This is a genomic window from Actinospica acidithermotolerans (assembly GCF_018139625.1).
GTDB lineage: Bacteria > Actinomycetota > Actinomycetes > Streptomycetales > Catenulisporaceae > Actinospica > Actinospica acidithermotolerans.
In genome coordinates this window covers 1-115,343 of the sequence record NZ_JAGSOH010000004.1, presented here as the reverse complement: position 1 = coordinate 115,343, position 115,343 = coordinate 1, and the positions used below count along the sequence as shown (strand labels likewise).

At 70.2% G+C, this 115,343-nt stretch carries 98 protein-coding genes, 1 tRNA gene and 1 riboswitch (1 of these 100 running past the window's edge); of the genes, 32 read left to right on the top strand and 67 right to left on the bottom strand.

All coding sequences use genetic code 11. The annotated features are described in order from the left end of the window. Together KDK95_RS02945 and KDK95_RS02940 are read left to right on the top strand one after the other, a co-directional pair. On the top strand, positions 1–214 hold the 3' portion of the coding sequence (locus tag KDK95_RS02945) for an SDR family NAD(P)-dependent oxidoreductase (protein ID WP_212516402.1). 557 nt of this gene lie to the left of the window's left edge; 214 of the gene's 771 nt are visible here — the last part of the coding sequence; its start codon lies beyond the left edge, outside the window; its stop codon occupies positions 212–214. A gap of 63 nt (positions 215–277) precedes the next feature. Continuing rightward, a complete protein-coding gene (locus tag KDK95_RS02940; RefSeq protein WP_212516401.1) occupies positions 278–931 on the top strand; it encodes a hypothetical protein in 654 nt (217 codons plus the stop codon). Positions 932–940: 9 nt separating this feature from the next. On the opposite strand, the gene manA is transcribed toward KDK95_RS02940, so the two are convergent. Next, positions 941–2,149, bottom strand: coding sequence for a mannose-6-phosphate isomerase, class I (manA, locus tag KDK95_RS02935; RefSeq protein ID WP_212516400.1), 1,209 nt, complete (start codon positions 2,147–2,149; stop codon positions 941–943). A 145-nt stretch (positions 2,150–2,294) separates the two neighbouring features. Next, entirely contained in the window at positions 2,295–3,263 is a 969-nt protein-coding gene (locus tag KDK95_RS02930) for a heme o synthase (protein WP_307844106.1), read from the bottom strand. 362 nt (positions 3,264–3,625) lie between these two features. Here KDK95_RS02930 and tkt point away from each other — a divergent pair, with 362 nt between their 5' ends. The 8 genes from tkt (at position 3,626) to nicT (ending at position 12,371) form a co-directional block, all read left to right on the top strand. Next, positions 3,626–5,752, top strand: coding sequence for a transketolase (gene tkt / locus KDK95_RS02925; protein WP_249160095.1), 2,127 nt, complete (start codon positions 3,626–3,628; stop codon positions 5,750–5,752). A gap of 26 nt (positions 5,753–5,778) precedes the next feature. Continuing rightward, positions 5,779–6,894 carry a transaldolase gene (tal, locus tag KDK95_RS02920; RefSeq protein WP_212516398.1) on the top strand — a complete coding sequence of 372 codons (1,116 nt, stop codon included), beginning with the start codon at positions 5,779–5,781 and terminating at the stop codon, positions 6,892–6,894. Positions 6,895–6,932: 38 nt separating this feature from the next. Continuing rightward, positions 6,933–8,495, top strand: a complete 1,563-nt coding sequence (zwf, locus tag KDK95_RS02915; RefSeq protein WP_212516449.1) for a glucose-6-phosphate dehydrogenase — start codon at positions 6,933–6,935, stop codon at positions 8,493–8,495. Between the two features lie 49 nt (positions 8,496–8,544). Then, on the top strand, positions 8,545–9,624 hold the full coding sequence (gene opcA / locus KDK95_RS02910; RefSeq protein WP_212516397.1) for a glucose-6-phosphate dehydrogenase assembly protein OpcA: 1,080 nt from the start codon (positions 8,545–8,547) through the stop codon (positions 9,622–9,624). Next, a complete protein-coding gene (pgl, locus tag KDK95_RS02905; RefSeq protein ID WP_249160093.1) occupies positions 9,621–10,385 on the top strand; it encodes a 6-phosphogluconolactonase in 765 nt (254 codons plus the stop codon). The genes opcA and pgl overlap by 4 nt, the downstream gene beginning before the upstream one ends. Positions 10,386–10,488: 103 nt before the next feature. Next, entirely contained in the window at positions 10,489–10,752 is a 264-nt protein-coding gene (locus KDK95_RS02900) for a type II toxin-antitoxin system Phd/YefM family antitoxin (RefSeq protein WP_212516396.1), read from the top strand. After that, a complete protein-coding gene (locus KDK95_RS02895; protein WP_212516395.1) occupies positions 10,753–11,055 on the top strand; it encodes a hypothetical protein in 303 nt (100 codons plus the stop codon). Positions 11,056–11,111: 56 nt separating this feature from the next. Beyond that, positions 11,112–11,237: riboswitch (adenosylcobalamin (AdoCbl) riboswitch) on the top strand. 3 nt (positions 11,238–11,240) lie between these two features. Next, positions 11,241–12,371: a Nickel transporter NicT gene (gene nicT / locus KDK95_RS02890; protein ID WP_212516394.1), complete on the top strand. Its 1,131-nt coding sequence runs from the start codon at positions 11,241–11,243 to the stop codon at positions 12,369–12,371. A gap of 40 nt (positions 12,372–12,411) precedes the next feature. On the opposite strand, the gene KDK95_RS02885 is transcribed toward nicT, so the two are convergent. The 12 genes from KDK95_RS02885 to uvrA all read right to left on the bottom strand — a co-directional run bounded on the left by KDK95_RS02885 (position 12,412) and on the right by uvrA (position 26,854). After that, a complete protein-coding gene (locus tag KDK95_RS02885) occupies positions 12,412–13,554 on the bottom strand; it encodes a DUF2332 domain-containing protein (RefSeq protein ID WP_212516393.1) in 1,143 nt (380 codons plus the stop codon). A 26-nt stretch (positions 13,555–13,580) separates the two neighbouring features. Then, entirely contained in the window at positions 13,581–13,916 is a 336-nt protein-coding gene (locus KDK95_RS37330; protein WP_084316689.1) for an RNA polymerase-binding protein RbpA, read from the bottom strand. 149 nt (positions 13,917–14,065) lie between these two features. After that, the gene (gene secG, locus KDK95_RS36670; protein WP_212516392.1) at positions 14,066–14,293 is read right to left on the bottom strand and encodes a preprotein translocase subunit SecG; all 228 of its coding nucleotides are present in this window, start codon (positions 14,291–14,293) and stop codon (positions 14,066–14,068) included. Positions 14,294–14,398: 105 nt separating this feature from the next. Then, positions 14,399–15,184, bottom strand: coding sequence for a triose-phosphate isomerase (gene tpiA / locus KDK95_RS02870; protein WP_307844103.1), 786 nt, complete (start codon positions 15,182–15,184; stop codon positions 14,399–14,401). 4 nt (positions 15,185–15,188) lie between these two features. Then, positions 15,189–16,385, bottom strand: a complete 1,197-nt coding sequence (locus tag KDK95_RS02865; protein ID WP_212516391.1) for a phosphoglycerate kinase — start codon at positions 16,383–16,385, stop codon at positions 15,189–15,191. Between the two features lie 100 nt (positions 16,386–16,485). Further along, entirely contained in the window at positions 16,486–17,511 is a 1,026-nt protein-coding gene (gene gap, locus KDK95_RS02860) for a type I glyceraldehyde-3-phosphate dehydrogenase (RefSeq protein ID WP_212516390.1), read from the bottom strand. A 190-nt stretch (positions 17,512–17,701) separates the two neighbouring features. After that, entirely contained in the window at positions 17,702–18,700 is a 999-nt protein-coding gene (whiA, locus tag KDK95_RS02855) for a DNA-binding protein WhiA (protein ID WP_212516389.1), read from the bottom strand. A gap of 165 nt (positions 18,701–18,865) precedes the next feature. Then, positions 18,866–19,795, bottom strand: coding sequence for a gluconeogenesis factor YvcK family protein (locus tag KDK95_RS02850; RefSeq protein WP_212516446.1), 930 nt, complete (start codon positions 19,793–19,795; stop codon positions 18,866–18,868). 74 nt (positions 19,796–19,869) lie between these two features. Then, the gene (gene rapZ / locus KDK95_RS02845; RefSeq protein WP_212516388.1) at positions 19,870–20,769 is read right to left on the bottom strand and encodes an RNase adapter RapZ; all 900 of its coding nucleotides are present in this window, start codon (positions 20,767–20,769) and stop codon (positions 19,870–19,872) included. Between the two features lie 104 nt (positions 20,770–20,873). Further along, positions 20,874–23,111 (bottom strand): excinuclease ABC subunit UvrC, encoded by a 2,238-nt coding sequence (gene uvrC / locus KDK95_RS02840; protein ID WP_212516387.1) that lies wholly within the window; start codon positions 23,109–23,111, stop codon positions 20,874–20,876. 100 nt (positions 23,112–23,211) lie between these two features. Then, on the bottom strand, positions 23,212–23,661 hold the full coding sequence (locus KDK95_RS02835) for a Rieske (2Fe-2S) protein (RefSeq protein WP_212516386.1): 450 nt from the start codon (positions 23,659–23,661) through the stop codon (positions 23,212–23,214). A gap of 322 nt (positions 23,662–23,983) precedes the next feature. Beyond that, entirely contained in the window at positions 23,984–26,854 is a 2,871-nt protein-coding gene (uvrA, locus tag KDK95_RS02830; RefSeq protein WP_307844100.1) for an excinuclease ABC subunit UvrA, read from the bottom strand. A gap of 195 nt (positions 26,855–27,049) precedes the next feature. Here uvrA and KDK95_RS02825 point away from each other — a divergent pair, with 195 nt between their 5' ends. From KDK95_RS02825 to KDK95_RS02810, 4 genes are all read left to right on the top strand, one after another. Next, entirely contained in the window at positions 27,050–27,823 is a 774-nt protein-coding gene (locus KDK95_RS02825; RefSeq protein WP_212516385.1) for a maleylpyruvate isomerase family mycothiol-dependent enzyme, read from the top strand. 34 nt (positions 27,824–27,857) lie between these two features. Continuing rightward, positions 27,858–28,511, top strand: a complete 654-nt coding sequence (locus KDK95_RS02820; RefSeq protein WP_212516384.1) for an MBL fold metallo-hydrolase — start codon at positions 27,858–27,860, stop codon at positions 28,509–28,511. A 219-nt stretch (positions 28,512–28,730) separates the two neighbouring features. Next, positions 28,731–29,150 (top strand): hypothetical protein, encoded by a 420-nt coding sequence (locus tag KDK95_RS02815; protein ID WP_212516383.1) that lies wholly within the window; start codon positions 28,731–28,733, stop codon positions 29,148–29,150. Between the two features lie 4 nt (positions 29,151–29,154). After that, positions 29,155–29,364 (top strand): hypothetical protein, encoded by a 210-nt coding sequence (locus KDK95_RS02810; protein ID WP_212516382.1) that lies wholly within the window; start codon positions 29,155–29,157, stop codon positions 29,362–29,364. Positions 29,365–29,439: 75 nt separating this feature from the next. On the opposite strand, the gene KDK95_RS02805 is transcribed toward KDK95_RS02810, so the two are convergent. Both KDK95_RS02805 and KDK95_RS02800 read right to left on the bottom strand, forming a co-directional pair. After that, on the bottom strand, positions 29,440–29,880 hold the full coding sequence (locus KDK95_RS02805; RefSeq protein ID WP_372463253.1) for an Lrp/AsnC family transcriptional regulator: 441 nt from the start codon (positions 29,878–29,880) through the stop codon (positions 29,440–29,442). Positions 29,881–29,905: 25 nt separating this feature from the next. After that, on the bottom strand, positions 29,906–31,303 hold the full coding sequence (locus KDK95_RS02800) for a transaminase (RefSeq protein ID WP_212516380.1): 1,398 nt from the start codon (positions 31,301–31,303) through the stop codon (positions 29,906–29,908). A gap of 149 nt (positions 31,304–31,452) precedes the next feature. Here KDK95_RS02800 and KDK95_RS02795 point away from each other — a divergent pair, with 149 nt between their 5' ends. Further along, positions 31,453–32,382 (top strand): aldo/keto reductase, encoded by a 930-nt coding sequence (locus KDK95_RS02795; RefSeq protein WP_212516379.1) that lies wholly within the window; start codon positions 31,453–31,455, stop codon positions 32,380–32,382. Positions 32,383–32,400: 18 nt separating this feature from the next. On the opposite strand, the gene KDK95_RS02790 is transcribed toward KDK95_RS02795, so the two are convergent. Together KDK95_RS02790 and KDK95_RS02785 are read right to left on the bottom strand one after the other, a co-directional pair. Beyond that, on the bottom strand, positions 32,401–33,192 hold the full coding sequence (locus KDK95_RS02790; RefSeq protein WP_212516378.1) for an alpha/beta fold hydrolase: 792 nt from the start codon (positions 33,190–33,192) through the stop codon (positions 32,401–32,403). Then, positions 33,189–33,650, bottom strand: a complete 462-nt coding sequence (locus tag KDK95_RS02785) for a GNAT family N-acetyltransferase (protein WP_212516377.1) — start codon at positions 33,648–33,650, stop codon at positions 33,189–33,191. Before KDK95_RS02785 ends, KDK95_RS02790 begins: the two co-directional genes overlap by 4 nt. A 27-nt stretch (positions 33,651–33,677) precedes the next feature. On the opposite strand from KDK95_RS02785, the gene KDK95_RS02780 reads away from it, so the two are divergent. Continuing rightward, positions 33,678–34,184 carry an 8-oxo-dGTP diphosphatase gene (locus KDK95_RS02780; protein ID WP_212516376.1) on the top strand — a complete coding sequence of 169 codons (507 nt, stop codon included), beginning with the start codon at positions 33,678–33,680 and terminating at the stop codon, positions 34,182–34,184. 58 nt (positions 34,185–34,242) lie between these two features. Here the strand turns inward: KDK95_RS02780 and KDK95_RS02775 are convergent, their stop codons facing one another. Further along, positions 34,243–34,953, bottom strand: coding sequence for a TetR/AcrR family transcriptional regulator (locus KDK95_RS02775; protein WP_212516375.1), 711 nt, complete (start codon positions 34,951–34,953; stop codon positions 34,243–34,245). Positions 34,954–35,097: 144 nt separating this feature from the next. Then, on the bottom strand, positions 35,098–36,582 hold the full coding sequence (locus KDK95_RS02770) for an MFS transporter (RefSeq protein WP_212516374.1): 1,485 nt from the start codon (positions 36,580–36,582) through the stop codon (positions 35,098–35,100). 62 nt (positions 36,583–36,644) lie between these two features. On the opposite strand from KDK95_RS02770, the gene KDK95_RS02765 reads away from it, so the two are divergent. Beyond that, the gene (locus KDK95_RS02765) at positions 36,645–37,607 is read left to right on the top strand and encodes a helix-turn-helix transcriptional regulator (protein ID WP_212516373.1); all 963 of its coding nucleotides are present in this window, start codon (positions 36,645–36,647) and stop codon (positions 37,605–37,607) included. A gap of 7 nt (positions 37,608–37,614) precedes the next feature. On the opposite strand, the gene KDK95_RS02760 is transcribed toward KDK95_RS02765, so the two are convergent. Next, entirely contained in the window at positions 37,615–38,274 is a 660-nt protein-coding gene (locus KDK95_RS02760) for a zinc ribbon domain-containing protein (protein WP_212516372.1), read from the bottom strand. 161 nt (positions 38,275–38,435) lie between these two features. Here KDK95_RS02760 and KDK95_RS02755 point away from each other — a divergent pair, with 161 nt between their 5' ends. After that, complete coding sequence (locus KDK95_RS02755) at positions 38,436–39,449, top strand: ABC transporter ATP-binding protein (protein WP_212516371.1); 1,014 nt, start codon at positions 38,436–38,438, stop codon at positions 39,447–39,449. Continuing rightward, the gene (locus KDK95_RS02750) at positions 39,446–40,219 is read left to right on the top strand and encodes an ABC transporter permease (protein WP_212516370.1); all 774 of its coding nucleotides are present in this window, start codon (positions 39,446–39,448) and stop codon (positions 40,217–40,219) included. Before KDK95_RS02755 ends, KDK95_RS02750 begins: the two co-directional genes overlap by 4 nt. 6 nt (positions 40,220–40,225) lie before the next feature. Here the strand turns inward: KDK95_RS02750 and KDK95_RS02745 are convergent, their stop codons facing one another. From KDK95_RS02745 to KDK95_RS02715, 7 genes are all read right to left on the bottom strand, one after another. Next, entirely contained in the window at positions 40,226–42,283 is a 2,058-nt protein-coding gene (locus KDK95_RS02745; protein ID WP_212516369.1) for a glycoside hydrolase family 31 protein, read from the bottom strand. Positions 42,284–42,397: 114 nt separating this feature from the next. After that, positions 42,398–43,414, bottom strand: coding sequence for a LacI family DNA-binding transcriptional regulator (locus KDK95_RS02740; protein WP_212516368.1), 1,017 nt, complete (start codon positions 43,412–43,414; stop codon positions 42,398–42,400). Positions 43,415–43,605: 191 nt separating this feature from the next. Then, positions 43,606–45,525: a beta-galactosidase gene (locus tag KDK95_RS02735; RefSeq protein ID WP_212516367.1), complete on the bottom strand. Its 1,920-nt coding sequence runs from the start codon at positions 45,523–45,525 to the stop codon at positions 43,606–43,608. A 7-nt stretch (positions 45,526–45,532) separates the two neighbouring features. Beyond that, positions 45,533–47,746, bottom strand: coding sequence for a WD40/YVTN/BNR-like repeat-containing protein (locus KDK95_RS02730; RefSeq protein ID WP_212516366.1), 2,214 nt, complete (start codon positions 47,744–47,746; stop codon positions 45,533–45,535). Positions 47,747–47,760: 14 nt separating this feature from the next. After that, positions 47,761–48,702, bottom strand: coding sequence for a carbohydrate ABC transporter permease (locus KDK95_RS02725; RefSeq protein ID WP_212516365.1), 942 nt, complete (start codon positions 48,700–48,702; stop codon positions 47,761–47,763). Further along, a complete protein-coding gene (locus tag KDK95_RS02720; protein WP_212516364.1) occupies positions 48,699–49,706 on the bottom strand; it encodes an ABC transporter permease in 1,008 nt (335 codons plus the stop codon). The genes KDK95_RS02725 and KDK95_RS02720 overlap by 4 nt, the downstream gene beginning before the upstream one ends. A 76-nt stretch (positions 49,707–49,782) precedes the next feature. After that, a complete protein-coding gene (locus KDK95_RS02715; RefSeq protein WP_212516363.1) occupies positions 49,783–51,480 on the bottom strand; it encodes a type 2 periplasmic-binding domain-containing protein in 1,698 nt (565 codons plus the stop codon). A gap of 332 nt (positions 51,481–51,812) precedes the next feature. Here KDK95_RS02715 and KDK95_RS02710 point away from each other — a divergent pair, with 332 nt between their 5' ends. Both KDK95_RS02710 and KDK95_RS02705 read left to right on the top strand, forming a co-directional pair. Next, positions 51,813–54,242 carry a beta-glucosidase family protein gene (locus tag KDK95_RS02710; RefSeq protein ID WP_212516362.1) on the top strand — a complete coding sequence of 810 codons (2,430 nt, stop codon included), beginning with the start codon at positions 51,813–51,815 and terminating at the stop codon, positions 54,240–54,242. Continuing rightward, entirely contained in the window at positions 54,239–55,690 is a 1,452-nt protein-coding gene (locus tag KDK95_RS02705; protein ID WP_212516361.1) for an alpha-L-fucosidase, read from the top strand. Before KDK95_RS02710 ends, KDK95_RS02705 begins: the two co-directional genes overlap by 4 nt. Before the next feature lie 41 nt (positions 55,691–55,731). On the opposite strand, the gene KDK95_RS02700 is transcribed toward KDK95_RS02705, so the two are convergent. Together KDK95_RS02700 and KDK95_RS02695 are read right to left on the bottom strand one after the other, a co-directional pair. Further along, complete coding sequence (locus KDK95_RS02700) at positions 55,732–57,153, bottom strand: IS701 family transposase (RefSeq protein ID WP_212516360.1); 1,422 nt, start codon at positions 57,151–57,153, stop codon at positions 55,732–55,734. Between the two features lie 2 nt (positions 57,154–57,155). Further along, entirely contained in the window at positions 57,156–58,265 is a 1,110-nt protein-coding gene (locus KDK95_RS02695) for an FAD-dependent oxidoreductase (protein WP_212516359.1), read from the bottom strand. A gap of 85 nt (positions 58,266–58,350) precedes the next feature. Between KDK95_RS02695 and KDK95_RS02690 the strand changes: the two genes are divergently transcribed. After that, positions 58,351–59,031 carry a TetR/AcrR family transcriptional regulator gene (locus KDK95_RS02690; protein ID WP_212516358.1) on the top strand — a complete coding sequence of 227 codons (681 nt, stop codon included), beginning with the start codon at positions 58,351–58,353 and terminating at the stop codon, positions 59,029–59,031. A gap of 136 nt (positions 59,032–59,167) precedes the next feature. On the opposite strand, the gene KDK95_RS02685 is transcribed toward KDK95_RS02690, so the two are convergent. The 7 genes from KDK95_RS02685 to rpsA all read right to left on the bottom strand — a co-directional run bounded on the left by KDK95_RS02685 (position 59,168) and on the right by rpsA (position 68,273). Beyond that, the gene (locus KDK95_RS02685) at positions 59,168–60,376 is read right to left on the bottom strand and encodes a glycosyltransferase family protein (RefSeq protein WP_212516357.1); all 1,209 of its coding nucleotides are present in this window, start codon (positions 60,374–60,376) and stop codon (positions 59,168–59,170) included. Between the two features lie 165 nt (positions 60,377–60,541). Next, positions 60,542–62,635, bottom strand: a complete 2,094-nt coding sequence (gene uvrB / locus KDK95_RS02680; protein ID WP_212516356.1) for an excinuclease ABC subunit UvrB — start codon at positions 62,633–62,635, stop codon at positions 60,542–60,544. A 45-nt stretch (positions 62,636–62,680) separates the two neighbouring features. After that, on the bottom strand, positions 62,681–63,445 hold the full coding sequence (gene dprE2 / locus KDK95_RS02675; protein ID WP_212516355.1) for a decaprenylphospho-beta-D-erythro-pentofuranosid-2-ulose 2-reductase: 765 nt from the start codon (positions 63,443–63,445) through the stop codon (positions 62,681–62,683). Between the two features lie 10 nt (positions 63,446–63,455). Beyond that, on the bottom strand, positions 63,456–64,856 hold the full coding sequence (dprE1, locus tag KDK95_RS02670; RefSeq protein ID WP_212516354.1) for a decaprenylphosphoryl-beta-D-ribose oxidase: 1,401 nt from the start codon (positions 64,854–64,856) through the stop codon (positions 63,456–63,458). Next, positions 64,846–65,829 carry a decaprenyl-phosphate phosphoribosyltransferase gene (locus tag KDK95_RS02665; protein WP_212516353.1) on the bottom strand — a complete coding sequence of 328 codons (984 nt, stop codon included), beginning with the start codon at positions 65,827–65,829 and terminating at the stop codon, positions 64,846–64,848. Before KDK95_RS02665 ends, dprE1 begins: the two co-directional genes overlap by 11 nt. Positions 65,830–65,913: 84 nt before the next feature. After that, entirely contained in the window at positions 65,914–66,522 is a 609-nt protein-coding gene (gene coaE, locus KDK95_RS02660; protein ID WP_212516352.1) for a dephospho-CoA kinase, read from the bottom strand. A gap of 257 nt (positions 66,523–66,779) precedes the next feature. Further along, positions 66,780–68,273 (bottom strand): 30S ribosomal protein S1, encoded by a 1,494-nt coding sequence (gene rpsA / locus KDK95_RS02655; protein ID WP_212516351.1) that lies wholly within the window; start codon positions 68,271–68,273, stop codon positions 66,780–66,782. 261 nt (positions 68,274–68,534) lie between these two features. On the opposite strand from rpsA, the gene KDK95_RS02650 reads away from it, so the two are divergent. The 4 genes from KDK95_RS02650 to KDK95_RS02635 all read left to right on the top strand — a co-directional run bounded on the left by KDK95_RS02650 (position 68,535) and on the right by KDK95_RS02635 (position 73,507). Further along, positions 68,535–69,428, top strand: coding sequence for a class I SAM-dependent methyltransferase (locus tag KDK95_RS02650; protein WP_307844095.1), 894 nt, complete (start codon positions 68,535–68,537; stop codon positions 69,426–69,428). Positions 69,429–69,524: 96 nt separating this feature from the next. Continuing rightward, positions 69,525–70,802 (top strand): MATE family efflux transporter, encoded by a 1,278-nt coding sequence (locus tag KDK95_RS02645; protein ID WP_212516349.1) that lies wholly within the window; start codon positions 69,525–69,527, stop codon positions 70,800–70,802. Between the two features lie 66 nt (positions 70,803–70,868). Then, entirely contained in the window at positions 70,869–71,633 is a 765-nt protein-coding gene (locus tag KDK95_RS02640) for a 3-hydroxybutyrate dehydrogenase (RefSeq protein WP_212516348.1), read from the top strand. Continuing rightward, complete coding sequence (locus KDK95_RS02635; RefSeq protein ID WP_212516347.1) at positions 71,618–73,507, top strand: helix-turn-helix domain-containing protein; 1,890 nt, start codon at positions 71,618–71,620, stop codon at positions 73,505–73,507. The genes KDK95_RS02640 and KDK95_RS02635 overlap by 16 nt, the downstream gene beginning before the upstream one ends. Here the strand turns inward: KDK95_RS02635 and KDK95_RS02630 are convergent. The 7 genes from KDK95_RS02630 to KDK95_RS02600 form a co-directional block, all read right to left on the bottom strand. Continuing rightward, positions 73,504–74,280: an aminoglycoside phosphotransferase family protein gene (locus KDK95_RS02630; RefSeq protein WP_249160090.1), complete on the bottom strand. Its 777-nt coding sequence runs from the start codon at positions 74,278–74,280 to the stop codon at positions 73,504–73,506. The genes KDK95_RS02635 and KDK95_RS02630 overlap by 4 nt on opposite strands. A gap of 103 nt (positions 74,281–74,383) precedes the next feature. Continuing rightward, positions 74,384–75,346: an alpha/beta fold hydrolase gene (locus tag KDK95_RS02625; protein WP_212516346.1), complete on the bottom strand. Its 963-nt coding sequence runs from the start codon at positions 75,344–75,346 to the stop codon at positions 74,384–74,386. A 6-nt stretch (positions 75,347–75,352) separates the two neighbouring features. Beyond that, positions 75,353–76,432, bottom strand: a complete 1,080-nt coding sequence (locus KDK95_RS02620) for a branched-chain amino acid ABC transporter permease (RefSeq protein WP_212516345.1) — start codon at positions 76,430–76,432, stop codon at positions 75,353–75,355. Continuing rightward, positions 76,429–77,298: a branched-chain amino acid ABC transporter permease gene (locus KDK95_RS02615; RefSeq protein ID WP_212516344.1), complete on the bottom strand. Its 870-nt coding sequence runs from the start codon at positions 77,296–77,298 to the stop codon at positions 76,429–76,431. The genes KDK95_RS02620 and KDK95_RS02615 overlap by 4 nt, the downstream gene beginning before the upstream one ends. Beyond that, a complete protein-coding gene (locus KDK95_RS02610) occupies positions 77,295–78,011 on the bottom strand; it encodes an ABC transporter ATP-binding protein (RefSeq protein ID WP_212516343.1) in 717 nt (238 codons plus the stop codon). The genes KDK95_RS02615 and KDK95_RS02610 overlap by 4 nt, the downstream gene beginning before the upstream one ends. Beyond that, entirely contained in the window at positions 78,008–78,793 is a 786-nt protein-coding gene (locus KDK95_RS02605; RefSeq protein WP_307844093.1) for an ABC transporter ATP-binding protein, read from the bottom strand. Before KDK95_RS02605 ends, KDK95_RS02610 begins: the two co-directional genes overlap by 4 nt. Beyond that, positions 78,790–80,034, bottom strand: a complete 1,245-nt coding sequence (locus KDK95_RS02600) for a substrate-binding domain-containing protein (protein WP_212516342.1) — start codon at positions 80,032–80,034, stop codon at positions 78,790–78,792. Before KDK95_RS02600 ends, KDK95_RS02605 begins: the two co-directional genes overlap by 4 nt. Positions 80,035–80,288: 254 nt before the next feature. Between KDK95_RS02600 and KDK95_RS02595 the strand changes: the two genes are divergently transcribed. Together KDK95_RS02595 and KDK95_RS02590 are read left to right on the top strand one after the other, a co-directional pair. After that, the gene (locus tag KDK95_RS02595; protein WP_212516341.1) at positions 80,289–81,050 is read left to right on the top strand and encodes a CoA transferase subunit A; all 762 of its coding nucleotides are present in this window, start codon (positions 80,289–80,291) and stop codon (positions 81,048–81,050) included. A 5-nt stretch (positions 81,051–81,055) separates the two neighbouring features. Continuing rightward, entirely contained in the window at positions 81,056–81,691 is a 636-nt protein-coding gene (locus tag KDK95_RS02590; protein WP_212516340.1) for a CoA transferase subunit B, read from the top strand. 67 nt (positions 81,692–81,758) lie between these two features. Here the strand turns inward: KDK95_RS02590 and KDK95_RS02585 are convergent, their stop codons facing one another. Beyond that, on the bottom strand, positions 81,759–82,673 hold the full coding sequence (locus tag KDK95_RS02585) for a phytanoyl-CoA dioxygenase family protein (protein ID WP_249160103.1): 915 nt from the start codon (positions 82,671–82,673) through the stop codon (positions 81,759–81,761). A 140-nt stretch (positions 82,674–82,813) separates the two neighbouring features. Continuing rightward, the gene (polA, locus tag KDK95_RS02580) at positions 82,814–85,594 is read right to left on the bottom strand and encodes a DNA polymerase I (protein WP_212516338.1); all 2,781 of its coding nucleotides are present in this window, start codon (positions 85,592–85,594) and stop codon (positions 82,814–82,816) included. Positions 85,595–85,662: 68 nt separating this feature from the next. On the opposite strand from polA, the gene KDK95_RS02575 reads away from it, so the two are divergent. Then, a complete protein-coding gene (locus KDK95_RS02575; RefSeq protein WP_212516337.1) occupies positions 85,663–86,094 on the top strand; it encodes a hotdog fold thioesterase in 432 nt (143 codons plus the stop codon). On the opposite strand, the gene KDK95_RS02570 is transcribed toward KDK95_RS02575, so the two are convergent. The 5 genes from KDK95_RS02570 to KDK95_RS02550 all read right to left on the bottom strand — a co-directional run bounded on the left by KDK95_RS02570 (position 86,078) and on the right by KDK95_RS02550 (position 91,697). Then, a complete protein-coding gene (locus KDK95_RS02570; protein ID WP_212516336.1) occupies positions 86,078–86,992 on the bottom strand; it encodes a DMT family transporter in 915 nt (304 codons plus the stop codon). The two genes, KDK95_RS02575 and KDK95_RS02570, sit on opposite strands and share 17 nt — an antisense overlap. 94 nt (positions 86,993–87,086) lie before the next feature. Then, positions 87,087–87,482, bottom strand: a complete 396-nt coding sequence (locus KDK95_RS02565; RefSeq protein ID WP_212516335.1) for a hypothetical protein — start codon at positions 87,480–87,482, stop codon at positions 87,087–87,089. A gap of 172 nt (positions 87,483–87,654) precedes the next feature. Then, positions 87,655–88,773, bottom strand: coding sequence for a hypothetical protein (locus tag KDK95_RS02560; RefSeq protein WP_212516334.1), 1,119 nt, complete (start codon positions 88,771–88,773; stop codon positions 87,655–87,657). Positions 88,774–88,990: 217 nt separating this feature from the next. Next, entirely contained in the window at positions 88,991–90,640 is a 1,650-nt protein-coding gene (locus tag KDK95_RS02555) for an APC family permease (RefSeq protein ID WP_212516333.1), read from the bottom strand. A 448-nt stretch (positions 90,641–91,088) separates the two neighbouring features. Continuing rightward, the gene (locus KDK95_RS02550) at positions 91,089–91,697 is read right to left on the bottom strand and encodes an ANTAR domain-containing response regulator (protein WP_212516332.1); all 609 of its coding nucleotides are present in this window, start codon (positions 91,695–91,697) and stop codon (positions 91,089–91,091) included. Positions 91,698–91,862: 165 nt separating this feature from the next. Here KDK95_RS02550 and KDK95_RS02545 point away from each other — a divergent pair. Beyond that, a tRNA-Leu gene (locus KDK95_RS02545) sits at positions 91,863–91,937 on the top strand. Positions 91,938–92,619: 682 nt separating this feature from the next. Here the strand turns inward: KDK95_RS02545 and pyk are convergent. The 14 genes from pyk to hisI all read right to left on the bottom strand — a co-directional run bounded on the left by pyk (position 92,620) and on the right by hisI (position 110,074). Next, a complete protein-coding gene (gene pyk, locus KDK95_RS02540) occupies positions 92,620–94,092 on the bottom strand; it encodes a pyruvate kinase (RefSeq protein WP_212516331.1) in 1,473 nt (490 codons plus the stop codon). A 177-nt stretch (positions 94,093–94,269) separates the two neighbouring features. Further along, positions 94,270–95,748, bottom strand: a complete 1,479-nt coding sequence (locus KDK95_RS02535; protein ID WP_212516330.1) for a glutamate synthase subunit beta — start codon at positions 95,746–95,748, stop codon at positions 94,270–94,272. Further along, positions 95,741–100,294, bottom strand: a complete 4,554-nt coding sequence (gltB, locus tag KDK95_RS02530) for a glutamate synthase large subunit (protein ID WP_212516329.1) — start codon at positions 100,292–100,294, stop codon at positions 95,741–95,743. The genes KDK95_RS02535 and gltB overlap by 8 nt, the downstream gene beginning before the upstream one ends. Positions 100,295–100,602: 308 nt before the next feature. Further along, positions 100,603–101,736, bottom strand: a complete 1,134-nt coding sequence (lgt, locus tag KDK95_RS02525) for a prolipoprotein diacylglyceryl transferase (RefSeq protein WP_212516328.1) — start codon at positions 101,734–101,736, stop codon at positions 100,603–100,605. Continuing rightward, complete coding sequence (locus KDK95_RS02520; protein ID WP_212516327.1) at positions 101,733–102,065, bottom strand: hypothetical protein; 333 nt, start codon at positions 102,063–102,065, stop codon at positions 101,733–101,735. Before KDK95_RS02520 ends, lgt begins: the two co-directional genes overlap by 4 nt. Positions 102,066–102,237: 172 nt before the next feature. Further along, positions 102,238–103,050: a DsbA family protein gene (locus KDK95_RS02515; RefSeq protein WP_212516326.1), complete on the bottom strand. Its 813-nt coding sequence runs from the start codon at positions 103,048–103,050 to the stop codon at positions 102,238–102,240. 82 nt (positions 103,051–103,132) lie between these two features. Continuing rightward, positions 103,133–103,615, bottom strand: a complete 483-nt coding sequence (locus KDK95_RS02510; RefSeq protein ID WP_249160088.1) for a DoxX family protein — start codon at positions 103,613–103,615, stop codon at positions 103,133–103,135. 69 nt (positions 103,616–103,684) lie between these two features. Next, the gene (trpA, locus tag KDK95_RS02505; RefSeq protein ID WP_212516324.1) at positions 103,685–104,488 is read right to left on the bottom strand and encodes a tryptophan synthase subunit alpha; all 804 of its coding nucleotides are present in this window, start codon (positions 104,486–104,488) and stop codon (positions 103,685–103,687) included. Between the two features lie 3 nt (positions 104,489–104,491). Then, on the bottom strand, positions 104,492–105,748 hold the full coding sequence (gene trpB / locus KDK95_RS02500; RefSeq protein ID WP_212516323.1) for a tryptophan synthase subunit beta: 1,257 nt from the start codon (positions 105,746–105,748) through the stop codon (positions 104,492–104,494). 203 nt (positions 105,749–105,951) lie between these two features. Continuing rightward, a complete protein-coding gene (trpC, locus tag KDK95_RS02495; RefSeq protein WP_212516322.1) occupies positions 105,952–106,758 on the bottom strand; it encodes an indole-3-glycerol phosphate synthase TrpC in 807 nt (268 codons plus the stop codon). Positions 106,759–106,959: 201 nt separating this feature from the next. After that, the gene (locus KDK95_RS02490; protein ID WP_212516321.1) at positions 106,960–107,322 is read right to left on the bottom strand and encodes a hypothetical protein; all 363 of its coding nucleotides are present in this window, start codon (positions 107,320–107,322) and stop codon (positions 106,960–106,962) included. Positions 107,323–107,425: 103 nt separating this feature from the next. Next, the gene (locus KDK95_RS02485; RefSeq protein WP_212516320.1) at positions 107,426–108,094 is read right to left on the bottom strand and encodes a Trp biosynthesis-associated membrane protein; all 669 of its coding nucleotides are present in this window, start codon (positions 108,092–108,094) and stop codon (positions 107,426–107,428) included. Positions 108,095–108,136: 42 nt separating this feature from the next. Further along, positions 108,137–109,660 carry an anthranilate synthase component I gene (locus tag KDK95_RS02480; RefSeq protein WP_212516319.1) on the bottom strand — a complete coding sequence of 508 codons (1,524 nt, stop codon included), beginning with the start codon at positions 109,658–109,660 and terminating at the stop codon, positions 108,137–108,139. 42 nt (positions 109,661–109,702) lie between these two features. Beyond that, positions 109,703–110,074, bottom strand: a complete 372-nt coding sequence (gene hisI, locus KDK95_RS02475; protein ID WP_212516318.1) for a phosphoribosyl-AMP cyclohydrolase — start codon at positions 110,072–110,074, stop codon at positions 109,703–109,705. Between the two features lie 48 nt (positions 110,075–110,122). Between hisI and KDK95_RS02470 the strand changes: the two genes are divergently transcribed. Then, positions 110,123–111,244 carry a glycosyltransferase family protein gene (locus tag KDK95_RS02470; protein WP_212516317.1) on the top strand — a complete coding sequence of 374 codons (1,122 nt, stop codon included), beginning with the start codon at positions 110,123–110,125 and terminating at the stop codon, positions 111,242–111,244. Here the strand turns inward: KDK95_RS02470 and KDK95_RS02465 are convergent. Next, positions 111,232–113,100, bottom strand: a complete 1,869-nt coding sequence (locus KDK95_RS02465) for an ABC transporter ATP-binding protein (RefSeq protein WP_307844089.1) — start codon at positions 113,098–113,100, stop codon at positions 111,232–111,234. The genes KDK95_RS02470 and KDK95_RS02465 overlap by 13 nt on opposite strands. Next, positions 113,097–114,902 carry an ABC transporter ATP-binding protein gene (locus KDK95_RS02460; RefSeq protein ID WP_307844117.1) on the bottom strand — a complete coding sequence of 602 codons (1,806 nt, stop codon included), beginning with the start codon at positions 114,900–114,902 and terminating at the stop codon, positions 113,097–113,099. The genes KDK95_RS02465 and KDK95_RS02460 overlap by 4 nt, the downstream gene beginning before the upstream one ends. A 193-nt stretch (positions 114,903–115,095) precedes the next feature. On the opposite strand from KDK95_RS02460, the gene KDK95_RS02455 reads away from it, so the two are divergent. After that, on the top strand, positions 115,096–115,343 hold a 248-nt coding region (locus KDK95_RS02455; RefSeq protein ID WP_212516316.1), incomplete at its 3' end, for a maleylpyruvate isomerase family mycothiol-dependent enzyme.

Sequence of the window (115,343 nt, the reverse complement as noted above, 5' to 3'; positions counted from 1 at the left end):
GAACACGATCATCCCCGGTTTCGTGCTGACCCCCCTCACGGCCGAAACCGCCAAGGACACCGAGCGCGTGACCGCCCTGGCCGCACGCCACATGGCCAACCGCAACGGCCTGCCCGACGACTTCCAGGGCGCCGCGCTCTTCCTGGCCTCGAACGCGGCCGGCTTCGTCACCGGCCAGATGCTGTTCGTGGACGGCGGATTCTCGGTGCACTGAAGGCACTATGCTCAGCCCCGCCTGTGATCGCAGGCAACTGATCTCAAGGGGGACTGAGCACAGATGGCCTGCACCCGATGCGGCTCGACGACGGCGACCGAGACCGGCACATGCACGGTATGCGACCCCTGGGCCGCGCCGAACCGGGCGGCCACGGCCGCCGAGGCCGCCGCCCTGCCGAAGAAGGTGAGACGGGAAGACCTGCCGACGTGGCTCAAGGGCCTCATCCGGGCCAACCCGCCCGCCGCCGCGGATCTCGACGAGGCCTGGCGCAACACCGTCCGATTCACGTGGGTCAGCTGCGGCTACTACGTCCTGATCGCGGCCACCAGCATCGGCATGGCGGCGGGCAAGAACCTCTACCCCGTGTTCTGGCTGCTTCTGGTCAGCTTCGTTCTCATCGGCCAGCGGATGCGGAAGACGACGTGGCTGGCCCGGGCGGTGGCGGTCGTCGGCACCCGACCGGACATCGGATACCGCCGCCTCTCCCGGATACCGGGCCTGGTCCGCGCCACCGCGCTGAACAAGCTGGCAGCGGTGCTGATCTTCATCCTGTTCATCGCGCGGCTCATCACGCTGCATCAGGCCGTGCCCGCCGCCGTCAACATCGGCCTCTGGGCGCTGATCTGGCTGCTCGCCGCGAGCATGACCGTCGTCTCCTACGCCCTGCACGGCCGCGCGCGCAAGGACCTCGACCGGATGCTCGGGGCCCGCTGAGGCGACCCGTCAGATCCCCGCCTCGGCCAGGAAGAAGCGGCCGGAGCCGGTGAGCAGGACGTTGGAGTCGGCGGCGGACAGGAAGCAGGACTGGCCGCGGGCGAGGACGAAGTGGCCGTCGGGCTCGGTGCCGCAGCTGACGGAGGCCTCGCCCGCCGCGCAGAAGAGCACGCGGGGGCCGCCGTCGCCGGGGACGGTGAGCGTCGCGCCTTCGGCGAGGGTGAGGCGGCTGAGGCGGAACTCGGGGGCCGGTGTGTCGAAGACCTCGACGCCGGGAGCGGTCTGCACGGCCGTGATCACCGGCACCTCCACCTCGGGGACGAGCACGCGGGTCAGCTCCGGGACGTCGATGTGCTTGGGCGTCAGGCCGGCGCGGATGACGTTGTCGGAGTTGGCCATCAGCTCGACGCCGACGCCCGAGATGTAGGCGTGCACGCCGCCCGCGTCCATGTACAGGGCCTCGCCGGGCTCGACGACGCGGTGGTTCATCAGCAGCGAGCAGACCAGGCCGATGTCGCGCGGGTGGTCGGCGCTCACGCGCACGATCGCGTCGTACGCCGCCGCGTAGGGGCCGCCCTTGCCGGACTCGACGGCGGCGGCGTCGACGACCTTGGCGGCCAGCGCCTCGCGGCTGTCGGCGGGCCAGGTGAGCAGGTGGGTCAGCGCGTCGGCGACGCCGCGGGGGGTGGGGGTGGCGCGCAGGGCGCCGACGAGTTCCTTCAGCTCGGGGACACCGAGGCCCTCGAGCGCCTCGGCCGCCTGCTCGGCGGGCCGAAGGCCGGCCAGCACCTCGAAGGGGGTGAGCGCGCAGAGGATCTCCGGCTTGGGCCAGTCGTCGACGTAGACCCGCTCGCGGGCGTTGCGCGGGACCCCGCTCCGCTCCTCGCGGGCGAAGCCCGCCTCGGCCTGTTCGCGCGTGGGATGCAGCTGCATCGACAGCGCCTTCTCCGCGGCCAGTACCTTGAGAAGGAAGGGCAGTCGGCCGCCGAATCTCGCCGCGACGCGCACGCCTAGTTCCAGCGAGGGATTCGCGGCGATGGCGGCGGTCAGCGTGCCGGTCACGCCGTCCCGGGTGAGCACCGACGGGGCGCTGGGGTGGGCGCCCATCCACAGCTCGGCCTGCGGTCCGGCGCTCGGCGAAGGCTCTCCGAGCAGCTCGGCGATCGCGGTGCGCGATCCCCAGGCGTAGGGCTGGACGGTGTTACCCAACAGATCCACGCGTGGACCCCCATCAGGACGTTTCCGGCTCGGTCGGCGTCGCGCGCGGCGTCTCGACGGCACCGCGCCCGTGAAGTGCTTCGCGCACTTTACCGATACGAACTGAACGAACGCTCAACATAACGTGGGCGTGGCGTTCATCGTTTCAGAATCGTCGCACCAGCGGATCCACCGCGAGAAGGACGAACAGCAGCGCCAGGTAGCTGTTGGAGAAGTGGAACATCCGCATCGGCTTCAGGGCCACGCCGCTCACGCCCTTCCGGGCCTGCCAGTGCAGCTGGTGCGCCACGACCAGGAACCCGGCGCCGAGCACCGCCGCGCCGATTCCGTAGACCCAGCCGGTGTGCGCGATCGGCCAGACGGCCAGCGAGCAGGCGACCGTGGCCCAGGTGTAGAGCACCATCTGCCAGGCCACGTGCCGCTCGGGGGCGACGCACGGGAGCATCGGGACGTTGGCCGCGGCGTAGTCCTCGCGGTAGCGCATGGCGAGCGACCAGAAGTGCGGCGGCGTCCACATGAACACGACCAGGAACAGCACGGCGGGCGGCCAGGCCAGGTGGTCGGTGACGGCGGTCCAGCCGATCACGGTCGGGAAGCAGCCGGCGGCGCCGCCCCAGACGATGTTCTGCGAGGTGCGCCGCTTGAGGATCATCGAGTAGACGACCACGTAGAACACGTTCGCGGCGAGCGCCAGCATCGAGGAGAGCCAGTTGACGGCGAAGCCGAGCCACAGCGTGGAGAGCACGCCGAGCACCAGGCCGAAGACCACCGCGGCGTTCGGCGTGACGGTGTGCATGGCGAGCGGCCGGCGCCGGGTGCGCCGCATCTCGGTGTCGATGTCCCGGTCGACCCAGCAGTTGAGCGCGTTCGCGCTGCCCGCGGAGAGGTAGCCGCCCACGGTGACGGCGACGACCGTCCACAGGTTCGGCACGCCGCCCTTCGCCAGGAACATCACCGGGATCGTCGTGATGATCAGCAGCTCGATGATCCGCGGCTTGGTGAGCGCGACGTACGCGCGCACGGTGTCGGCCGCCGACGCGCGCCGCGCCGGGACCTGCTCCCGCGCCGGAGCGGCCACGACCGGAGTCGCCGGAAGGGATTCGACCGCAGTCACCAGCGCACACCCCTGCATCTCGTTTGCCCGTCGCCCGGAGTTTTCCGAAGACAGCGAAACTCTAGACCGTGCCCCGCGCGAGCCTGCGGCCGGGTGGGGTGAAACGCCGAAGACGGGAGCATGCGCACCCGTTTCGGACGCCTCACTCCCGTTCGGCGGACTGCACATGAGTTGACGGCCCTGAGCGGGGTAGGGTGGTGCCGACATAACAGATTTCACAGCCTCCGCCGCGCGGGGAATGGGCTGTGCTCTGGCCACTCGGACGGGCCGTGCGGACCTGTCCGGACCCGAGCGCCGCCCGGTGGGCAGCGTCGCCTCCACCCCGAGGACGACGGCTCCGCACCCAAGGAAGGACGCGCGCGTTGAGCGAGCTGCCCGCTGTTTCGAACTCCCCGTTCTCGTGGACCGATCTGGACCGTAGGACGGTCGACACCGTCCGCGTGCTCGCCGCGGACGCGGTGCAGAAGGTCGGCAACGGCCACCCAGGCACCGCCATGTCGCTGGCCCCGGTCGCGACGCTCCTCTTCCAGAAGCACCTGCGCCACGACCCGGCCGACGCGCAGTGGGTCGGCCGGGACCGCTTCGTGCTCTCCCCCGGGCACTCCAGCCTGACGCTCTACATCCAGCTCTACCTCTCCGGCTACGGCCTCGAGCTGTCCGACCTGCAGGCGTTCCGCACGTGGGGCTCGCTGACGCCGGGTCACCCGGAGCACGGCCACACCGTCGGGGTCGAGACCACCACGGGACCGCTCGGCCAGGGCCTGGCCAACGCGGTCGGCATGGCGATGGCGGCGCGCTACGAGCGCGGGCTGTTCGACCCCGAGGCGCCCGAGGGCGCCTCGCCGTTCGACCACACGATCTACGCCATCGCCTCCGACGGCGACCTCGAGGAAGGCGTGACCTCCGAGGCCTCCTCGATCGCGGGCACCCAGAAGCTGGGCAACCTCGTCGTGATCTACGACGACAACCACATCTCGATCGAGGGCGACACGAAGGTCGCGTTCACCGAGGACGTGCTCAAGCGCTACGAGGCGTACGGCTGGCACACCCAGTCCGTCGAGTGGACCAGGTCCGAGACCGACGTCGAGGGCTACCACGAGGACGTCGAGGCGCTGCACCGGGCGATCCTCGCCGCCGAGGCCGAGACCGGCCGCCCCTCGATCATCCGGCTGCGCACCATCATCGGCTGGCCGGCGCCGAACCTGCAGAACACCGAGAAGGCGCACGGCTCGGCGCTCGGCGCCGAGGAGGTCGCGGCCACCAAGACCATCCTCGGCTTCGACCCGGAGAAGACCTTCGAGGTCGCCGACGAGGTCCTCTCCCACGCCCGCAAGGTCGTCGCGCGCGGCGCCGCGGCCCGCGCCGAGTGGGACAAGGGCTACGAGGCCTGGCGCGCGGCCAACCCGCAGCGCGCCGCGGACTTCGACCGGATCGCCGCGCGCGAGCTGCCGGCCGGCTGGGACGAGAAGCTGCCGGTCTTCCCGGCGGGCAAGGACGTGGCCACCCGCAAGGCCTCCGAGGCCGCGATCCAGGCGATCGCCGAGCAGCTGCCCGAGTTCTGGGGCGGCAGCGCGGACCTGGCCGGCTCGAACAACACCACGATCAAGGGCGGGCTGTCCTTCCTGCCCTACTCCGAGGAGGGCGGCGAGTTCGGCGGCTCCTCCCCGTACGGCCGGATCCTGCACTTCGGCATCCGCGAGCACGCGATGGGCTCGATCCTCAACGGCATCGCCCTGCACGGCAACACCCGCGTGTTCGGCGGCACCTTCCTGCAGTTCTCCGACTACATGCGCCCGGCGGTCCGGCTCGCCGCGATGATGCAGGCGCCGGTCACCTACGTGTGGACGCACGACTCGATCGGCCTCGGCGAGGACGGCCCGACGCACCAGCCGGTCGAGCACTTCGCGGCGCTGCGGGCGATCCCCGAGTTCCACTTCGTGCGCCCGGCCGACGCCAACGAGACCGTGGCGGCCTGGAAGGCGACGCTGGAGCAGCACGGCCCGGTCGGCCTCGCCCTGACCCGGCAGAACGTGCCGACCTTCGACCGCGACGCGCTGGGCACGGCGGTGAGCGTCGAGGAGGGCGTCAAGCGCGGCGGCTACGTGCTGGCCGAGGCCACCGGCGGCGCGCCGAAGGTGATCCTCATCGGCACCGGCTCCGAGGTCGCGCTCGCCGTCGAGGCGCGCGAGCGGCTCGAGGCCTCCGGCGTGCCGACCCGGGTCGTGTCGATGCCGTGCACCGAGTGGTTCGATGCGCAGGACGCGGGGTACCGGGAGTCGGTCCTGCCCGCCGCGGTCAAGGCGCGGGTGGCCGTCGAGGCCGGTATCGCCCAGCCGTGGTACCGCTTCACCGGCGACGCCGGCCGGATCGTCTCGCTGGAACACTGGGGCGCTTCCGCCGATTACAAGAAGCTGTACACCGAGTTCGGGATCACCGCCGAGGCCGTCGAGGCCGCCGCGCGGGATTCGCTGGCCGCGGTCGAGGTCTGAGGAATCTAGGGGAGAGAAGGCACACCATGTACGAGAACCTCAAGAAGCTGTCCGAGGACGGCGTCTCCATCTGGCTCGACGACCTGTCCCGCGACCGGATCCGCAGCGGGAACCTGGCCGAGCTCGTCCGGGACAAGCACGTCACCGGCGTGACCACCAACCCGACCATCTTCCAGAAGGCCATCTCCGGCTCCGCCACCTACGACGAGCAGGTCCGCGACCTGGCCGTGCGCCGGGTGACGGTGGACGAGGCGGTCCGGATGATCACCACCCGCGACGTGCGCGACGGCGCCGACGTGCTGCGCCCGGTCTACGACGCGACGCACGGCGTGGACGGCCGCGTCTCGATCGAGGTGGACCCGCGGCTCGCGCACGAGACCGAGGCCACGATCGCCGAGGCCAAGCAGCTGTGGTGGCTGGTCGACCGGGAGAACATCCTGATCAAGATCCCGGCGACCCGCGCGGGCCTGCCGGCCATCACCGCGGTGCTGGCCGAGGGCATCAGCGTCAACGTGACCCTGATCTTCTCGCTCGAGCGCTACCGCGAGGTCATGGACGCGTTCATCGCCGGCATCGAGCAGGCGAAGGCGAACGGGCACGACCTCAGCAAGATCCAGTCGGTCGCCTCGTTCTTCGTCTCCCGCGTCGACACCGAGATCGACAAGCGCCTCAAGGCCATCGGCGGCGACGCGGCGAACGCGCTGCTCGGCAAGGCCGCCGTGGCCAACGCCCGGCTCGCCTTCGAGGCCTTCGAGGAGGTCTTCTCGAGTGAGCGCTGGGCGCCGCTGAAGGCGGCCGGCGCCACCGCGCAGCGTCCGCTGTGGGCCTCGACCGGCGTGAAGGACCCGGCGTACAAGGACACCCTGTACGTGGACGACCTGATCGTCGCCGGCGTCGTGAACACGATGCCCGAGGCCACCCTGAACGCCGAGGCCGACCACGGCGCCCCGAACGGCGACGCGGTGCGCGGCACCTACGCCGAGGCCAGGAAGGTCATCGAGGACATCGAGAAGCTGGGCATCTCCTACGACGAGGTCGTCCAGCTGCTCGAGGACGAGGGCGTCGAGAAGTTCGAGGCGTCCTGGAAGGAACTGCTGGACGCGACCGAGGCGGAGCTCACCAAGCTCGGAGGCGAGGCGTGAGCCCTGTCGGCAGAGACGGCGACGTCTTCGGGCCGTCGATCACGCACCGGCACCTCGACGAGGTCGAGCACGCGGGCACCACGCTGGCGAACCCGCTGCGCGACCCGCAGGACCGGCGGCTGCCGCGGATCGCCGGACCCTGCGGCCTGGTGATCTTCGGCGTCACCGGCGACCTGAGCCGCAAGAAGCTGATGCCGGCGATCTACGACCTGGCGAACCGGGGGCTGCTGCCCCCGGGCTTCGCCCTGGTCGGCTTCGCCCGGCGGGACTGGGCGGACCAGGACTTCTCGCAGGTCGTGTACGAGGCCGTCAAGGAGCACTCGCGCACGCCCTTTCGCGAGGAGGTCTGGAACCAGCTGGCCCAGGGCTTCCGCTTCGTGCCCGGCGAGTTCGGCGACCCGGCCGCGTTCGCGCAGCTCAAGGAGACCATCGACGAGCTGGACCGGCTGCGTGGGACGAACGGCAACCACGCGTTCTACCTCTCGGTGCCGCCGAAGTTCTTCCCGAACGTGGTCCAGCAGCTCAAGGAGTCCGGGCTGTCCGACGGCGGCCCGGAATCCTGGCGCCGGGTCATCATCGAGAAGCCCTTCGGGCACGACCTGGCCAGCGCCAGGGAGCTGAACCGGGTCGTCGCCGAAGTCTTCGCGCCCAAGTCGGTCTTCCGGATCGACCACTACCTGGGCAAGGAGACGGTGCAGAACATCCTGGCGCTGCGTTTCGCCAACACGATGTTCGAGCCGATCTGGAACCGCAACTACGTCGACCACGTGCAGATCACCATGGCCGAGGACATCGGCATCGGCGGCCGCGCGGGGTACTACGACGGCATCGGCGCGGCCCGCGACGTGATCCAGAACCACCTGCTGCAGCTGCTCGCGCTGACCGCCATGGAGGAGCCGGGGTCTTTCGAGGCGGACGCGGTGTTCGCGGAGAAGGTCAAGGTGCTCTCGGCGGTGCAGCTGCCGGAGGACCTCGGCCAGCACACCGTGCGCGGCCAGTACACCGGCGGCTGGCAGGGCGGCGAGAAGGTGCTCGGCTTCCTGGAGGAGGACGGCATCGCGCCGGACTCCATCACCGACACCTACGCGGCCATCAAGCTGGAGATCGACACCCGGCGCTGGGCCGGCGTGCCGTTCTACCTGCGCACCGGCAAGCGGCTCGGCCGCCGCGTCACCGAGATCGCGGTGGTCTTCCAGCGCGCCCCGCACCTGCCGTTCACCGACACGATGACCGAGGAGCTCGGGCAGAACGCCCTGGTCATCCGGGTGCAGCCGGACGAGGGCATCACCGTGCGCTTCGGCTCCAAGGTGCCGGGCACCTCGATGGAGGTGCGCGACGTGTCGATGGACTTCCAGTACGGCGAGGCGTTCACCGAGTCCTCCCCTGAGGCCTACGAGCGGCTCATCCTGGACGTGCTGCTCGGCGACGCGCCGCTGTTCCCGCGCACCGAGGAGGTCGAGCTGGGCTGGGAGATCCTCGACCCGATCGAGAAGTACTGGGCGGAGAACGGCAAGCCGGCGCAGTACCCGGCGGGCACCTGGGGACCGGCCGAGGCCGACGAGATGCTCGCGCGCGACGAACGCAGCTGGAGGCGGCCATGAACAAGTGCGCCATCGATCCGACCGGCGCGGCCCACGGAGGTGTCGAGTCGTGATCATCGATCTGACCGACACGACGTCCGGCAAGATCGCCTCCACGCTGGTGGCGGCCCGGCACAAGAGCGGCACCCCGACCACGGGCGCCGTGCTGACGCTGGTCGTCTCCACCGAGGAGCGGCACCACTACGACGCGATGAAGGCCGCGAGCCGGGCCGCCCGGGAGCACCCGGCGCGGATCATCATCGCGATCGGCCGGCCGGACACCACGCGCACCCGGCTGGACGCCGAGGTGCGCACCGGCGACGAGAACGGCCCCGGCGAGGTCGTGGTGCTGCGGCTGTACGGCGAGCTGGCCACGCACGCCGACTCGGTCGTGCTGCCGCTGCTGCTGCCGGACGTCCCGGTCGTCACCTGGTGGCCGGACGAGGGCCCGGACGCGCCGTCGAAGGACCCGCTGGGCGCCTTCGCGCAGCGCCGGATCACCGACGCGGCCGAGTACTACAAGCCGATGACCAAGCTCGTGGCGCGCGCGGCCGGCTACCAGCCGGGCGACACCGACCTGGCCTGGACCCGGCTCACCCCGTGGCGCTCGATGCTGGCCGCCGCGCTGGACCAGTTCCCGCGCGCGGTCAGCTCGGTCGCGGTCTCCGGCGAGGAGGGCAACCCCTCGGTGCGGGTGCTGGCCGTGTGGCTGCGGCAGCGCCTCGGCGTGCCGGTGACCCGGACCGCGGACGAGGGCCCGGGCATCACCTCGGTCGAGCTGATGACCGCGGACGGCCCGATCCGGCTGAGCCGGCCGGACGGCGAGCTGGCCACGCTCTCCATCCCGGGCCAGCCGGACCGCCCGGTGGCGCTCAAGCGGCGGGAGACCGCCGAGCTGATCGCCGAGGAGCTGCGCCGGCTGGACCAGGACGACGTCTACGCCCGGATGCTGGCCGAGGTGGACGTGCCCTTCACCGAGCCGCTGAAGGTGGCTGGCCCGACAGTCGAGAAGGCCGCCAAGGAGGCCGCGCGCCTCGGCGAGCCGGCCCCCGTGGCGGTCGACGAGGCCGAGGACGCCGACGAGGCCGGGGACGGGTCCGCTGACGGGTCCGCGGCGGACGCCGGGGCCCCGACCGGGGAGTCGGCTTGACTGCCGCGCGCGCCGGAGCCCGCGTCATCCGCCACCCGTCCGGCCCGGTCCTGGCTTCGGCGGCGGCGGCGCGGCTAGCGACCAAGCTGGTCGACGTGCTGGCCGAGCGGGACGTGGCGCACCTGGTGCTGACCGGCGGCACGATCGGCATCGGCACGCTGGCCGCGCTCGCGCAGCTGCCCGCGCGCGAGGCCGTGGACTGGGGCCGGGTGCACCTGTGGTGGGGCGACGAGCGCTTCGTCCCCGCCGGGGACAAGGAGCGCAACGAGACCCAGGCCAGGGAAGCCCTGCTGGACGGGCTGCCGCTGAACCCGGAGTTCGTGCACGTCATGGCCCCGAGCGACGGCCCGGACGGCGATGACGCGGCGGCCGCGGCCGAGCGTTACGCCGCCGAGCTGGCGAAGTACGCGGGCTCCGACGGCAAGGACGCCCCGGAGTTCGACGTGCTGCTGCTCGGCATGGGCCCGGACGGCCACATCGCCTCGCTGTTCCCGGACCACCCGGGCACCCGCGAGGTCGCGCCGTCCGTGATCGCGGTGCACAACTCCCCCAAGCCGCCGCCCGACCGGATCTCGCTCACCTTCCGCGTGATCCAGGCCGCGCGCGAGGTGTGGGTCGTGGCGTCCGGGGCCGAGAAGGCCGAGGCCGTGGCCCGCGCGCTCTCCAGCGCCGACCAGGTGCACACGCCCGCGGTGGGCGCCCACGGCACGGAGGCGACGCTCTGGCTCGTCGACGAGGCCGCGGCGGGTTTGCTGCGGTAGAGCGCCGCACCACCGAGCAGTACCGAGTACCACTGTGGGCCCCGCGGTCGCGACCGCGGGGCCCACTCTTTACAACAAAGTCTGCAAAGTGTACGTTTTGTACATGTCAGAGACAGTGACCCTCACCGACGCGCGCACGCGCCTCGGCAATCTCGTCGCCAAGTCGCACCACGGCGGCGAGATCATCACCATCACGCAGCATGGCACGCCGGTGGCGGCGATCGTGCCCTACGAGGTGCTGGAGTACTTCCGGCGCCGCGAGGACGAGGCCGACGTCGCGCTGGCCGAGCGGATCCTGGCGCAGGACGACGATCTCGTGCCGCACGACCAGGTCAGGAAGCTCCTGGGAATGGACGAGGACAGCTAAGTGCCCCGTCACAAGGACAAGGAGACCGACGAGGAACAGCGCAGGACCTACTGGATCGACTGGAAGCCGGCCGCCATCGACGCGGCGACCCTGCTGTACCGCGAGGACAAGCTGGGCGCGCAGCTGGTGCTGACGGCCGTGTACGAGCTCGGCGACAACCCCCGGCCGGGCAACAGCGCCAACCTCGGCCGGGGCGGACTGCGCCGGCTGCTGCTCGGGTACTACCGGGTGCTCTACAAGGTCTCGGAGAAGAACGCGACGGTCACCGTCATCATGGTCGCCAAGGCTCCGCATCCGCAGTGAGCCGCATCCGCGGTGCCAGGCAGTACGATGCACCCTGCCCCGGCCCTCGCCGGGGCCGCGCGCGGAGAGCGAAGCCGGTGTGAATCCGGCACTGTCCCGCAACGGTGATCCCTGTTCCCGGGGAAGTCCGGTCGCCTCTCGGCGCGCGCACGCTCAGCCAGCCTCGATGGAAGGATTGGCCCGCGATGCCTCGCGCCCAATTGCCCGCGCCCGCGCCCGGAATCCCCTCGCCCCGACGGCGTTCCCTGGTTCACGCCCTCGAGCCCCGCGAATGGGGCCGCCTCGGCCTGATCGCCCTGGTAGTTCTCGCGATCAACGGCTCCGGCTGGGGCATCTACGTCTTCACGGTGATGCCGCATCACTTCGCGTACGCGAAACTCGGCGTGGGCCTCGGCGTGGCCGTCACCGCGTGGACCCTCGGCGCCCGGCACGCCTTCGACGCCGACCACATCTCGGCGATCGACAACGTCACCCGCAAGCTGATGTCCGACGGCGAGCGCCCGATCGCGGTCGGCTTCGTGTTCGCCCTCGGCCACTCCAGCATCGTCGTCGCGGTCGGCGTCGGGATCACCGTCGCGGCTAAGGCCGTGTTCGGCGCTCTCGTCGACCCGAATTCGACCTATGAGACGCTCGGCGGCACCATCGGCACGATCACGGCGGCGGGCTTCCTGTACCTGATCGCCGCGCTGAACCTGGTCGTGCTGGCCGGGATCGCCAAGGTGTTCAAGCAGATGCGGCGCGGCGACCTCGACGAGGAGGAACTGGAGAGGCAGCTCCAGGCCCGCGGGCTGATGTGGCGCTTCTTCGGCCGCTTCATGCGCTCGATCACGAAGACCTGGCAGATGTACCTCGTCGGCTGCGCCTTCGGCATCGGATTCGACACCGCGACCGAGGTCGTGCTGCTCGCGGCCACGGCGTACGCGGCGACCAGCGGCCTGCCGTTCTACGCGGTCCTCGCGCTGCCGCTGCTGTTCTCCGGCGGCATGACCCTGTTCGACACGCTCGACGGCTGCTTCATGAACTTCGCCTACGGCTGGGCCTTCGCGAAACCGGTCCGCAAGGTCTACTACAACCTCGTGATCACGGGGCTGTCGATCGCCGCCGCGTTCATCATCGGCACGGTCGAGATGCTCGGCGTGCTGACCGGCGAGCTGCACCTGTCCGGCGGATTCTGGGACTACATGGCGGACTTCGACATCAACCGGGCCGGATTCACCATCGCCGGCCTGTTCGCGGCGACATGGATCGCGGCCGTGCTGGTGTGGCGGTTCGGGAGGATCGAGCACCGCTGGACGAAGCAGGAGACCGCGGACTAGCCAGACCAGCCCGGCAGCGGCAAACCGGCCGGCGGCGCGATCAGCCCAGCGGACGCGGAGCCCAGTCGAGCCACGCGCCGTGCATTCCGGCCGCACCGAGGCGGAAGAGCCGCTCGCGGCCGCCGAGGTAGACGACCGCGCCCAGCACCTCGTGCACGTCCTTGCCTTCGGGCGCAGCCGGATCGGGCTCACCGCTGAACAGGCCGAGTCCGATCCGGTGCGCCTCCTTGATGATGAACACCAGGTCGCGCCGCGCACCGAGCTCGCGGACCAGCCGGACGAGCTCCTCGCGGCCCTCCGGGCTCCAGTGCGGCAGGCTGTTCGAGACGAAGACGCACGGGATCGCGTTGTCCGCCACGGAATCCACGGCGTCCGCGAGGATGCGCACGGCGTCGCCCTTGCGCAGGCGCACCGGCCGTCGCGCGGCGTGCGCCAGGGCCGCTTCGAGCCGGGCACGGCGCTCGGCGTGCTCGGGCCACACCAGGGCGCGCAGCCAGGCGCACGCCTCGGGATCGGTCGGGCTGAGCGGATTCAGGTCCAGGCCGACGCGCGAGGAGACGCGCAGCGGCTTGGTGACGAAGGGCGCGAGCTGTTCCGGCCTGCACGAGCCGTGGATCGGGCAATGCAGCGCGGGAACGCCGTCAGCGGACGCCTCGCCGCCCTCCAGCACCGTGCCGTCGGCGAACTCGTAGCGGAAGTCGTAGCGGTCCGCGTGCAGCAGCAGGCCGGCGCTGGGGCCGATCTCGATCAGCCCCAGCGGGCGCCGCGTCGTCGCCTGCACCCAGCCGAAGGCGGGCAGCAGCTGCGCGCTGCGCTGCACCTCGTTCGTCTGCGTCTCGCCGTTCGCCAGCAGCGGATCGATCTCCGCGCGGTGCGCGGCGACGAACTCGGCGAAGACCTTCGGAAGGTTTTCATCCGGCTCCCGAGAACCGCCCAGCGACGGGTAGTACTCCGCCAGGGACTCGTTCGGGTGATCGAACAACACCCGGTGCACCGAGGCGAGGAGCAGGTTGGGGATGCGCTGCCGGTGCGGCGCCTGGCCGAGCACCTCGAGGAAGTAGCCGCGCGCGGCCAGGTCGTCCGAGACGTACTGGGTAAGCGCCGTGTAGAGCGGGGAGCTCTCCCGCACCTCGCGATCGATGAAGATCTCGAACCTGCGCGTGGTCTCGTCCCAATCCGCCATGGGCCGATTCTAGGCGGCGCGGGAGCTCAGATCTCGCCGCGCAGCTTGGCCAGCGCCTCGGCCAGGATGGCCTCGCCGTCCTCGTTGCTGCGCCGCTCGCGCACGTACGCGAGGTGCGTCTTGTACGGCTCGGTGCGCGGCGGAGCCGGGGGGTTGTCCCGGTCCGGACCGGCCGGGAAGCCGCAGCGCGGGCAGTCCCAGCTCTCCGGGATCGCCGCGTCGCTGGCGAAACTCGGCCGGGTCTCGTGCCCGTTGCAGCAGTAGAAGGTGATCCAGACGCGCGGCGCGGTGTCGCCCCGCTCGGCCTCGCCCATCGGGCCGGCGCCGACCCGGCTGCCGCGAATCGCGTTGCCACTAGCCACTTTTATCCGTCTCCCTGCCGCAGACCGCGTAGTGCTCCACCGTCGCCGTACAAAAGGCGCGATGCACCAGTGTACGAGCGTTAGGTCAGACGCGGGTGCGCATCCCCCCGGTTCCGCCCGATATCGGAGCGGATTCGCCCGGATCTGTCCTACTTGTAGGCGATTCCGATGCCGACGATGCAGGCGAGCCAGATCACCGAGAGCACGATCGTGATGCGGTCGAGGTTCTTCTCGACCACCGAGGAACCGCCGTGCTGCGAGGTGAAACCGCCGCCGAACATGTCGGAAAGACCGCCGCCCTTGCCCTTGTGCAGCAGGACGAACAGGATCAGCAGCAGGCTGGTGATACCCAGGATGATCTCAAGGGTGAGGATCACGGGGCGCTTCTCTCTCGGTGGACGGCCGGCGGTTGCCGCGGCGTGCGGCAACCGCCTCAGATTACCTGGTCCGGCGGGTGCGAGACCAGTAGCCGTCTCTCATGGTCAGGCGACCGCGGTGTCCCGGTAGCGCACGATCCGGACGAAGTCCTCGGGGTCCAGCGAGGCGCCGCCGATCAGCGCGCCGTCCACGTCCTTCTCGGCCATGATGCCGGCCGCGTTGGAGCCCTTGACGGAGCCGCCGTACAGGATGCGGACGGCGTCGGCCGTCTCGGCGTCGTACAGCTCGGCGAGCTTCGCCCGGGACGCGCCGATGACCTCCTGCGCGTCGGCCGGGGTGGCCACCTCGCCGGTGCCGATCGCCCAGACCGGCTCGTAGGCCAGCACGGACTTGCGCAGCTGCTCGCCGGTGAGGCCCGCGATCGATCCGGTCAGCTGCTCGACGCAGTGCGCGACGTGCTCGCCGGACTGGCGTACGTGCAGCTTCTCGCCGAAGCAGATGATCGGGGAGATCTCGTGCTTGAGCGCGATCGCCGCCTTGGCCGCGACCTCGGCGTCGCTCTCGCCGTGGTACTCGCGCCGCTCGGAGTGCCCCACGATGACGTAGTCGCACTTGAGCTTCGCCAGCATCGCGGCCGAGATCTCGCCGGTGTACGCGCCCGACTCGTGCTGCGAGACGTCCTGGGCGCCGTACTTGATCTTGAACTTGTCGCCGTCCACCAGCGTCTGGATCGAGCGCAGGTCGGTGAACGGCGCGAGCACCGCCACCTCCACCGCCGCGAAGTCCTTGTCGTTGAGGGCGTAGGCGATCTTCTGAACGTGGGCGATGGCCTCGAAGTGGTTGAGGTTCATCTTCCAGTTGCCCGCCATCAGCGGGGTGCGCGTGCTCACTTACTCAGCCTTCCAGAACGGTGATGCCGGGCAGGGCCTTGCCCTCGAGGTACTCCAGCGACGCGCCGCCGCCGGTGGAGATGTGGCCGAACGCGGCCTCGTCGAAGCCGAGCGCGCGCACGGCCGCGGCCGAGTCGCCGCCGCCGACGACGGTGAAGGCCGGGGAGTCGAGCAGGCCCTGCGCGACCGCCCGGGTGCCGCCCGCGAAGGCGTCCATCTCGAACACGCCCATCGGGCCGTTCCAGAACACCGTGCGCGCGTCGGCGAGCTTCGCGGCGAACAGCTTGCCGGACTCGGGGCCGATGTCCAGGCCCATCCGGTCGGCCGGGATCGCGTCGGCCGCGACGACGTCGTGCGCGGCGTCCGCGGCGAACGCGGTGGCGGCGACGATGTCGACCGGCAGCACGATCTCCACGCCCGAGTCCTTGGCCCGCTCCAGGTAGCCGACCACGGTCTCCAGCTGGTCCTGCTCGAGCAGCGACTTGCCGACCTCGTGGCCCTGGGCCTTGAGGAAGGTGAAGACCATGCCGCCGCCGATCAGGATCCGGTCGGCCTTGTCCAGCAGGTTGTCGATGACGCCGAGCTTGTCGGAGACCTTCGAGCCGCCGAGCACGACCACGTAGGGCCGCTCGACGTCCTCGGTGAGCTTCTTGAGCACGCCGAGCTCGGTCGTGATCAGCCGGCCGGCGGCGCTGGGCAGGTCCTCGGCGATGTCGTAGACCGAGGCGTGCCGGCGGTGCACGGCGCCGAAGCCGTCCGAGACGAAGAAGTCGGCGAACCTGGCGAGCTCGTCGGCGAACTTCCCGCGCTCGACGGCGTCCTTGCTGGTCTCGGCCGGGTTGAACCGGACGTTCTCGAGCAGCGCGATCTCGCCGTCCCGCAGCGCCGCGACGGTCTCCCGCGCGGAGGGGCCGACGGTGTCGGTGGCGAACGCGACCGGCTTGCCGAGCAGCTCGCCCAGGCGGACCGCGACCGGCGCGAGGGAGAACTTGGCGTCCGCCTCCGGGTCGACGCCCTTCGGGCGGCCCAGGTGCGCGGTCACGATCACCTTGGCGCCGCGCTCAAGCAGCGCCTGCAGCGTCGGGACCGAGGCGCGGATCCGGCCGTCGTCGGTGATGCGCGTGCCGTCGAGCGGGACGTTCAGGTCGGCGCGCACCAGGACGCGCTTGCCGGCGACGTCGAGGTCGTCAATCGTCTTCATCTGTAACCCTCTGAAGTGAGAATGCTTCAATCCGACGAAGGCCCGCACGACCGGTGAGGTCGTGCGGGCCCGCAGTGCTACATCAGGCTGCGTGCGACGGTCAGAGACCGGCGCCGACGTGCGTGATGAGGTCGATGAGGCGGTTCGAGTAGCCCCACTCGTTGTCGTACCAGCCGACGACCTTGACCTGGGAGCCCTGGGCGATGGTCAGGGTGGAGTCGAAGATGCAGGAGGACGGGTCGGTCACGATGTCCGAGGAGACGATCTCGTCCTCGTTGTACTTCAGGAAGCCCTTGAGCTTGCCCTCCGACGCGGCCTTCTTGAACGCGGCGTTGATCTCGTCCTTGGTGGCCTCGCGGGAGAGGTTCACCGTCAGGTCGGTCACCGAGCCGGTGGGGACCGGCACGCGCATGGCGAAGCCGTCCAGCTTGCCCTTGACCTCGGGGATGACCAGCGAGATGGCGCGCGCGGCACCGGTAGAGGCCGGGATCACCGAGAGGTTCGCGGCCCGGGCGCGGCGCAGGTCGATGGTGCCCTTGCGGGTCAGCGCGATCTGGTCCTGCAGCTGCTGCTCGGTGGTGTAGGCGTGGACCGTGGTCATCAGGCCCTGCTCGATGCCGAACTCGTCCAGCAGCACCTTGACCAGCGGGGCCAGGCAGTTGGTGGTGCACGAGGCGTTCGACAGGACGTGGTGCGTCGCCGCGTCGTACTCGTCGTGGTTCACGCCCATGACCAGGGTCTTCGCGTCGCCGGTGGCGGGCGCGGAGATGATGACCTTCTTCGCGCCGGCCTCGAGGTGCTTGGCGGCGTCGTCGGCGTTCGTGAACAGGCCGGTGGACTCGACGACGACGTCGACCGCCAGCTCCTTCCACGGCAGCGCCGCCGGGTCGCGCTCGGCGAGGACCTTGATGGCCTTGCCGTTGATGACCAGGGAGTCCTCGGTCGCCTCGACGGAGCCCGGGAAGCGGCCCAGGACGGAGTCGTACTTGAGGAAGTGAGCCAGGATCTTCGGGCTGGCGAGGTCGTTGATGCCGACGATCTCGATGTCGGCGCCCGACGCCGCAGTGGCCCGGAAGAAGTTACGGCCGATACGGCCGAAGCCGTTGATGCCAACGCGAACGGTCACGAAGGTCTCCTCTTTCGAGCACCTTGTACGAGGGCCCCATTGCCGCCGCCGTGGTGCATGTGATTCCGACTACATTCAGTCTCAACCTACAGGCAGGCACACCGGCTCGACCACCCGGCCCGGCATGTGGAATTACCCGCTGGTAGCAAGCATGTTTCCGGCTGGTTGAATCTTGTGCGCCCACGAAACGTCAGACGTCGGCGACCCCGGCCGCGGCGAAAAGCTCCGGCGTCAGGCAGGCCTCGGTCCCCGGAATGCCGAGGTCTGTGGCACGGCGGTCGGCGAGGGCCAGCAGCCGGCGGATCCGTCCGGCGACGGCGTCCTTCGTCAGCGGCGGGTCGGCGAGCGCGCCGAGCTCCTCCAGCGAGGCCTGCCGGTGCTCCAGGCGCAGCCGCCCGGCGAGCGCCAGATGCTCCGGCGCGTTCTCGCCGAGGATCTCCAGCGCCCGGCCCACCCGCGCCCCGGCGGCCACCGCGGCCCGCGCGGAACGGCGCAGGTTGGCGTCGTCGAAGTTCGCGAGCCGGTTCGCCGTCGCCCGCACCTCGCGGCGCATCCGGCGCTCCTCCCAGGCGAGCACCGAGTCGTGCGCGCCCAGGCGGGTGAGCAGCGCGCCGATCGCGTCGCCGTCGCGCACCACGACCCGCTCCACGCCGCGCACCTCGCGGTTCTTCGCACCCACACCGAGCCGGCGGGCCGCACCGACCAGGGCGAGCGCCGCCTCCTGCCCGGGGCAGGTGATCTCCAGCGCGCTGGAGCGGCCGGGCTCGGTCAGCGAGCCGTGCGCGAGGAAAGCGCCGCGCCACGCCGACTCGGCGTCGCACACGGAACCGGCGACGACCTGCGGCGGCAGCCCGCGCACCGGGTGCCCGCGGCCGTCCACCAGGCCGGTCTGCCGGGCCAGCGCCTCGCCGTCGCGCACCACCCGCACCACGTAGCGGCTGCCGCGGCGCAGACCGCCGGGCGCGATCACGCCGAGCTCTGAGGTGTGCCCGTAGATCTCGGAGATGTTCTTGCGCAGCCGGCGCGCCGCCGCGGCCGCGTCCAGCTCGGCCTCGATCACGATCCGGCCCTGCACCAGGTGGATCGATCCGGCCAGGCGCAGCAGGGTCGCGGTCTCGGACTTCCGGCAGCACGGCTTGACCACCGTGAGCCGGCTCAGCTCGTCTTTGACCGCCGCGGTCATCGCCATGGCTACGCGGCCTCCTATCGGTACAGGGCGGGATGGGCTGCCATCCAGGTTAACGGTCAGTGACCACCCCGGGGCCCGGATACGCCCCTGGATCACCGGCAGGGATGACCCACGGACGGATCATTAATCGGATTCTCGGCCCGGAGCGCCGCCGCCGGGAAGCGGTCAGGCGACGGCTCCGGTGCGCGCGCCCGCGAAGATCGCCGCGATGGCCGCGGCCAGCCGGACCGGGTCGTGGTACGGCTGCTCGCCGCCCGCCGCGACCGCCGCCGTGTACACCTCGGCGCCGACCGAGGCGGCGACCTCCTGGAGCTTGCGCTCCTCGTGCGGCTCGCGCAGCGAGGACGGATCGACCAGCACCGCGTCCAGCCGTAGCTCCGGCGCGTGCGCCGCGAGCACCTCGACGTGGTCGGCCGGGGTGAAGCCGTCGGTCTCGCCGATCTGCGGCCCGAGGTTGAGCACCAGCAGCCGCTTGGCGTCGGTGCGCAGCAGCGCCCGGGCCAGCTCCGGCACCATCAGGTGCGGCAGCACGCTGGTGAACCAGCTGCCGGGGCCGAGCACGGCCCAGTCCGCCTCGTCGATCGCCGCGACCGCGTCCGGCACGGCCGGCGGATCCTGCGGCAGCAGCCGGACGCTGAGCACCTCGCCGGGTGTCTTCGCCAGCGAGTGCTGCCCGCGCACCGTGCTCACCCGCAGCGGGTGCCCCGGGTCCACGCCGCGCACCTGCGCCTCGATCTCCAGCGGCACGGCCGCCATCGGCAGCACCCGGCCGCGCGCGCCGAGCAGCCGGCCGACCCAGTCAAGCGCCGCGACCGGCTCGCCGAGCTCCTCCCACAGGGCGGTGATCAGCAGGTTGCCCAGGGCGTGCCCGGACAGGTGGCCGGAGCCGCCGAAGCGGTGCTGCAGCGCCTTCGCCCAGGTCCGGCCCCACTCGTCGTCCCCGCAGAGCGCCGCGAGCGCCATCCGCAGGTCACCGGGGGGCAGGCCGCCGAGCTCCTGCCGGATCCGGCCGCTGGACCCGCCGTCGTCGGCCACCGTGACGATCGCGGTGAGCCGGTCGGTCAGGGTTCGCAGGGCCGAGAGGCAGGCATGCATGCCGTGCCCGCCGCCGAAGGCGACCACCCGCGGAGCGCCGTCGCCCTGCGGGGCCTTGCCGTCTCGCTGTTCGCTCACTCACGCCCTACGTCCCGGTGGACCACCGTCGTGTCCACGCCGTCGCTGCTCAATCGCGCCGCGAATTGCTCGGCCATCGCGACGCTCCGGTGCTTCCCGCCGGTGCACCCTACCGCGAGGGTCACGTAGCGCTTGCCCTCCTTGCGGTACCCGGCGGTGATGATCCGCAGGGTCTCGCTGTAGGACTCGAGCAGCTCCTTGGCTCCGGGCTGGGCCAGCACGTAGGCGCTCACCTCGCGGTCGAGGCCGGTGCGCGGGCGCAGCTCGGGAATCCAGTGCGGGTTGGGCAGAAAGCGTACGTCGAGTACGAGGTCTGCGTCCACAGGCAACCCGTACTTGAAGCCGAAGGACATCACCGTGGCGCGCAGCCCGCCCTCGCCGTTCTCCCGGCCGAAGGCGGCCTCCAGCGTCGCGCGCAGCTCGTGCACGTTCCGGCTGGAGGTGTCGATCACCAGGTCGGCCTCGCCGCGCAGCTCGCGCAGCAGGTCCCGCTCCAGCTTGATGCCGTCGGTGATCCGGCCCTCGCCCTGCAGCGGGTGCGGCCGGCGCACGTTCTCGAAACGGCGCACCAGCACGTCGTCCGCCGACTCGAGGAAGACGATGCGGTGCCGAAGGCCGGTGGCCTCTATGTGGGAGAGCGCCTCGTGCAGGTGCTCGAAGAAGGAGCGGCCGCGCACGTCCACGACGACGGCGATCCGGGGCACCGAGCCCTGGGTGCGGGCGGCGAGGTCCACCATCGTGGCGATCAGGCTCGGGGGAAGGTTGTCGACCACGAACCAGCCGAGGTCCTCGAGGACCTTGGCGGCGGTGGAGCGGCCGGCGCCGGACATCCCGGAGATCACCACGAGCTCCGGCGGCTCCGGCGAATCGGGTGCCTCATCGACCTCGTCGTTCATCGTGAACCGCCTTTCCCCCGGAACGCTTCGCTGTCCATGGTCTCCGCCCCGCGCGCGAGCCGGTCGCGCGCCGGCCCGCGCCCCGAGTCTATGTCCCTTTCTATTCAGTTTCCGCCATCTTCCAGAAGCTCACCGGTCGCTGTGTTGACCGCCGCCGGACGGCTGGAGGAACGGGAGCGCTCGGCGATCGCCTCGTGCAGCGCGGCGGCCGTGGCCGCTCCGATCCCGGGCACCGCGGCGAGCTCCGCGGCGCTCGCGGCCCGCACCGCCTTGACCGAGCCGAAGTGCTTGAGCAGCGCCTTGCGCCGCACCTCGCCGAGCCCCGGGATGCCGTCCAGCAGCCCGCCGGCCGTCATCGCCTTCGAGCGCCGCTGCCGGTGGAAGGTGATCGCGAACCGGTGCGCCTCGTCCCGGACGCGCTGGAGCAGGTAGAGCGCCTCGCTGGTGCGCGGCAGGATGACCGGGTCCTGCTCGCCGGGCAGCCAGATCTCCTCCATCCGCTTCGCGATCCCCGCGACGGCGACCTCCTCGATGCCCAGCTCGGCAAGGGCCCGTGCCGCCGCGGCCACCTGCGGCGCACCCCCGTCGACGAGCACGAGCTGCGGCGGGTAGGCGCTCCGGCTGAGCGGCTTGTCCTCGCGCGCGGCGGATGAGGCTTCGTTGCCGGTGTCGAAGGTGGTATCGGCGTCGACGTCGGTGTCGGTGTCGAAGGTGGTATCGGTGTCGGTGCCCTTGCCGTTGCCGTTGCCGGTATCAGTATCGGCGCCGGCGCCGGCGCCGGTGCCGGCGTCGGTATCGGTGCCAACGTCGACGGTCTCCCCTCCGTTCTCAGCGTCTTCCGGCAGGGTGTCTTCTTCCAGCGGTGACTCGGCTTCCAGCGCAGAACTTGTGGGCCTGTTATCTTCGAGCTCCGCGTCCGGCAGCAGCGCCTCGCCCGACTTCGCCGCGTCCGCGAGATACCGCTTGAACCGGCGGCTGATCACCTCGTGCATGGACCGGACGTCGTCCTGCCCCTCGACCGTCTTGATCGTGAAGCGGCGGTACTCCGACTTGCGCGGCAGCGCGTCCTCGAACACGACCATCGACGCCACGACCTCGGCGCCCTGCGTGTGCGAGATGTCGTAGCACTCGATGCGCAGCGGCGCCTGGTCCATGCCGAGCGCCTCGGCGATGTCCTCCAGCGCCTGCCCGCGAGTCGTCAGATCCGACGCCCGCTTGGTCTTGTGCAGCGCCAGGGCCTGCTTCGCGTTGCGCTCGACGGTCTCCATCAGCGTCCGCTTGTCGCCGCGCTGCGGCACCCGCAGCTCGACGCCGTAGCCGCGCAGGCCGGCCAGCCAGGCCTGGACCGCCTCGGCGTCCTCCGGCAGCGCGGGCACCAGGATCTCCCTCGGCACCGCGTCCGGCTCCTGGTCGCCGTAGAGCTGCTGCAGGAACTGGCCGACCAGGCCGCCGGTGTCGATGTCCTCGACCTTCTCCACGACCCAGCCGCGCTGGCCGCGCACCCGGCCGCCGCGCACGTGGAAGACCTGCACCGCGGCCTCGAGCTCGTCCTCGCAGATGCCGACGACGTCCGCGTCCGTGCCGTCGCCGAGCACGATCGCGTTGCGCTCCATGGCCCGCTGCAGCGCGCCGAGGTCGTCGCGCAGCCGGGCCGCCTTCTCGAACTCGAGCCCGGCGGCGGCCTGCTTCATCTCCTGCTCGAGCCTGCGGATGAATCCGGCGGTCTGCCCCGACATGAAGGTGCAGAAGTCCTCCGCGACCTTTCGGTGGTCCTCGGGGCTGATCCGGCCCACGCACGGCGCCGAGCACTTGTCGATGTACCCGAGCAGGCAGGGCCGCCCGGTCAGCGTCGCGCCGCGGAAGACGCCCTGCGAGCAGCTGCGCATCGGGAAGACGCGCAGCAGCGCGTCCACGGTCTCCCGGATCGCCCAGGCGTGGGCGTACGGGCCGAAGTAGCGCACGCCCTTGCGCTTGGGCCCGCGCATCACCTGAACCCGCGGGAACTCCTCGTTGAGGGTCACGGCGAGGCTCGGATAGGACTTGTCGTCCCGGTACTTGACGTTGAACCGCGGCTCGAACTCCTTGATCCAGGAGTACTCGAGCGCGAGCGCCTCGACCTCGTTGGCGACGACGGTCCACTCGACGGAGGTCGCCGTCGTGACCATGGACTGCGTGCGCGGATGCAGCGAGGTGAGCGGCTGGAAGTAGTTCGACAGCCGGGAGCGCAGGTTGACGGCCTTGCCGACATAGACGACCCGGCCGTACTGGTCGCGGAACCGGTAGACCCCGGGCTGGGTCGGAATCGTGCCGGGGGCGGGGCGGTAGGCCGTCGGATCGCTCACGGTGTCAGCCTACGGCTTCGCACCGACAGGCGGTCCCGGGCCCGCGGGTGCGCGCCCGTGGCCCGGGACCGTGGTCGACCTGATCCGGTGGGGGTGGTGATCAGGCCCCGTATGTGATGGTGGAGCCGGCGACCGTGACGGTCTTCGAGGCGAGCGGCGAGGTGGCCGGGCCGGTGATGACGGATCCGTCCTTCGCGCTGAACTGGGAGCCGTGGCACGGGCACTGGATGACGTTGTTCTGCACGGACGACACGGTGCAGCCCTGGTGCGTGCAGATCGCCGTGAACGCCTTGTACTCGCCGGCGCTCGGCTGCGTCACCACGACGTTGTTCGTGGTGTCGATGTAGCCGCCGTCGACCGGCACCTTCGAAGAGGCGACAGTGGAGGACGAGCCGCCGGCCGCAGTCTGCGCGGTCGAGCCCTGGGCGGTGCTGTTGGAACTGCTGCAGGCCGCGGCGGTGACGCCCACACCGGCGACGGCGACACCGAGCGCGGTGGTGCGCAGCACGGTACGGCGGTCGGCGGCGGCGGGCTGGGACTGTTCGGCCATGTCGTTAGCGCTCCTTGGATCTCGGATGTGCGCAGCCCGGCACGCGGCTTGCCCGTGTCGTCCGGTATGCACACCTTCGACGCGCCAGCGTACCCGGCCCCGGTGTGGATCGCGGGACCAGGGCCCGGTACGGCGACGCCCTTCACGGCCAAGTCACGGAGCGCGCCGACGGGCGGTTCAAGGTCGCCGGTTAAGAATTTCCTGAGCGGGGCGGTCTTCCCGTCCGAATCTATACAGGTCGGGGCGTTTCGGGCGCGGTCGGGGGCACGGGCTCGGGCTCCTCATACCGCCAAAGGGCGGCCGGGGCAGCGAGGGGTCTCGGTCAGCCGAGCAGCTCCTTGAGGAAGCGGCCGGTGTACGAGTCGGGGTGCGCGGCGATGCGCTCCGGGGTGCCCTCGGCGACGACCGTGCCGCCGCCTCGGCCGCCCTCCGGGCCCATGTCCACGATCCAGTCCGCGGTCTTGATCACGTCGAGGTTGTGCTCGATGACGATCACCGAGTTGCCGGTGTCCACCAGCCGGCCGAGCACGCCGAGCAGCTTGCGGATGTCCTCGAAGTGCAGGCCCGTGGTCGGCTCGTCGAGCACGTACACGGTCCGGCCGGTGGAGCGGCGCTGCAGCTCGGAGGCCAGCTTGACGCGCTGCGCCTCGCCGCCGGAGAGGGTGGTCGCGCTCTGGCCGAGCCGGACGTAGCCGAGGCCGACGTCGTTGAGCGTGCGCAGGTGCCGGGCGATGCCCGGGATCGCCTCGAAGAACTCGACCGCCTCGGCCACCGGCATGTCCAGCACGTCCGAGATGGTCTTGCCCTTGTAGTGCACCTCGAGGGTCTGCTCGTTGTACCGCTTGCCGTGGCAGACCTCGCAGGGCACGTAGACGTCCGGCAGGAAGTTCATCTCGATCTTGATCGTGCCGTCGCCCTGGCAGTTCTCGCAGCGCCCGCCCTTGACGTTGAAGGAGAAGCGGCCCGGCAGATAGCCGCGCACCTTCGCCTCGGTGGTCTCCGCGAACAGCCGCCGGACGTGGTCGAACACGCCGGTGTAGGTCGCCGGGTTGGACCGCGGGGTGCGGCCGATCGGCGACTGGTCCACGTGCACGACCTTGTCGAGGTGCTCGACGCCGTCCACCCGGGTGTGCCGGCCCGGAACCTTGCGCGCGCCGTTCAGCTCGCGCGCCAGGTGGGTGTAGAGGATGTCGTTGACCAGCGTGGACTTGCCGGATCCGGAGACGCCGGTGACCGCGACGAAGCAGCCGAGCGGGAAGCTGACGTCGACGTCCTTGAGGTTGTGCTCGCGCGCGCCGTGCACCGTCAGCATCCGGTCGCGGTCGATCGGGCGGCGCTGCTGCGGCACCTCGATGCGCATCCGGCCGGACAGGTACGCGCCGGTCAGCGAGTCTTCGGATTCGAGCAGGTCGGACACCGGGCCGGAGACGACGACGTGGCCGCCGTGCTCGCCCGCGCCGGGACCGATGTCGACGACCCAGTCGGCGACCTTGATGGTGTCCTCGTCGTGCTCGACGACGATCAACGTGTTGCCGAGGTTGCGCAGCCGGACCAGGGTCTCGATCAGCCGGTGGTTATCCCGCTGGTGCAGGCCGATCGAGGGCTCGTCGAGCACGTACAGCACGCCGACCAGGCCCGAGCCGATCTGTGTGGCCAGCCGGATGCGCTGCGCCTCGCCGCCGGCCAGGGTGGCCGAGGCGCGGTCCAGCGAGAGGTAGTCGAGGCCCACGTCGACCAGGAACTGCAGCCGCTCGTTGACCTCCTTGAGCACCCGCGCCGCGATCTGCGCCTCGCGCTTACTCAGCTTGAGGTCGCGCAGGAACTGCGCGCACTCGCCGACCGGCATCGCGGCGACCTCGGCGATGGAGCGGCCGCCCTCGGTGTACTCGCCCTTGGTGCGCCCGCCGAGGGTCGCGGCGAGCACCAGCGGCTTGAGCCGGGTGCCCTTGCAGGCCGGGCAGGGCGCCTCGCGCATGTACCCGGCGTGCCGCTCGCGGGAGCTGTCCGACTCGGCCTCCGCGTGCCGCCGCTCGATCCACGGGATGACGCCCTCGAAGCCGGTGGAGTAGCTGCGGGTGCGGCCGAAGCGGTTGGTGTAGCTGACCGTCACCTTGTGGTTGTGGCCCTGCAGGATCGCCTTGCGGGCCTTGGCCGGGAGCTTCTTGAACGGCGTGTCCATGTCGAAGCCCAGCTCGCCGGCGAGGCCCTCGAGCAGGTGGCCGAAGTAGTCGTTCGCCTGCCCGGAGCCGGACCAGGGGGCGATGGCCCCCTCGTTCAGCGTCATCTCCGGATCCGGGATGACCAGCTCCTCGTCGACCTCCATCCGGATGCCCAGGCCGGTGCACTCCGGGCAGGCGCCGAACGGCGAGTTGAAGGAGAACGAGCGCGGCTCGAGCTCCTCGAAGGACAGGTCGTCGTACGGGCAGTAGAGGTGCTCCGAGTACATCCGCTCGCGCTGCGGGTCGTCCTCGGGCAGGTCCACGAAGTCGAGCGTGATCATGCCGCCGGCCAGCCGCAGCGCGGTCTCGATCGAGTCGTTCAGCCGGCGCTTGGCCGACTCCTTGACCGCGAGCCGGTCGATGACCACCTCGACGGTGTGCTTCTCCTGCTTCTTGAGCGTCGGCGGCTCGGCGAGCTGGATCACCACGCCGTCCACCCGGGCGCGGCTGTAGCCCTTGGCCTGCAGCTCCTTGAACAGCTCGGCGTACTCGCCCTTGCGCTCGCGCACCACCGGGGCGAGCACCTGGAAACGGGTGCCCTCCTCGAGCTCGAGCACCCGCTCGACGATCTGCTGCGGGCTCTGCCGGGTGATGATCCGCCTGCACTCGGGGCAGTGCGCCCGGCCGGCGCGCGCGTAGAGCAGCCGCAGGTAGTCGTAGACCTCGGTGATCGTGCCGACCGTCGACCGGGGGTTCTTCGAGGTCGACTTCTGGTCGATCGAGACCGCCGGGGACAGGCCCTCGATGAAGTCGACGTCCGGCTTGTCCATCTGGCCGAGGAACTGGCGCGCGTAGGCCGACAGGGACTCGACGTAGCGCCGCTGGCCCTCGGCGAAGATCGTGTCGAACGCGAGCGAGGACTTGCCGGAGCCGGAGAGCCCGGTGAAGACGATCAGGGCGTCCCTCGGCAGGTCGAGGGAGACGTCCTTGAGGTTGTGCTCCCGCGCCCCCCGCACGATCAGCTTGTCCGCCACTGCTCTGCTCCCTGGGTGTTCTCGGTCACTGGCCTGCGGCGATTCCCCGTCCCCCGGCAGCGCGAGGCCGAGGAGAAACCACCTCGCTCCATCGTAGGCGGGCCCACCGACAGAAATGTGCCGTCCGGTCGAACCCGGGCGCCCGGCGGGAGCCGAGCGTGGCGGCGCGGGCCCCGGATACGCCAGAGTAGAGCCATGGCAACCGACCCGAGCGGCATCCCCGTGCCGGATCCGACCGAGACCCTCGCCCGGGTCGTCGAGTCCACGGCCCAGCTGATCGCCACCGCCGAGCAGTTCGACGACGCGGCCGTGCGCGAACCCTCCCTGCTCCCCGGCTGGACCCGCGGCCACGTGCTCACCCACGTGGCGCGCAACGCCGAGGCCGTAGGCAGACTGCTGACCTGGGCGGCGACCGGCGAGGAGACGCCGATGTACGCCTCGCCCGAGGCCCGCGACGCCGAGATCGAGGCGGGCGCGGGACGTACCGCGGCCGAACTGCTGGCGGACGTGCGCCTGACCGGCGAGCACTTCGCCGTGCAGGCGGCGCGGCTGACCGAGGAGCAGTGGCAGAACGAGATCATGGGCCGCCGCGGCGGAAAGCAGCAGGCGGGGTGGCTGCCGTGGTGGCGGCTCGAGGAGATCCTGATCCACCACGTCGACCTGAACGTGGCCTACTCCCCCGCGCACTGGCCGGAGTACTTCACCGAGCCGGAGCTGCAGATGATCGCCGCGCGGTTCTCCAACCCCGTCTTCACGCCGGAGTCCCCGGCGTTCCGCCTGCTCTCGGAGGACGAGGACGGCACCGACGACCGCGTATACGGCGTTCTCTGCGCCCCCGAGGACGCCGGGGTCCCGATCGTCCGCGGCCCGTCGGCCGCGCTCGTGGCGTGGCTGATCGGCCGCAGCAACGGCGACGGCCTCAACGTGGAGCCGCACGGCCCGCTGCCCCAGCCGCCGGCGTGGAAGTAGGAGCGGTGGAGAAGCAGAGCTCGGGAGCAGAGAGATGAACTACCACGGAAACGTCACCGTCGGCGGCGCCCCCGACGTGCGCGAACTGGCGGAACTGGTCATCACCAAGGTCGCCGTCGGCCCGTATGACAACAACGCCTACCTGCTGCGCTGCCGCTACACCGGCGACCAGTTGCTGATCGACGCCGCCAACGACCCCGAGACCCTGATCCGCCTGGTCAACGGCTCGCTGGCGAAGGTCGTGACGACCCATCAGCACGGGGACCACTGGCAGGGCCTGGCGGACCTCGTCGAGGCCACCGGCGCCGAGACCCTGGCCGGCCGCCTGGACGCCGACGGCATCCCCGTCCCCACCCGCACCCTCGTGGACGACGGCGACGAGATCACCTTCGGCGACGCCCGGCTGCGCGCCATCCACCTCGTCGGCCACACCCCCGGCTCGATCGCCCTCCTCTACGACGACCCCAAGGGCCATCCCCACCTGTTCACCGGCGACTGCCTGTTCCCCGGCGGCCTCGGCAACACCCAGAAGGACCCTGAGCGGTTCGCGTCCCTGTACGAGGGCGTCGTCAGCAAGATCTTCGATGTTCTTCCTGACGAGACGTGGGTCTACCCGGGCCATGGGAAGGACACGACGCTCGGAGCCGAGCGACCGTACCTGGATGCGTGGCGCGAGCGGGGCTGGTAGGGGGAGCTGAGCCGGCTCCGAACACGCTGCACCGTGAATCAGCACTACAGAGCGGCACCGCGGATCTGCGTGGTGCCGCTTTCTGCTGGCGTTCGTGAATGCGAAGTAGCCCGGTCAGCCGTCAGCGCGGGTGAGATGCGGCGGTTCCCGAGATCGTGGAAAAGGGCACGGGGAAACCCTGCCGCCGGACCGCACACGACGCCGAGCAGGAGACCGATCATGGACCCCGAGATCACCACCTCCGTCGAGCGCCCAACGGCGGGGTCCGGCCAGATCGAGGCGAGGCTGACGCTCTCGGAGCTGCGCGGTCTGCTGCGCGAGGCAGCAGCGTACGAGCGCGCCCAGCGTCCGGTCGTGGTCCAGGAGGCGCCGACGCGGTTCAACACGACCGCGCACGAAGGCGTGGACATCCACATCCCGCCGCTCCCGCCGCCTGCCGAGCCCGAGATCGTCACCGTGTTCGTCGACCGCCCGCACAACATCTGGCCGCTGCTCTTCATGGTCTCCGGATGCCTCGGACTCGCCGCATGTGCCGCAGCCGCCGCCACCGGCAGCCAGTACGCGCTGCTCGCGTTCTTCGCCTCGGTCGCTGTCTGGGGCGCGAGCGCGTACCAACTCGTCTTCAATCGGAGGGGATAGCCCCATGGACCGGCCGAAGTTCGTCGATCATCCTGAGCCGAACATCGTGCTACGCGGCGGACCACTCGACGGCGGCCGCGCTCGCGTCCACAACTGGGAGGCGGTCACGCTCGATGCCGGGAGCGAGCGGTGCGTGTATCGGCCGAACGGTCAGCTGGATACGGAGTACCCGACGTTGAACGTCTACGTCTTCGATCACATCGAGACTGATTGACAGCGTTCTGCCAGGCGCGGCGTCTCGACCGCGGGCCTCTGGCAGAGCCGAGGGCGGCACGCCCGACCTCGTCCCTTACGGCACGTCCCAGACGAACCGGTGCGTGTGGATGCCGAAGTACGTGAACGTCTCCACGTGCGTGACTCCCGGCACGGCCTTGATGCGGTCGTTGACCACGGCGAGGAGCTCGGCGGGGGTGTGGCAGACGACTTCGACGAAGAGGTCGAAGGCGCCTGCCGTGAGGACTACGTAGATGACTCCTTCGCAGGCGGAGATGGCGTCGGCGGCGGCTCGGATGTCGCCTTCGGCGCGGACGCCTAGCATCGCCATGGTCGGCAGGCCCAGGGCGATGGGATCGGTTACGCCTACTACGCGGACTACGCCGGTGTCGATGAGGCGCTGGACTCTGGCGCGGGCGGCGGGGGCGGAGAGGCCTACGGCCGGGCCCAGGTCGGCGTAGGACACTCTTCCGTCGTGTTGCAGCGCCCGCAGGATCTGCTTGTCGGTGTCGTCCAGGCGCGGGGTGGTCATGGGGGCGAGGCTATCGGGTGGCCTGGGTGGGGACGAGCTCGGCGACGGCGGCGGCGAAGTGGCGGGTGTGCAGGTCTACGTCCTGCTCGGTGGTCGCCGGGGACATCAGGGCCATGTTGTGGAACGGCGTCATGAGGATGCCGCGGTTCGCGAGGTAGGTGTGCAGGTAGTCGTCGAGCTCTTGGTCGTGCACGGCGGCGGCCTCGGTGCCGGTGCGCGGGGCCGGGTCGGCGAAGCGGTATTCGACGCGCGCACCGAGCCTGGTGACGGACCAGGGGAGTTTGTTCTTCGCGATGACGCCGGCGACGCCTGCCTCGAACCGCTCGGCCAGGGCGTGCATGTGGTCGAAGGCCTTGTCGGTGAGGACTTCGCCGAGGGTGGCGCATACGGCGGCGATGGAGAGGGCGTTGCCGGCGAGGGTGCCGCCGACGCCGCCCATGTCGACGAGGTCGAGGTCTTCGCGGCTGAGCAGGCGGTCGGCCAGCTCGGCGGACAGGCCGTAGGCGCCTGCGGGGATTCCGCCGCCGATGGCCTTGCCGATGGTGATGATGTCGGGGTTCAGGCCCCAGGTCCTGGTCGCGCCGCCGGGGCCCGCGCAGAAGGTGTGCGTCTCGTCGATGATCAGCAGGGTGCCGTACCGGCTGGTCAGCTCCCTGACCCCGTCGAGGTAGCCGGGCTCGGGCAGCACGATGCCGATATTGGTGAGCGCGGGCTCCATTAGCACCGCCGCCACGTCGCCGTGCGCCAGTTCGCGCTCGAGGCCTTCGAGGTCGTTGAACTCGGCGACGCGGCTGGTCTCGGTGACCGCGACCGGCGCGCCGACGTTGCCGGGGCGGGGCACGCCCTCGGTACCGGGCTCGGTGACGATCAGTGACTCGTCGACGGAGCCGTGGTAGCAGTAGCTGTTGACCAGGATCTTCGGGCGGTCGGTGACGGCGCGGGCGAGGCGGATGGCCCAGCGGTTGGCGTCGGTGGCGGTCAGCGAGAAGGACCAGCGGGGCAGCCCGAAGCGGCTCGCCAGGTGCGCGCCGGCGGTTTCGGCCTGTTCGGTCGGCAGCATCACGGCCAGGCCGCCGAGGTCCTCCACGCGCCTGCGCACCGCCTCGGTGACGGCGGCGGGACTGTGGCCGGCCATCGAGCCGGTGTCGCCGAGCGAGAAGTCGACGTACTCGTGGCCGTCGATGTCGGTCACGTGCGCGCCGCGGGCGGTGGCGAGGTAGAGCGGGAAGTGCGCGGACGTCTTGTTCATCCACGTCATCGGCACGCGGCCGAAGAGCGAATCGGCGCTCCGGTACGCCGCCGCGGAGCGCGGGTTGCGTTCGGCGAACTGCGCCTGCTCGAGTTCCAGCAGCGTGCGGAGCCGGGCGCGGTCGACGCCGCTGACGCCGGGGACGACGGATGTGGACATTCGGAGGTACCTCCTCGGGGCTGATGCGAGGAAGCTACCAATGAATCGAAAGTTCAACAAGGCCCAGACGAACGAATCTTTCGTAGGGGCGGGAGGTTGCGGGCCGAGGGTGGGGGAACAAGTGCCCCTGGGCGCTTGTTGGCGCTGACATGAGCAAACTCGGTACCACTGACCTCGATGTGTACGGGCTCTGCCTCGGCGGGAACGTCTTCGGCTGGACGGCGGACGAGGCGTCCTCGTTCGCCATCCTCGACGCCTACGCGCAGGCAGGCGGCAACTTCATCGACACGGCCGACGCGTACGGCCACCGGGTGAACGGCGAGGGCGGATTGTCCGAGGAATTGCTCGGGCGCTGGTTCGCCTCGCGCGGCAACCGCTCCTCGATCGTGCTGGCCACGAAGGTGGCGGCGAAGAAGAACCGCCCGGGTCTGGGCGCGGCGAACATCCTCGCGGCGGCCGACGAGTCGCTGGCGCGGCTCGGCACGGACTACATCGACCTCTACTACGCGCACCGTGACGACCCGGAGGTGCCGCTGGAGGAGACGCTCGGCGCGTTCGACGAGTTGGTGCGCGCGGGCAAGGTCCGGTACATCGCCGCCTCGAACTACACAGCGCCGCGGCTGGCCGAGGCGCTGGCCGTCTCGGAGCGCGAGGGGTTCGCGCGGTACAGCGCGCTGCAGAACCACTACAACCTGCTGGAGCGTGCCGAGTACGAGGCGGACACGGCACCGTTCCTGGCGCAGGAGTCGATTCCGTCGCTGCCGTATTTCGGGCTGGCTCGCGGCTTCCTGGCCGGCAAGTACCGTCCGGGCGTGGAGGTCGAGTCCGTGCGTGCCGAGGGCGTGGCGAAGTACCGGGACGAGCGCGGTTACGCGACGCTCGCTGTGCTGGACGAGGTCGCTGCGGCGCACAAGGTCCCGGTGGCGTCGGTGTCGCTGGCGTGGCTCGCCGCGCAACCGACCGTGGCCGCGCCGATCGCCTCGGCGCGGACGGTCGATCAGCTGGCTGAGCTGCTGCCGAGCGTGGGACTTACGCTTTCCGCGGAGGAGATCGCGGCTCTGAACAGCGCGTCGGCCTGATCGGCCGGCGCGGGCGGATCAGTCCAGGAAATCGAGCGCGAGGGGGCCCGCGACGCTTCGGAATTCTTCGAAGTATGCGTGGCGGGCTCCCTCGACCATGAGCAGCCGCGCGTCGGGGATGCGCCCGGTGATCAGCGGGGCGTTCGCGGCGGGGTTGAACACGTCGTCGGCGCCGTGCAGCACGAGGGTCTGCGAGCGGATGGCGGGGAGCAGGTCCCAGGCGTCGTGGCCGGCGCTGGCACGCAGGTGATGCCGCCGCGCGTGGTCGGGCATATCCAGGTCGCCCATCGTCTGGTGCGGGCCGGGGTGCTCGGCCAGCCAGGCGGGGGTGTACATCAGCTCGGCCAACGCCTGGCGTGCGGCATTCCGGTCGAGCTGGGCCAGGGATCGGCGCACGGCGTCGCTGCGCTCGATTCCGTGCGCGCCGCCGGGGGACGTGCAGCCGAGTATCAGCTTTCGCACGCGCTGCGGGAAGCGGCCTGCGATGACCTGTGCGGTGCGGCCGCCCATCGAGGTGCCGTACAGGTCGGCGGATTCGATACCGAGGTGGTCGAGGACCGCGAGGGCGTCCTGCGCGAAGATCTCGATGCTGTAGGGGGCGTCCGGCTTGTCGCTGTCGCCGGTGCCGCGGTAGTCGAGCGTGATCGTGGTGCGGACGCCGGCGAAGTCGTCGCGTACCCCGTCGCACCAGTGGTGGTTGTTCGCCTGGCCGGCGAGCAGCAGGAGGGGTGGGCCGTCGCCGTTGACCTGGTACGCGATGTGGGTGCCGTCGGGCGCCTTTGCGAGGCCTGATTCGGCGAGGGGATTCATGCGATCGACTTCGTCATGAAGACGCTCAGCGGGTCCGGTATGTAGTCGGCGAAGGGGTCGCAGAATTCGAAGCCCGAGCGGAGGTAGAGGGCACGCGCGGGGGCGAAGAAGTCCTCGGCGCCGGTTTCGAGGCTGAGCCGGGTCAGGCCCATGCGCGCGGACTCGGCCTCGATGTGCGCGAGGATCCGCGCGGCGACGCCTCGGCGCTGGTACGCGGCGGAGGTCCGCATCGACTTGATCTCGGCGTGCGTCGAGTCGATGCGCTTGATGGCGCCGCAGCCGGCGATCCGCTCGCCGTCGCGGAGGGACCAGAACGTGATCTCCGGGCGGCGCAGGCCGTCGAGGTCGAGTGCGTGCACGCTCTCCGGATTCGGTGTCACGCGCCTCATCTCGGCTACGTGAGATTCCAGCAGTTCGATAATCTCGGGGCTGCTCAGGTCGTCGATCGCGATCTCCACGCCGTCATGTTACCGAGGGAACGTCACGTGAATCTCCCGCTCACCTGCGAGTGCCTGCTCACCCGGACGACCGAGGCGGGTGTCACGGAGATGCTGATCGGGCTGAAGAAGACCGGATTCGGGCTGGGCAAGCATGTGATGCCGGGCGGGAAGGTGGAGCCGGGCGAAAGCCTGGAGGACGCCTGTGCGCGCGAGGTTCTCGAGGAGACCGGACTCGTCGTCGACGTCGACGACCTGGTACCGCGAGGTGCCGTGACGTTCCGGTTCCCCACGAGGCCGGAGTGGGACGTGTTCGTGGCGATCTTCGCGTGCGATCGATTCGAGGGTGAAGTAGCCGAGACCGATGAGCTGGCTGCGCAGTGGTACCCGGTCGGTGCGCCGCCGTTCGAGCGGATGTGGGACGACGCCAAGTACTGGCTGCCGATCGTGCTCGCGGGGCACCAGCTCGACGCCGAGATCACGCTGAACGACGACAACGAGACGGTGGCGGACGTGCGGTACGCGAACGAGTACGACGGGCACGACGACGCGTAGGTGCGCCGGGCCGAACGCACCGTGTTCCACGTGGAACACTATGCAACTGAGCGCATGTCTATACGGTACGCGGGTCCAGGATGATCGCGATGACGCGGCCGATGGCCCGCGTGAAGATCGCATCGGGGTCGAGGTCGGGCGCGCGGTTGGTGCTCGCCGCGAAGGTGGCCGCGAGGTGTGGGTATTCGCCGGTCGCGGCAGCCTGGCCGAGGTAGGCCACCAGTTCCGCCTGCCATCGCTCACTGCCGCCGGCTTGGCGCTGGTTCGCCTCCCATTGGGCATACATGCAGATGGAGCTGTTGAGCATCGCGAAGAGCTCCATCTTGGTGTCCGGGGGCTGATCGCTGTCGGACATGACGGCCAGGAAGAACTCGGTGCAGCGCAGCGAGTTCGGGCCGATCGTAGGCCGGGTGAGGATGAGCCCAGGGAGCCACGCGTGACGCCGCATGGCGGCGAGGCCGCACTTGGCGAACTCCAGCAGGTCCGCGCGCGCATCGCCTGACGGGGTGTCGGGCAGCCCCCACTCCCCCGCGACCGCGTCGAGCATCAGGTCGAAAAGCTGCTCTTTCGCCGGCACGTAGTTGTAGAGCGACATCGTGCCCGCGCCGAGCGATGCGGCGACCTTTCGCATGGACACTGCGGCCAGGCCCTCGGCGTCGGCCAGCGCGATCGCTGCTGCCGCGATGGCGGAGCGGCTGTGCGCCGGCGCCGGGCCGCGGGCGCTGCGCTCCGGGCGCAGCCAGATCAGCTCGGGCCGATCGGTTGTCATGCGAAATCACCTCGGACCGAGTCTAGACAAGACGTACACCGTACGCAGTATGCTCGAAGGAAACAACGTACGTCGTACCTAGAAATGCCACGGGCCGTGCGCGCTGTCAGCACGCACGGCCGGTGAGGCGGGAGCGGAGAGATGTCAGACGGAGGCGAGCTCGGCCTGCTGAACCTCGTCGCGTTCCGCGGCGTCCTGCGGCACGTGCTCCGCGGCCCCGTGCTTCGGGAGCAGGAAGACCAGCAGGAACGAGACGGCGGTCAGGCCGAGCGCGATCTCGCAGATCAGCTTGGCGGCGTGCACGGCCGGGGAGGGGTCGGCGTAGCCGTGCGATCCGAAGGCGTTGAAGAACACGGTGCCGAGAACGGCCACGCCGAGCGCCGCGCCGAACTGCTGCACGCACTCGAGGACGCCGGAGGCCGAGCCGATCTGGGGCGTCTGCACATCGCCGAGGACCAGGTCGAACAGCGGCACGAAGATCGCACCCATGCCCAGGCCGTAGACGACGAGCGGTGCGGCCATGTCCCAGCCGGTCACTCCGGCGCCCGCCTGGTCGAGCACGAGCAGGAAGCCGACCGTGCCGACGGCCATCACGGCCAGTCCGATGTGGATGATGCGTCGGCCCAGGCCCGCTCCGACGGTGCTGCTGAGCGCAGATCCGATGAAGGCGCCGACAGCCATCGAGAGCGACGTGACGCTCGCGTGCATCGCGCTGTAGCCGAGGCCGAGCTGGAGGAACAGGCCGAAGGCGAGCGAGAATCCGACGACCACGCCGAAGAAGGAGAGAATGAACACGAGCCCTGAGGTGTAGGAGCGATTGCGGAAGACGCCGAGGTCGATCAGCGGGCTGCCGTCGCGGCGGCCGAGCGCGCGCTGCCGCAGGGCGAAGAGCGCGAACACCGGCACGCTGCCGATCATCAGCGCGAAGCACCAGGCGGGCCAGCCGGATTCGCGGCCCTCGATCAGCGGGTAGATCAGCATCGTCATCCCGGCGCCGCCGAGCAGCGCACCGGCCGCGTCGAGGCGCGCGCCGCGGGCCGAGGGCACGACGTCCGGCAGGACGCGGCGGCCGACGATCAGCGTGTAGCCGCCGAGCAGCAGGTTGATCAGGAAGACCGAGCGCCAGCCGGTGCCGAACAGGTTCGCGTTGACCAGCGCGCCCGCGACGACCGGGCCGAGGATCGTGGACAGGCCGATGGCCGGGCCGAAGATCGCGAAGGCCTTGCTCAGCTCCTTGCCAGGGAACAGCTCCTTGAGCAGGCCGAAGCACTGCGGCACCATCATCGCTGCGATCACGCCCTGGATCGCGCGGGCGGTGATCAGCGAGGTCGGAGACCAGGCGAAGGCGCAGGCCATGGACGCGGCGGTGAAGCCGATGGCCGCTCCGAGCAGCATCCGGCGGCGGCCGTACATGTCGCCGAGGCGGCCGCCCACGAGCAGGCCGGCGGCCAGCGCCAGCGTGTAGGCCGCGGAGAACCACTGCAGCGCGGCGGTGCTGCCGCCGAGCGAGCGGTGGATCGCCGGACCTGCGATGTTCAGGACCGTCGCATCGAGCAGGTCCATCAGGGTCGCGGCGAGGAGCGCGGACAGTCCCAGCCACTTGCGGGGGTTCTCGGTCGTTGTCGTCATGCCTTCAAGGTAGGAGCCTATTAGGCACGCTTGGTTCCTGATTGAGGAGCAGACTGAAGAACATGTTGGAGACCTCGGCGCGACTGCTCCGTCTGCTCTCGCTCTTGCAGACGCCCCGCGAATGGACCGGCCCGCAGCTGGCGGAACGGCTCGGCGTGAGCACCCGGACCGTGCGCAACGACGTCGAACGGCTGCGCAATCTCGGCTATCCGGTCGACGCGACGCGTGGCGCGGTCGGCGGCTACCGGCTCGGCGCGGGCGCGCAGCTTCCGCCGCTGCTGCTGGACGACGAGGAGGCGGTCGCCGTCGCGGTCGGGCTGCGGACGGCGGCTTCGGGATCGATCTCAGGTATCGAGGAGACCTCGCTCCGGGCGCTCGCGAAGGTCGAGAAGGTGCTGCCCTCGCGTCTGCGCAGGCGCGTCAACGCCCTGCAGACGTACGTGGCCTCGGTATCGACGAACGAGAACTCACCGCGCGTGGACGCCGGCGTGCTGACGGAGCTGACGGCGGCGTGCCGTGACCACGAGCTCGTGCGCTTCGACTACGAAGACCGCGGCAAATCCGGCAGCCGACGGATCGCCGAGCCGTACGGCCTGGTCAACTGGGGGCGGCGCTGGTATCTGGTCGCGTGGGACCGCGACCGCGAGGACTGGCGCACCTTCCGGGTCGACCGGATGACGCCGAAGTTCCCCGCAGGCCCGAAGTTCCCGCCGCGCGAGCTACCGGACGAGGACCTCGCGCGGTACGTCTCCGAACGCGTCTCGGCCGCGCCGAAGCGCGTCACCGCGAACATCACCGTTCACGCGCCGGCCGCGGTCGTCGCGGAGCGGATTCCGGGCTACGTGGGCACGATCCAGAGCATCGACCCCGACACCTGCGTGCTGAGCAGCGGAAACGACGACGCCGACATGTTCGCCGTGTATCTCGGCATGATCGGGTACGACTTCACGGTCACGTCGCCGCCCGAGCTCGTGGACGCGGTCCGCAGGCTCGGGCGGCGCTACGCGAAGGCAGCGGATGGCTAGGCCTGGCTTAGGCCGGGGTTCCGCACTCCGGGCAGAACTTCGCGCCGGCCGGGATCTCGTTCGCGCAGGACGAGCAGGCCGCGGCACCGCCGACCTTGTGGCCGCACTCCGGGCAGAACTTGGCGCCGTGCGTCTCGGTCCTGCACTGCGGGCAGACGAGCCGGTGCTGTGTGGTGACGTCGATGCCCTGGGCCAGCTTCGCGCCGGCCTCCGCGGCAGCCTGGCGCGCCGCGTGGACCTCGCTCTCCGCCCGAGCCTGCTCGACCTCGGTCTGCAGGTCCGGCGCGCAGTTCCGGCACAGGCCACGGTCGGCGCTCCAGCAGTTGTCGCAGACGTGCTCGGTGCAGCGCGCGCAGCGATGGAAGTGGCTGTCGGCCTTCGTGATCGCGCGCTGGAACGCGGCGTCGCGGGCCTTGTGCCAACCCGCGTCGGCGAGCCCGCCGACGGTGTTCGCGACGTCGAAGCCGATGTTCGAGGTCACGTTCGAGGCCATGCTGCTCGCCCGGCGCAGCCAGCCCGAGGCGCGGCCGAGCGTGTAGTTCTCGAAGCCCGAGCGCCAGGTGTCGCCGCAGCGCTGGCAGTAGAACTCGAACTCGAAACCGGCGTCGTCGCCATAGGCGTTCGACAGGTCCCGGCTGTTGTCGGTGAACCAAAGCTGGTCGGCCACGGCCGACCCCCTCCCAGGTCGTTCGCGCTCCCACCGCGCGACTGGGATTTTCGTACCGCACCGGCGCGAGCGCGCGCAAGCCGCCCGGGACTTGACAGCCCGGATTCGCGTTATATCGTGTCTCTCGCAAACGCGATATAACGCGACGGAAGGGGGCTGCCGTGACCGCATCCACGGCTGGAACGAGGCTCGCGATCGACGCGAGCGACCTGGTCAAGACATACAAGGGCGGGGTACAGGCGGTGCGCGGGGTGAACCTGCGCATTCCGGCCGGGACCGTCTTCGGGCTGCTCGGCCCGAACGGAGCCGGGAAGTCCACGCTCGTCAGAATGCTCACGACGCTCTCGGCGCCGACCGGCGGGTCCGCGAGCGTGGCGGGCTTCGACATCGTGAGGCAGCAGAAGCAGGTCCGGCGGGCGATCGGCTGCGTCGCGCAGAACTCCGGGGTGGACGTGCAGGCCACCGGGCGCGAGAACCTGCTGCTGCAAGGCCGCGTGTACGGAATGCGCGGCGTCGAGTTGAACCGCCGCGCCGACGAACTGCTACTCCGCTTCGGGCTGGCCGAGGTCGGCAACCGCTTCGTGAAGACGTACTCGGGCGGCATGAAGCGGAAGCTCGACGTGGCACTCGGCCTGATGCACTCGCCGCAGGTGCTCTTCCTCGACGAGCCGACCACGGGCCTGGACCCGGAGGCGAGGTCGGAGATGTGGGAGCAGATCCGCGAGCTGGCCTGGGACCAGGGACTGACCATCCTGCTCACGACGCACTATCTGGAGGAGGCCGACCAGCTCGCACGCAATCTCGCGATCGTCGATCAGGGCCGGATCGTCGTCGAGGGCACGCCGGACGAACTCAAGGCCCAGCTCAACGGCGACGCGGTGAGTCTGGAGTTGGCCGCAGGCTCCGATGCGGACACGGCGAAGTCGATCGCGCTGGAGCAAGGCGGCGTGCTCTCGGAGATCGGCGTGGACGGGCTGACCCTGCGCGGACGAAGCGCGGACGGCGCCGGCGCGGTGCCCGCGCTGCTGGCCGCGCTCGAGGCGGCGGACATCCACGTCGCTTCGGTCACCGTCGCCCGACCCTCGCTCGACGACGTCTACATGCGCTACACCGGGCGTTCTTTCAACGCGGCCGAGCAGGCCGCGGCTCACGCCGCGAAGGAGGAGAAGAAGTGAGCGCACTCGCAGACACCTGGTACATGACCGGACGCGCGTTCCGTGCCTTCCTGCGCCAGCCGATGTATGTGGCCTTCACGCTGATCCAGCCGATGATCTGGCTGCTGCTGTTCGGGCAGCTGTTCAAGTCGGTGACCCAGCTGCCGGGCTTCGGCGCCTCGAACTACGAGACCTACCTGGTCCCCTCGATCGTGGTCATGTCCGGGTTCTTCGGCGCGGGCTGGGGCGGCATGGCGATCCTGGACGACCTGACCCGCGGCGTGCTGGACCGCTTCCTGGTCTCGCCGGTCAACCGCGCCTCGCTGATTCTCGGGCGGCTGATCGTGCAGGTGCTCTCGATCGTCATCCAGGCGATCATCATCCTGCTGTTCGGTGCGGCGGTCGGCGCCAGCTACCACCACCTGGTGATGGGCGTGCTGGTGCTGATGGTGGCCACGAACCTGCTGGCCACGGCGATCGGCGCGCTCTCCTACGGTCTCGCGCTGCTGGTCCGCCGCGAGGAGTCGATCATCGCGGCGTCCAACTTCGTGCTGATGCCCCTTCAGTTCATGTCCACCGGCTTCATGGCGCTGGTCCTGATGCCGCATTGGATGCAGGACATCACCAAGTTCAACCCGGTGAACTGGACGCTGGTAGCCGGGCGCGGCGCGCTCGGCGCGGATCCCGACTGGGGACCGATCTTCGAGAACCTGGGCTACCTCGCGGTGCTCATGGTCCTCTGCGCCTGGGTCTCGACGCGCGCCTTCCGCAGCTACCAGCGGTCCATGTAGCCGCCGCTACTCAGTCCCGCCATCCGCGATCGGCAGGGTCGCGCCGTCGCGCAGGAACAGCGGGATCCGGTCGAGGGGCGCGGGGACGGTCACGGTCCGGCCGCCTTCGTGCTCCTCGCCGGTCCAGGCGTCGCGCCAGGTGGCGCCCTTGGGCAGGTAGACGTCCCAGGATCGGGCTCCGGCCTCGAGGACCGGCGCGACGAGCAGGTCGCGGCCGAAGAGGTAGGCGTCGTCGACGGTCCAGGACTTCGGGTCCTCGGGGAACTCGACCAGGTAGGGGCGCATCGGCGTCAGGCCGGTCTCGTGCGCCTCCTTCATCACGGAGAGCACGTACGGCTTGAGGCGCTCGCGCAGGGCGATGTACGAGGCCATGATCTCGCAGGCCTCTTCGCCGTACGACCAGATCTCGTTCGGGCCGCCGGTCATCTGCGGGGAGAAGGCCTCGGCCGGCTCGCGGAAGCCGTGCAGCCGGAAGATCGGGCTGAAGGCGCCGAACTGGAACCAGCGGACCATGACCTCGCGGTAATCCGGCGAGTTCGGGTCGCCGCCGTGGAAGCCGCCGATGTCGGTGTTCCACCACGGGATGCCGCTGAGCGCGGTGTTCAGGCCGGCCGCGATCTGGTGGCGGAAGGTGGCGAAGTCGGTCTGGATGTCGCCGGACCACAGGATCGCGCCGTACCGCTGGGAGCCGGCCCAGGCGGAGCGGTTGAGCGTGACGACCTCGGGCTTGCCGGCGGCGTGCATGCCCTCGTAGAACATCCGCGCGTTCTCCCGCGGGTACATGTTGCCGACCTCGAGGCCGGCGCCCGCGTAGTAGCGGAGGTTCGCGGAGTAGCCGGGCTTGAGCTCGGGCTCGCAGGCGTCGGCCCAGAAGACCTCGATGCCGCGCTCCAGGTAGTTGGCCCGGACCTTGTCCCAGACGAAGTCGCGCGCGGCCGGGTTGGTCGCGTCGTAGAAGGCGATCTGGACCGTCTTGTCGACGCCCTTGTCCGGCCAGTCGGCGTGCGCGACGGGGCCGAACTCGGTGCCGATGAGCAAGCCGCGGCGCTCCATCTCGGCGTGGTACTCGGACAGCGGGCTGACGGAGGGCCAGACGGAGACCATCAGCTTCGTCCCGTAGCTCGCGAGCTCGGCGACGGCGGCGTCCGGGTCGGGCCACTCCTCCGGGTCGAAGCGCCACTCGCCCAGGTGGGTCCAGTGGAAGAAGTCGGCGACGATCACGTCGAGCGGGATGCCGCGCCGGTGGTACTCGCGCGCGACCTCCATCAGCTCCTCCTGGGAGCGGTAGCGCAGCTTGCACTGCCAGAAGCCCGCGGCCCACTCCGGCAGCTCCGGGGTGTGGCCGGTCACGTCGGCGTACGTGCGCTGGATGGCCGCCGGGTCGCCCGCGGTGATCCAGTAGTCGAGCTGCCGGGCGGCGTCGGCGACCCAGCGGGTGCCGTTGAGGGCGAGCTCGACGCGGCCGATCGCCGGATTGTTCCAGAGGAAGCCGTAGCCGCGCGAGGAGACCAGGAACGGGATGGTCACCTCGGAGTTGCGCTGGACGAGCTCGATCACCGCGCCCTTCTGGTCGTACAGGCCGTGCTGGTGCTGGCCGAGGCCGTAGAGCTTCTCGTCGGGATACGCGGCGAAGCGCTGCTCGAGGCGGGCGTAGCCGTTGCCGAGCGCGGTGCGCAGGCGCGGGCCCGGCCACCAGAAGTGGGCGTCCTGCTCGGAGAGCAGCTCGGAGCCGTCCTCGGTGCGCTGGTAGACGATGCGGCCGGTCATGCTGACCCGCGCGGTGATGGCGCCGTTGACGATCGTGGCGCCCCTGTCGGTTATCTCGACGACGGCGTCGGCGGCCGGCTCGACCGGGGCTTCCGGTGGATCGAGCAGCGCGCCGGGCAGCGCCTCCAGGATCGGGCCGCCGACTTTCGAACGGACCCGCAGCGAGTTCGGGCCCCAGGGTTCGATGCGCAGCACCTCCTGGCGGCCCGTCCACTCCAGGGCGCTCGACGCCCCGGGGCGGACCGAGAACTCGCCGATTTCGTGGGCAAGCGAGGCGAGGGGGGATTCCTCGGACATGGCGGAATGAGCCTTTCGATCGGCAAGAGGGTGCGACGGATCGCGGCGCGGCCGTGCGGGGCCGGACGCCGGATCTGTGAACTTGTGGGGGACGGGCCGGGTGGATGCTTCGGGCTAGGCGGCCGGGCCGCGGGCGCTGGAGTCGCGCACGGTGAGCGCCGGGGGGATCATCGTGGTCTGGGACGCGCCCTCGGGCGCGTGGTCGAGCTGGGCCATGACCTGCCGGACGGCCTGCCGGCCCATCTCCTCGGCGGGGATGGAGACGCTGGTCAGCCGCGGCGAGGACTGCAGCGCGACCTGGTCGGGGCAGATCGCCACCACACTGGTGTCCTCGGGCACCGCGCGCCCGGACAGGCGCAGCAGGCTGAGCAGCGGGGCGATCGCGGCCTCGTTCTGCACGACGAATCCGGTGGTGCCCGGGCGCTCCTCGAGGATCCGGGAGAGCACGCCGGCGGTGGACTCGTACGTCCCCTCGCAGGAGCGGTGCACGGCGCGGACCCCGTGCTCGGCCGCGGCGCGCTGGAAGCCGGTCAGGGTGCGCGCGGCGAAGCCGGTGTTGCGCTTGTAGACGCCCTCGCCCTCGCCGATCAGCGCGATGTCGCGGTGGCCGAGCGAGGCCAGGTGCTCGACACACGCGGCGCCGGTGGCCTCGAAGTCGAGGTCCACGCAGGCCAGGCCGGCCGGGTCGGCGGGCAGTCCGATGAGCACGGCCGGGGTCTCGGTCTCGCGCAGCACCGGGATCCGGTCGTCCTCGAGCTCGATGTCCATCATGATCATCGCGTCGGCCAGGCCGCTGCCGGCGATCCGGCGCACGCCCGCGGTGCCCTCGTCCTTGGTCAGCAGCAGCACGTCCTGGCCGAACTCGCGGGCCTCGGTGGTGACGGCCATCGCGATCTCCATGATCACCGGCACGTACATGTCGCTGCGCAGCGGGATCATCAAAGCCAGGATGTTCGACCGGTTCGAGGCCAGCGCGCGGGCGCCGGCGTGCGGGTGGTAGCCCAGCGACTCGATCGCGGCCTCCACCTTGCGCCGGGTCTCGTCCGAGATGGAGCGCTTGCGGGAGAGCACGTAGGACACCGTCGAGGGCGAGACGCCCGCCTGGCGGGCGACTTCGGCCAGCGTCACCATGAACAATGTCCTTCTCGGTCGGGTCGGGGGGCCGCAGGTGAAGCGCTTCGACAGAGCCTCGCACCCAGTTGCAGCCCCCGCGATACGTCTTGCAGGGGAAGGTTAGTCCGCGCACGTGACGACTGTCTAGGCCCATCGTCGAAGCGCTTCGACACAGTCATTCTGTGCGCTCCGCACACCGTGCAGTGAGACTACCCATGGCGGACTTCCACTTCACGCGTGCGGTGGTCGAGCACGAACACCTGGTCGCCGCGGCGCACCGCCTCGACTCCCTCGGGCAGGTCGGGCAGCACGGGCTCGGCGCCCGCGTCGGACGCGACGGCCAGCAGCAGCCGGTCGAGCGCGGCCTGCTCGGGCAGCGTCGCGACGTACCACGCGATGCCCGAACCGTACCGGTTCGCCAGGACCGCGGGCTGGCCCTGGAGCGGACCGCCCTCGATTCTCGCGACGATCTCGGCGCCGGTGGCGTCGAGATCGAACCATTCGGCCCATCGGTGTGCCCGGAGGGCGCCGAACCGCGCGGACGTGACGCGCAGTTCGACGTCGTCCGCGAGGGGCCAGTACTCCTCGATGCGGATACCCAGCAGCTCGCGCAGCGAGCCCGGGTAACCGCCGAGGCGGACGCGCTCGTCGGGGTCCGTCACTCCGCTGAAGGGCCCGACCACGAGCGTCCCGCCCGCCTCGACGTATCGCTCCAGATTCCGGCCGGCGGCGTCGGTGATCTGGTAGAGGTTCGGCGCGAGGACGAGCCGGTAGCGGCTCAGGTCGCCTTCCGCGCGCACGAAGTCGCACGTGATGTTCGCCTGCCAGAGCGGCCGGTAGTACTCGTAGAGCCGGTCCGCGTAGGAGAAGCCCTCGAGCGGCTGGTGTTCGAGCTCGAGCGCGCGCCAGGCGTCCCAGTCCATGACGATCGCGACATCGGCCTCGACCTCGGCGCCGAGCACATCGCCCAGGCTTTCGAGCTCCTTGCCGAGTTCGCAGACCTCGCGGAAGACCCGTGAGTCCGGGCCGGCGTGCGGGATCATCGCGCCGTGCGTGCGCTCGGCTCCCTGCTTGGAGGCGCGCCACTGGAACTGCAGGACGCCGTCGGCGCCGCGGGCCACGGCCTGCATCGACCAGAGCCGGAACAGTCCGGGCGCCTTCGGCGTCGCGACGGGCCGGAAGCCGACCGCGCCGGCGCTCTGCTCCATCATGATCCAGCCGCCGCCGCGGGTCTCGCGGCCGAGCGAGCGGGTCAGGTCCTGCGCGAAGGCTCCCGCGCAGGCGCCGAGCGGGTCGTTCGGGTCGGGGTACGAGTCGAGCGACGCGAAGTCCTCTTCCCGCGCCCACCGCCAGGCGTCGGTCCCCTTGAAGAAGCCCATGAAGTTGGTGACGACCGGGATCTCGGGATTGCGCTCGACGACGATGTCGCGTTCGGCCTTGAAGCCGTCGAGCAGCAGGTCCGAGGCGAACCGCTGGTAGTCGATCTCCTGGACCGGGTTGATGATGTACTGCACCTTGCGCGGCGGGATGACCTCGTCCCACTCGCTGTAGTGCTGGCTCCAGAAACTCGTGCCCCAGGCCTCGTTGAGGCCGTCGAGGTCCGTGTACTTTGCCTGAAGCCACTGACGGAAGGCGCCGGCGCAGCTGTCGCAGTAGCAGACGGTCCCGAACTCGTTCCCGATGTGCCACATGCGCAGTGCGGGATGGTGCGCGTACCGGTCGGCGAGCTGCGCGCTGATCGCGTCGGCGAACCGGCGGTAGACCGGCGACGACGGGCAGTACGCGTTGCGCGAACCGTAGGTGCGGACGGTGCGGTCCTTGTCCTGCGGAGAGGTCTCCGGCCAGCGGTGGTGCATCCACGGCGGCGCACTGGCGGTCGGCGTGGCCAGGGCCACGCCGATCCCGTTGTCGTGCAGGAGATCGAGGACCTCGTCGAGCCAGCCGAAGTCGTACTCCCCCGGGCGCGGCTCGAGCAGCGCCCAGGAGAAGACTCCGACCGTCGCGAGGTTGACGTTCGCCTCGCGCATCAGCCGCACGTCCTCGGTCCACACCTCGCGCGGCCACTGCTCGGGGTTGTAGTCACCGCCGAACAGCAGTCGGCCGCGCGTGGCTTGGTGCAAAGAAGGCATCGGTGATCTACCAGCCCTGGTCGTTCTGGTTCGACGTGACGTCGATGGTCTGTATGCCGCGGCCGTTGGTGCCGAGGTAGACGCGGCCGAAGTGGTTGGGGTCGCCGACGATCGTCGGGATCCAGCCGTAGTTCTGCTGACTGCTGTTGATCTTCGTCCAGTGCGCACCGGAGTCGGTGGACATGTAGAAGCCGGTGACGCCGTCGACCGTGCCGACCATGTACAGCGTCTTCACGTGCGAGCCCGGAGCCGCGGCGCCGGAGCCGATCGTGTACGCGGCGGTCACCCGCGAGCCGTTCACCTGCGTCCACGTCGTGCCGCCGTCGGTCGAGTGCATGAGACCGCCGGTCTGCGCGGCGAAGTACAGCTCGCCGGCGTGGCCTGGGGCGGAGAGCAGCTGGTCGTTGCTCGCGGCAGTGAGGCCGGTCGCCGCCGAGGCGAAGGTCTTCCCGCCGTCGATGCTGCGGTAGAAGACGCCGGTCGACGAGTCGATCGCGTAGAAGTCGCTCGGGTTGGCCGAGTCCGCGACCGGGGCGACTCCGGTGGGCAGACCGCTGACGTCCGTCCACGTCGTGCCCTTGTCGGTCGTGTACACCGGGGTCGAGCCGTCCGCCGGGTTCCAGACGATGCTGCTGCCGTCGGCCGCGACCGCCACCTGGCCTTGGCCCCAGCTCATCGAGCTCGGCGTGGTCGGGAACTGAGTCCACGTCGTGCCGCCGTCGGTCGAGTACTGACCGGCTGGCTTGCTCGAACCACTCTCGCCGACGAATGCGATCAGACCGCCGTTCGCGTCCTGGCCGATACCAGACGCGGTGCTGTAGTTCGTGTCGAAGGTGTCGGTCGGCGATTGCGTCAGCGACGTGTGGCAGAAGCCGCCAAGGTCGTGCATCGCGCTGATCAACTTGCAGTCGCTCGGACCGTTGGGCACGAGCAGCGCCTCGATGGCCGTCTCCTCGATGCCCTTCGACGCGGTGGCCGAGAAGTCGACCGTGCCGCCGCTGGAGATCGCGCCCATGTCGTAGGTGCCGAACAGTGTCGCGCCGGTGCCGTAGACGACGTGGTTCGAGTCGAACGGGTCGACAGCGATCGTGCCGATCCACCAGCCGAACTTGGGCGTGGCGCCCCAGGAGAGGTACGGCTCGTAGGAGATGTCGAGCTTCGTCGAGGCGGACACGTCGGCCCAGGTCTCACCGCCGTCCGTGGAGCGGTAGATCGTGTCCACCGGGCTCCATCGGTCGTTGGTTGACACGTAAAGCGTGTTCGCGTTGTTCGGGTCGAGCGCGAGGCCGTCGTAGCCCCACCAGTTCGAGCTGCCCTCGGGCGTGATGTCGGTGGCGGTGCCGTCGGTGGCGAACTTGTAGAGCTTGCCGGTGCCCATCCAGTACGGGCCGGTGTACTGGTCGTAGACCACGTACATCGAGCCGTCGGAGGAGAACTGGGCCTTGATCGGGATCGTGCCGGGACCGCCCGTGACCTTGCTCCAGGTCGTGCCGCCGTCCGTGGTCTCGTACAGCGAGGACGTGTCCGCGTCGCCGACCACGATGTGCTGTGTCGGGGTGCCGCGGTGCTTCTCCGTCTGGTCGAAGGTCACGAACTGCAGGCCGGCGGCCGAGTTCGAGCCGGCGTCCGGGAACGCGCTGTCCTTGGCCCAGCTGCGGCCGCCGTCCGTGGACTTCCACAGACCGTCGTTCTCGGTGCCGTAGTAGATGACGTCGTCGTCGTTCGGGTCGACGACCAGCCGCTCGCCGGAGTCCCGGCCCTGGTCGTTCGAGCCGATCTCGAACGGCACCCGGTACGTCTGCCAGGTCTTGCCGTAGTCGTCCGAGCTGAGGATCGCCGCCGGCTGCCCGTCGTTCCAGCTGTACGCGTACTGGCCGACGGCGGCCCACACCCGGTTCGGGCGGATCGGGTCGGTGGCGACCGAGTCGACGCCGAGCTCGTTCCAGTTCGCGAACGTCGTCGAGTCGAGCAGCGGGATCCAGGTCTGGCCCGACGCGTTCCAGCGGTACAGGCCGCCGATGTCCGTGCGCAGGTAGGCCAGGCCGGGCTGCGTCGGGTTGTAGACGACGCCGGTGACGAAGCCGCCCGCGCCGATGGTCACGTTCTTCCACACGTACCCGCCGCCGGCCTCCGCCGTCGCGGCGGGCGCCGCGAACAGCGGGACGGCGAGCACTCCTGCGAGCGCGCAGGCTTGCACAAGCCTCTTCTTCGAGGTGCGCATCTGGTCGATTCCTCTCAGCCCTTGATAGCGCCGGTGAGCATGCCCTTGGTGAAGTGCTTCTGCACGAAGGGGTAGATGACGAGAATCGGAATCAGCGTCAGCACGACCACGCACATCTGCAGCGAGAGCGGGGCGGGCTGGTCCTTTCCGGCGAACGCCGTGGCCGAGTTCTGGCCCGGCATCGTCGCCCCCTGCGAGACGTACGTGTACAGGACGTACTGGAGGGTCCACTTGGAGCTGTCGGCCGGCATGTAGAGCATCACGTTGAAGAACGCGCTCCAGTAGCCGACCGCGTAGAACAAGGCCATGACCGCGTTGACCGCCTTGGAGGTGGGCAGCACCACCGACCACAGGATGCGGAACTCGCTGGCTCCGTCCAGCTTGGCGGCCTCGATCAGCTCGCTCGCCGTGCTCATGTAGAACGAGCGGATGATCAGGATGTTGAACGCGGAGACCGCGCCAGGCAGGATCAGCGCCCAGTACTGGTCGTAGCCGTTGAACAGGTCGGCGACGACGATGAAGCTGGGGATGATGCCGCCGCTGAAGAACATCGTGGCGATCAGCGCCATCAGGATCCAGCGGTGGCCGAGCGAGCGCGGCCGGGACAGGCCGTAGGCGCACAGCACCGAGACGACCATCGAGACGGCCGTGCCGACGACGGTGATGGCGAGGCTGATCAGCATGGCGCGGGTGATCACGCCGCCGTCCAGCATCTCGCGGTACGCGTTGAGCGTCAGGCCGTGCGGGACGAGCACGATGCCGCCCGCGATGTTGACCGAGCTCTGCGGCGAGAGGCTGGTCAGCACGACGGCGTAGACCGGGATGACCACGAGCAGCACGACGACGGTGAGCGTCGCGCCCTTGGCCGCCTGGCCGACGACGGTCGGCTTCTCCTCCCAGACGGGGCGCTTGGGAGCCTTGTGCGGCTTGGCTTTGAACGAGAGTGCGGTGCTCATCTGGTTCCCCTGTACAGGCCGTCCTCGCCGAAGAAGTGCGCGACCTTGTTCGCGCCGTAGAGCAGCAGGAGCGAGACGACGCCCTTGAACAGACCCGCTGCCGCGCCGAGGCCGAAGTTGTTGGCCGCGACGCCGTAGTAGTAGGAGTACGTGTCGAGCACTTCGGAGGCGCCGGACCCGACCGCGTTGCGCTGGATCAGGAACTGCTCGAAGCCGACGTTGAGCGCGTTGCCGAGCCGCAGCACGAGCAGCAGCACGATGACGCCGCGCATGCCGGGCAGGGTGATGTGCCAGGTGCGCCGCCAGCGGTTGGCGCCGTCCGCCGCGGCCGCCTCGTAGAGGGCGGGATCGATCGCGGCGATCGCGGCCAGGAAGACGATGATCCCCCAGCCCGCCTCCTTCCAGACCGACTGGGCGGTGACCAGGTACTTGAAGGCGCCCGGGTCGGTCATGATGTTCCAGGCGTTCATCCCGTGCGTGAGCAGCAGGTGGTTGAGCAGTCCCGCGCCGCCGAGCATCTGCTGGAACAGCACGATCACCAGCACCCAGGAGAAGAAGTGGGGCAGGTAGACGATCGCCTGGACGAACGAGCGGATCTTGCTGCTGAGCACCGAGTTCAGCAGCAGCGCCAGCGCGATCGGGACCGGGAAGAAGAGCACCAGCTGGATCACGCTGAGCACGATCGTGTTCTCGAACGCGTGCCAGAAGTTCGGGTCGGCGAACAGGTCGGAGAAGTTCTGCAGCCCCACCCACGTGCTCTGCCAGAAGCCGAGGATGTAGTCGTAGTACTCGAAGGCGGTGACCGTGCCGAACATCGGCAGGTAGTTGAACGCGATGACCAGCAGCACGGCGGGGACCGCCATCAGCAGCAGGGGCCAGTCGCGGCGCAGTCGCACACGGAAGGGCAGCCTGGTGCGCGCCTTCTTCCGCTTGGCCGGGGCCGGCGCGCCGCCGGGCCCGGTCTCGGTCGTCGCCGTGCCGCTCCGCACGGATATCGCCGACATCTGATACTCCTCGTTCTCGCCTAGCCGCAGTCGGAGCCCCGCGCCCGCGGCGGGCGGGCGCGAGGCGGATCAGATGTCAGGAACCGTCGCCGTACTTGTCGTAGACGTTCGCGGTGTACCAGTCGAGCATCTTCTGGCCGTTCGACTTCTTCCAGTTCGCCAGCGCGGTCTGGAAGTCGGCGACGGTCTTCGAGCCGTAGGTCACCTGGTTCACGATGTCCACGACCTCGGCCATGCTGTAGGCCGTCTGGTACTGGGAGGGGGCGGTGATGTTCATGTCCCAGAAGGTCGGCTTGTACGCGTACTTGACCGCGTTGCCGGTCCAGGCGCACAGGCCCTTCGTCACGTCCGACGCGCCGAAGTTGGTGACCGCGGACTGCGGGGTGACCAGCTGCTGGTAGATCGCCTGGTTCGACTCGTTGTCACCCTGCTTGGTGTACGACGGGCCGGACGAGGTCATGGTGTAGTCCACGCCCTCGATGCCGTAGTTGATCATGGTGTACTCGTAGGAGCCGAACGGCGCCGCGAGGTAGTTCGCGACCTCCAGGATCTCCTCGATCTGGGTCTTGGAGAGGTTCTTGTTCAGGTAGCTCGTCATGCCGCTGGAGGCGCCGAGCGGGATCGTCGGCGTGGAGCCGTCCGCGGCGAAGATCGGGAACGCGCTGCGCACGTACGAGGGGTTCGCGCCCTTGCCCGAGGTGTCGTCGGCCAGGTCCCACGCTCCGGTGCCGTCGGCCTCGATGAGCGACTTGCCGGACCAGAAGCGCTGCTTGCCGTCGTTCGTGTCGCCGGCGACCGCGCTCGGGTGCATGTAGCCGGACTTGGCGATCTTGTAGGCGAAGGCCAGCGCGGCGGCGAACTCGTCGGTGTCGTAGGCCGAGATGACCTTGCCGCCCTTGATCACGAACGCGCCGGGGCCGTTCGGCGGGGCGTTGAACATCTGCTGGATCGAGTACCACAGGCCGTCGAACGCGTACACGCCCGCGGACTTCGAGGTCAGCTCGGCGCCGAGCGCGTAGAGGTCGTCCGAGTTCTTCACCTCGCCGGGGTTGATGCCCTTGCTGGAGAAGACGTCGCCGCGGTAGTAGAGCACGCCGGTGAAGGAGTTGCCCGAGGTCCAGCACGGGAAGCCGAAGATCTTGTCCTCCCACGCGGCGGACTGCCAGCCGCCGGTCGGGATCGCCGCGAGGTTCGGGTACTTGCGGATGTTCGAGCCGGACAGGTACGGCGTCAGGTCGGCGAAGCGCTCGGTGGTCAGCTCGCCGGTGTTGGCCTGGCCGTTGTTCCAGGACGGGATGTTGATCCAGTCGGGCAGCTTGTTGCCCGCGACGAGGGTCGGCAGCGTGGTGCCGTAGTTGTTGCCGTTGGCCGGGTTCACCGTGAGGTTCGTGCCGAGCGCCTTGTTCAGGGCCGTGTAGTAGGCGTTGCCCGCCTTCGGAATGGTGCCCCACAGCGGAATGATCGCGGAGTACGAGCCGCCGGAGCCCGGGGTCCCGCTGACGGTCTTGACCAGGTTCGTCGGGTAGCTCAGGAAGCCGGGGTCGGAGGTGGCGCCGGCCTTGCCGGTCACGATCGGGATGTCCGGCGTCGGCCCGTTCGTCAGCGGCACGTAGTCGGGCAGGATCGAGGCGAGGCCCTTGGACGTGGTGACGCCGCCCTTGTTGGCGGCGGAACTGCCACAGGCCGACAGCAGTGGCGTGGCGGCTATCGCGCCGGCGACACCCGCCGTCGCGGTCACGAACCCGCGGCGGGTGAAAGCGGTGGAGCTCGGCATTGAACTCTCCAGGATTGTGGGGTCGCTCTTCACGACCCGCGCGAGATGGAGTCGTCGAAGCGCTTCAATGATGGCTTGAGGTTAGGACAGCGGTTCGAGCCAGGCAAGGGGCTTCGATTACGGTTCGGTTACGAGCAGCCTGCCTTCCGGTCGCGGCCACCGCGTCCGCCATGGTCCAGGGGCATCCGCCGTCCACCCCAGTTGATCTGCACAATCGCTAAGACTTGGCCGCACGCCCGCAGTCCTTTGCCATGCCTGGGGTTGACATGAACCCGGTTTCGCTGCGACTTTCGAAGCGCTTCGATCAATCCCTCGAGTGAGAGTGTTGCCCCGTGACCCCTGCACCCGAAGACCAGGCCGCAGCGCTGCTGGCCGAGCTGACCGTCGCGGAGAAGATCGCGTTTCTTCACCAGCACCAGCCCGCCGTCGACCGCCTCGGCCTCGCGAAATTCCACACCGGCTGCGAGGCGCTGCACGGCGTCGCGTGGATCGGCAAGGCGACGGTGTACCCGCAGGCGGTCGGCCTCGGCGCGACCTGGGACCGGGACCTGCTGCGCCGGGTCGGCGCGGCCGTCTCCACCGAGGTGCGGGCGTTCAAGCAGGACACCGCGAACGCCTTCCAGCTCAGCGCCCAGACGGAGAAGTTCCCGATGGTCTCCCTGAACGTCTGGGCGCCGGTGGTCAACCCGCTGCGCGACCCGCGCTGGGGGCGCAACGAAGAGGGCTACAGCGAGGACGCGTACGCGACGTCCGAGCTGGCCACCGCGTACTGCACCGGCCTGCGCGGCGAGCACCCGACGGTGTGGCGCACGACGCCGGTGCTCAAGCACTTCCTCGCCTACAACACCGAGACCGACCGCGACCTGGTGGACATCCAGGTGCCGGAGCGGGTGCTGCGCGAGTACGAGCTCGAGGCCTTCCGCGGACCGATCGAGGCGGGCGTGGCCGCGGGCGTGATGCCGGGCTACAACCTCACCAACGGCGTGCCGAACCACGTGCACCCGCTGATCAACGACGTACTGCACGCGTGGGACCCGGAGCTCGCGATCTGCTCGGACGCGCAGGCCCCGTCGAACCTCGTCGATCGCGAGAAGTTCTTCGCCACGCACGCCGAGTCGCACGCGGCCGCGCTGAAGGCCGGCGTCGACAGCTACACCGACAACAGCGCCGACTCGCAGCCGACGATCGAGCGGTTCACCGAGGCGCTCGATCGCGGCCTGATCACCGAGGCTGACGTGGACGCCGCCGTGCGCCGGGTGCTGCTGATGCGCGCCCGCAGCGGCGAGTTCGCGCCCGAGGACGACCCGTACGCGGGCATCCGCGCCGACGTGATCGACTGCGCGCAGCACCGCGAGCTCTCCCGCGAAGCCGCACTCGCCTCCGTCGTGCTGCTCAAGAACGAGGGCGGCGCGCTGCCGCTGGCCGAGCCTGGCCGGGTCGCCGTGATCGGCCACCTCGGCTCGCGCGTGATGACCGACTGGTACAGCGGGACCCTCCCCTACGAGGTGTCCGTCGCCGACGGCCTGCGCGCCGAATTCCCCTCGGCCGCCGTCGACGTCGCGGACGGCGCCGACCTCGTCGTGCTGCGGGACGCCGGCGGGATCGGCGAGTTCGGCCCGTTCCGGCACCAGGACTGGGGAACGAGCGTCCAATGCCCGATCCCCGTGCACACGCTGCAGTCGGTCGACAACGGCAGGTATCTGACACTGACCGGCGAGGGCGACACCGAGATCGAGGCCGCGGCCGCGACGCCGGACGGATGGTTCGTCAAGGAACTCTGGGAGTTCGAGACCGTCTCCGGCAACGCCGCCGCCGACCTCGCGCACGGGGAGCTGCTGCTGCGCTCGAACGCCCCGCATAGCCGGAAGTACGCGCGGGTCGAGCGCGCCACCGGCCGCCTCGTCGCGGACGCCGAGACTCCCGAGCAGGCCACCCGCTTCCGTCTGGAGACCGTGGCCTCGGGCCTGCGCGAGGCGGCCGAGCTCGCCGCCGCCGCGGACCGCGTCGTGCTCGTGCTCGGCAACGACCCGCACATCAACGGCCGGGAGACGGTCGACCGGGACAGCCTCGCGCTGCCGCCCGGGCAGGAGCGCCTGCTGCACGCGGTCGTCGCGGCGAACCCCGGCACCGTGCTGGTCGTGGTCTCGAGCTACCCGTACGCCATCGACTGGGCCGCGGAGAACGTCCCGGCCATCGTGTGGAGCTCGCACGCGGGCCAGGAGCTCGGCACGGCGATCGCGCAGGTGCTCAGCGGACGGCACAATCCGTCCGGCCGGCTCCCGCAGACCTGGTACTCCGGTGACGCGGAACTGCCCGGACGCGAGGACTACGACGTGATCGGATCCGGGTGGACCTACCGCTACTCGCGGCGGGCACACGTGTATCCCTTCGGGCATGGTCTTACCTACGCGACTTTCGACTACAGCACCCCGGCCGTGGCTGTTCGGGAGATTTTGCCGGGATCGCTCACATTATCCGCTGAGGTCTCCGTGGCCAACACCTCGGGTACCGCCGGGCACGAAGTCGTGCAGCTCTACGTCCGCCGCGAGGGCGGTGAGGCACGGCGGGCGCTGGTCGGATTCGACCGGATCCGCCTGGAGCCCGGCGAGAGCCGCCGCATCGCGTTCGACGTGCCGCGGGAGCGGTTCGCGCAGTGGTCCCCGGAGAGGTCCGAGCGCTTCCTGCCCCCGGGTGAATACGTGTTCGAGTTCGCCCGGTCGAGCGAGGACGCGGCGGCCGTGGCGCGCGTGGAGCTTTCATGACCGCCCCCGGACCCGAAGTCCCCGGGGGGCCGTTCCTGCCGACCTGGGAATCGCTGGCCGGGTACCGGGTTCCTGACTGGTTCCGCGACGCCAAGCTCGGCATCTTCGTGCACTGGGGTCCGTACAGCGTGCCCGCGTTCGGCAACGAGTGGTACGCGCGCAACATGTACCGCGCCGGCAAGCCGGAGTACGAGCACCACCGGAAGACCTACGGCCCGCAGTCGGAGTTCGGCTTCAAGGACTTCATCCCGATGCTGACCGGGGAGAACTTCGACCCGGACGCGTGGGCGACGCTGTTCCGCTCGGCCGGGGCGCAGTACGTCGTCCCCGTCGCCGAGCACCACGACGGCTTCGCGATGTACCGCAGCGAGCTCAACCCGTGGAACGCGGCCCGGATGGGCCCGAAGCGGGACGTCGTCGGCGAGCTCTCGCGCGCGGTACGGGACCGGTCGATGGTCTTCGGCGTCTCCTGGCACCGCGCCGAGCTGTGGTGGTTCCTCAACGGCGGCATGACCTTCGACTCGGACGTGCGTTCGGGGAGGTACGCCTCGCTCTACGGCCCGGCGCAACCGCAGGAGATGCCGCCGAGCAAGCAGTTCCTCGATGAGTGGGCCGCACACACGATCGAGCTGATCGACGCGTACCAGCCGCAGATGCTCTACTTCGACTGGTGGATCCACCGGCCGGCGTACCGGCCCTACCTGCCGCGCCTCGCCGCGCACTACTACAACCGGCTGGAGGCCGCCGGGCTCGGCTCGGTGATCTCGTACAAGGACGGCGCGTTCCCGGCCGGGACGGCCGTCGCGGACATCGAGCGCGGCTCCAGCGCGGTGCTGCGGCCGGAGCCGTGGCAAGCATGCACGTCGATCGCACGCAACGCCTGGTGCCACGTCGAGGGCCAGGAGTACAAGACCGCGCAGGAGGTCGCGGGCACACTGATCGACGTCGTGTCCAAGAACGGCAGCCTTCTGCTGAACGTCGGCCCGAAGGCAGACGGCTCGATCGTCGAGTACGAGGCCGAGCTGCTGCGGACGCTCGGCTCCTGGCTGGCCGTGAACGGCGAGGCGATCTACGCGTCGCGCCCCTGGGCCGTGTTCGGCGAGGGACCGACGAAGACGGCCGACGGCGGCTTCTCCGAGTTCAAGCGGCAGCAGTACGGTCCGCACGACTTCCGGTTCACGACGCGGGAGGAGTGCCTGTACGTGATCGGGCTGGCCGCGCCGGAGAACGGCCGGATGGACATCCGTTCGCTCGGCGCGGACCTGACGCTCTACCAGCGCCGGATCGAGCGGATCGAACTGCTCGGGCACAGCGGCGAGTGGGATCCGATCCCGTTGGAGTACGAGCAGCGCGCCGACTTGCTGAGCGTGCGCCTGCCGGAGAGCTGGGAGAACGGGCACCTTAAGGAGATCCCGTTCCCGGTGCTGAAGATCACCCCGTCCGCCTAGCGGCCTAGCACGGCAGTCGGACTTCGTGATCTGACATCGGGTTACGCAATCAGCGCGTAGCGTCGGCGGTAGTGGTGCCAGCGGGCTCGGGCCTGGTGGCGTCGGCGCCAGGTGGACCAGGCAAGACAGACGCTTCTATCGGTTCTCCCGTGGTTATGCTCGGGTAGCAGGACGGGCAGTAGCCGCTGGAGCTCGGGAACGGTCAGCGCGATCATGCCGCAGTCTTCCGGTGCATGCTGCTCGTCGTTCTCCGGCAGTACGGGGGCCGGGTGCGCGGCCCTGGCCTTTGCGGCGGTGACGGCCAGGAGCGCGTAGGCGGCCATCACGAGGGTGACGTGGCGTTTCCACGCCCGGTAGGCGCGCACCTGGGTGCCGTCGAGGCCGACGGCCTGCTTGGCGTCTTGGAAGTCGTCTTCCACCGCCCATCTCGCGCCGGCGGCCTTGACCAGGTCGGTCAGGGAACAGACATAGTGGTCGGGCACGAACGCGAGGTAGTAGGCGAGCTCGCCGGTGCTGATCGAGCGACGGATCAGCAACTGGTGGCGGTGGGAGGCGGTTGCGAACCGCGCCCAGTCGTAGTGGCGCGGCCCTTTCGATCCGGCGCCTGCCGAGCGCCGGTTCCACCCGTGCGGCTCGACTAGGTGTAGGGCCTGGTCGGCGCGCATCTTCCGGTGTCCGGAGGTGGTGAGCTGGAAGTCGCATCCGACGGCGAAGACGTAGCCGATGCCGCGTGCCTCGAACAGTGCGCGTAGTTCGCTGCTGCGTCCGTAGACCTCGTCGCCGGTGGCCCAGGCGGGGGCGAGCCCGGCTTCGAGGGCGCGTTCGGCCTGCGTCTTGGCGAGTTGCGGTTTGGTGGCGAACGCGTGGTCGGGCTCGAACCCGGCCTTCGCCATCCGCTCGGGATCTGCGAACCACTCCTTTTGCACGTGCAGCTCCCGGTCGATCAGGGCGTGCCCGAGCGGCGTGGCGTAGGTCGCGTAGACCGCGACCACCGCATTCTCGATCCTGCCCGCGGTGCCGGTGTACTGTCGGCCGGCTCCTGCCGTGGCCGTGCCCTTCTTCAGATCGCCGGTCTCGTCGAAGATCAGCACGCCGCCTTCGCCCAGGTGGCAGGCGACGAAGCTGCGCACGGCATCGCGCACCTCGTCCTCGTCCCACACCGCCCCGGACAACAGGTGCTGGAGCCGGTGGGGTCGGGAGTGTCCGGCCGCCTGCGCGCGCGACCAGCAGTTGCCGGCCGTGCCCGGGCACAGCAGCCCAAGGATGTACGCGCTCGCGTTCGAGCGCAGGTCGCGTCGGGAGAAGCACGGCGCGATCAGTCCGGACAGTTCCGCGAGGTGCGCCTCGAACCCGCTTAACTCGGCGCTGGCGGTGTGGGCCGCCCCGCATTCAGCGTGAATCGCACCATGATGATCACGGGGCGGCCGGGCTGGACGACCGGTTTCCTGGTCGTGTCTGGTCATCGTCAGCCGGGTTGGAAGAATGCGAGCATCTTCTGGGCGGCGTCCGGCGAGCTCAGCAGTTCATGCATGTCCGCGGACTTCCGGGCGGCGGCGCCGGTGCGTTCGAACATCTCGCGTTCGTATTCTTTGACGGCGGCGGGAAAGTCGTGCGGGTGCGCGGCCAGTGCGAGACCGAGCACGGCGCCGTCGAGCAGCGCCATGTTGGCGCCCTGCCCCACCGCCGGCATCAGGTGCGCGGCATCGCCGAGCAGCGTGGCGCCTGGCGTCGACGGCCAGGTCAGGCCGATCGGGAGAGAGGTGCTCGACCGCGGCATGATCGTGTCGTCGCAGGACTCGATCAGCGCGGTGATCCGTGGGTCCCAGCCGGGGAGAAGTTCGATCAGCCGCGCCCGGGCGGCGGCGGGGTCGTCGAACGGGATCCCGCTGGTGGCGAACCAATCCTCTGCGGTGTTGTAGAAGCTCACGCCGATGCGAACGCGACCGTCGCCGTTGCGCTGCGCCGCCAGGGATATTCCGTCGCCGAGCACCCAGTAGGTGCCGCGCCCGACCATCGCCGCGAGGTCGGGGTGCGTGCGGTCGATATCGGGAATGCCGATCTCGACGACGTTCTTGCCGATGTGCACCGGGCGGGCGTCGGTGAGCAGCGCGCGGACCCGGGAGGACGCGCCGTCCGCGCCGACCAGCAGGTCATAGGCCGCACTGCTGCTGTCGGCGAAGTGCAGCAGGCCTTTATCGGCGAATGCGAACGCGTGCCCCCAGCGCACCACGTCTTCGGGGAGGGAATCGAGCAGCAGGTTGCGCAGATCGGCGCGGTCGACCTCGGGTCGCAGAAGCGGGGCGTCGTCGGGCGTGTCCTCCTGGAGCAGCAGGGTGCCATCAGGGGTGAGAAGACGCATGTCCTGGCCTTCACCACGGGCGATCGCGTAGAACTCGTCGATCAGACCGGCCGCGCGCAGCGCCCGCTGGCCGGAGTGGATATCGAGCATGCCGCCCTGGCCGCGCGCACCGCGCCACGCTTCTCGTTCGTATACGACGGCGTCAATGCCGTTGACGTGCAGCACGCGGGCAAGGGCCAGGCCCCCCAAGCCTGCTCCGACGATGGCGATGTCCACGATTCCCTCCCGATTCACTGTATTGATCAATACACCGTATCGGTTGAAGCCGCTGTAAGACGCGGGCCGCGGTAGGGTCGGCGGCATGGTGGTGTGGGAGCGGCCGGAGCCGCCGGATCGACCGGTGCCGGCCCCGCTGAACCGGGCGCGGCTCGTCCGGGCGGCGATCCAACTGGCCGACGCGGACGGCCTGGACGCGGTGTCGCTACGCAAGGTGGCTGCGGCGCTGGACGTCGGACCGATGCGGCTGTACGGCTACATTGCCACCAAAGAGGAACTGCTCGACCTGATGCTCGATACGGTCTACGCCGAGATCCAGCCGACCGGAGACGACTGGCGCCAGGTACTGCGCTCCCTTGCCGAAGCCACCCGACAGGCCGCCCATCAGCACGAATGGCTCGCCGACCTGATCGGTGGGCGCCCCCAGCTCGGACCGAACACGCTGGCCACCGGGAACGCCGTGCTCGCCGCCATGGGCAGTGTCGACCTAGACACCGTCGTCCCAGCGGTCGCCGCGGTCAGAGCGTACGTGGTCGGCGCGGTACGCCGGGAGATCGCCGAGCGACGCGCCGAACGGGCCAGCGGGATGGACATCAAGCAGTTCCAGACCGCCTACGGGCCGTATCTGGAACGGACCTTCGCAACAGGGCGATTCCCCGCGCTGGCCATGGCAGTACGCAGCGGCCCCCACCTGAGCGCCGATGAGACCTTCCGGATCGGCCTCGAGTTCCTCCTCGACGGCATCGAAGCCCGCATCTCAAACTGACGCACAGACGAGCGATCAGACGAGCACCGCCTATGGCGCCAACTCGGCGCCGACACGGCGAGACGACGCAGCCCGCTACGCACTCATCACACAGCCCAATGCCAGATCACGAAGTCCGACTGCCGTACTAGGCGGGCTAGGGGAAGCCGGGGCCGCCGTCGACGGTGATGAAGTGCGCATACCAGCCGGCGGCCACGGCGAGCACCGCGATCAGCGCCCAGACGATCCACTGGCGCTTGATCTTCGAGAGCCATCCGGCGGGGGCGAGCAGGATCGGGAACGCGGCGAGCATCTCGCGCGGCACGACCGTGTAGTCGTGAATGGCCGTGTAGACGATCGCGGCCACCACGATCGTGTAGAACGTCAGCTCCCAGCGCTGCCGCTGCACGAGCATCACGATGATCAGCAGCGGCACGATCAGCAGGACGGCCGTCGTGACGTGCGCCTGGCCGTTGGCGTAGCCGTGCGCGGTGCCCTCGATGCCGAGCTTGATCCGGTGGAAGACCTGGCCGGCGTTGCCGAAGCCGGTCCCCCACTTCTTCTGCGCCTTCATGTAGCCGCCGATGCTGCCCATGCGGTACGCGACGTACGCCAGGAAGCCGATCGCTCCGATCGGCGCGATGACGGCGCCGATCAGCGGGCGCCAGGTGAACGGCTGCCCCGCGCGGCGCGCGCGGACGATCTCGACGACCGCCGCGACGCAGACCGTCAGCACGACGGCGTCGGCGGTCGGCCGGGTGGCTCCGGCGAGGCAGGCGAGGATTCCCGCGGTGATCCAGGAGCGGCGCAGCAGCGCGTAGAGCGCCCACGCGGTGAGGCAGATGGCGAGGGTGTCGGCGTAGAGCGCGCCCTCGATCACGGCCGAGGGCATCAGCGCCCAGAGCACGGCGAAGATCAGGCCGGTCCGGGCGTCGCGCACCAGGCGGCCGATCTCGAACAGCGCCCAGGAGCACGCGACGGCCGCGACCCAGGTGATCGCCAGGCCGACCGCGGTCACGCTGAGCAGGCCGCCGGTGATCGCGTGCCCGAGCGCCATCAGGCCCGGGTAGAGCGGGTCGAAGGCGAAGGGCGAGAGGGCGGGCGAGATCTTCGTGTCGTAGCCGCGCTCGGCGATCTTCTCGTACCAGCCGGAGTCGACGAACACGAACACGCCGCGCGCCGCGTAGCCGTGGCCGCTGGAGAGCAGCCCGAACACCAGCGTGCCGACGAGCCGCACGAGCAGGTAGGCGGCCATCGCGGGCCAGGCGCGCCCGGCCGAGCGGACCGCGCGCTCGCGGACCGCGGCGAAGCCGCCCGGGGCGCCTGCCTCCCGCGCGGTCACCTGTTGCCCGGTCATACTGCTCACGCGCCTGCCTCGCTGGCGCTCGTCAGGCGCGCTCGCAAGTGCACTGTGCTCATTGGTTCGCTCGCAAGCTCGCTCACGGTAACCGCCCGTCCGTTCCGCACCCGACTTCCGTTCAACTGACGCCGGATCCTACAACCTCAGTTGCGCGCCCTCGGGGAAGGCGGATCAGACGCCCGCCGCGCGCATTCCGCGCAGCTCCTTCTTGAGCTCGGAGATCTCGTCGCGGAAGCGCGCGGCGAGCTCGAACTGCAGCTCGGCGGCCGCGGTGTGCATCTGCTGGGACAGGTCCTCGATCAGCGCCTCGAGCTCCTCCGCGGGCTTGCCGACGAAGTCCACGCTGGTCACGCCCTTCGCCCCGACTCCCGGCACCGGCGCACGCCCCTTGCCCTGCGGGCGGCCGAGCAGGTTGCGGGTGTCCTCGTCCTCGCGGATCAGCGAGTCGGTGATGTCGGCGATCTTCTTGCGCAGCGGCGTCGGGTCGATGCCGTTCTCGGTGTTGTAGGCGATCTGCTTCGCGCGGCGGCGGTTGGTCTCGTCGATCGCCCTGGCCATCGCCGGGGTGATCTTGTCGGCGTACATGTGCACCTGGCCGCCGACGTTGCGCGCCGCGCGGCCGATCGTCTGGATCAGCGAGGTCGGGCTGCGCAGGAACCCTTCCTTGTCGGCGTCCAGGATCGCGACGAGGGAGACCTCGGGCAGGTCCAGGCCCTCGCGGAGCAGGTTGATGCCGATCAGCACGTCGAACACGCCCAGGCGCAGCTCACGCAGCAGCTCGACGCGGCGCAGCGTGTCGATGTCGGAGTGCAGGTAGCGCACCTTGACGCCGAGTTCGAGCAGATAGTCGGTCAGATCCTCGGACATCTTCTTGGTCAGCGTCGTGACCAGCACGCGCTCGTTCTTCTCGGCGCGCTGCCGGATCTCGTGGACCAGGTCGTCGATCTGACCCTGCGTCGGCTTGACGATCACCTCGGGGTCGACCAGCCCGGTCGGGCGGATGACCTGCTCGACGACCTCGCCGCCGGCCTGCGCGAGCTCGTACGGGCCCGGGGTCGCCGAGAGGTAGACCGTCTGGCCGATCCGCTCGACGAACTCCTCCCACTTGAGCGGCCGGTTGTCCAGCGCCGAGGGCAGCCGGAAGCCGAAGTCGACGAGGTTGCGCTTGCGCGAGGTGTCGCCCTCGTACATCGCGCCGATCTGCGGCACCGTCTGGTGCGACTCGTCGATGACCAGCAGGAAGTCCTCGGGGAAATAGTCCAGGAGGGTGTTGGGCGCGCTGCCAGCCTCGCGGCCGTCGATATGGCGCGAGTAGTTCTCGATGCCCGAGCAGAAGCCGACCTCGCGCATCATCTCGACGTCGTACGTGGTGCGCATGCGCAGCCGCTGGGCCTCCAGCAGCTTGCCCTGCCGCTCCAGCTCCTCGAGACGCTCGGCGAGCTCCGCCTCGATGCCGGCGATGGCCCGCTCCATCCGCTCCGGGCCGGCGACGTAGTGCGTGGCCGGGAAGACGTAGATCTCCCGATCGTCCGTCAGGATCTCGCCGGTGACCGGGTGCAGCGTCATCAGCCGCTCGATCTCGTCGCCGAACATCTCGACGCGGACCGGGTGCTCCTCGTACATCGGGAAGATGTCGACCGTGTCCCCGCGGACGCGGAAGGTGCCGCGGGTGAACGCGACGTCGTTGCGCGCGTACTGCACGGCGACGAGCTTGCGCAGCAGCTGGTCGAGCCCGAACTCCTCGCCGACGCGGAGCCTGACCATCCGGTCGACGTACTCCTGCGGCGTGCCCAGGCCGTAGATGCAGGAGACGGACGCGACGACGATGCAGTCCCGGCGGGTCAGCAGCGAGCTGGTCGCCGAGTGGCGCAGCCGCTCGACCTCCTCGTTGATCGAGGAGTCCTTCTCGATGTACGTGTCCGTCTGCGCGACGTACGCCTCGGGCTGGTAGTAGTCGTAGTACGAGACGAAGTACTCGACGGCGTTGTTCGGCAGCAGCTCGCGGAACTCGTTGGCCAGCTGCGCGGCCAGCGTCTTGTTCGGCGCGAGCACCAGCGTCGGACGCTGCAGCTTCTCGATCAGCCAAGCGGTCGTCGCGGACTTGCCGGTACCGGTGGCACCGAGCAGCACGACGTCCTTCTCCCCGGCGCGAACCCGCCGCTCGAGCTGCGCGATCGCCTCCGGCTGGTCACCGGACGGCTTGTATTCGCTGACCACCTCGAAGGGGGCCACGCTGCGTTCCAGGTCCGTCGTCGGTCGCGTCATGATGCCAATCTAAACGCGACCGCCGACAAATCTCGTCCCCGCAGGTCAGCCCTGCTTCTCCGCGACCTTCCTGAACACCGGCCGAGGCAGGTGGCGCACGGCCGACATCGCGAAGCGCACCGGGGCCGGCACCCAGATCATCTCCGCGTTCCTGCGCAGCCCCTCGACGATCCCGTCGGCCACGGCCTCGGCGGTCGTGGACATCGGCGCCTTGGGCCGGCCCGTCGTCATCTTCGTCTCGACGAAGCTCGGCCGCACGATCATCACGTGCACGCCGGTACCCTCGAGCGAATCGCCGAGCCCCTGCGCGAAGGCGTCGAGGCCGGCCTTGCTCGAGCCGTAGATGAAGTTCGCCTTGCGCGCCCGCTCCGCGGCGACCGAGGAGAGCACGACGAGCGAGCCGTGCCCCTGCTTCCTGAGCGCCTCCGCGCAGACCAGCGACGAGGTGACGGCGCCGACGTAGTTCGTCTGCACGACCTGCGCCGCGGAGAGGGGGTCGCGCTCGTCCCTCGCCTGCTCACCGAGCACGCCGAAGGCAAGCAGCACGACGTCGATGTCGCCCTCCTCGAACAGCGGCGCGAGCACCTTCTCGTGCGAGGAGAAGTCGAGCGCGTCGAAGTCCACGGTGCGCACGTCGGCGCCGTGCGAGCGCAGCAGGGTGACGGCGGCGTCCAGCCGCTCCGAGGGGCGCGCGGCCAGGATGATCCGCTTGGTCTTGTCTTGGGCCAGCTTGCGCGCGGTGGCCACGGCGATGTCGGAGGAGCCGCCGAGCACCAGCAGCGACTGCACCGAGCCGAGGGAGTCCTTCATGTCACGATCCTTAGAGGCTGAGTCGACGGGACTGGTCGGAGACGAAGACGCCCTGCGGGTCGGCCGCGGCGCGCACCTTGCGGAAGGCCTCGAGCCGCGGGTACATCGCCTCGAGGTCCGCGGCCGACATCCGCGAGTCCTTGGCCAGATAGAGGCGGCCGCCGGCTTCCAGCACCTTGCCGTCCATCCAGCGCAGCAGGCCGGGCAGCCCCGGGGTGCCGGTCGGGAAGTCGTAGGTCAGGGTCCAGCCCTCGGTCGGGAAGGACAGGTAACCGGGGCTGGCCGGCCCGAACCGCTTGAGCACGGTGACGAACGAGGGCGCGCGCTGCACGGCGACCCGCTCGACGATCCGGCGCAGCGTGGAGGCGGCGTCGAAGGGCACGACGAACTGGTACTGCAGGAATCCGGCGGGCCCGTACACGCGGTTCCAGTCGTGGATCGCGTCCAGCGGGTGGAAGAAGCCGCCGATGCTGGCGATGTGCGTGTGCGAGTTCTGCGGCGCGCGGCGGAAGTTGGCCAGGTTCATCAGCCGGATCGTGCGCCGGTTGAGCAGACCGCTCGGGAACAGGTCCGGCATCGAGGCGACCGGCTTCGGGTGGAACGCGAGAGGGTTCTCGCGCTGCTTGGCCGGCAGGTCGGCGACGGTCGCGAAGTTCCCGCTCTCCACCCAGCCGCGGCCGAGCGAGGGCCCGGTGGCGAGGTTGTCGAGCGACGCGACGGAGAACCGGTGGTCGGCGTCCGTCTCCGTCATCCGCGCCATCGCCTCGTCGAGGTCGGCGACGCGCTTGGTCTCGACGAGGATCCGCGAGGTCTCCACGGGCAGCATCCGCAGCGTGGCCCGCAGCACGACGCCGGTCAGGCCCATGCCGCCGGCGGTCGCCCAGAACAGCTCGGGCTCGGACTCGGGGGTCAGGGTCCGGACGCCGCCGTCGGCGAGCAGCAGGTCCATCGAGACGACGTGCTGCGCGAAGGAGCCGTCGGCGTGGTGGCTCTTGCCGTGGATGTCGCACGCGATCGCCCCGCCGACGGTGACGTGCCTAGTCCCTGGGGTGACCGGGACGAAGTAGCCGAAGGGCAGCATCGCCTCCATCAGCTGGTGCAGGCTGACGCCGGGTTCGACGACGACCTGGCCGGTGTCGAGGTCGACGGCGAGGATCCGGTTCATCCCGGTCAGGTCGAGCACCCGGCCGCCGCCGTTCTGCGCCGGGTCGCCGTAGGAGCGCCCGAGCCCGCGCGCGACGATCCCGCGCGGACCCGCCGTGGTTACGGCCTCGGCGATCTCCTCGCGGCTGCGCGGCCGCAGCACCTCGGCGACGGACGGCGAGGTGCGTCCCCAACCCGACAGCCGTTCCCGAGTCGGGGGCGAGGTGCGCCCCGCTGACTCCGGGCCGGCGAGACTCTCAGTGCCCATTGACGAAAACTCCCAGCGCGAACAAGATCAACCAGGTCAGCCCGATGCCCATGATGACCCTATCTCCGAGCACCACGTCCTCCGGCTCACCCGCCTGGCCCGCGTCGACGAACATCGCGTAGCGCAGAAAGACGAAGGCCCAGGGCACGATGGACAGCTCGTGCCAGCGCACGCCGCGGTCCGTGGCGCCGAGCTCGAAGGCCCACAGGCTGTAGGTCAGGATCGTCAGTCCGACCATCGTCTGCCAGATGAACCGCAGGTAGGACGGCGTGTATCCGACGAGCGAGCGTCGGGTGACGGCCGCGTCGTCGCCCATCAGCAGCAGCTCCGAGTACCGCTTGCCGGACACCATGAACAGCGAGGCGAAGCCGGTGGTGAGCAGGAACCACTGCGACAGCGGGATGCCCGCCGCCACGCCGCCGACCATCGCGCGCAGCAGGAAACCGCTGGCCACAAGCGCGAGGTCGAGCACGAGCACGTGCTTGAACCAGAGGCTGTAGGCCAGGTGCATGGCGAGGTAGACCGTGATCACGGCGACCGTCGCGCCGTTGTCGATCGAGGCGACGGCGAGTGCCACGACGGAGAGCACGACCACGCCGACCCACGCCAGCCTGATCGGGACGATCCCGGCCGCGATCGGCCGGCGGCACTTCGTCGGGTGCGCCCGGTCCGCCGCGACGTCGAGCGCGTCGTTCGCGTAGTAGACCGCCGAGGCCGCGAAGCAGAAGGCGATGAACGCGATCGCGACCGGGCGGAGGGTGCCGGCGTGGGTGATCGTGCCGGACGCCAGCGGAGCCGCGAGGACCAGGACGTTCTTGATCCACTGCTTGGGGCGGGCCTCCTGGATCAGCCCGGCGACCAGCGCGCGCCGGGCGGACCGGTCGCGTGCGCCGGCGAGCGTCCCTTCGTCGATGCCGGTGACGCCGGGTTCGGCCGCCTCATTCTGCTCCTGTTGCGCCGGGAACGACGACACGGCGTTCTCCCTCACAAGTGACCGCAGTACGGCAACGGTTAGATACCGCGCCCAGCCCGATTCGATAACGGCTTGGGAACTTTATCAGGATTGCTTGCTTTTGCCTTCTAGCTCATGCCACAGATCGGCAACGGCTTCGTTCAGTTCTTCTGTGCCTCCGCTGTTGTCGATCAGCCGGTCGGCCGCGGCGTTGCGCTGCTCGCGCGGCGCCTGCGCCGCGATCCTGGCCCGTGCCTCCGGCTCGGTCATCGCGCGGTCCCGGATCAGCCGGCCGACGCGGATGTCGTCGTCGGCGTCCACCACCACGACGACGTCGAACAGCGGCGTGAGGCCGCCCTCGACCAGCAGGGGGATGTCCTGGACCACGACGCTGCCCTCGGGCGCGGCGGCGGCGCGCTCGGCCATCCACGCGCGGACCCTGGGATGCACGATCGCGTTGAGCCGCTTGCGCCGCTCCTCGTCGCTGAAGACCACCGAGGCCAGCGCGGCCCGGTCCAGCGAGCCGTCCTCCCGCAGCACCCGCGGGCCGAAGGCGCCGACCACCTCGGCCAGCCCCTCGGTGCCCGGCTCGACCACGGCCCGCGCGGCGAGGTCCGCGTCCAGCACGATCGCGCCGTGCCCGGCGAGCAGGCGGGCCACGGTGCTCTTGCCCGCTCCGATCCCGCCGGTCAGTCCCACGTGAAGCGTACGCATCCGTCCGCAGTTCCCTTCCGAGCCCGGATGAAACGAAGCAGGGGACCCGATCGGGTCCCCTGCCACGTCAGCCTAGCGGCTGTGCTGATTCAGTTCAGCGGTGCGAGCCTCGGCTCTGGCCGCCGTTCGGCTTCACGGTTCGCGCAGCGCTCCGCGCACTCAGCTCTGGCCGCCGTTCGGCTTCACAGTTCGCGCAGCGCTCCGCGCTCAGCTCTGGCCGCCGTTCGGCTTCACAGTTCGCGCAGCGCTCCGCGCACTCAGCTCTGGCCGCCGGCCAGCTTCTCGCGCAGCGCGGCGAGCTGGTCGTCCGAGGCCAGCGTGCCGGTGGCCTCGCTGGACTGGTTCGACGAGTAGCTCGACGGAGCCGGTCCGCCCTCGGCGGCGGCGGCGCCGCCGTTGGCCGCGGCCTCCGCGTCGGCCTTGCGGGCTTCGGCGATCTGCTTCTGGTGCTGCTCGAAGCGCGCCTGGGCCTCGGCGTACTGCGCCTCCCAGGCCTCGCGCTGGGTGTCGAAGCCCTCGAGCCACTCGCCGGTCTCCGGGTCGAAGCCCTCGGGGTAGACGTAGTTGCCCTCGGCGTCGTAGGACGCGGCCATGCCGTACAGCGTCGGGTCGAACTGGTCGACCGAGGAGTCGCCGGTCAGGCCCTCGTTCGCCTGCTTGAGCGAGAGCGAGATGCGCCGGCGCTCGAGGTCGATGTCGATGACCTTGACGAAGATCTCGTCCGAGACCTGGACGACCTGCTCCGGGATCTCCACGTGGCGCTCGGCCAGCTCGGAGATGTGCACCAGGCCCTCGATGCCCTCGTCCACCCGGACGAACGCGCCGAACGGCACCAGCTTGGTGACCCGGCCGGGCACGACCTGGCCGATCTGGTGCGTGCGGGCGAACTGCTGCCACGGGTCTTCCTGGGTCGCCTTGAGCGACAGGGAGACGCGCTCGCGGTCCATGTCGACGTCCAGGACCTCGACCGTGACCTCCTGGCCGACCTCGACGACCTCGGAGGGGTGGTCGATGTGCTTCCAGGACAGCTCGGAGACGTGCACGAGGCCGTCCACGCCGCCCAGGTCGACGAACGCGCCGAAGTTGACGATCGAGGAGACCACACCGGACCGGACCTGGCCCTTGAGCAGGGTGGTGAGGAACGTCTGGCGGACCTCGGACTGGGTCTGCTCGAGCCAGGCGCGGCGGGACAGGACCACGTTGTTGCGGTTCTTGTCCAGCTCGATGATCTTGGCCTCGAGCTCCTTGCCCACATACGGCTGCAGGTCGCGGACGCGGCGCATCTCCACCAGCGAGGCGGGCAGGAAGCCGCGCAGGCCGATGTCGATGATGAGGCCGCCCTTGACGACCTCGATGACGGTACCGGTGACGATGCCGTCCTCGTCCTTGATCTTCTCGATCGTGCCCCAGGCGCGCTCGTACTGGGCGCGCTTCTTGGACAGGATCAGCCGGCCCTCCTTGTCCTCCTTCTGGAGGACGAGAGCCTCGACGTGGTCGCCGACCGAGACAACCTCGTGCGGGTCGACGTCGTGCTTGATCGACAGCTCGCGGGAGGGGATGACGCCTTCGGTCTTGTAGCCGATGTCGAGCAGGACCTCGTCGCGGTCCACCTTGACGATGGTGCCGTCGACGATGTCGCCGTCGTTGAAGTACTTGATGGTCTCGTCGATAGCGGCGAGGAAGTCCTCCGCCGAACCGATGTCGTTGATGGCGACCTGCGGGGTTCGGGGGGTCTCGGTGCTGCTCGTCATGAGGGAAAGGGCTCCGGGCGGATTATGGGATCGGCAGTATGCACGCGGCGGAGGCCTGACTCGGGTGGCTGTCTGTTTCCGTCCTGACAAGTCGAGCGGTGCGAGAACAGCGGTTCAGTCGGTGCGGTTCCCTCGGTCTGAAACCACACGGGTTCCGCAGCGCAAAAGCCAGGATAGGCTCTGCTCGCAGCCATGGTCAATCGCGCACGCCAGCGGCGTGCGCTCGGCGGGACCGGCACACGGGTCACGAAAGGATATGGGGTGCAGGACGCTGAGTCGAGGGGCGGCGGCGGGCATTCGCCCGAGCAGCCGCCCGCGGACTGGGACGACGCCGCTTCTGTGGACCTCGTCACGCGCCGCGAGTCCGCGCAGCCGGAGACCGCTCGCGCGAATCGCTCGTGGTGGGACGCGAACGCCGACGACTACCAGGCAGAACACGGCGAGTACCTCGGCGACGCGCGCTTCCTGTGGTGCCCCGAGGGGGTCTACGAGGACGAGGCCGGACTGCTCGGCGAGGTCTCCGGTCGTGACGTGCTGGAAGTCGGCTGCGGCGCTGCGCAGTGCGCGCGCTGGCTGGCCGGCCAGGGGGCGCGCGTCGTGGCCTTCGACCTCTCGTTGCGGCAACTGCAGCACGCGCGGCGGATCGACGCGCAGTTGGACCGGCCCGCGCTGCGGCTGGTCCAGGCCGACGCGACCGCCCTGCCCTTCGCCGACGCATCCTTCGACGTCGTGTGCTCGGCGTTCGGCGCGGTGCCGTTCGTCAGCGACTCGGGACTGCTGATGCGCGAGGTCGCGCGGGTACTGCGCCCGGGAGGCGGCTGGGTGTTCTCGGTGCCGCATCCGCTGCGCTGGGCGCTGCCCGACCTGCCGGACGCGGAGGGGCTGGTGGTGCGGCACTCGTACTTCGACCGGCGCCCCTACGTGGAGCAGGACGAGGACGGCGAGGCCACGTACGTCGAGCACCACCGCACGCTGGGCGACCGGATCAGGGAGCTGACGGCCGCCGGGCTCGCCGTGCGCGACCTGGTCGAGCCGGAGTACCCGGAGGAGCTCGGCGACCGCTGGGGCGGCGGCTGGTCCGCGCAGCGCGGCCGGCTCGTACCCGGCACCGCCATCTTCGTCACCCGGAAGACGGGCGCGCAGTCGCCCGGGTGACCGACGGCTTGCGCGGTCCGGAAGTCGGTTCCGGTTCACCTGGCGTCCGGTGCGGCGAATGGTGAGCCTCGGCACCGCCGTCTAGAGTCAGGCGCCATGGCCAGGAAGCTGCTCGCCGACAGCGCGACCGTCGCGGTCGGCATGCTCGCCGGCAACGCGTTGTCGTACGGATTCAGCTTCTACCTCTCCCACCGGCTCGGATCCGCCGACTACGGCCAGATCGGCACGCTGCTGGCGCTGTTCCTGATCGCGTCGATCCCGGCGACGTCCCTGCAGGCCGTGACCGCGCGCCGGATCGCGGCCGCGAAGGCGCAGGACGGCGGCAGGGCCGGCGACCGCGTGCACGCCATAGCCGGCCCGCTGCTGCGCTGGTCGGTGGTCGTCGGCCTCGGCGAGGCAGTGGCGTTCGTACTGCTCTCCCCCGTGATCTCCGCCGCCTTGCCCGCGATCTCCACCGCGCAGGTGGCGTGGACCGCGGTCTCGCTGCTCCCGTTCTCGGTGATCTCCGGCTACTTCGGCCTGTCCCAGGGAGCGAGCCGCTTCCGCGACTTCACCATGCTGTTCATCCTGGTCTACGGCATGAAGCTGGCCGCCGGAGTGATCGTCGGCCGAACGCTCGAGAACCCGACGCTGGTGATGGCCGCGGTGGCGCTGTCGTGGTTCCCGGCCTGCGCCGTCTGCCACCACGTTCTGCGCGACACGGTCACGGTGAGGACCCTGATTCGCGGTGACGGCTACCTGCTGGAGTTGCGCAGGGCCTCGTGGGGCATGGGCGTCGCCCTGCTGCTTTCGCTGCTCGACGGCCTTCTTTCCGCGCATTACTACAGTGGCCCAACGCTCGGCAGCTACCAGGCGGGAGCGCTGTTCACTCGGGCGGGCTACTTCGGCCCGCAGTTCATCGGAATTCTGGTCTATCCGAGGCTCGCCGTGCCGGAAACGCGCAAGAAAGCGTTGCGCGCGGGCGTCGCGGCCTCGGTGGCGATCGGCGCGTTCGTGATCGTCGTCTCCGCGCTCTCCGCCGGTCCCTTGATCGACTTCGCGTTCGGGGAGCACTACACGGACGGCTCGGCCTTCGAGTTGAGCAAGGTGGCGTGGATCTTCGCATACGCGGGAGCGATGCAGTCGCTCGTACAGCTCGCCCAGCTCGACGCCGTGGCACGTGGCTCGGCGGCGGTCGGATGGCTGGTGCTGTGCGGCACCGGCACGGAGCTAGCGACCATCATGACGGTGGCGCACCACGATCCGGTGCAGCTGATCTCCGTCGCGGCGGTCATCGCCACGGCGACGGCGGCCGGCGGCCTGCTGCTGGCCGCGCGGTCCAAGCACGAGTCGGGCCTTCAGCTGCGGAAGGCCGAGTGCCTGCCGGCCACATGATCTTCGACCGACGTATGTGGCCGGACCACATGCGCTACCCCCGGTCGTGGCTTTACGGTCGAACCCATGACGAGGAGCGTGGATAGCGTCGACCTGCAGGGCCGCACAGCGGTGGTGACGGGTGCGGCGAGCGGGATCGGCCGGGCGTGCGCGACGGTGTTGGCCGAGGCCGGGGCGAAGGTGCGGGTGCTCGACCTCGACGCGGAACGCGCGAACGAGGTCGCGGCGGCGATCGGCGGCGAGGCTCACGTCGTGGACCTGACGGATCCGCACGGCGGCATCCGGGTGGCCGACGACGCGGACATCCTCGTCAACAACGCGGGCTTCCAGGTGGTGCGTCCGCTGGAGGAGTTCCCGCCGGCCACCTTCCACCAGATGCTCGCGGTGATGGTCGAGGCGCCGTTCCAGCTGATGCGCGCCGCTCTGCCGCACATGTACGCCCAGAACTGGGGCAGGATCGTGAACGTGTCCTCGGTGCACGGCCTGCGCGCGTCGGCGTTCAAGGCCGGTTACGTGACCGCGAAGCACGCGCTGGAGGGGCTGTCGAAGGTGGCGGCCGTGGAGGGCGGCCCGCACGGCGTCACATCGAACTGCGTCAACCCCGGCTATGTGCGCACGCCGCTGGTGGAGAAGCAGATCGCGGATCAGGCTGCGGCGCACGGAATTCCGGAGCAGGAGGTCGTGGAACAGGTGCTGCTGGCACGCTCGGCGACGAAGCAGCTGATCGAACCCGGACAGGTTGCCGAATTGGTGCTCTACCTCTGCTCGCCGGCCGCGGCGTTCATCAACGGCGCCTCACTGACGATGGATGGCGCATGGACAGCTCAGTAGCCGTCGACGACATCGTCTTCCTGTCGCTGCTGGCCCGCGACGCGCCCGCCGTCGAATACGACGAGCCGGTCCGCTTCGCCCGCCAGGCCGGCGCGTCGCCGGAACGCATCGCGGCCCTGGAACAGGCACGCGCCCTCGCCCTGCGCGTGCGCACGACGATCAGGGACCAGCGCAGGCGCGAGAACGAACTCGCCGCTCTCTTCGAGACGGCGGGCGACCTGGCAGGACTTCGCGACCTCGACGACGTGCTGCGCGCCATCGTCCTGCGCGCCCGCAAGCTGCTCGGCACCGACGTCGCCTACCTCTCGCTGCACGACGAGAAGGCCGGCGACACGTACATGCGCGTGACCGCCGGCTCGGTCTCGGCCGAGTTCCAGCGCGTGCGCCTCGGGATGGGCGAAGGCCTCGGCGGCCTCGTCGCGCAGACCGCGTCCCCCTACGCGACCGCCGACTATTTCAACGACGACCGCTTCCGGCACACGCGGCCCATCGACAGCGCCGTGCACGACGAGGGCCTGGTCGCCATCCTCGGCGTTCCATTGCTGGCGGGCGGCGAGGTCATCGGCGTGCTGTTCGCCTCAGACCGCAAGGTCAGGCCGTACACCCGCGACGAAGTCGCGCTCCTCAGTTCGCTCGCGACCCACGCCGCCATCGCCATCGAATCCGCGAATCAGCTCGCTGAGACGAAGGCCGCACTCGCCGAACTCGCCGAGGCAAGCCGCGTCATCCGCGAACACAGCGTGGCCGTCGAGCGCGCGGCGGAGGCGCACGAAGCGCTGACCAGCCTGCTGCTGCGGGGCGCGGGCCTGTGCGAGCTGGCGGACTCCGTCAGCGAGATCCTCGGCGGCGCGGTCTGCCTGCTGGACGCCCAGGGCCAGGTGCTGCAGGGCTCCGCGGCCGACGCGAACACGCCCGAAGTCCAGGCGGCCGTCGTGGAGTCCGAGCGAACCGGCAAGGCGGTCTTCGCCGCACGCCAGCACCTGTGGATAGCGGCGGTCCAGGCCGGCGGCGAACGCCTCGGCACCCTCGCCGTGCGCGCGGACGCCAGCCTCGACCCCTCCGACCAGCGCATCCTCGAACGAGCCGCGATGGTCACCGCCCTCAGACTGCTCACCGAGCGCTCGGTCCGCGACGCCGAGTACCAGGTGCGCGGCGAACTCCTGACAGACCTCTTAGACGCAGCCGACCGCCCCGACCCGGACTCCGCCGCGCTGCGCGAACGGGCCCGCCGTCTGAACGCCGACCTCGACGCCGCACACGTCATCGTCGTAGCCCGCGCCGAAGACGCCGATCGCAGGCGCCTGACGTCCGCCGCCGCACACCTCGCCGCGACGAAGCACGGCCTGGCCGGCGAACGCGCGGGCACCATCGTCCTGCTGCTCCCCGGCACAGACCCGACCGCCATCGCCCGCGACGTAGTCCACCAACTCCACGCCGCCATCCAGCGCCCCGTGACCGCCGGAGCCGCGGGCCCCGGCCACGGCCCCCTCAAGCCCGCGCAACTCTTCGCCGAAGCAGAACACTGCCTCAGCGCCCTGCTGGCCCTAGGCCGCATCGGCGACGCCGCCAGCGCGGCTGACCTGGGATACGTCGGCCTGCTGCTGGGCGGCGGCCAGGTCCCCGGCTTCGTCGAGAGCACGCTAGGTCCCGTCATCGACTACGACGCGAGACGCTCCACCGACCTGCTGCGCACCCTGGAGGCCTACTTCGCCTGCGGCGGAAACCTCATGCGCGCCAAGGACATCCTGCACGTCCACGTCAACACCGTCACCCAACGTCTGGACCGCATAGCCAAGCTGCTCGGCCCCGAGTGGCAGTCCCCAGACCGCGCCCTGGAACTGCAACTAGCGCTCCGCCTACATCGACTGCGCTAGCTGCCATGTATGGCCCGTGCCTCGCGCATCCGCGCCCGAAGCACATCAACTTCACATCCCGGCGCCGCAGGATCGAACCCGTGCTCCGCCAACCACCGGATCGCCAGCAAGCTCCGCAACGACCACCAGGCACGAATCACGTCGACGTCTAGGCCCGCGTCGTCGCCGTAACCAGCGACGACGTCGTCGAGCCGCTCCTCATGCCCCAGCGTCAACGAGGCGATGTCGGCATGCGCGTCCCCGTGCGCAGCCTCAGTCCAGTCGATGATCCCGGTGACCTCGTCACCCTGGACGAACACATGCGTGATCTGCAGATCTCCGTGCACGAACACCGGCCTCCACGGCCGCAGCGCAAGCTCAGCGATCCGCCTATTGCACGCGACGAGGTCGGCAGGCAGTACCCCGTCCGCGACCAACGCGTCGCACTCGCGCTCAAGCTCCGCCGCTAGGCCGTCAACCGTCCGCCCTGGCCAAGGCGGCAGCCGAGCCTCATGCAACCTACGCACCGCAGCCCCAGTGGCCCTCCACGCCGCAGCGGAAGCCGTCGACGGCTCCCCCAGCCGCCCCAGCGCGGTGCCCCGAGCAGCCGCAAGCGCCAGGACAGGCGGCCTACGCCACAACACCTCCGGCGTAGGCACCGGCGCCAAGGCCATGGCCTCCACTTCGATGTCCGAACGCGCCTGATGGCCGTCGACCTTCAGGAATACGTCCCCGACACGCAGCGTCGCGCAATCACGATGCGCGACGACGACCTCCACCCGCTCAGATTCCATGCCGCCCATCCTCACCGGACCGGCACGGACGTCGCCATGGCTTTTCACCGCGTCCAAGCCTGAGTTCGGACCAACGGCATCGAGCCGCCTGGCAACCCAGCGCCTACCGCAGCAGCGCCCTCGCCACCGCCTCGGCGCCGGCGCCCGGAGCGAGGATTGTGTAGTGATTGGTGTCGGGGACGAACTCGATGCGGGCCGGGGTGCGGTCCAAGCCGGCGAGGGCGAGGCGCCCCGGGTCGTAGAGGGCCTGGGGCTCGTCGAGGAGGCCGCGGGCGGCGTAGAGGAAGTCGACGTCACAGGTGAGGGCGGTGATATTGGTGCGGATGCGGTCTTCCAGCAGCACCTGCTTGCCGTCGCTGCGGATGGCGTCTTCGCGGCAGGAACTGACGGCCTCGCCGGTGGGGAGCAGGCGGGTGTCGCGGACCAGGTAGGCGGTGAGCTGAGGGGTCCAGTTGTCGGCGAAGGCGGGGTGGGCGCGGTGGAAGTCGAGGTAGGCCTCGGGGTCGGCGAAGGTCATGGAGAGCTTCTTCACCGCCGGGCCCACGACGGCTTCGAGGATGGCGTCGGCGTCGGAGCCGTCGGGGAGGGGGAAGCCCAGGCCGCCGTCGACGGCGACGAGGCGGGTGACGCGTTTGGGGTACGTCGCCGCCGCTTCCGCCGCGACGAACGCGCCGAGGGAGTGACCTGCGAGGACTGCTTCGTCGATGTGCAGTGCGTCGAGGACGTCCATCAGGTCGGCGGCGTTCTGGTCGATGCCCCAGGGGCCTTGGATCTCCCGCGAGCCGGCCCGGCCGCGCAGGTCCACGGCGATGAGTTCGGCGCGGCCGGCGACGGCTTCGGCTACTCCGGCCCAGGCCAGCGCGTTGCCGGTGATCCCGTGGACGAGCAGGATCGGGGGGTGCGACTGCGGCTGGGGCGTGCCGGGGGGCGGTGCCGGGTGCGAGGCCCGGCTCGCCGTCGCTGCGGGCTCGTCGCCCGGGCCGGTGGCGCGCCAGCGCAGCACGCTGAGGTCGCCGCCGGGCACCGGGATGCTTGACTCGGTGTAATCCAGCCAGGTCGCCGTCATACGATCTCAGCCCTCCTTGATACCCGTAGTAGTCGTCTTCGCCGCGAGGCGCCCGGCCAAACCGCCGGGGGCGAAGAACACGATGAGCACGAACGCCGCGCCGAGGAGAAAAAGCGGCTGTTCCAGCGGTCCGCGGAGGATTCCGGGCAGCCCCGCGATGGCGGAGGAACCGGAAACACGCGTGAGGGACTGGCTCGCGTAGCCGTAGACGAGTCCGCCGACGATCGCGCCCCAGCGTCTGCCCGCGCCGCCGAGCACGACCATCACCAAGAGGCTCAGGGTGAAATTCGAGGTCGATACGGTAGGGGTGGCGCCACCGAGGAGCAGTAAGTAGACGATTCCACCACCCGCCGCCAGCAGCCCCGAGACGATGAACGCGAGCAGCTTGAACAGGTACGGGTTGAGGCCGAGCACCTCGACGCGGCGTTCGTTCTCGTGGATGGCGCGCATGACGCGGCCGGGCGTCGAGGCGGTCAGGCCCCAGACCGCGGCGGCGCACAGAACGAGGTATGCCAGCGCGATCCAGTACAGGTTCGCGGTGTTGCGCACGCCGTCGAGCGCGGCGGGGACCGCCGAGCTGTTCAGCGTCTGGCCCTGCTCGCCTCCGGTGAGCTGTGGCGATCCGGAGATGACGAGGATCGATACGGCCTGGCCGAATGCGAGCGTCACCATCGCGAAGCCGATCCCGCCGACGCGGAGTGCCACGGCGCCGAGGAGCAGCGATGCGATGAGCGTGACCGCGAGCGCCAGCGCTGCCGACGTGAACAGCGCGTAGCCCGCGTGGTTCACCAGGATCGTGGTCACGTACATGCCGGCGGTCACGAACATGCCGTGGCCGAAGGACATCACGCCGGTGTGGCCAAACAGCAGGTCGTAGCTGACGGCGAGGCCCGCGAACACGAGACAGACGGCGAGCAGTTGCAGCACGCCGGGCGCGTCGAGGGGGCCGTCGAAGACTCCGGGGATGGAGATCGTCGAGTACGGCAGGAAGTACAGGACGGCGAAGACGATGAGGGCGCGAAGCCAGTTGTTTCGCCAGATGCGCCGATAACGTACCGGCGGCGCTGAGAAACGTGCGCGGGTCACGCGGGCCTCCCTTGCAGGTTGCGGCGGCGCAGCAGGAGTACCGCCGCGAGCAGGATGACAACGGATTCGTCGCCGAGGCTGGCCGACGCGTAGTCGGCGTACTGCTGGACGAGGCCGACGGCGATCGCGGCGACGGCGGTTCCGGTGATCGAGCCGGCGCCGCCGAGGACGACGACCACGAACGCGAACACGAGCAGCGAGGTGCCGTCGCCCGGTGACACCGAGCCCTGATACAGGCCGTAGAGGACGCCGGCCAGGCCGGCCGCTGCGCCGCCGAGCGCGAAGACCGCGCTGTTCGCGCGGCGCACGTCGATGCCGAGCGCGGTGACCATCTCGCGGTCCTCGACGCCCGCGCGCACGATCAGTCCGGCGCGCGTGCGGCCGAGCAGCAGCCGAAGAGCGATGAGCAGCGCGACGGCGATTCCGATCAGCAGGAAACGCACGGTCGGCACGTGCGCCCCGGCCACGTTCACCGTCCCGGCGAGCCAGCCGGGCAGGAGCCACGTGCGCGAGTCGGCACCCCAGATCGCCTGCAGCAGCGCCGGAATCGCGAGGCCGAGGCCGACCGTGGCCAGCACCTGGTCGAGCGGGCGACCATACAGCGGTCTGATGACGGCGAGTTCGGTCGCCGCGGCGACCGCGGCGCCGGCGGCGATTCCCGCGAGCAGGGAGCCGACGAGGCCGAACGTGCCGGAGAGATGGTCGGCGACGGTCCAGCCGACGTAGCCGCCGATCGAGACGAACGCGCCGTGCGCGAAGTTGAGCACGTCCATCAGGCCGAAGATCAGCGAGAGGCCGGACGCGACGAGGAAGTAGAGCGCGGCGAGTCCGAGTCCGGTCGCCGTGAGCAGGACGAGCGTCGTCATGAGCTCACTCCGTTCGCGGTCGAGACGCCGAGAAGCTGGTTGGTGAGCACCGGATTCGCGAGCAGGTCGCGCGTCTCGCCGCGATGAGCGACGCGGCCGGTGTCGAGCACGACCGAGCGGCCCGCCATCGTGCGCACGACGCCTAGGTTCTGCTCGATCAGCAGGATCGGCACTGTCCGCGCCACCTCCTTGAGCGCGTGCGCGACTTCAGCGGCGACCTTCGGCGACAAGCCCTTCGTCGGCTCGTCCACGACCAGCAGCCGGTTGGGGCGCAACAGGATCCGGCCGATCGCGAGCATCTGCTGCTCGCCGCCGGAGAGCGTCCCCGCGGACTGCGCGGCACGGTGCTTGAGCACGGGGAAGAGCTCGTACACGTAGTCGTACGCGGCCGTGGCCCGGTCACGCGGTTCGGCGAGCCGCATGTTCTCCGCGACGGTCAGCGCCGAGAACACGCCCCGGTCCTCGGGCACGTAGCCGATACCGAGGCGCGCGACGGCGTACGTGGGCAGGCCGATCAGTTCGCGCCCGTCGAAGCGGATGGAGCCGGCCGACGCGTACAGCCCGAGGATCGCCTTCGCGGTCGTCGTCTTGCCGACACCGTTGCGGCCGAGCAGCGCGGTGACGCCCGAGGCGGCGACGTCGAACGTGACGCCGTGCAGGATCGCGCTGCCGCCGAGCGAAACTCGGAGGTCGGCTATCTCAAGCAGACTCATAGTGGCTCCCCGAGGTAGGCCTCGCGCACGGTCGGGTTCTCGGTGATGAGGGACGGCACGTCGCACGCGAGCAGCGCGCCGTGATGCAGCACCGCGATTCGCTCCGCCAGTCCCAGCACGACTTCCATGTGGTGTTCCACCATGAGGATCGTGGCGCCCGAGGCGTGGATCTCCCGGATCAGCGCCGTCAGTTCGGGCACCTCCTCGACCGCCATGCCGGCCATCGGCTCGTCGAGCAGCAGGATCTGCTGCGGACGCGACGCCTGGCCGGCGAGCAGGATCGCGAGCTCGAGCTTGCGCTTCCCGCCGTGCGAGAGGGATCCCGCGCGGCGGGTGGCGTCGGCGGACAGGCGAGTGCGTTCCAGGGCCTCGGCCGCCGTGGCTCGGGCCCGCGCACCGATGCGGCTCCACGGCTTGAGGCTGCCGTACGGTCCGCTGATCGCCGCCTGTGCGGCCAGTTCGGCGTTCTGGGCGACCGTCATTCCGGGCAGCACGCTGGAGGTTTGGAAGGTTCGGCCGAGGCCGTGGCGCACGCGGCGGTGCGCGGGCAGCGTGGTCACGTCGCGCCCGTGCAGCTCGATGCGGCCAGCGCTCGACCGGGTCAGACCGGTGACCAGGTTGAACAGCGAGGTCTTCCCCGCGCCGTTCGGCCCGATCACGGCCAGCAGCTCGCCGTCGCGGACGGCGAGATCGATGTCCTCGAGCACCGTGCGGCCGCCCACCCGCCAACCGATTCCGGTCAGCGAGAGGGCGGCGGCGGTCTCCGGTCGGAGAGTCGTCACGAGGTGGACCAGGCCGGGGTGCTCGGCAGCGGCGGCGCGATCTGGTCCGGCGCGACGGCCTTGACCAGCTGCGGCGTCCACGTCGTCCCGGACCCCGTCAGCTTCGCCTCGAACTCCGGCTGCAGCAGCGCGTGGTCGGCGGCACGGACGGTGTAGGTGCCCTCGACGCCCGCGAACGACCAGCCTTCCAGGGCCTTGATCTGCGCGTTCACGTCGCCGGTCGAGGCCTCGAAGGCGTGCGCGAACATCTGCATCGCGGTGAAGCCGTCCGGAGTGAACAGGTCGACCTGGCCGCCCGCGGCCTTCACGGCCGAGGTCATCGCCGTCTCGTAGGCGTTGCCGGCGCCGGCGCCGGGGAAGTAGTGCGCGAGGAACGTGATCTTCGAGCCCGCCGGTCCGGTCGCAGGGTAGGTCGCGACGTTGGCGAGACCGGTGACGACCTGCGTCGCGCCCAGCACGCCCTGCTGGTTGAGCGCGGTCCAGAGCGCGTTGGCGTTGGTGCCGGCCCACGCCACGAACAGCAGGTCCGGCTTCGCGGCGAGGATCTTCGCGGTGAACGGCGTGAAGTCGGTCGCCGACAGCGGCACCAGCACGCTGGAGACCGACGCGCCCTTCGCGCCGAGCACGGCCTTCACGCCGGTCGCGTTCGCGGTGCCGAACTCGCTGTCCTGCGCGAGCACGACGACCTTCTTGCCCGTCAGATCCCCGACGAAGCTGCCGGCCGTCGCGATGTCCTGATACGACTCGCGGCCGGAGCGGAAGGTGTACCGGTTCAGGTTGTCGAGCTGGTCCACGGCGGCCGGGCCGGCGATGTACAGCACCTTGTTCTGCGCGGCCACGGCCGCCACCTGCAGCGCGATCGCCGAGTCCACCGTGCCGCCGATGAGCGTCACGCCCTGGCCGATCAGGTCCTTGGCGTCGTTGACGGCCGTCGCCGGGCTGTCCGCGTCGTCGTCGATCACGAGCTGCACCTTGCGGCCGTCGATCACGCCGGTGCCGTGGCTCAGATAGTCCAGGCCCGCCTTGAGGCCGGCCAGGTATTCCTCACCGTAGGGCGCATAGGGCCCTGATTCGGCGGTGATGATGCCGATCTTGACAGTAGCCGATCCGCTCGCCGCGGCCGGCGAGGCGGCGCTCGTCGGCGAGGCGCACGCCGCGGCGACGAGCCCGGTGGCAGCGGCGAGGGCCACGGCGGCCAGCGCGCGCTGGGGCCGGGAAGGGTGCGGTACGGAACGCGTCATTGCGGTACCTGCTTCCGGAGGGCACGGGACCGGGCCGCGGCGGCGGCCCGATCGGTGGATGAAGCAGACCCTAGGAACTGCGCCGCCGCGCACCCATGTGAGCCGCGTACACAATCCGACCCGCCCTCGTGTGCGCACGGGACATCTGATCACCCGCGGGGGACGCGCGAGACTACAGTTCAGGGAGAGCGACCGTCGGCTACGGCGTCCTCGACAACACATCGACATGGCATCGACAAGGAAGTCAGATACCTATGGACAAGGTGGTGGCCGCGGCGGACGCCGTGGCCGACATCCCGGACGGCGCCACGATCGCCGTCGGCGGGTTCGGACTCTGCGGGATCCCCTCCACGCTGATCGCCGCGCTCCTCGCCAAGGGTTCACGAGACCTGCGCGTGGTGTCCAACAACTGCGGCGTGGACGGATGGGGCCTCGGCCTGCTGCTCGAGTCCGGCCAGATCTCCCGGATGACCAGCAGCTACGTCGGCGAGAACAAGGAGTTCGCGCGGCAGTACCTGCACGGCGAACTGGAGGTCGAGCTGACGCCGCAGGGCACCCTCGCCGAGCGGCTGCGCGCGGGCGGCGCCGGCATTCCCGCCTTCTACACCGCGACCGGCGTGGGCACGCAGGTGGCCGAGGGCGGGCTGCCGTGGAAGTACCACGCGGACGGCACCGTGGCCCTCGCCTCGCCGGAGAAGGAGGTGCGCACGTTCAACGGCCGCGAGTACATCCTCGAGCAGGCCATCGTCACCGACTTCGCGCTCGTCCGGGCCGCGATCGCGGACCGGCACGGCAACGCGGTGTTCAACGGCTCCGCGATGAACTTCAACCCGCTCGCCGCGATGGCCGGCCGCACCTGCGTCCTGGAGGCCGAGCGCATCGTCGAACCGGGCGAGATCCCGCCGAGCGCGGTGCACCTGCCGGGCGTCCACGTGCACCGGGTCGTCGAGGCCACGGTCGCCGAGAAGCGCATCGAGCGGCGTACCGTACGTCCGCGCACGGAAGTGGGGGCCTGAAGACCATGCCGCTCGACCGCAACCAGATGGCCGCGCGCGCCGCGCGGGAACTCGCCGACGGCCAATACGTGAATCTCGGCATCGGCCTGCCTACGCTGATTCCGAACCACGTGCCCGACGGCGTGCACGTGGTGCTCCAGTCCGAGAACGGCATCCTCGGCACCGGGCCGTACCCCTTCGACGGGGACGAGGACCCGGACATGATCAACGCGGGCAAGGAGACGGTGACGCTGCTGCCCGGCGCGGCGCTGTTCGACTCCGCGGCCTCCTTCGCGATGATCCGGGGCGGCAAGATCGACGTCGCCGTGCTCGGCGCCATGCAGGTCTCGAAGGACGGGGATCTGGCCAACTGGATGATCCCCGGCAAGATGGTCAAGGGCATGGGCGGCGCGATGGACCTCGTGCACGGGGCCAAGCGCGTGATCGTGCTGATGGAGCACACCGCCAAGGACGGCGAGCCCAAGATCGTCGAGTCCTGCTCGCTGCCGCTGACCGGCAAGCACGTCGTGCACCGGATCATCACCGACCTCGCGGTGATCGACGTCGAGCCCGGCGGCCTGGTGCTGCGCGAGCTCGCGCCGGGCGTCACCGAGGAGCAGGTCGTCGCGGCCACCGCCGTACCGCTCAAGATCGAGCTCTAGCACCGCGGAAAACGGCCCGCACGCTCACGAGAGCGTGCGGGCCGTTTCACGTCGCCCGAGGTGGACGCTACGGCTTCAGCGGCGGCCACGTGTTGTCGAACAGGTCGTTCTCCTTCAGGAAGCCGTGCAGCGGAGTGGTCTCCGGGTAGTGGCCCCACTGGTGGTCGCCCATGGTGTGGCCCGGGCGCGGCTGGTGCAGCGACTCGCCGAGCAGCTGGCGCTGCACCGGGTTCAGCGACGCGAACTCGGGGCGCGCGCGAACTTCCTCGACCTCGTCGCGGATCGCGATCCAGCGCAGCGTGTACGCGAAGAACATCGCCTTGCGCGTCACGTCCGAGTAGTTGTTCGTCCGGGTGTGCCAGATCCGCCGGTCGAAGAACACGGCGTCGCCCGGGTTGGCGCAGACCTCGATCGCGCCCTCCGGCTCCGGCCACTCGACGTCGCGGCGCGGCGGGCCCTCGATCCAGTTCTGCAGGTGGCTGCCCGGCACGACCTTGAAGTTGCCGCGGCCCGCGACGGAGACGTCGGAGAGCCAGTAGGCGAGCTTCACCGAGATGCGCGGACGCGGGTCGGTCTCGAGCTCGCGGTTCTGCCGGCCGCCGTCCTGGTGCCACTCGAAGCGGTAGGGCTTCGGCACGGTGATCTTCGGGTGCACGTCGAGGTGCGAGTGGTAGACGTGCACGTTCCAGCCGAGGATCGACCAGACGAGCGGGAAGGTCGTCGGGTGGTCCAGCAGCGGGGCCACCTCCTGGCTGCGGTGCACCGCGGAGAGCACGTGCATCGCGCCCTCGGGCGAGAGCGCCTGCTTCGCCTGCTCCTCGGCGTAGATCCGGTCGATGACCTCGGTGTAGTGCGCCACCTCCTCGGCGCTCAGCGCGTTCGGGATGACGAGGTAGCCGTCGCGATCGAACTGCTCGCGCTGCTCCTTGGACATCGGGGTCGTCGCGGGATCTCCCGCCGCCGGTACCGCCGTGGACTCCATGGTCACCTGCTCTCCTGGTCTGCTCTGCGGAGTCACCCTATAGTCCCCTCATGAACGCCGGGTAAGTCGGTGACAGACCTGTGACACGGCGGTTCACCGCCGGTCGCACGCCTGCCGGGCGCGTCACCGCGCATGCTCGGTCAGTGACCCGCCGAACGCCAATCGCCGCCGACGCCCACGGACACGTCCAGGGGGACGCGTAGCTCGTAAGCACCGGCCATCTCCGCGCGGACGAGCCGCTCGACCTGCTCGCGCTCGGCGTCCACGAGCTCGAGGACGAGTTCGTCGTGCACCTGCAGCAGCAGCCGGGACTTCAGCTCGGCCGCGGCCAGCGCGGCCTCCACCCGGAGCATGGCCACCTTGATGATATCCGCGGCCGAACCCTGGATCGGCGCGTTCAGCGCCATCCGCTCGGCCATCTGACGCCGCGGCACGTTCGTCGACGTCAGGTCGGGGAAGTACCGGCGCCGGCCGAGCAGCGTCTCGGTGTAGCCGGTCCGCCGCGCCTCGTCGACCACCTGGTGGAGGTAGTCGCGCACGCCGCCGAAGCGCGCGAAGTAGTCCTCCATGATCTTCGTCGCCTCGGCGTTCGAGATCCCCAGGCCGTTCGCCAGGCCGTAGGCGGACTGGCCGTAGGCGAGGCCGTAGGACACCGCCTTGACCCGGCGGCGCAGCTCCGGGGTCACCTGCTTCGGCGACACGCCGAAGACCCGCGCGGCCACCGAGGAGTGCAGGTCCTCGCCGGAGTTGAACGCCTCGATCAGCGCCTCGTCCCCGGACAGGTGCGCCATCACGCGCATCTCGATCTGGCTGTAGTCGGCGGTCAGCAGCGAGTCGTAGCCGGGACCGGCGACGAACGCCTTCCGGATGCGCCGGCCCTCGTCCGTGCGCACCGGGATGTTCTGCAGGTTCGGGTCGGTCGAGGAGAGCCGGCCCGTCGCCGCGATCATCTGGTTGAAGGTGGAGTGGATCCGGCCGTCCTCGCCGACGGTCTTGATCAGGCCCTCGACCGTGCTGCGCAGCCGGCTCACGTCGCGGTGCCGCAGGATCGCCGCCAGCGCGGCGCGCTGCTGGTCGGTGCTCGCCTTCTCCACCAGCGACTGCAATGCGTCGGCGTCGGTGGTGTAGCCGGTCTTGGTCTTCTTGATGCCCTTGGTCGGCAGCGCCAGCTGGTCGAACAGCACCTCCTGCAGCTGCTTCGGCGAGCCGAGGTTGAACTGCGTGCCGACCGCCGAGTGCGCCTCCTCGATCGCGTGCTTCACGTCCGCCGCGAACATGCCCTCGAGCTCGCCGAGGTAGTCCCGGTCGGCCGCGATGCCGCGCCGCTCCATCCGGGCCAGCAGGCCGACGAGCGGCAGCTCCACCTCCGCCAGCAGCCGGTCCTCGCCGATCTCGGCGAGCTTCGCCACGAGCACCGCGCCGAGGTCGAGGATCGCGCGGGCCTCGGCCATCAGCTGATCGGCCGCTCTGGCGCCGTCCGCCTCCTCGGCGAGCGAGTCCAGCGAGAGCTGGCCCGAGGGCTCCTCGGCCGCGCCCAGCTCGCGGTGCAGGAACCGCCTGGCCAGATCGGCCAGCTCGACGCCGCGCTGCCCCGGGTTGACCAGGTAGCCGGCCAGCGCCGTGTCCCCGGCCAGGCCCTTGAGCTCGAGACCGCGCGCGTCGAGCGCGAGCAGCGGGCCCTTCGCGTCGTGCAGCACCTTCGGCCTGTCGGCGTCGCCCAGCCAGGCGCGCAGCGCGTTCTCGTCCGCCGGATCGAGCTCGGTCGGATTCAGCCACGCGGCCGGGCCGCCGGCGGCCGCCAGCGCCAGCGCGGTCACGTCGCCGGTCCCCCGGCCCCAGCTGCCCCGCAGCGCCACGCCCAGCGGCTCCGTCCCGGCCGCGTGCTCGGCGAGCCAGCCCGCGACCTGACCGGTCGCCAGCCGCTGCCCGACGATATCCACGCTCTGATCCGTCGGGGCGACCACCGCGGCGCCCTCGGCCGCGCCGGCCGTGAGCCCGAAGACCTCGCCCACCCGCGGGCGCAGCACCCGGAACTGGAGCGTCTCGAACAGCCGGTCCACCGCCTCCGCGTCCCCGTCGACCCGCACCAGGTCGCCCGGGCCGCGATCCAGCTCCACGCCGCGGTCCAGCTCGGTCAGCTCGCGGTTGAGCCGCACCGCCTCCACGTTCGCGCGCAGGCTCTCGCCCACCTTCCCCTTGACCTCGTCCACGGCCGCCAGCAGCGCCTCCAGCGAGCCGTACTCGCGGATCCACTTCGCCGCCGTCTTCTCCCCCACGCCCGGCACGGACGGCAGGTTGTCCGACGGGTCCCCGCGCAGCGCCGCGAAATCCGGGTACTGCTGCGGGGTCAGCGCGTACTTCTCCTCCACCGCCTCGGGCGTGAACCTGGTCAGGTCGCCGACGCCCTTCTTCGGGTAGAGCACCGTCACCCGGTCGGTCACCAGCTGCAGCGCGTCCCGGTCGCCGGTGACGATCGCGACCTCGTAGCCCTCGGCTGCGGCCTGGGTGGCGAGGGTGGCGATCAGATCGTCCGCCTCGGCGCCCTCCTTGCGGAACACCGGGACCCGCAGCGCCTCCATCAGCTCCGCGATCAGGTCGATCTGGCCGCGGAACTGGTCCGGCGCGGCGGCCCGCTGCGCCTTGTACTCCGGGTAGAGCGCCGTGCGCCTGAGCGCCGAGCGGGACACGTCGAAGCACACCGCGAGGTGGGTCGGGGCCTCGTCCCGCACCACGTTCGCGAGCATCGACGTGAATCCGTACACCGCGTTCGTCGACTGGTCCCCGCCGGCCACCGTGAACTTCTCCGCCGGCAGCGCGTAGAACGCCCGGAAAGCCATGGAATGCCCGTCCAGCAGGAGCAGTTTCCGCCCGCGGGTCTTGTCGTCGCTGTCGGCCCCGGCGGGCTGCACGCTTGTCGCCATGCTTGAATCCTAGGCGCAGGCACCGACATCTTCGGGCCCGACAGACGTGACCGCCGAAAGGAGTCTCCATGGGCGACCCGACACTGCCCGCCGGATTCGAGAAGCTGTACGAGGCCGTGCACGACGGCGGCGGCCAGCTCTCGAAGCGGCTCGGCATCGAATTCGTCGAATTCGACGCCCAGCGGCTGGTCGCGACGATGCCCGTGGACGGGAACCGGCAGCCCGCCGGACTGCTGCACGGCGGCGCCTCGGTGGCCCTCGCCGAGACGCTCGGCTCGATCGGCGCCGCGCTGCACGCGGGACCGGACAAGCTCATCGTCGGCGTGGACATCAACGCCACCCACCACCGGGCCGCAGTCTCCGGCCGGGTCACCGGCATCGCGCGGCCGCTGCACCTCGGCCGGCGCACGGCGACCTACGAGGTCGTCGTCACGGACGAGGACGGCCGCCGCGTGTGCACCTCGCGGATCACCTGCATGATCATCACGCCGGAGAGCTGACCTCCTCCACCGGGGCGGGCTCGGCCAGCGGGACCGGCCGGTCCCGGCGGGTCGCGAGGTAGCTGCCGATCAGCACGAGCGGGAAGCCGACGGCGATACCGGCCGTCAGCTTCTCGCCGAGCACCGCGACGCCGCACAGCAGCGCGACGGCCGGATTCACGTACGTGATCACCGTCGCGCGCACCGCGCCCGCCTCGGCGATCAGCTCGAAGAAGCAGACGAACGCCAGCGCGGTGCAGATCACGCCCAGCCCTAACATCGAGGCGAGCACGTTGAACTTCGGCAGGTGCGCGGGAGCGTCGAGTACGCCGAAGGGCAGGTAGGCCAGTGCGACGACGCTGAGTGCGACCGCCGTGACGCCGATCCCGGGCACACCGGCCAGCTTGCGGTCCGCGATCATCGGCGCGACCGCGTAGCCGATCGAGGTCAGCACGACGGCGCCGATCGCCCACACCGGCGTACCGCCCGAGGTCAGGTTCGCGCCGACCACGACACCGACGCCGCCGAGCCCGACCGCCAAGCCGCCGAGGCGCGCCGGCCGCAGCACCGAGCGGTCGCCGAGACGCCAGGCGATGAGCGTGCCGATCAGCGGGACCATCGCGATCAGCAGCGCGACGACGCTGCTGTTCAGCTTCTCCTCCGCCGAGTTCAGCAGATACCAGGTGAAGCCGAGCTCGATCGCGGCGAACGCCAGCACCGGCTTCCAGTGCGCGAGGGCCGGGCGCACCGCGCCCTGATGTATCGCGACCGGCAGCAGCAGCAGCGCGCCGATCGCGGTCCGCGCGAAGACCAGGAAGCCCGGCGACACGCCGGCGTCCACCACGACCTTGATCATCAGGTAGGGGATGCCCCAGATAACCCCCATCGCCGCGAACAGCAGCCACGCCCGCCGAGTCATCCGCCAACCCTCTTCCAGCCCGAATGTGCGGAACCCGAAACGTCCGCGCAGCACCAATGTAACTGGCGCCACCGACAGTCGGACAGTACGGACCTCAGCGCTGCCTGCGCAGCGCGATCCGGGCGCAGACGAAGGCCAGCGGCAGCTCCACGAAGACGGCGCTCGCCCAGGCCATCGCGGCGTCGATGCCGATCGCGGAGGTGGAGGTGTCGAACCAGGCGTCCACCACGAGCATCGCCGCGCTCGCCCCCGCCAGCGCCCCCACCCGCGGATCCCCCGTGCGGCGGAGCCAGGCGGTCGCGCCGAGCATGATCGCCAGCAGCACGTCGAAGCCGGACCAAGCGACGGACCAGTTGCGCGCCACCGTGTGCGCGGGCAGCGTCAGGGCCAGCACCACGATCCACGGCACCAGCAGCACGGCGCATCCCGCGAGCAGCTGGGTCTCGCGCTGTCGGGACAGGAATCGGATCATCACGGCGGCCTCACTCATCGAGCGTTCTGCGACGCTCTCCACGATGCCGTCGCAGAACTCGAAGCGAATCGCCTGCGGGATCGATTTCCGCGACTCATCCCGCGGACCGAGTCATCCGCCCGGCCTCCCCCCGGGGGATGAGTCCCCTAGGTGCGGTCCCCGAGGCGCCCCGAAAGCCGTTAGAACGCCGTCAGAGCCCGAATTCGGAGCGCATTCCGGCGAGCCGGTAGGCCAGCTGGTGGCTGCCCAGCCGGTGCAGCGCCTCGCGCAGCGGCTCGAAGTCCCGGCGCCCCGCCGCGGCGCCGAGCATCGGCTCCAGCGGCATCCCCGCCTCCGTCAACTGCTCGGAGAGCCACACCAGGCCCGCCGGATCGACCCAGCCCGCGTACCAGGACAGCACGGCGTCCGGGCACTGCGCGGGCGCCGCGGAGACCAGCAGCGCCGCGAGCCGGCCGCGCTGCGCGGAGGACAGCTCGGCCTGCTCGGACAGGAAGTAGGCCGCCTGCTCCTGCTCCGAGCAGGCCAGCAGCGCGGGCACCAGCTGCTGCGCGACCTCCGCCGAGGTCACCGCGCCGGCGATCGCGGCGAGGTTCGCGAACGGCCGTACCGACAGCAGGCGGATCAGGACCGCGATCTCCTCGGCCCCGCCCTGGCCCTGCAGGGCGTTCAGCAGCGCCGCGCACGCCGCGTCCCCGGTCGCCGCCATGCCCGCGAGGACCGGCTCCACCTCGCGCTCGCGGCCCGCCCTGCGCAGCGCCGTCAGCAGCTCCGCCGCGTCGTCCGGACGGCCCGCGGCGACCGACACCAGCAGGTCGACCGCAGAGTTCGAATGTCCGCGCTTGCGCAGCAGGGCACTGTAACGCAGCACCGTCGCCACCGGCTTGTTCCGGGCGGCCGCGGTGAACGCGTACACGGCCAACTCGGAACGCCGGCCGGCGTTCAGATAAGCCGCGAGAGACTCCAACTCCCCTTCAGAACTCTGGTATTTCGCGAGTACGGCGTCGAGGAAGTAATAGGCCAAGTCCGGAACGTGGGCTGTCATCAGAGCACTGGCGGCATAGGCCGTCGAAGAAGGGTGGGGGCCGCACGTCTCCACCATTTCGTGGAATATCTCCTCGGCGGGCCCGACCGCCCCGGAAGCCATCATGTGCCCCAGCAGGGCGGCCGCCCGGTCCACCGGGAGCGTGGTCGCCACCAGGTGCGCGGCACGCCGATAAAGCTCGAAGGACTCCGCGACGAAGCCATCGTGCTCGTATTGCTCGGCCAGTGCGAGCACCTTGTGCCCCGACCAGTAAGTGGTATCCGGCAACGGCGGACCTTGCATCAACTACCCTGCCTTCGTCCCGCGACAGACGACTATCCCCCAGAGAAAACACAGCGACTCGGGCGCGTTTCTATCACGGAAACCACAGGAGTGGAAGGGGCGGCGAACACGCAGAGCGGGGCCCCGGCGACTCTGCGCCGCCGAGGCCCCGCCCATACCGTCCCGCAACGGGAGGAACGGTCGTGCTCTTACATCAAGGTGATCAGTGCGAAGGCAGTTCCTCGACCGACGTGGAGTCGATCGCCTCGCGCAGCCGGTCCGGCGCCAGCGACACGGCCTGCGCCCAGTAGTAGATCGCCAGGCTGAAGAGGGTCACCACGAGGATGTCCGACCACCAGGCGTGGATCCACGGCGTCTTGAACGCGAAGCTGTGGCCCGGGCCGAAGTCGCTCATCCAGCAGATGACGCCCATGCCGACCAGGTAGACCGGCAGCCAGGAGGCGGCCTTCAGGTCCAGGATCAGCGAGGTCGGGTTCAGCTTGAACACCTGGGTGACAACGATGACAACGTAGCCGAGGAGGATCGCCAGGCCGAGGCCCTCGAGCGTCGGCCAGCCGGACCAGAAGATGACCAGGTTCGCGACCACGAAGGCCAGCGGGGCCATCACGCCGCCGGCGAAGAGCCGGTACGGCCGCTCCCACTCCGGCAGCTTGCTGCGGAACACGCCGAAGGCCAGCGGCGCGCCCGCGTACATCAGCACGCTCGCCGAGGTGATGAAGCCGACGAAGTTGTTCCAGTTGGAGTAGTTGATGAAGCACGCGCAGCCGACGATGAACGACAGGATCAGGCCGACCCACGGAATGCCGTTCTTGTTCAGCTTGCCCGCGCCCTTGGGCCAGTAGCCGTTCTTGTCCATCGCGATCGAGTAGCGCGAGGTCGCGGTGGTGTAGATGATGCCCGTGCCGAACGGCGAGACGACGGCGTCGAAGAACAGGACCTTCGCCAGCCAGCCGAGGCCGACCAGCGTCGTGATGCCGGCCCACGGTCCGGAGATGCCCGGGAAGTTCAGGTCGGCCCAGACGTGCGGGATGTTCGCGGCCGGGATCGCGCCGATGAAGAACACCTGCAGCAGGATGTAGATCGCGGCGCCGATCAGGATCGACAGGATCGTCGCGAGCGGGATGTCCCGCTTCGGGTTGGACGACTCGCCGCCGAGCTGGATCGCCTGCTCGAAGCCGAGCAGCGAGAAGATGATGCCGCTGCCGCTGATGGCGGCGAAGACGCCCTCGATGCCGGACGGCATGAAGCCGTTGCCACCCGTGAAGTTGGACGGGTGGAAGTGCGTGACGGCCACGATCAGGATCGTGGCGAGCGGGATCGCGATCTTCCACCAGGTGATCGCGTTGTTGATCCGCGACAGGGCGCCGATGCCGACGAAGTTCACGCCCACGAACAGGGCCATCGCCAGGATCGCGACCACGTAGCCCCAGCCGTGCAGCGTGCCGCTGGCCGTGGTCCAGTTCGAGGCGAACGAGTAGTGGCCGGTGTAGCTCAGCGTGGCCTCGACCTCGATCGGCGCCACCGACGCCGCCTGCAGCCAGGCGAACCAGCCGAAGGACGCGCCCGCCGCGCCGCCGAAGGCGTAGTGGGCGAACCGGGCGGAGCCGCCGGCGACCGGGAACATGCCGCCGAGCTCGGCGTGCACCAGTGCCAGAATGATGATCGCGACGGAGCCGATACCCCAGGCGATGATCGCCGCGGGCCCGGCCGTCACCAGTGCCCGCTCGGCTCCCTTAAGCCATCCCGAACCGATGATCGACGTTTCCGAAGCCCACAGCAGGCCGATCAGGCCTACGTTCCGCTTCAGATGATTGCTGACCCCGGCGGTGGCCGGAGCGGTCTCTGCTGCCATTCGGAATCCTTCACTCGCGTCAGGCGACGGATCGGGTATTACTGGCCGTCAAGTACGGCCGACATGTCCGCTCATGCTAGAGACTCGTATGCATCGTGAGAAGTCTGTCCGTGCTGCGATTTGGTAAACCTCCGTGCTTGCCGCGGCATCGGCATCCACGCAGGTCGCACAGCAAGTGGATCAAATCCTGATCTTGCCGGAGTCATCTGACGGTCCGTGGAAAACGCCCTTCACCAGCCGCGAACGACCGTTTGTCGTATCGGCCCGGCGAAATCCGTTTCCGCCTCCGGGCTCCGAAATTCCCGCATAGCGCAGAAAACCGCCCATGCCGGACTCGCTGACGGAATGCGTTTGGCCAGATACTCAGGGTACGCATGCTCAAGGTACGCATGGCAACGGCCGCCCACCCGCTCAGAGCGGGGGGCGGCCGGAGAGTGCCTGCCGGCGGCTACTGGCCGGAGGTCGGGGCGGTCCCGTCCACGACGGCCTGGGCGACCTCGCGCATCGTCAGGCGGCGGTCCATCGACGTCTTCTGGATCCACCGGAACGCGGCCGGCTCGGTCATCCCCAGCTGCGCCTGGAGCAGCCCCTTGGCACGGTCCACGATCTTGCGCGTCTCGAAGCGCTGCTGCAGGTCCGCAACCTCGCTCTCGAGCGCGCGCAGCTCGTCGTAGCGGGAGGTCGCCATCTCGATCGCCGGCACCAGGTCGGCCTTGGAGAACGGCTTGACGAGGTAGGCCATCGCCCCCGCGTCCCGCGCCCGCTCCACCAGCTCGCGCTGCGAGAAGGCGGTGAGCATCAGCACCGGGGCGATCTTCGCCTCCCCGATCTGCTCGGCCGCCGAGATCCCGTCGAGCACCGGCATCTTCACGTCCAGGATCACCAGGTCCGGGCGCAGCTCGGTGGCGAGCTTGACCGCCTCGGCCCCGTCCCCGGCCTGCCCGACGACCTCGTACCCCTCCTCGGCCAGCATCTCGGCCAGGTCCATGCGGATCAGCGCCTCGTCCTCGGCGATCACCACGCGCTTGCGCGGCTGGTTGCTGTCCTCGGCGGTCATCTTCGGCCCCTCTTGCTGCTGACTTCGTCACTGTCGGTAGGCCACCAGCCTAGACGACCGGTAAACCCCCACGCACGGCCGGTCCGCGATGCGGTATGCTCGGGCCCGAGGTTTTGAGCTCCCGACGCGGCGGAAATGGCGCCAAACGCCAGGTCAACCGCATTGGCCCCGGTAGCCCAATTGGCAGCAGGCGATGGATTCAAAACCCATACAGTGTGGGTTCGAGTCCCACCCGGGGCACATATCACATGCCTATTCATCTCTTCAGGTGAATAGGCATTGTTATTATGGCGCGGACCCGAACCCCGCGTTCACGCCGGCCACATGCCACTGTTCGCACATTCTCTCGAAACCCGAACCCGTGCCGTCGCAATGCTGCGCGAAGGCGTCCGCAACGCCGAAGTCGCGCGCGTGCTCGGCATCCCCGCAGGCACCATCGGCGCCTGGAAGCACGAGGATCGCCGACGATCCGGCACCCTCCCCGGCAAGCGCCGCGCCCGCTGCCCGCACTGCGAACCCGGATTCCTGCGCTTCGATGAATACGCGTATTCCTATCTCCTCGGCCTTTACTTGGGCGACGGCCGCATCAGCGACGGCGCCGCCATGCGAGAGAAGGGCGTGTACTTTCTCGTCATCGCCTGCGCGGACGCTTGGCCCGGGTTGATGGACGAGTGTGAGCGCGCGATCCCGGCGGTGATGCCGTTCAACTGCCTGCAGAAAGAGACGAGCGCTCCCGTGTGCGCCGACCCCGTACCGCGACCTGTGACCACGAGCGAACCGGCCCGGAGACGACGAAGGCGGGCGAGGCTTCCGGGCCTCACCCGCCGAGCGTCGCTGCTACGGACGGCTACTCCGGTACTTCGGCAGCCCGGTGGGGCCGGCTACCGTACGCACCGCACCTGCACGTGCCTACTGCGCCTACCTACTGCGCCTCGGCCTTGCGGTAGGCCGGGGCGGCGCCGCCGACCGCGTCGCCGACGCGGTGGACGCGGACGGCGTTGGTGGAGCCGGGGATTCCGGGCGGGGAGCCGGCGGTGATGATGATGAGCTCGCCGGGCTTGCAGCGGCCGAGCTCGAGCAGGGCGTGGTCGACCTGGACGACCATGGCGTCGGTGCTGTCGACCTCCTCGCCGATGAAGGTCTCGACGCCCCAGGTCAGCGCCAGCTGGCTGCGGACGATCGGCTCCGGGGTGAAGGCCAGCACCGGGATGGGGCTGCGGTACCGGGCGAGGCGGCGGGCGGTGTCGCCGCTCTTGGTGAAGGCGACCAGGAAGCTCGCGGAGAGGTGGTCGCCCATCTCCGCCGCGGCGCGGGCGACGGCGCCGCCCTTGGTGCGCGGCTTGCTGATCGCCTGCGGCAGGCCCTTGGCCAGGACCTCCGCCTCCACGGCGCAGATGATCTTGGCCATGGTCTCGACGGTCTCGACCGGGTAGTCGCCGACACTGGTCTCGGCGCTCAGCATGACCGCGTCGGCGCCGTCGAAGATGGCGTTGGCGACGTCGCTGGCCTCGGCCCGGGTGGGGCGGCTGGCGCTGATCATCGAGTCGAGCATCTGGGTGGCGACGATGACCGGCTTGGCGTTCCGGCGGCACATCGTGATGAGCTTCTTCTGCACCAGCGGGACCTGCTCGAGCGGCATCTCGACGCCGAGGTCGCCGCGGGCGACCATGATGCCGTCGAACGCGTCGACGATCTCGTCGAGGTTGTCGACCGCCTGCGGCTTCTCCACCTTGGCGATGACCGGCAGGCGCACGCCGACCTCGTCCATCACCGCGTGCACGTCGTCGATGTCCTTGGCGCTGCGCACGAAGGAGAGCGCGATCATGTCGGCGCGCAGGCCGACCTCGTTCTCGCCGAGCGCCCAGCGCAGGTCGGCGATGTCCTTCTCGCTCAGCGCGGGGACGGAGACGGCGACGCCGGGGAGGTTGATCCCCTTGTTGTTGGAGAGCTTGCCGCCCTCGACCGTGCGGCACTTGACCCGCGGCCCGTCGACCTCGACGACCTCCATGGCCACCCGGCCGTCGTCGATCAGGATCCGGTCGCCGGCCTTGCAGTCGCCGGCCAGGCCCTTGTAGGTGGTGGAGCAGATCTTCTGGTCACCGGGGACGTCCTCGGTGGTGATGGTGAACTCGTCGCCGCGCTCGACGACGACCGGGCCCTCCGCGAAGCGGCCGAGCCGGATCTTCGGGCCCTGCAGGTCGACGAGCACGCCCACCGCGCGCCCCGCGTCGTCCGCGGCCTTCCTGACGTTGAAATATCGTTCCTCGTGCTCGGCGTAGGCGCCGTGCGAGAGGTTGAGCCTGGCGATGTCGAGGCCAGCGGCCACGAGGGCGGACAGCTGCTCGTGAGAGCCGGCCGAGGGGCCGAGTGTACAGACGATCTTCGCGCGACGCATATGAGCAACCCTATCCCTTACCCATAAGTAACTATGCCCAATCCAGGGAGTCGAACGCCGGACGGGTGCGCGCACCACCCAGACCGGTACCCACCATCCTAACCACACCAGTCAGGGGCGACTTCACCGGAAGTCGCCCCTGACGAAGCGGTGTACAGAACTCGAATTGAGGGTGGATCAGACGAGTAGCTGACGCGTGGTGGGCTGGATGGGGGAAGCCAGGTTGGAGTTGCCGCCCAGGTACCGGTCCACCGCGGCCGCCGCGGAGCGGCCCTCGGCGATCGCCCAGACGATCAGCGACTGGCCGCGGCCGGCGTCTCCGGCGGTGAAGACGTTCGGCACGTTGGTGCGGAAGTCGGCGTCGCGGCGGATGTTGCCGCGCTCGTCGAGCTCGAGGCCGAGCTGGGCGACGAGGCCGTTGTCCTGCTCGGGGCCGGTGAAGCCCATGGCGAGCAGCACCAGCTCCGCGGGGATCTCGCGCTCGGTGCCGGGCACCGGCTCGAAGCGGCCGTTCTCGAACTTCACCTCGGTCAGGCGCAGGGCCCTGACGTTGCCGTCCTCGTCGCCGAGGAACTCCGTGGTGCTGGAGGCGTAGACCCGCTCGCCCCCGTTCTCCAGGGTGGACAGTTCCTCGTGCGCCGAGGTGACCCGGTAGGTCATCGGGTACGTGGGCCACGGCTGGCCCGCGGGGCGCTCCTGCGGCGGCTGCGGCATGATCTCCAGCTGGGTGACCGAGACCGCGCCCTGCCGGGTGGCGGTGCCGACGCAGTCCGCGCCGGTGTCGCCGCCGCCGATGACGACGACGTGCTTGCCCTTGGCGTGGATCGGGGGGATGACGAAGTCGCCCTCGGCCGACTTGTTGGACAGCGGCAGGTACTCCATCGCCTGATGGATTCCATCCAGCTCGCGGCCGGGCGCGGGCAGGTCGCGGGCCTTGGTGGCGCCGACGGCGAGCACCACGGCGTCGTAGCGGTCGCGGATCTGCGAGGCCAGGATGTCCTGGCCGACGGCGACGCCGGTGCGGAACTTGGTGCCCTCCGCGCGCATCTGCTCGATGCGGCGGTTCAGGTGCCGCTTCTCCATCTTGAACTCGGGGATGCCGTAGCGCAGCAGGCCGCCGATGCGGTCGGCCCGCTCGTACACGGCCACGGTGTGCCCGGCCCGGGTGAGCTGCTGGGCGGCGGCCAGGCCGGCCGGCCCCGAGCCGATGACGGCGACGGTCTTGCCGCTGTGCCGCTCGATCTCCTGGGGCTTGACGAGGCCGGCGTCCCAGGCCTTGTCGATGATGGAGACCTCGACGTTCTTGATGGTCACCGCGGGCTGGTTGATGCCGAGCACGCAGGCGGTCTCGCACGGCGCCGGGCAGAGCCGTCCGGTGAACTCGGGGAAGTTGTTGGTCGCGTGCAGCCGCTCGATGGCCTCGGACCAGTCGTCCCGCCAGACCAGGTCGTTCCACTCGGGGATGAGGTTTCCGAGCGGGCAGCCGTTGTGGCAGAACGGGATGCCGCAGTCCATGCAGCGGCCGGCCTGCTTCTGGATGAACGGCAGCAGGGCGCGCTGCGGGTAGACCTCTTTCCAGTCCTTGACGCGCTCGTCGACCGGGCGGCGCTCGGGGTGCTGGACGGGGGTCGTGATGAAACCGCGCGGGTCAGCCATGAGCGGCCTCCATGATCTTGTCCAGGGTCTCCTGCTCGGACAGGCCCGCGCGCTCCGCGGCGGCCCGGGTGCCGAGAACCTGCTTGTAGTCGGTCGGCATGATCTTGGCGAAGCGGGCGATGGAGCCCGCCCAGTCGGCCAGCAGGACGGCGGCGGCCTGGGAGCCGGTCTCCTCGAAGTGACGCTTGACGGCGTTGTGGAGGAAGGTGCGGTCGTCGGCGTCGAGGGCCTCGACGGCGACGAGTTCGGGGTTGACGCGGGCGACCTTGAGGTCGAGCACGTAGGCGATGCCGCCGGACATGCCCGCGGCGATGTTGCGGCCGTGCTCGCCGAGGATGACGACGCGGCCGCCGGTCATGTACTCGAGGGCGTGGTCGCCGACGCCTTCGACGACGAGGGTGGCGCCGGAGTTGCGGACGGCGAAGCGCTCGCCGACGGTGCCGGAGAGGTAGATCTCGCCGCTGGTGGCGCCGTAGCCGACGACGTTGCCCGCGATGATGTTCTTCGCGGCGTCGAAGCCGGCCGAGCGCGGCGGGCGCACGACGATGCGGCCGCCGGACAGGCCCTTGCCGACGAAGTCGTTGGCGTCGCCCTCGAGCCGCAGCGTGATGCCGCGGGGCAGGAAGGCGCCGAGCGACTGGCCGGCGGAGCCGGTGAGGGTGATGTCGATGGTGTCCTCGGCGAGGCCCGCGCCGCCGTACTTCTTGGTCACCTCGTGGCCGAGCATGGTGCCGACCGTGCGGTTGACGTTGTGCACGGGGAGCTGGATGCGGACCGGGGTGCCGTCCTCGATGGCGTCCCTGGCGAGCTCGATGAGCTCGTTGTCGAGCGCCTTGTCGAGGCCGTGGTCCTGGGTGGTGGTGCGGCGCCGGGGGGCGTCCGCGGGCAGCTCGGGCAGGTGGAAGATGGGCGCGAGGTCGAGGCCCGCGGCCTTCCAGTGCTCGACGGCCTTGGCGGTGTTCAGGTGCTCGACGCGGCCGACGGCCTCCTCGATGCTGCGGAAGCCGAGCTCGGCGAGGATCTCGCGGACCTCCTCGGCGATGAACTCGAAGAAGTTGACGACGAACTCGGGCTTGCCGCTGAACCGGGCGCGCAGCTCGGGGTTCTGGGTGGCGACGCCGACCGGGCAGGTGTCGAGGTGGCACACGCGCATCATGACGCAGCCGGAGACGACGAGCGGGGCGGTGGCGAAGCCGAACTCCTCGGCGCCGAGCAGCGCGGCGATGACGACGTCGCGGCCGGTCTTGAGCTGGCCGTCGGTCTGCACGACGATGCGGTCGCGCAGGCCGTTGAGCAGCAGCGTCTGCTGAGTCTCGGCGAGGCCGAGCTCCCAGGGTCCGCCGGCGTGCTTGAGCGAGGTGAGCGGGGCGGCGCCGGTGCCGCCGTCGTGGCCGGAGATGAGGACCACGTCGGCGTGCGCCTTGGAGACGCCCGCGGCGACGGTGCCGACGCCGACCTCGGAGACCAGCTTGACGTGGACCCGCGCCGAGGGGTTGGCGTTCTTCAGGTCGTGGATCAGCTGGGCGAGGTCCTCGATCGAGTAGATGTCGTGGTGCGGCGGGGGCGAGATGAGGCCGACGCCGGGGGTGGAGTGCCGGGTCTTGGCGACCCAGGGGTAGACCTTGCCGCCGGGCAGCTGGCCGCCCTCGCCGGGCTTGGCGCCCTGGGCCATCTTGATCTGCAGGTCGTCGGCGTTGGTGAGGTACTCGGAGGTGACGCCGAAGCGGCCGGAGGCGATCTGCTTGATCGCGGAGCGGCGCTCGGGGTCGTGCAGGCGCTCGGGGTCCTCGCCGCCCTCGCCGGTGTTGGACTTGGCGCCGATGGAGTTCATCGCGATGGCGAGGGTCTGGTGCGCCTCCAGCGAGATGGAGCCGTAGGACATGGCTCCGGTGGAGAAGCGCTTGACGATCTCGCTGACCGGCTCGACCTCGTCGATCGGGATCGGGCCGCGGTCCCGGTTGTCGAAGGCGAACAGGCCGCGCAGCGTCATCAGCCGCTCGGACTGCTCGTTCACCCGCGCGGTGTACTGCTTGAAGATGTCGTAGCGCTTGGTGCGGGTGGAGTGCTGGAGCCGGAAGACGGTCTCGGGGTCGAACAGGTGCGGCTCGCCCTCGCGGCGCCACTGGTACTCGCCGCCGATCTCCAGGTCGCGGTGCGCGGCGCGGTTGACGCCGCGTGGGTAGGCGCGGGCGTGCCGGGCGGCGACCTCGGCGGCGATCTCGTCGAGGCCGATGCCGCCGAGCTTGGAGGCGACGCCGGTGAAGTAGGTGGCGGTGAGCTCCTTGCTCAGGCCGACGGCCTCGAAGACCTGGGCGCCGCGGTAGGAGGCGACGGTGGAGATGCCCATCTTGGACATGACCTTGAGCACGCCCTTGCCGAGCGCCTTGATCAGGTTCCGGATGGCCTTCTCACTGGTGACGGAGACGAAGGTGCCGGAGTTGGCGAGGTCCTCGACGGTCTCCATGGCGAGGTACGGGTTGACCGCGGCGGCGCCGAAGCCGATCAGCAGCGCCACGTGGTGCACCTCGCGCACGTCGCCGGCCTCGACCAGCAGCGAGACGTGGGTGCGGGTCTTCTCGCGGATCATGTGGTGGTGCACGGACGAGGTGAGCAGCAGCGACGGGATCGGCGCCTGCTCGGCGTCGGAGTGCCGGTCCGAGAGCACGATGATGCGCGCGCCGTCGGCTATCGCCGCGGAGGCCTCGGCGTTGATCTCGGCGAGGCGCTCGCGCAGCGCGGTGCCGCCGCCCGCGGCCCGGTACAGGCCGGAGATGGTGACGGCCTTGAGGCCCGGCAGGTCGCCGTCGGCGTTGATGTGGATGAGCTTGGCCAGCTCGTCGTTGTCGATCACCGGGAAGGGCAGCTCGACCTGGCGGCAGGCGGCCGGGGTGGTGTCGAGCAGGTTGTCCTCGGGGCCGATGGTGGTGCCGAGGGAGGTGACCAGCTCCTCCCGGATGGCGTCCAGCGGCGGGTTGGTCACCTGCGCGAACAGCTGGGTGAAGTAGTCGAACAGCAGGCGGGGGCGCTGCGAGAGCACCGCGAGCGGGGTGTCCGAGCCCATGGAGCCGATCGGCTCTGCGCCGTTCTTGGCCATCGGGGCGAGCAGGACGCGCAGCTCCTCCTCGGTGTAGCCGAAGGTCTGCTGGCGGCGCACCACGGAGGCGTGCGTGTGCACGATGTGCTCGCGCTCGGGCAGGTCGCCGAGCTTGATCAGGCCGGCGTGCAGCCAGTCCTGGTAGGGCTGCTCGGCGGCGAGCTGCGACTTGATCTCGTCGTCCTCGACGATGCGGTGCTGGGCCGTGTCGACGAGGAACATCCGGCCCGGCTGGAGCCGGCCCTTGCGGACGACCTTGGCCTGGTCGAGGTCGAGCACGCCGACCTCGGAGGCGAGCACGACGAGGCCGTCGCCGGTGACCCAGTAGCGGGAGGGGCGCAGCCCGTTGCGGTCGAGGACGGCGCCGATCAGGGTGCCGTCGGTGAAGGTGATCGAGGCCGGGCCGTCCCAGGGCTCCATCTTGCAGGAGCTGTACTGGTAGAAGGCGCGCTTGGCCGGATCCATCTCGGTGTGGTTCTCCCACGCCTCGGGGACCATCATCAGCACGGCGTGCGGCAGCGAGCGGCCGGCCAGGTGCAGCAGCTCGAGCACCTCGTCGAAGCTGGCGGAGTCCGAGCCGGCCGGGTCGACGATCGGGAAGATCCGCTCCAGCGGGCCCTGGATCGCGTCGGTCGCGAGTTGAGATTCGCGGGCGCGCATCCAGTTCTTGTTTCCCTGCACGGTGTTGATCTCGCCGTTGTGCGCGATGAAGCGGTACGGGTGGGCGAGCGGCCAGGCGGGGAAGGTGTTGGTCGAGAAGCGCGAGTGGACCAGGCCGATGGCGCTGGTGAACGCGGGGTTGGACAGGTCGGGGAAGAAGGGCTCGAGCTGTCCGGTGGTGAGCATCCCCTTGTAGACGATGGTGCGTCCCGACAGGGAGGGGAAGTAGGTCCCGGTCTCGTGCTCGACGCGCTTGCGCAGCACGAATGCCAAGCGGTCGAGTTCAATGCCCTTCTGTCCGGCGTCGCCCGCCACGAACAGCTGGCGGAAGCGCGGCATGGCGGCCCGGGCGGTGGCGCCGAGCAGGTCCGGGGCGATCGGCACCTCGCGCCAGCCGAGGACCGTCAGGCCCTCCTCGCCGGCGATGCGGGCGACGGAGGCCTTGGCGGCCGCCTCGTCCTCGTCGGTGTCCGGGATGAAGGCGAGACCCACCGCGTAGCCGCCGCGCTCGGGCAGCGGGAAGTCGACGGCCGTGCGCAGGAACGCGTCCGGGACCTGGACCAGGATGCCCGCGCCGTCGCCCGAGTCGGGCTCGGCGCCGGAGGCGCCGCGGTGCTCGAGGTTCCGCAGGGCGGTGAGCGCCTGGTCCACGATCTCGTGGCTGGGCTCACCGGTGAGAGTGGCTACGAAAGCGACCCCGCAAGCGTCCTTCTCGGCCCGCGGGTCGTAGAGACCCTGCGCCTGAGGCAGAGCGCTGAAGAGTGCGCCGGCTTGGGGGGACGATGAAGCCATCGGTGTCCTCCGTGTCGTCTGTGTGGGCCGCAACGTGAATGTGCGCGCACGAGGGACGACTCTGGCCCTGCCGCGGTGAACTGAGGTTACACGATGGGTCAAGATTCCGTCATGAGGGCAGGTACTGTCTCACTATTCGGACGGCACTTCTCTGACCTGCGGTTGGCGCGCGCTACACCCTGTTTTCCCCACGTTGCGCGACTTTCACTCTTCCGGCCTATGACTCATGTCACAGCGCCGTGAACGGAAGAAGGCCGCCCCCGGTCACGGGGACGGCCTTCGCGTGCCGACAAGGCTGTGAGCTGCGGCTATTCGGGTGAGTCCGCACCCTTCACGGCCGCGGACTCCGCCTCGGCCCGAGACGACGTCTCAGCATCCGGATGATCTTTGGTGGAGATTTGGGAGTCGGCTGACTCCGCACCGGACTCCGGAGCCTCCCCGGACTGCGCCTTCCCGGCGGGATCCGCGGATTCCGCGGCCTCGGCGGACGCCGCGGACTCGGCGTCGGCGGAGTCGGCGTCGTCGGCCGCCCCCTGCGGGGTTCCGTCCGGCGCATAGGGCTTGAAGTGCGGCCAGTACAGGTCGGGGCCGTACTCCTTGCCCGGCTTGGCGCGCTGCGAGATCAGGAAGTAGGCCAGCGCACCGGCGAAGCAGAGGATGGATACCCAGTCATTGACGCGCAGTCCGAAGAAGTGGTGCGCGTAGTCGCTGCGCAGGTGCTCGATCCAGCCGCGGCCCAGCGTGTAGCCCATCACGTACAGGGCGAACAGCCGGCCGTGGCCGATCGAGAACCGGCGGTCGGCCCACAGCAGCGCCACGCAGACCAGCACGTCCCAGACCACCTCGTAGAGGAAGGTGGGCTGGAAGTGCCCGAGCACGGTCGTCGTCCCCGGCACGCCCGAGCAGGGCACCGCGACGCGGGTGCCGCTGGTGGCCATGCAGTGGATGGTCAGGCCCCAGGGCTTCGACGTCGGATCGCCGTAGAGCTCGTTGTTGAACCAGTTGCCCCACCGGCCCATCGCCTGCGCGAGCACGATGCCCGGGGCCACCGCGTCGGCGAACGGCGGCAGCTTCACGCCGCGGCGGCGCGCGCCGATCCAGGCGCCGAGCCCGCCGAGCGCGATCGCGCCCCAGATGCCGAGGCCGCCGTCCCACACGTAGAAGACGCGCACCCAGTCCTGGCCGCGCGGGAAGTACAGCTCGGGGTCGGTGATCACGTGGTAGAGCCGGCCGCCGACCAGGCCGAACGGCACCGCCCAGATCGCGATGTCGGTGATGATGTGCGGCTCGCCGCCCTTGGCCCGCCACCGGCGCTCGCCGAGGTACACCGCGATGGCGATGCCCGCGATGATGCAGAGCGCGTAGAACCGGATGGGGAAGGGGCCGAGATTTATCTCGGCCGTCGTCGGGCTGGGCAGGAACGCCACAGGCGTCGTCGTCATGACTTGCTCGCACTCGCGCTTGAGGTGGCCGAGCTGGAGGCCGAGGCCTTGGCACTCGAGGACGTTGAGGAGCTCGCCGACGCGGAAGCCGACTTCGTGGCGGAGGCCGAGGCCTTCACCGCGGCCGTCGACGTGGCCGAGGGGGTGCCGTTGGATCCGAAGGGATGGGTGAACACCAAGGTCAGCGTGACGCCGAGGAGGACGACTCCGGCGATCGGACCGTAGATCGCGAGGCGCCTTCTGCGCTTCGCCCGGTACTCCGCCTCGGCCTTCGCGAGGGCCGCCCGCTCCCTGGCCAGCTCCTTGCCGATCCGATTCCGTCTGCTCATCGCCTCGTCATCCGCTCCACTCGTCAAGACGGCCCAGGCCGGCCCGAGCGGACCGCCACCCGCCGCAGAATCCTAATCACGCGGCGCGTCGCCCCGACAGGCCACCCGGCCGTTCTCGGCGAATTCTCGGCAAGGCGTGATCTCTCCGTGACCTTGCCCGCACACCGCGGGCTCAGCCGGCCGCCGCGATCGCCTTGTCCAGGGCCGCCGTGAAGGCCGCTTCCTGCACGGACGCGCTCTGCGTGGTGAGCTGGTAGCGGGTGCCGTTGATCAGGTAGTCGGGAGTGGAGACGCTGCCGTTCTCCGCCGTCTTGAGGGCGTCGTAGTTCTTCACGACCCAGGGTTGGTATTTGCCGGAATTCACGCACGACTCAAAGCTCGAACTGACCAGTCCGGAGACCTGCTTCGCGTACGAGATCAGCGTCGGATTCGAGGCGAACGCGTCGTCCGACTCGTTCGGCTGGTTCGCGAAGAGGACGTCGTGGTACGCCTTGAACTTCGCATTGCCCACGTCCTGGGCGCAGGCGGCCGCGTTGCCCGCCTGGATGGAGCCGGTGCCGCCGTCGTTCTGGTCGATCAGGTTCACGATGTGGAAGCGGACCTTGATCTTCCCCGCGTCGGCGTAGGAGGTGTAGATCGGCTTGAACATCGACTCCGCCTCCTTGCAGTAGGGGCAGCGGAAGTCCTCGTAGATCGTGAGCGTCGTCTTGGCGTTCTCGTTGCTGCCGTAGGGGATCGCGAGGCCGCCGTCGACGGTGCCCGCCGGGTAGATCAGCTTGCCGTTGGCGGGCGAGGAGTTGACCTGGTTCACGTGGTGCTGCACCGCGATGCCGATGCCCACCGCGGCGGCGATGATCACCAGGACCAGGCCGCCGATCAGGTACTGCCGCTTGCGCTTGGCCTTGGCCTGCTCGGCGGCGTATGCGGCGGCGGCGCGCTCCCGCGCCTGGGCCCGCTTGTTGGGCTTGTTCGACTCCGGTGGCATGGTGAACATCGTGCCGCACTTGTCACGTCGCGTGAACAGTGACACGCGGACAGTCACGGCACGTCGGTTCACCTGCGGCTACTCAGATCGCCAGCGCCGTGTCCGCGGAGAACCTCGACTGCGGTTTCCAGATCAGCCACAGCGCCGGGATGAGGAACACGGTGTCGCGCAGCACATCGAGCGTGTAGCGGGTCTGCCCCTGCGCGACCTGCCCGCCGCCACCGCCGCAGCCGCAGCTGATGGAGATGCCGCGCGCGCCGAGCGAGATGATGCCTCCGATGTAGACCAGCAGCAGGATCGCGGACAGCAGCGCGACGAGCCGCGTGCCGAGGCCGATGACGAGCAGGATGCCGAACGCGAGCTCCAGATACGGCTGCGCGTAGGCGAACGGAGTGACCAGTCCCTGCGGCACGATCTGGAAGTTGCGCACGTCGGCGATGTTCTGCGTGGGCTGGGTCAGCTTCGGGACGCTGTAGTAGAGCCACATCGCGCCGAGCAGCAGCCGGGCGACGAGCGAGATCCACGCGGTGCTGCGGGCATCCAGGAGGGAGGACTTGGTGGCCATGCAGTCGTTCACTCCTGGATGCCCCATCAGATGACTACGGTGAGTTGCCCACATTCAGCACACCGTATCTCACCGGCGGCCGCTCCTGACGCCGGCCGCGAGTTCGCGCGCCAGTTCGCGGACGGCGGCCAGGCCGCTCGCCTCGTCCGGCGCCTCGAGCAGCCGGCGCACGAAGGCCGAGCCGACGATGACGCCGTCGGCGAAACCGGCGACCTCGGCCGCCTGGACGCCGTTCGAGACGCCGAGTCCCACGCAGACCGGCACGTCCGTCGCCGCCTTCGTACGCTCGACGAGTCCCTTGGCGTTGCCGCTGACGGCGTCGCGGGTGCCGGTCACGCCCATCAGGGAGGCCGCGTAGACGAAGCCGCGGCACACGCCGGTGGTCAGCGTGATCCGCTCCGGCGTCGAGGTCTGCGCGACGAGGAAGACCCGGTCGAGCGCGTGCGCGTCGGCGGCGGCGATCCAGTCGTCGGCCTCCTCCGGGATCAGGTCGGGCAGGATCGTGCCCGCTCCCCCGGCGGCGGCGAGCTGCTTGGCGAAGCGGTCGGCACCGAAGCGCTCGATCGGGTTCCAGTAGGACATGACCAGCGTCGGGGCACCGGTCGCGGCGACGCCCTCGACGACGCGCAGGACGTCGAGCGTGTTCACCCCCGCGTCGAGCGCGACCTGCACGGCCTGCTGGATGACCGGGCCGTCCATCTGCGGGTCCGAATACGGCAGGCCGATCTCGACGATGTCCACGCCGCCGTCGATCATCGCCTTGCACGCGGCGATCGAGCCCTCGACCGTCGGGAAGCCGGCGGGCAGGTAGCCGATCAGCGCCGCCCGGTTCTCGGCCTTCGCCGCGGCCAGGACTGCGGAGAGCTTGCTCACGGCTCAGACCTCCATTCCGAAGTACGCGGCCGCGGTGTGCATGTCCTTGTCGCCGCGGCCGGACAGGTTGACGATGATGACCGGCTCGCGGCCCAGCTCCTCGCGCAGCGCGGGGGCGATCCGCAGCGCGCCGGCGACGGCGTGCGCGGACTCGATGGCCGGAATGATGCCCTCGGTGCGGCACAGCAGCTGGAAGGCGTCCATCGCCTCGGCGTCGGTGACCGGCTCGTACACCGCGCGGCCGGTGTCGTGCAGCCAGGCGTGCTCGGGGCCGACGCCCGGGTAGTCGAGACCCGCGGAGATGGAGTGGCTCGGCAGGGTCTGGCCGTACTCGTCCTGGAGGATGTAGGTGCGCGCGCCGTGCAGAACGCCGACCGCACCCCCGGTGATGGACGCTGCGTGCAGGCCCGACTCGACGCCGGAGCCGCCGGCCTCGAAGCCGTAGAGCCGCACCGACTCGTCGGGCACGAAGGCGTGGAACAGGCCGATCGCGTTCGATCCGCCGCCGACGCACGCGGCGACCGCGTCGGGCAGTCCACCCGTCAGATCGAGCAGCTGCGCGCGGGCCTCGACGCCGATGATGCGGGCGAAGTCGCGGACGATGGAGGGGAACGGGTGCGGGCCCGCGGCCGTGCCGAACAGGTAGTTCGTGTGCTCGACGTTGGTCACCCAGTCGCGGATCGCCTCGTTGATCGCGTCCTTGAGGGTGCGCGAACCGGTGGCGACCGGTACGACCTCGGCGCCGAGCATGCGCATCCTGGCCACGTTCAGGGCCTGGCGCTCGGTGTCCTCCTCGCCCATGTAGACGACGCATTCGAGGTCGAAGATCGCGGCCGCGGTGGCGGAGGCGACGCCGTGCTGGCCGGCGCCCGTCTCGGCGATGACCCGCTTCTTGCCCATCCGCCGGGTGAGCAGGGCCTGGCCGAGCACGTTGTTGATCTTGTGCGAGCCGGTGTGGTTGAGGTCCTCGCGCTTGAGCAGGATGCGCGCCCCGGCGTGCGCGGACAGCCGCTTGGCCTCGGTCAGCAGCGAGGGGCGGTTGGCGTAGGTGCGCAGCCAGTGGGTGAGCTCGGCCTGGAACTCCGGGTCGTTCTTGGACTTCTGGTAGGCCTCGGTGAGCTCGGCGAGGGCGGCCATCAGCGCCTCGGGCATGAAGCGCCCGCCGAGGCGGCCGTAGTGCCCGGCGGGGTCGGGCTGGGCCGAGGGATGGGCGTACGACGCGGCGAAGAAGGCGTCGGAAAAGACAGTGGCGTCCGTCATCGGGACTTCGTCTCCTGACGAGGATTGACGATCGGTGAGTTGTGTCGAAGGGGACAGGCGCGAAGGTCAGATCGCGGCCGTCGGCCATCGCCGGCCCGCGGGCGCGTGGCGCCACCACGGACGCCGTCGGGCGGCCGCGCGCGGGGAGGTCGAGGTACTCACAGAGGTCATCCTAGCCGGAAACCCGGCGGGCGAGGGCGCCGCTACCGGCCGCGCCGCATCGCCGGGTGCGCCCCGGCGGCGACCAGGTCGGCGACGCAGGAGCGCGGATCCCGGCCGGTGACCAGGGACTCGCCGACCAGCACCGCGTCGGCGCCGGAGTTCGCGTAGACGATCAGGTCGTGCGGGCCGCGCACGCCGGACTCCGCCACCCGCACGATCGAGTCGGGGATGCGCGGGGCGAGCCGGGCGAAGGTGTCCCGGTCCACCTTGAGGGTCTTCAGGTCGCGCGCGTTGACGCCGATGATCTTCGCGCCGGCGTCGATCGCGCGGTCGATCTCGTGCTCGTCGTGCACCTCGACCAGCGGGGTCAGGCCGATGGACTCGGCCCGCTCGATCAGCGAGACCAGCGCGGCCTGCTCGAGCGCGGCGACGATCAGCAGGGCGAGGTCGGCCCCGTAGGCGCGGGCCTCCCACAGCTGGTAGCTGGAGACGATGAAGTCCTTGCGCAGCACGGGGATGTCCACCCGCGTGCGCACGTCCTTGAGGTCCTGCAGCGAACCGCCGAAGCGCCGCTGCTCGGTCAGCACGCTGATCACGCTGGCGCCGCCGAGCTCGTAGTCGGCGGCCAGGCCGGCCGGGTCCGCGATCGCGGCGAGCGCGCCCTTGGACGGGCTGGACCGCTTGACCTCGGCGATGACCGCCACGCCCTCTCCGCGCAGCGCCCGCACCCCGTCCTTGGCCGAGGGCTGGGTCCGCGCGCGGGCCTTGAGGTCGTCCAGCGAGGTGACCTCCTGGCGCGCGGCGAGGTCAGCGCGGACACCCTCGATGATCTCCTCGAGCACGTTCATCGCTCCGCTACCGTCCCCTCAGATCCGCAGGCCACACACGGCGCCGTCTTGCCATGCCATGCTATCGGCCCCGCGCGGCGCACGCTGCCAAGATCCACATCGCGGACCGCCTGGCGGGGTCCGCGGACACACATCCGCCCCGGTCAGAGCACGGTTGACACGGTGCTCGGAACCGGGGCGGAACGTCGGTCGCCCGGCGGGCTAGGAGGCCCGCGCCTCGGCGGCCTTGAGCTTCGCGGCGGCCCAGTCGTCGTTGGCCTTGGCGCCCATGCCGGCGGCGTTCATCGAGAGGTTCACGATGACGGCCACGATCTGCAGCACTCCGCCGAGCACGACCAGCGCCCAGACCCCGAAGGGGAAGGCGATTCCGCCGACGAGCCAGCCGATGCCGGAGATGGCCGCGGCGGCCCAGCGGGCGGGGGCGTAGCCGTGGTCCGCGTGCGGCTCGGTGTGCGCCACCGAAGAGCCCATCATGGACATCCCGACCAGGGCCGCCTTGCTGGCGACTTCGCCGACCTTGGAGTGGCTCTTCTCGGCCTGGGTTACCTCGATCACCTCGGACATGACGCGCTGACTCCCAAAAAGTCGAAAGTATGACTGGATCTATTGTCCCTCATGGCCTGACGTGGTCCGTCACCGGGAGGCCCGGTGGAGACGCATCTCACGTCTACCGGTCGGCCGCCGGCTCGTCGTCGGCCTCGGTGAGGTCGCTGCCGCGGCCCTGCGCGTCCCACAGGTCGCGCGCGGTGACCTCGCTCGCCGGCTTCGCGGCGGCCTGCGCGGCGTTCGCCGGGGACTCGTAGCGATTGCCGAGGCCGGACCAGGTCCGGCCGCGCACGAGGGTGTAGACCCCGGCGGCGCAGAGGATGACGCCGCCGGCGATCGTCAGGTACGGCCAGAAGCTGTTGTCGATACTGCTGATCTTGGTGTCGGAGCCGAGTCCCTGCGCGGCCGCCTGCGTGTGCAGTGCCTCGTCGAGGCGGCTGAGCCGGTCGGCGATCGAGTACACGGTCCCCGCGCCGGCGAGCGCGAGGACCGCGCCGACGAGGTAGCGGCCGATCCTGCGCACGGCGAACAGCGCCAGCGCGCCCGCGAGCCCGGCCAGGCCCAGCGCGTACGGCACGCCGGTCAGCTGCGAACCGCTCGCGGTGACCTTGAACCTGATCGGCGAGGTGACGTATCCGTCGGCCCATCCCCGCCCGATGGTGAGCAGGACGATTCCGGCGCCGACCGCGGCGAGCAGCGCGGCCAGCGTCTTGGCCCGCGTCGCCTTGCGGGCGGGGCCGACGTGCGTCTGCTCGGTGACCTCAGCGGCGGGGGTCTCTACGGCTGCCATGGGACCATCCTCGCAAACGTGATTCCCGGATCGTCCGGCGGGTCAGTCCGCGGCCCGCAGCGTCCCGGCGGCCGCGATGGCGCGCAGCACGGCCATGGCCTTGTTGCGGCACTCGGCGTCCTCCGACGCGGGCACCGAGTCGGCGACGATTCCGGCGCCGGCCTGGACGTACGCGGTGCCGTCGCGCAGCAGCGCGGTGCGGATCGCGATGGCGGTGTCGCTGTTGCCGGCGAAGTCCAGGTAGCCGACGCAGCCTCCGTAGACGCCGCGGCGGGTGGGTTCGAGCTCGTCGATGATCTGCAGGGCGCGCGGCTTCGGGGCGCCGGAGAGGGTTCCGGCGGGGAAGGCGGCGAGCAGCACGTCGAGCGCGCTGCGGTCCTCGGCGATCTCGCCGACGACCGTGGAGACGAGGTGCATGACGTGGCTGTAGCGCTCGACGCTCATGAACTCGACGACCTCGACGGTGCCGGGAGCGCTGATCCGCCCGAGGTCGTTGCGGCCGAGATCGACCAGCATCAGGTGCTCGGCGCGCTCCTTCGGGTCGGCGAGCAGTTCCTCGGCGAGCGCCGCGTCCAGCTCGGGCGTGGCGCCGCGGGGCCGGGTGCCGGCGATCGGGTGCAGCATCGCCTCGCCGTCGGCGACCTTGACCAGCGCCTCCGGGGAGGAGCCGATGACGTCGAACGCGCCGCGCTCGCTCGGGAAGCGGAACAGGTACATGTACGGGCTCGGATTCGTCGCGCGGAGCACGCGGTAGACGTCGAGCGCGCTGGCCTCGGTGGCCATCTCGAAGCGCTGCGAGACGACGATCTGGAAGGCCTCGCCCGCCCGGATCTCCTCCTTCGCGCGCTCCACGGCGGCCCGGTAGTCCTCGCTCGTCCGGTTGCCGGTGAACGTCGGCACGACGTTCAGGTCGAGCACCGCCGGGGGCAGCCGGTCCGGGCGGCCGAGGTCGGCGGCCATCGCGTCGAGGCGGGAGACGGCGCCGCGGTACGCGGCGTCCACGCCGTCGGGCGTGCCGTTGAGGTTGATGGCGTTGGCGATCAGCGTCACCGTGCCGTCCGTGTGGTCGAGCACAGCGAGGTCGGCGGCGAGCATCATCGTCAGCTCGGGCAGGTCCAGGTCGTCCTTGGCGTGCTCGCCGACCCTCTCGAGCCTGCGGACCGTGTCGTAGCCGAGGTAGCCGACGAAGCCGCCGGTCAGCGGCGGCAGGTCGGCGCGGTCGTGATCGTGCGGCGTACGCAGCAGTTCGAGTGTGGCCCGCAGGACGTCGAGCGGCTCGCCGGCGGTCGGCGCGCCGGCCGGCGGGTGGCCGATCCAGGCCGCGGCTCCGTCGCGCTCGGTCAGGGCGAGTTCGCTGCGGACGCCGATGAAGGAGTAGCGGGACCAGACGCCGTGCTCGGCGGATTCGAGCAGGAAGGTGCCAGGGCGCTCCGCCGCGAGCTTGCGGTAGAGCCCGACCGGGGTCTCGCCGTCGGCCAGGAAGCGGCGGGTGACCGGGATGACCCGCCGCGAGTCGGCCAGAGCGCGGAAGGCGGGCAGGTCGGGGGTGGTGGCACCGGTTGTCATGGGGACATTGTGGCAGCACGCCGCCGTATCACGGCCGCCGTATCACGCCGTGCCCGGCCTCAGCTCGCGTCCGTCGAAGCAGGTGTGCGTGCCGGTGTGGCAGGCGGGGCCGGTCTGATCCACCTTCACCAGCAGCGTGTCGCCGTCGCAGTCGAGGGCGACGGATTTGACCTGCTGGAAGTTTCCGGAGGTCTCCCCCTTGACCCAGTACTCGGCGCGGCTGCGGGACCAGTAGGTGGCGCGGCCGGTCGCGAGGGTGCGGCGCAGCGCCTCGTCGTCCATCCACGCGAGCATCAGCACTTCACCGGAGTCGTACTGCTGGACCACGGCCGGTACCAGACCTTCGCCGTTCCGTTTCAACTTCGCTGCGATGTCCATGTCCAACGCCACTCGCCCGGCCCTCGATTCGTCCATGTGCCCTATTGTCTCGCTCAGACGATCACGCGATGCCACGGGGAACACATGGATGCGCCGAAGGGCGCCAGAGCCGAGCTGCGAGACGGCCTGCGCGCCACGCTGGTGCCCTGGCTGATCGCGCACGTCATCGTGCTCGCGGTGTGTCTCCGCATCGGCGGCGGCGGCATATTCTCGCCGCTCTACGCCTGGGACACGCACTGGTACATATCCGAGGCGAACGGCATGGCGCACGGCGGAAACGTGTTCGCCGACTTCACCGGAGCCGGGGGCCTCGCGCACTTCTTCCCGCTGACGCCGCTGTGCGTCGCGGGACTGGCACTCGTGACCCGGCTCCCCGTGCCGTTCCTGATGTTCGCGTTCTGCTGGGCGCTCGCCTGGCTCTTCGGCGCGCTCGTGCACGTGATCGCGATGCGCGAGACCCGCGACCGGCTGACGGCGAGCCGCGCGGCCTGGCTCAGCCAGCTGGCGCCGGGAGCTTTCGCTCTGGTCATGGGCTATACCGAGCCGCTGGCCGGGGTGTTGGCCGCGCTGTACTTCCTGGCGATCCGCCGGCAGCGGACCGGCTGGGCGATCGTCGCCGGGCTGCTGGCCGGCCTCTCGCGGCCGACCGGAATCCTGCTCGCACTGCCCGGCTTCCACGAGGCGGTACGCGACGCGCGCCGGGCCCGGTGGGCGCTGCGCCCCGTGCTCGCGGGGCTCGCCAGGACCGCTTCGCCGGCCGTCGGCCTCGGCACGTATCTCGCCTACTGCCAATGGCGCTTCGGCGACTGGATCCTGCCGTTCTCGCAGCAGGTCTCCAGCGGCAACCGCGGCGCCGTCATGCAGAATCCGTTCACCACGATCGAGACGCTGCTGGACTCGCCCGGCGACGAGGCGATCCTGGTCACGTCGCTGGCCTGCGCCGTGATCGGGATCTTCGCGCTGACCGCCTGCTGGGGCCTGCTGCCCGGCTCGTTCACGGCGTGGGCCGCGGTGATGTTCGCGCTCGGCATCACCTCGCCGCTGTTCACCTCCGAGCCGCGCTACATCGCCGCGATCGTGCCGTTCCTCGTCTCGCTGCCCGAGCTGATCCGCAGCCGCTGGGTCTGGATCCCGTTCCTGGTCGCGAACCTGACGCTCATGTACTCGGTCGCGGATCTGGCGATGAGCCTGCGTCAGATAGCGTGACCGACCGCGGTGCGCGCCCAGGAGGCGTAGAGCGCCGCGTAGATCCCGCCCTGCTCGACGAGTTCGCGATGCGGCCCCCGCTCGACGAGCCGTCCGGCGTCGAACACGAACACCTCGTCGGCGGCCTGCGCCGTGGAGAGCCGGTGCGCGATCGAGACGGTCGTGCGGCCGCGGGTGAGCGCCTCGAGCGCGCGGGCGATCCGCTGCTCGGTGGCCGGGTCCACGGCCGAGGTCGCCTCGTCGAGCAGCAGCAGGTCCGGGTCCGCGACGTACGCGCGGGCCAGCGCCACCAGTTGCCGCTCGCCGGCCGAGAGCGACTCGCCGCGCTGCCCGACCGCCGTCGCCACGCCCTGCGGCTGGCCGGCCAGCCAGTCGCCGAGCCCGAGCGACTCGAACGCCTCCGCGACCTCGGCGTCGTCCGCGCCGGGCTTGCCGTAGCGCACGTTGTCGGCAAGCGTCCCCTCGAACAGGAAGCCGTCCTGAGGGACCATCACCACGCGCCGCCGCAGCTGCGCGAACGCGATCCGCCGCGCGTCCACGCCGCCGATCAGCACGGCCCCGTCGACCGGGTCCATCAGCCGGGTCAGCAGCTTCGCGAAGGTCGTCTTGCCGGAGCCCGTCTCGCCGACGACCGCGATCCGGCTGCGCGCCGGGATCGTCACGTCGACGTCGTGCAGCACGCGGGCGCCGCCGGGGTAGGCGAAGGCGACGTGCTCGAAGCGCACGTCGAGCGCCCCTTCCGGCAGGTCGGTGCCCGCGGCGCCTGGGTCGGGCACGTCGGGGACGGCCTCCAGCAGCCCGATCACGCGGCGCCAGCCGGAGATCGCGTTCTGCGCCTCGTTGAGCACCTCGACGCCCCACTGGACCGGCGTGATGAACAGCGAGACGAGGAAGAGCATCGCGACGATCTGGCCGGCCGTCAGGTGGCCGCCGACGCCGAGCAGCGTGCCGACGACGATGACGCCCGCGTTGGCCAGTCCGGCCGCGATCTCTCCCGCGCTGAACGTCGTGATGACCACGCGCTGCGCGCCGACCTGGGCGCGCCGGGTGCGCGCGATGGCCTCGTCCATCCGCGCGCCCATCCGGTCCTCGATGCCGTACGCGCGCACGATCGGCGCGCCGACCAGCGTCTCGCTGACCGCGCCGAGCATCCGGCCGATGGCCGAGCGGACGGCGCTGTACCGGGCGCCGGTCTTGCGCTGCACGACGCGCATGGTGGCGAACAGCGGCAGGAAGCAGACCCAGATCAGCAGCGTGAGCTGCCAGGAGTAGACCGCCATCACGATCGTGGCCAGCGCCATCTGGGCGACGCTGACGAACAGCATCAGGCCGCCTTCCTGGATGAAGTTGGTGATCGTGTCGACGTCCGAGGTGACGCGGGAGACGAGCGAGCCGCGCTGCTCGGCCTGCTGGTGCGCCACGGACAGGTCGTGCACGTGCCGGAACGCCTTGATCCGCAGGCCAGAGAGCCCTGATTCGCTCGCCTGGTAGAGGCGGCGGCTCATCGCGGTCGCGGAGAGCATCGTGGCGATGACGGCGAGCGCCGCGATGGCGACCATCCGCTCCACCTCGCCGACGTCCACCCTGCCTGAGGTCGAGCCGAAGCCGTGGTCCATGGCCTGCTGGACGGCGATCGGGATGACGATGCGGCCGGTGGTCGCGATCAGCGCGAGCAGCATCGTGACGCCGATGCCCTTGACGAACTCGGGCGAGAGCCGCAGGCCGGCGCGCACGATGGCGACCGGACCGCCGGAGGCCTCGCCGACGATCGGAACGCTGGGAGTCGAGTCCTCGACCGCTTCCTCGGCGGCCGGTTCGGCTGCCCGCTCGGCGGCGTCCTGAGCAACGGCCGTCACGCGACGACCTCCTTCATCTGCTCGTCCTCGGCCGCATCCGCTTCCTCGGCGGCTGCCTCCTCGGCGGCCCTTGCGTAGGCGGTGATCAACTCGCGATACCCCTCACTGCGTTCCAGCAGCTCATCGTGTGTGCCGCGCGCGGCGATCGAACCGTTCTGCAGGAACAGCACCTCGTCGGCGAGCGCGACCGTCGCCTTCCGGTACGCGATCACGACGACCGTCGCGGCCGCCGCTTCCGGATCGTCGCCCTGCTCGCGCAGTCCGTCGAGGATCGCCGCCTCGACGCTCGGATCCACGGCCGACGTGCAGTCGTCGAGCACGAGCAGCCGCGGACGGCGGACGAGCGCGCGGGCCAGCGCGAGACGCTGCCGCTGTCCTCCGGAGAGCGTCGTGCCGCGCTCGCCGATCACGGTGTCGAGGCCCTGTGGCAGGGCCTTGACGAACTTCTCGGCCTGCGCGGTACGCAGCGCGGCCCACACCTGGTCGTCGCCGACGTCGTCGCCGAGGGCCACGTTCGCGCGCACGGTGTCGCCGAAGATGAAGGTCTGCTGCGGAACGAGCGCGACCGCGTCGGACACCTCGCCCTTCGCGTACTCGGCGAGCTCCACGCCGTCCAGCAGGATCGCGCCGCCGGTCGGGTCGGACAGCCGGGACAGCAGCGCCGCGATCGTCGACTTGCCGGCGCCGGTCGCGCCGACGAGGGCGACCGTGCGCCCCGGCGCGATCGAGGCGGTGAGCGATCGGAGCACGGGGGCCGTCTCGGCGCCCGGGTACGCGAAGTCCACGTGGTCGAACACGAGCTCGGCGGGCGAGCCGTCCCGCTTGCCGGGCTCCGTGCCGTACTCCGTGCGGTCCTCGGCTGCCAGCACCGCCGCGACGCGCTCGTAGCCGACGACGGCGCGCGGCAGGTCCCCGAGCACCCAGCCGAAGGACTGGATCGGGAAGGCCAGCAACGTGATCAGGTAGGCGACGTTGACCACGTCGCCCGGCTGCGCGGCGCCGGAGGCCACCTCCCGGGTGCCGAAGAGCAGCACCGCCAGGACGCCGAGGTTCGGCAGCGCCTCCAGGATCGGGTTGAACAGCGACCGCGCGCGACCAGCGGAGATGTTGGCGTCGCGCAGGGCGCGGGCGCGGTCGGCGAAGCGCTCGGTCTCCGTGGTCTCGCGTCCCAGGGTCTTGACGACGAGCGCGCCGTCGAAGGACTCGTGCGCCACCTCGGCCACGTGTGCGCGCAGCTCCTGCGCTCGGGCGAAGCGCGGACCGGAGAAGCGGACGTAGATCGTGTTGGTGACGATGATCGCCGGGAGCAGCAGGATGCCGATGAGGGCGAGGACCGAGTTCGTCAGCAGCATGTCGACGATGCCGATGATCAGCATGACGCCGACGCCGAGCGACATCGGCATCGGCGCGATCGGCATGAACGCCATCTCCACGTCGGAGTTGGCGTTCGACAGCAGGCGTCCGGTGGGCCGCTGCTGATGCCAGGCGAGCGGCAGCCGCAGGTAGGCGGCCGTGACCAGGTGGCGGTAGCGGGCCTGCATCCGGAACTGGAGCACGCCGGCGAGCAGCCGGCGCCCGAAGATGCCGATCACCTTCGCAACCGCCACGCCGACGATCAGCAGCCCGCCCGCCGCCAGTGTCGCCGCGCCCACGTGGTGCGCGGAGAGCGAGGGCAGCACGACGTGGTCCGTCGCCCAGCCGACGGCGGACGCCGCGCCGACGGTCATGCCGCCGTACAGCGCGCTGCCCATGAGCGCGCCCGCGAACACCTTCTTCTCGGTGCGGATGGCCAAGCCCAACACCCACAGGCCGCGGCGGGTCGGCGACGCGGTTGCCGGATAGGGTCGCATGGGTACTCGGTCCCCCTGTTCAGTGGTGCGGAAGCCCGACGAGCCTAACCGGGGAACAACCTCCGTGTATACCGGAATTCCCCCTGAGCACTCCTTACACTAGCGCGTGATGGCCCAGCGCGTCAGGGCCGGATACGCTGTGCGCATGACCGGATTCGCAGCGCTGGAACGACAGGACCTGGCGGACCTCCTGGCCGAGGTGGGACCGGACGCGCCGACCCTGTGCGCCGGCTGGCGCACCTCCGATCTCGTCTCCCACCTGGTGCTGCGCGAGGGCCGGCCGGACGCGGCGGCCGGCATCGTCGCCAAACCGCTGGCCGGCTGGACGAAGAAGGTCCAGGACTCCGCCCGCGCGCGCATCCCCTACCCCGAACTGGTCGAGCGCTTCCGCTC

Coding starts and splice junctions, on each gene's coding strand:
- KDK95_RS02940 (WP_212516401.1), top strand. CDS start 278: ATGGCCTGCACCCGATGCGGCTCGACGACGGCGACCGAGACCGGCACA.
- gltB (WP_212516329.1), bottom strand. CDS start 100,294: ATGGCTTCATCGTCCCCCCAAGCCGGCGCACTCTTCAGCGCTCTGCCT.
- KDK95_RS02590 (WP_212516340.1), top strand. CDS start 81,056: ATGCCGCTCGACCGCAACCAGATGGCCGCGCGCGCCGCGCGGGAACTC.
- nicT (WP_212516394.1), top strand. CDS start 11,241: ATGCCTCGCGCCCAATTGCCCGCGCCCGCGCCCGGAATCCCCTCGCCC.
- trpC (WP_212516322.1), bottom strand. CDS start 106,758: ATGAACGTGCTCGAGGAGATCATCGAGGGTGTCCGCGCTGACCTCGCC.
- KDK95_RS02635 (WP_212516347.1), top strand. CDS start 71,618: ATGGACAGCTCAGTAGCCGTCGACGACATCGTCTTCCTGTCGCTGCTG.
- rpsA (WP_212516351.1), bottom strand. CDS start 68,273: ATGACGAGCAGCACCGAGACCCCCCGAACCCCGCAGGTCGCCATCAAC.
- lgt (WP_212516328.1), bottom strand. CDS start 101,736: ATGACGACGACGCCTGTGGCGTTCCTGCCCAGCCCGACGACGGCCGAG.
- uvrB (WP_212516356.1), bottom strand. CDS start 62,635: ATGACGCGACCGACGACGGACCTGGAACGCAGCGTGGCCCCCTTCGAG.
- KDK95_RS02690 (WP_212516358.1), top strand. CDS start 58,351: ATGGTGGTGTGGGAGCGGCCGGAGCCGCCGGATCGACCGGTGCCGGCC.
- KDK95_RS02585 (WP_249160103.1), bottom strand. CDS start 82,673: ATGGAGTCCACGGCGGTACCGGCGGCGGGAGATCCCGCGACGACCCCG.
- hisI (WP_212516318.1), bottom strand. CDS start 110,074: ATGGACGAATCGAGGGCCGGGCGAGTGGCGTTGGACATGGACATCGCA.
- trpB (WP_212516323.1), bottom strand. CDS start 105,748: ATGACGGACGCCACTGTCTTTTCCGACGCCTTCTTCGCCGCGTCGTAC.
- KDK95_RS02720 (WP_212516364.1), bottom strand. CDS start 49,706: ATGTCGGCGATATCCGTGCGGAGCGGCACGGCGACGACCGAGACCGGG.
- dprE1 (WP_212516354.1), bottom strand. CDS start 64,856: ATGGGCACTGAGAGTCTCGCCGGCCCGGAGTCAGCGGGGCGCACCTCG.
- KDK95_RS02510 (WP_249160088.1), bottom strand. CDS start 103,615: ATGGCCACCAAGTCCTCCCTCCTGGATGCCCGCAGCACCGCGTGGATC.
- KDK95_RS02835 (WP_212516386.1), bottom strand. CDS start 23,661: ATGGCCGAACAGTCCCAGCCCGCCGCCGCCGACCGCCGTACCGTGCTG.
- KDK95_RS02630 (WP_249160090.1), bottom strand. CDS start 74,280: ATGGAATCTGAGCGGGTGGAGGTCGTCGTCGCGCATCGTGATTGCGCG.
- KDK95_RS02850 (WP_212516446.1), bottom strand. CDS start 19,795: ATGCATGCCTGCCTCTCGGCCCTGCGAACCCTGACCGACCGGCTCACC.
- KDK95_RS02485 (WP_212516320.1), bottom strand. CDS start 108,094: ATGGCAGCCGTAGAGACCCCCGCCGCTGAGGTCACCGAGCAGACGCAC.
- KDK95_RS02640 (WP_212516348.1), top strand. CDS start 70,869: ATGACGAGGAGCGTGGATAGCGTCGACCTGCAGGGCCGCACAGCGGTG.
- KDK95_RS02705 (WP_212516361.1), top strand. CDS start 54,239: ATGACCGCCCCCGGACCCGAAGTCCCCGGGGGGCCGTTCCTGCCGACC.
- KDK95_RS02820 (WP_212516384.1), top strand. CDS start 27,858: ATGAACTACCACGGAAACGTCACCGTCGGCGGCGCCCCCGACGTGCGC.
- KDK95_RS02610 (WP_212516343.1), bottom strand. CDS start 78,011: ATGAGTCTGCTTGAGATAGCCGACCTCCGAGTTTCGCTCGGCGGCAGC.
- KDK95_RS02730 (WP_212516366.1), bottom strand. CDS start 47,746: ATGCGCACCTCGAAGAAGAGGCTTGTGCAAGCCTGCGCGCTCGCAGGA.
- KDK95_RS02725 (WP_212516365.1), bottom strand. CDS start 48,702: ATGAGCACCGCACTCTCGTTCAAAGCCAAGCCGCACAAGGCTCCCAAG.
- KDK95_RS02615 (WP_212516344.1), bottom strand. CDS start 77,298: ATGACGACGCTCGTCCTGCTCACGGCGACCGGACTCGGACTCGCCGCG.
- KDK95_RS02775 (WP_212516375.1), bottom strand. CDS start 34,953: ATGACAACCGATCGGCCCGAGCTGATCTGGCTGCGCCCGGAGCGCAGC.
- KDK95_RS02715 (WP_212516363.1), bottom strand. CDS start 51,480: ATGCCGAGCTCCACCGCTTTCACCCGCCGCGGGTTCGTGACCGCGACG.
- KDK95_RS02885 (WP_212516393.1), bottom strand. CDS start 13,554: ATGGCGGATTGGGACGAGACCACGCGCAGGTTCGAGATCTTCATCGAT.
- KDK95_RS02535 (WP_212516330.1), bottom strand. CDS start 95,748: ATGGCTGACCCGCGCGGTTTCATCACGACCCCCGTCCAGCACCCCGAG.
- KDK95_RS02595 (WP_212516341.1), top strand. CDS start 80,289: ATGGACAAGGTGGTGGCCGCGGCGGACGCCGTGGCCGACATCCCGGAC.
- KDK95_RS02735 (WP_212516367.1), bottom strand. CDS start 45,525: ATGCCTTCTTTGCACCAAGCCACGCGCGGCCGACTGCTGTTCGGCGGT.
- polA (WP_212516338.1), bottom strand. CDS start 85,594: ATGGCGACAAGCGTGCAGCCCGCCGGGGCCGACAGCGACGACAAGACC.
- KDK95_RS02865 (WP_212516391.1), bottom strand. CDS start 16,385: ATGAAGACGATTGACGACCTCGACGTCGCCGGCAAGCGCGTCCTGGTG.
- KDK95_RS02790 (WP_212516378.1), bottom strand. CDS start 33,192: ATGAATCCCCTCGCCGAATCAGGCCTCGCAAAGGCGCCCGACGGCACC.
- KDK95_RS02740 (WP_212516368.1), bottom strand. CDS start 43,414: ATGGTGACGCTGGCCGAAGTCGCCCGCCAGGCGGGCGTCTCGCCCTCG.
- whiA (WP_212516389.1), bottom strand. CDS start 18,700: ATGGCGATGACCGCGGCGGTCAAAGACGAGCTGAGCCGGCTCACGGTG.
- KDK95_RS02900 (WP_212516396.1), top strand. CDS start 10,489: ATGTCAGAGACAGTGACCCTCACCGACGCGCGCACGCGCCTCGGCAAT.
- KDK95_RS02700 (WP_212516360.1), bottom strand. CDS start 57,153: ATGACCAGACACGACCAGGAAACCGGTCGTCCAGCCCGGCCGCCCCGT.
- KDK95_RS02570 (WP_212516336.1), bottom strand. CDS start 86,992: ATGACTCGGCGGGCGTGGCTGCTGTTCGCGGCGATGGGGGTTATCTGG.
- KDK95_RS02470 (WP_212516317.1), top strand. CDS start 110,123: ATGGATGCGCCGAAGGGCGCCAGAGCCGAGCTGCGAGACGGCCTGCGC.
- KDK95_RS02745 (WP_212516369.1), bottom strand. CDS start 42,283: ATGTCCGAGGAATCCCCCCTCGCCTCGCTTGCCCACGAAATCGGCGAG.
- KDK95_RS02480 (WP_212516319.1), bottom strand. CDS start 109,660: ATGACAACCGGTGCCACCACCCCCGACCTGCCCGCCTTCCGCGCTCTG.
- KDK95_RS02550 (WP_212516332.1), bottom strand. CDS start 91,697: ATGACCGCCGAGGACAGCAACCAGCCGCGCAAGCGCGTGGTGATCGCC.
- KDK95_RS02490 (WP_212516321.1), bottom strand. CDS start 107,322: ATGTCCGAGGTGATCGAGGTAACCCAGGCCGAGAAGAGCCACTCCAAG.
- pyk (WP_212516331.1), bottom strand. CDS start 94,092: ATGCGTCGCGCGAAGATCGTCTGTACACTCGGCCCCTCGGCCGGCTCT.
- KDK95_RS02600 (WP_212516342.1), bottom strand. CDS start 80,034: ATGACGCGTTCCGTACCGCACCCTTCCCGGCCCCAGCGCGCGCTGGCC.
- KDK95_RS02575 (WP_212516337.1), top strand. CDS start 85,663: ATGGGCGACCCGACACTGCCCGCCGGATTCGAGAAGCTGTACGAGGCC.
- KDK95_RS02515 (WP_212516326.1), bottom strand. CDS start 103,050: ATGCCACCGGAGTCGAACAAGCCCAACAAGCGGGCCCAGGCGCGGGAG.
- KDK95_RS02810 (WP_212516382.1), top strand. CDS start 29,155: ATGGACCGGCCGAAGTTCGTCGATCATCCTGAGCCGAACATCGTGCTA.
- KDK95_RS02520 (WP_212516327.1), bottom strand. CDS start 102,065: ATGAGCAGACGGAATCGGATCGGCAAGGAGCTGGCCAGGGAGCGGGCG.
- KDK95_RS02555 (WP_212516333.1), bottom strand. CDS start 90,640: ATGGCAGCAGAGACCGCTCCGGCCACCGCCGGGGTCAGCAATCATCTG.
- tal (WP_212516398.1), top strand. CDS start 5,779: ATGTACGAGAACCTCAAGAAGCTGTCCGAGGACGGCGTCTCCATCTGG.
- KDK95_RS02770 (WP_212516374.1), bottom strand. CDS start 36,582: ATGACGACAACGACCGAGAACCCCCGCAAGTGGCTGGGACTGTCCGCG.
- KDK95_RS02765 (WP_212516373.1), top strand. CDS start 36,645: ATGTTGGAGACCTCGGCGCGACTGCTCCGTCTGCTCTCGCTCTTGCAG.
- rapZ (WP_212516388.1), bottom strand. CDS start 20,769: ATGAACGACGAGGTCGATGAGGCACCCGATTCGCCGGAGCCGCCGGAG.
- coaE (WP_212516352.1), bottom strand. CDS start 66,522: ATGCGTACGCTTCACGTGGGACTGACCGGCGGGATCGGAGCGGGCAAG.
- KDK95_RS02825 (WP_212516385.1), top strand. CDS start 27,050: ATGGCAACCGACCCGAGCGGCATCCCCGTGCCGGATCCGACCGAGACC.
- dprE2 (WP_212516355.1), bottom strand. CDS start 63,445: ATGAAGGACTCCCTCGGCTCGGTGCAGTCGCTGCTGGTGCTCGGCGGC.
- KDK95_RS02815 (WP_212516383.1), top strand. CDS start 28,731: ATGGACCCCGAGATCACCACCTCCGTCGAGCGCCCAACGGCGGGGTCC.
- KDK95_RS02645 (WP_212516349.1), top strand. CDS start 69,525: ATGGCCAGGAAGCTGCTCGCCGACAGCGCGACCGTCGCGGTCGGCATG.
- KDK95_RS02795 (WP_212516379.1), top strand. CDS start 31,453: ATGAGCAAACTCGGTACCACTGACCTCGATGTGTACGGGCTCTGCCTC.
- KDK95_RS02800 (WP_212516380.1), bottom strand. CDS start 31,303: ATGTCCACATCCGTCGTCCCCGGCGTCAGCGGCGTCGACCGCGCCCGG.
- KDK95_RS02565 (WP_212516335.1), bottom strand. CDS start 87,482: ATGAGTGAGGCCGCCGTGATGATCCGATTCCTGTCCCGACAGCGCGAG.
- KDK95_RS02625 (WP_212516346.1), bottom strand. CDS start 75,346: ATGACGGCGACCTGGCTGGATTACACCGAGTCAAGCATCCCGGTGCCC.